Source organism: Martinezella sp. CNPSo 3890 (genome assembly GCF_057784455.1).
The window spans coordinates 114,111-229,453 of sequence record NZ_JBXSOR010000005.1 but is presented as its reverse complement, the minus strand read 5'-3'; the positions used below and the strand labels follow the sequence as shown (position 1 = coordinate 229,453).

Below are 115,343 nucleotides of genomic sequence, written 5' to 3'. Positions count from 1 at the left end.
AAGCCAGGCCATTTCGAGTAATGTCTCTTGTGAAATCAAAAATCCTGATATAAATGAAGTCTGTTGATGGGGAATTCAGGATTTCATGCAGCGCGGCTTTCTGACAATTTATGCGGGTGAGAACGCTGCGGTTTTCAGGGCGCTATCGGCGCCGGCGCGTGTGGATATGCTAAAGCTGCTCTGTGCAAGAGGCTCGCTGAACGTCAACGAGATCGCCCGGGAACTGGATCTGCCGCAATCGACTGTCGCGACGGGTATCATGATCCTGGAGGAGGCCGGTCTTGTCGAAACCAAGGCTGCGAAAGCGCGAAAAGGCTACCAAAAGATCTGCACCGCGCTTTACGACGAAATCCTGTTGAGCTTTGAGGACCAGGCCTTCAAGCATGATGAGGACGTGATCGAAGTCGCCATGCCAATCGGTCTCTACACGAGCTGCGAGACGCATGCGCCTTGTGGCCTGTGCTCCACCGAGGGCGTCATCGGCCTACTCGATGTTCCCGATTATTTCCTCGACCCGCAACGCATGCAGGCCGGTCTTCTCTGGTTCGGCCGCGGCCATGTTGAGTATAAATTCCCCAACAATGCCAAGATCTTGAACCGAAACGTCAATGCCATCGAATTCTCGATGGAGCTCTCATCCGAAGTGCCCGGCACCAATCCGGATTGGCCGTCCGACATCACTGTCTGGATCAACGGCGTTGCCGTTGGCACATGGACCTCTCCCGGCGATTACGGCGACAAGCGCGGGGCCTTCACGCCAAGCTGGTGGAAGCTGGAAGGTTCTCAATACGGCAAGCTCAAGACCTGGCGAATCTCCAAGAAGGGCACGTTCATCGACGGGGTCGCCTCTTCCGATGTGACGATCGATGACCTTGCCATCAGTCAGCATTCCTCGATCCGTCTGCGGATCGGTATCGCCGACGATGCGCGCAACACCGGTGGCATCAATATCTTCGGCCGCGGCTTCGGCAATTATGGCCGCGATATCCTCATGCGCATCGATTTGGCGCAATAGTATCGTAATTTATGATACATAGCATATTGTCGGAGTTAAATTCCGATAAGTCATATTTTTCATAAATCACTGATTTCACGGAGGGTTTTGTCATTCCATGCGCGCCGCTACTGTGGTTTCTGCGATATTTTCCGCCGTGAGTGCGTTGACGGCCTTCCAAAAGTGTATCAAGATCAAGGTATAAGAACGAAATATCTGATATATATGGGAGGAAGGCCGTGAAGGCGCATGTGATCGTCCATCGTGATTTCCGAATTGCCGACATCGATGATCGGCTCTACAGCTCTTTTCTGGAGCATCTGGGTCGGGCGATCTATGGCGGCATCTACGAGCCGGGCCATCCGACTGCCGATGAGAACGGTTTCCGTAAGGATGTGATTGAGCTGGTGCGCGAGCTCAACTCGCCCTACTGCCGTTATCCGGGGGGTAATTTCGTCTCAGCCTATAATTGGGAAGATGGCGTTGGGCCCCGTTCTGAGCGGCCGGTGCGCCTCGATCTTGCCTGGCGGACGCGCGAGAGCAACCAGATCGGCGTCAATGAATTCGTGGATTGGTGCAAGAAGGCCAATACCAAGCCGATGCTTGCCGTCAACCTCGGCTCGCGCGGGCTGGATGCGGCACGAAACTTCCTTGAATATTGCAATCATCCAAGCGGCACATACTGGTCGGACCTGCGGCGCAAGCACGGCTGGGCTGATCCGCATGGAGTGAAGCTCTGGTGCCTGGGCAATGAGATGGATGGTCCCTGGCAGGTCGGTCACAAGTCTGCCTACGAATATGGCCGCCTGGCCGACGAGACCGCCAAGGCCATGCGCGGCTTCGATAAATCGCTTGAACTGGTGGTCTGCGGCTCGTCCAACTCGGACATGAAGACTTACCCCGATTGGGAAGCCCAGGTTCTGGAGCAGTGCTACGACAGCGCTGATCATATCTCGCTGCACATGTATTTCGCCAATCGCGAGAAGAATACGCTGAACTATCTCGCCAAGGCCGAGAAACTCGATCGCTATATCGTCACCATCGGCGGCGTCATCGATTATATCAAGGCTAAGAAGCGCTCGAAGAAGACGATCGGCATTTCCTTCGACGAATGGAACGTCTGGTATCACTCCAACCAGCAGGACAAGGAGATCCTTGCGCGCGACGAATGGCCGGATGCGCCGCATCTGCTTGAGGATGTCTATAATTTCGAGGACGTGCTGCAGGTCGGCGGCATTCTCAACACCTTCATTCGCCGCTCCGACCGCGTGCGCATTGCCTGCATCGCCCAGCTTGTCAACGTGATCGCCCCGATCATGACGGAGGACGGAGGCCCGGCATGGCGGCAGACGATCTACTATCCGCTCTATTTCGCCTCGAAATATGGCCGCGGCTACGCGCTGCGCCTGGTCACCGACGGCCCGACCTATGACAGCGACGAGGCCGACGACGTGCCCTATCTCGATGTGTCGGCCGTTCACGACGAGATCGGAAAGATGGTTACGCTCTTTGCCGTCAACCGCCATCCCGACAGCGCGCTCGACCTCGACACGCGCCTCGAAGGCTTTGCCGGAGTCCGTGTCGTCGAACAGCATGAAATGGTTCACAGCGATTTGCAGGCGACCAACACGGCAGCGCATCCGAACGCAGTCGTCCCAACCAATACGGGCGACGCCAAGATCGAGGATGGACGGCTTCGCGCGACACTGAAGCCGCTATCCTACACGGTGATCCGACTGGCAGTCTGACACCTTGTGGCCGGGGCGAATGCACCCGGCACTGAAAACGGTCTGATGGTCGCGAGGAGGCGGCTGAGGACCCATTGCAGGCCCGGACGGCCCGTACGTTGGTTTAAGCGGCCGGCCGGGAAAAAGGGTGAAATCGCGGTCTGCTCATCATCGTTTGAGTGTGCCGTGCAGTCGATAAAAATGGGAGGAGATCATGAAGCAGTGGAAGAAGCTTGCCTTCGGCGTCGCGCTGGCCACGTTCGGCCTCATCGCTGCGGCCAAGGCTCAGGACTATACCTCTTTGCCCCGCAAGGAGACCTTGATCGTCGAAAACCCTGAAGGAACGATCAAGAATCCAGGCTGGTTCAACATCTGGGTCAATGGTGGCGGCGGTGTTTCGACCGGCCTTCAGCAGCTGACGATGGACACGCTCTGGTACATCGATCCGGAGAAAGGTCTGGGCGGCTCGGCCTGGGACAACTCGCTTGCTTCCGACAAGCCGCAATATAATGACGATTTCACTCAGATGACGGTGAAACTGCGCAAGGGCCTCTATTGGAGTGACGGCGTCGAATTCACCGCCGATGACGTTGTCTACACCGTCAAGACCCAGATGGACCATCCGGGCATGAACTGGAGCGCGGCCTTCTCGGTTCAGGTTGCCAGCGTCGAGGCGCCGGATCCCTATACGGTCGTCTTCAAGCTGAAGAAGCCGAATTCGCGTTTCCACGCCATCTTCACTGTTCGCTGGAACGGCGCGTGGATCATGCCCAAGCATATCTTCGAGAAGGTCGCCGATCCCGTTCGTTATGATAATGCCAATCCCGTCTCGCTCGGCGCCTACAAGCTGAAGGCCTATGATCCGCAGGGCAAATGGTACACCTGGGAGAAGCGCGATGACTGGCAGCGCACATCGCTTGGCCGTTTTGGCGAGCCGGCCCCGAAATATGTCACCTATGTCGATCCAGGTCCGCCGGATAAGCGCACGATCGCGCAGCTTGAGCACAATCTCGATATCATTCACGACAACACGCCCGAAGGCATGTTCACGCTGAAGGAGAAATCGAAGACGGTCGAAAGCTGGTTCCCCGGCTTCCCTTTCGCCCATCCGGATCCGACGCTGCCCGCCGTGATCTTCAACAATCAAGACCCGCTGTTCCAGAATCCTGACGTGCGTTGGGCTTTGGCATTGCTCATCGATATCAAGGCCGTCGATATGGCGAGCTATCGCGGCGCCGCCACGCTCTCCGCACTCGGCGTTCCGCCGACGGCGGTCGCCATGACGGATTATCAGGCGCCGATGCAGGATTGGCTGAAGAATTTCGAGATCGATACCGGCAAGCGCAAGATCAAGCCATACGATCCGACGATCGGTCAGCAGATTGCGGATATCCTGCGCAAGCAGCCGAAATACAAGGATCAGATCCCGACCGATCCGGCCGCGATCAGCAGTGCCTTCGGCTATGGCTGGTGGAAGCCCGATCCGCAGGCCGCCGGCGAGCTATTGGAAAAGGCCGGCTTCAAGAAGGTCGGCGGCAAATGGATGACGCCTGACGGGCAGCCGTTCAAGATCCGTCTGACGGTCGAAGGCGACACTCGCTCCGTCTTTACCCGTGCGGGCACTCTCATCGCCCAGCAATGGGCAGCCTTCGGGATCGATTCCAAAGCTGCTCCATCCACCAGCGTCTGGCAGGCGGGATTGCAGCCCGGCAACTATCAGGTCGCGATTGCGTGGAGTGTCGAGACCTGGGGCGGCGATCCTGACCTGTCCTTCTTCCTCGACAGCTGGCATTCGCAGTTTGTCGCCAAGAAGGGTGAGAACCAGGCGCCGCGCAACTGGCAGCGCTGGTCCAATCCGGATCTCGACAAGATCATCGAAAACATCCGCCGCATCAGCGCCGATGATCCGAAGGGCATCGAACTTGGCAAGGACTATCTGAAGCTGGTCGCGCAACAGATGCCGACCATTCCGTTGATGTCCTATAACGTCTTCACTTCGATGGATACCACCTATTGGAAAGGCTATCCGACCATTGCCGACCCCTATACGGACCCCGTTCCCAATTGGGCGAACTCCCGGTTGATGATGGTCAAGCTGAAGCCGGCACAGCCCTGATTTCTCCCGCCCCTGATGCGGCAATCGCCGCATCAGGCACCTTTCGCCGGACACTAGGCACGTCCGGCGAATCTTTTGAATTGATGATGAAGCGCAAGCAGCGAGGAAGACGGCGGCATGACGTCCTATCCAGTTTTCGTATTGAGACGATTTGGCCAATTCCTGCTCGTTGTCTTCCTCGGCATTTCCGCGACGTTCTTTATCACCCACATGACGCCGATCGATCCTGTTGAAGAAAGCATCGGGACCATCCAGCAGATGGGCCAATCCGATCCCCGCGCTGTCGAGTTGATGCGTCAGTCGTTACGTGAGCTTTATGGCCTCGAGGGCTCCATCTGGCAGCAATATCTACATTTCTGGGGGCGTCTTGCGACCGGTGATCTCGGGCCGTCGCTTTCGGCATTTCCTACGCCCGTTTCCGCCATCATCGCGAGGGCGTTGCCCTGGACGATCGGCTTGATGACCGTTTCCGTCATCCTTACCTTCATTCTCGGCAATATGATCGGTGCGCTCGCCGGCTATTATCGCAAGAGCACGGTGCTGAAGGCCGTCAGCCTGGTGTTCATCGCCATGCAGCCGATCCCTTATTACATCCTCGCCTTCGTTCTCATCATTCTCTTCGGCTATGTCTGGCCGATTCTGCCCATCAATGGCGGCTATGAGATGAACACCAACCTCAATCTCTCCGTTGCGCTGGTGCTCGATATTCTCCGCCACTCCATCCTGCCGGCGCTGTCGCTGATCCTTGTCGGGACAGGGGGTTGGCTGATCGGCATGCGGGCGCTCGTCTCCAATATCATCACCGAGGATTATGTTGTTTTCGCCGAGCTCGGCGGCGTGCCGAAGCGCAAGATCCTGCGCTCCTACATCGCCCGCAATGCCATGGTGCCGCAATTTACCGGCCTTGCCATGTCCCTTGGCGCCGTCTTCAACGGCACGGTCATCACCGAAATCGTCTTCGGCTATCCCGGTATCGGCAATCTCCTGATTTCGGCCGTGCACGCGGGCGATTACAGTCTCGTCCTCGGGCTTAGCGCGCTGTCGATCGTCGGTGTCGCCGCTGCCGTCTTCATCATCGACATATTGGGTCCGCTGATCGACCCACGTATCAAGGTGGAGTAGGCCATGCTGACGATCGTTCGCGACCTCGCACGCCAGAATATGGAATTCCTTTGCGGCCTTCTGCTGCTTGCCGTCATCGTCGGGCTGGTGATCCTGTCCTATTTCTCGCCCTATGGCCCAGCCGATCTTTATCTGCTGCCGCCCGACATGCCGCCGGATGGGCAATACTGGCTGGGCACGACATCGCGCGGCCAGGATGTCTTCTGGCAGCTGACGACAGCGCTTCGCAACACACTCTATTTCGGCATCGGCGTCGCCATTCTCTCGCGCATCATCTCGCTTGTCGTGGGGTTGGTGGCCGGCTATGCCGGAGGTGCCGTCGATCGCGTGCTGATGGCGATCAATGACAGCATCATGGTCATTCCGCAGTTTCCGCTGCTGATCCTTTTCTACTTCGTCCTCAAGGATGAAATGACCTGGACGGTGCTCATCATCGTCATGGCCTCGCTTGGCTGGTCATACGACGCGCGTCTGATCCGCTCGGTGGCGATTAGCCTGAAGACGCGGCCTTTCACCACGCAGAGTGTCTATTCCGGCATGAGCATGCGCAAGATCCTCGTCGAGGAGCATCTGCCCTATGTGCTGCCGATCGTCTTCGCCACCACGATGAACAATATGATCTGGTCGATCGGCATGGAGATCACGCTTGCAGTGCTCGGCTTTACCGATATCGAGACGCCGACCATGGGCATGATGATCTACTGGGCCAATGCGCATTCGGCGCTGATCGCCGGAACATGGTGGTGGGTTGCGGCACCCGTCGCCGCCATCGTGGTGCTGTTCATGGCGCTCTTCCTGCTGTCGATGTCGATGAATGAATATAACGACCCCCGCAGTCGTTTGAACCGGATGGGAGGCTGAGGCATGGAGGCTGTCGTTGAGGTCAACAACCTCAAGGCCTATTACCGGGCCTTTCTTTACGGCGTCGATCGGGAGGTGCGGGCGGTTGACGATGTCAGTCTGTCGATCGGCCGCGGCGAGATCTATGGCGTTGCCGGTGAATCGAGCAGCGGCAAGACGACGCTGATCAAGACCATTGCGGGTGCCATCCGGCCGCCGCTGCGCGTCGTGTCCGGCGCCGTCAAATTCCATTTCGAAAATGGGACGCAGGACATCTACGCCATGACGGCAGAGCAGCGGTCATCGCTTCGCTGGCGGCATCTCTCCTATGTCATGCAGGGATCGATGAATGTGCTCAATCCGGTGCGCCGTATCCGGCATTCGTTCACGGATTTCGCCTTCCGCCATATGAAGGCCGATCGCGCCACCTTTTTCGATCGGGTTGGCGCTCACCTTCAGCGGCTGAAGCTCGATGCGAATCTTCTCGATGCTTATCCGCATGAATTGTCGGGCGGCATGCGTCAGCGCATGACGATCGCGCTGGCGACCATCCTGACGCCGGAATTCATCATCGCCGATGAGCCGACGACCGCGCTCGATGTCATCGTCCAGCGCGACGTGCTGCAGATGATCCGGGAGATACAGCGCGAGATGGGCTCGTCCTTCCTGTTTGTAACCCACGATATGGGCGTTCACGCCGCGGTCTCGGACCGTATCGGCATCGTCTATGCCGGCCGGCTGGTGGAGGAGGCGCCGACGCGCAAGCTTTTTCACCTGCCGCTTCATCCTTATACGCAGCATCTGGTCGCAAGCCTGCCGCGGATCGGCGATGCCTCGACGCGCCCCTCGCTCGAGGGCAGGCCGCCCAATCTGGCCATGCCGCCGGAGGGATGCCGTTTTCATCCGCGCTGCCCGAAGCGCATGGACATTTGCAGCCGCGAAGTGCCGCCTATGGTGAACGTCGAGCCGGACCGGCGCGTCGCCTGCTTCGCAGTAACGGGAGGGGCGCGATGAGCGATCTTCTTTTGCTCTCGCATGTCAGCAAGATCTATCGCCAAGGGGGCATGCTCAGCCGTCGTCATATCACGGCGGTTCGCGATGTCAGTCTGAGTCTCGGAGAGGAGCCGGAAATCCTTTCGATCGTCGGCGAGTCGGGCTCCGGTAAATCCACCATCGCGTCGATGATCCTCGGCCAGACGGCGCCGACATCCGGCAGCCTGAATTTTCGCGACAGACCGGTGGCCATTCATGGCCGATCCGAGCGGCGCGCCTTCATGCGGGAGGTGCAGCCGGTCCTTCAGAATCCGTTTGAAGCGTTCAATCCACTTAAGAGGGTTGATCGATATCTTTTTGAAACGGCAAGGAATTTCGCGCCGATGGGTCCAAGGCCAAGCCGAGCCGATGTCGAGCGTATTGCCGATGAGGCGCTTGCCCATATCGGCCTGACACTTGCCGAGGTAAAGGGACGGTTTCCGCATGAGCTTTCGGGCGGTCAGCTGCAGCGCACCGCCATTGCCCGCGCGCTCATACCGCAGCCCCGTCTGCTGGTGGCCGATGAGCCGGTTTCGATGGTGGATGCTTCCCTGAGAATGGCGATCGTCAATCTCTTCGGCCAGCTGAAGAGGGAGTTGGGGCTGTCGATCATCTACATCACCCATGATCTGGCGACCGCCTACTATATCAGCGATCGCATCATCATCATGAAGAAGGGCGAGATCGTCGAGCAGGGCGGCGCGCGCGCCGTTCTCGACAATCCGCAGCATCCCTATTCGCAGGCTTTGAAGGAAGCGGTCTTGTCCACCACGCCCGAGATGGAGCCGGCGCTTGGCTGAACTTTGTTTTTAGCGCGAGATTCGCGTCGAAAGGATGATGGACGACAATGTGCGTTCGACGCCATCGATTGTGCCGATGCCGTCGATCAGCTGATCCAGTTCGGAGATCGAGGGGGCTGCAATGATGGCGATCAGATCGAACGTGCCGCTGACCGAATGAAGCGTCGTTACCTCCGGAATGGCATTCAGGGATGCCGTCACCGCTGACAGCGCTTTCGGCGCGATCGTGATCAGTACATGTGCCCGAATGAGGCCTGACAGATAGGTTTCCGACAGCCGCACGCCATAGCCCGCAATCACGCCTTCTCGCTCCAGCCGCTCGAGCCTCGCCTGAACGGTGGTGCGCGACAGCGACAGCTTCTTGGCGAGAGTCGCAACAGGCATTCGGGCATTCTGGCCGAGCAAGGCGATCAGTTCGCGGTCCTTATCGGTGACCTGCATGGTGTTTCCTGCATTTTGCAAATTCTATTCGTCAATTTGTATAGTTTTGTACAACGAAATGCATTTTTCATCGCTATGAATCGTTCAACTCCTACCTACACTTATAAAAATCTTATCAATGAAATGCAGGGGAGTCGTATGAAAGACATAGTGGTCATCGGTGCAGGCAAGATCGGTGGCGCGATCGCTCTGATGCTGGCCGAAACGGGCGACTACAAGGTCGTCGTCGCCGACCGCAGCCAGGAACAGCTCGACAAGATCGATCGTCACCCCGCGATTTCCACCGCCGCCGTCGATATTGCCGACCGCGCCGGGCTCGTCGGCATTCTGAAGGGCAAGTTCGCCGTCCTGTCGGCAGCACCGTTCCATCTCACCGGCTTCGTCGCGGAAGCGGCACTTGAAGCCGGCGTCCATTATCTCGACCTCACCGAAGACGTCGCGACGACCAAGAAGGTCGAGGAACTGGCTCAGGGAGCAAACACCGCCTTCATCCCGCAATGCGGCCTGGCGCCTGGCTTCATCTCGATCGTCGCCAATGATCTTACCAAGCATTTCGACAGCCTCGACAGCGTGCGCATGCGCGTCGGCGCGCTGCCGCAATATCCCTCCAATGCCCTGAACTACAATCTCACCTGGAGCACGGACGGCCTCATCAACGAATATATCGAGCCCTGCGAAGCGATCGTCGAAGGCAAGCTCGTCACCGTGCCGGCCATGGAAGAGCGCGAAGAGTTCTCGCTCGACGGCGTAACCTATGAAGCCTTCAACACGTCCGGCGGCCTCGGCACGCTCGCCAAGACGCTGGCCGGCCGTGTGCGCACGATGAACTACCGCACCATCCGCTATCCCGGCCATCAGGCCATCATCAAGGCACTGCTCAACGACCTCAACCTCAAGAACCGCCGCGACGTGCTCAAGGATCTCTTCGAGAATGCGCTGCCGGCAACCATGCAGGACGTGGTTGTCGTTTTCGTCACCGTCTGCGGCTGGCGCGAAGGCCGCTACATGCAGGAAACCTATGCCAACAAGGTCTATGCAGGCATTGTCGCGGGCAAGAAGATGAGCGCCATCCAGATCACCACCGCAGCCGGCATTACGACCGTGCTCGATCTTCTCGCTCAGGGTAAACTGCCCTCCAAGGGCTTCGTCTGCCAGGAAGAAATCGATCTCGGCGATTTCCTTGCCAATCGCTTCGGACAGGTTTACAGCCTTGAGAAAATCAGGATGAAAGAAGCCGTCTAAGCGGCTATTCCTGTTGCTGTTTTTGAAATGTGGCGCCCTCGGGCGCCACATGTGTTTTAGCCCTTGGAAACGGCGCTGCAGAGACTAACCGATCAGTCGTTCGAGGATCTCGACGGGATGCGGGATGGCTTGATGGTCGATCTTGGCGACCTGCGAGCGACAGGAAAAACCGGTGGCCATAACAACCGTCTGATTGCCGTTCTCGGCGATCCTGTCCTGCCAGCTCATCGCATAGAGCTTTTCCGAGATGGCGCGATTGCGCACTTCGTGCCCGAAGGTGCCGGCCATGCCGCAGCAGCCGACATCGGCCATATCGAGCTCAATGCCAAGTTTCCCGAAGAGCATGGACCATTGCTTGAGGGCAGCCGGAGCGTTTGTTTTCTCCGTGCAATGGGCAAGCAGCGTGAAGCGCTCTTGCGACAGGGCCTGTGGCGGCGGCAATCGGTCGAGATTGGTTGCAAGCCATTCCTGAAGCAGCAGCACCGGTGCCAGCAGCCTCGCGGACGGCAGGGCCGCATATTCGCTGCGATAGGTCAGCGTCATCGAGGGATCGATGCCGACGAGCGGGATGCCCATTTGCGAGATGCGATCGAGATAGTCGCGCGATTTCACCGCCGCCTTTTCGAAGCGGCCGAGGTAGCCGTGCACATGCAGGGCCTTGCCGTTGTTCTGTGACATAGCGAGCCACGGCTTGAAGCCCATTTTCAGGGCGAGCTTGAGCGCTGCGATGACGACGGCCGGATCGAAATAGGTGGAGAAGACATCGGCAACGATGACGACCGCTTGGGCTCGCTCCTCTGCGGAGAGATTTCCCAACGTTTCGGGAGTGGCAACCTGCACGCGGAGACGAGCGGCTTCCCGTTCGAGCGATATTGCAGGCATGGCCGGAAGTGCAGTGAGACCGGCGAACCGCATCAAGGCCTGTCCAACGGCTGAACCGGTGAGCAGATTGTAGCCCAGCTTAAAACGCGCCATCAGCGGCAGGGTCGTCTCGATGGCAGCGACGATTGGGTCCTTGAAGGGCCTAAGGTATCGGCCGTAATAAAGCTCCAGGAATTTCGAACGGAAGGCCGGGACGCTGACCTTGACGGGACATTGGCCGGCGCAGGCCTTGCAGGCGAGGCAGGTGTCCATTGCCGCCCGCACCTCATGGGAAAAGTCGTCGCGATTGGCCGGATTGAGCGAGTTGACCGCTCGCCGCAAGAGATTGCCGAAAGGATTGGCGCGGCGCAGCTCTTGCGCCTCACGTCGCGGATCGACCTGCCGCTCCGCCAGCAGGCGCAGCCATTCGCGCATCAGCGCCGCGCGGCCCTTTGGCGAATAGCGCCGGTCGCCCGTCGCCTTGAAAGAGGGGCACATCGGGCTTGTCGCGTCGAAATCGAAACAGGCGCCGTTACCGTTGCAATAGGCTGCATTGTCGAAGGCGGCGCGGATATCATTGCCGATAATACGATCAAAGTCGCCACGCAGTGACACCTCGTCGATCTTCAGCAACGAGCGGGATGCGCCGGATGCAATCTTGCCAGGATTGAGGCGATCGCCGGGGTCGAATGCGCGCTTAATGTCCTGCAGGCTCGGATAAAGCTCGCCGAAATATTCAGGGACATATTCCGAGCGAACGCCCTTGCCGTGTTCGCCCCAGAGCACCCCGCCATATTTGCGGGTAAGCGCAACGACGCCGTCGCTGATCCTCCGGACGAGCGGCTGATGGTCCGCACGGGTGAGATCGAGCGCCGGGCGGACATGCAGCACGCCGGCATCGACATGGCCGAACATGCCGTAATCCAGCCCCTCGGCATCGAGAAGGGCACGGAATTCCCTTATATAGGCGGCCAGATGCTCGGGTGGAACGGCGGTGTCCTCGACAAAGGGCACCGGCCGCACCGGCGCCTCGACATTGCCAAGCAGGCCGACGGCGCGCTTGCGCATCGACCAGATCGCCTCGACCTCTGCCTTTTCGCGAGCGATCGTATAGCCCTTGTGGCGAGCTGAGGAGCCGTCATCAAGGGCGGCGGTCACGTCCGCCAACTTGCGTTCCAACTCGTCGCTATCGTCGGCCAGCACCTCGACGATATTGATGCCGTTGGCGGCACCAGATGCATCCTCGGGGAAGAAGCGGGCAATGCCGCTCCAGACGATGTCGCCCTTGGCGAGACCCAGCACCTTCTCGTCGACCGTTTCGACCGAGGCGACCTTCAATGCCACTAGCCGCCTGGCATCTTCGAGCGCCGTGTTGAAATCATCGTAGCGGATGTTGATGAGGGCCGATCGCGCCGGGATCGGCAGCACGTTGAGTTCGGCCTCGGCGATCATGACAAGCGTGCCTTCAGAACCGCACAGCACCGCATTGAGATCGAAGCGGCCGTCCTCGCGCCAGATATGGGCGAGATCGTAGCCGGTCATGTAACGGTTGAGCTTGGGGAAGGTCGCCGCGATCAGCTCGCTTTTGTCCCGGGCGATCGCATCAACGACACGATGAATTTCACCGATCCGATCGTCACGCGCCTTGATCTCGTCCAGCTCGCTATTGCCAAGCGGACGCGACCACCAGTCGCTGCCATCGGAAAGTACCACGCGAAGGCCGAGAACGTGGTTGCTGGTCTTGCCGTAAAGACACGAGCCCTGGCCGCAGGCATCAGTGGAGATCATGCCGCCGATGGTGGCGCGGTTGGAGGTGGAAAGCTCAGGCGCGAAGAACAACCCGTATGTTTTCAGCGCCTTGTTCAATTGATCCTTGACGACACCAGCCTCGACACGGGCGATCTTTCGAACCGGATCGATCTCCAGGATTCGGTTCATGTGCCTGGAGCAGTCGACGACGACCCCAGAGGTTAGCGATTGACCGTTCGTTCCGGTGCCACCGCCGCGCAGGGCGATGACAAGATCGGAAAAGGCAGGTTCGGATATGGCTTTGGCGATGATTTTCAGATCATCCGCGCCGCGCGGATAGAGGACTGCCGTCGGCTTGACCTGATAGATGGAATTGTCGGTCGAGGCGACCGTCCTGGCACCGTCGTCCATCTCCACGTCGCCGCCAAAGCCGAGTGCTGACAGCCGACGGGCGAAGGCGCCGGTCTGATGTAGCGAACTGTCTTTCGCCGAAACGAGGCGTGGTATCATGATGCGAAGACTTCCGGCATTTTACGCGATGAGTGGAGCATTCCCGCTTTTAAACAGAATTACGCGAATGCTCTATCTCTTTGTTTTCACGCAGGTCCGGATGGACAGCCGTCTTGCGCGTCTGCCGCAACCGTTTTAGCGCCGGAGTGCCGCGCAGGCGTGCTCGATGCGATCAAGGGCTTCGATGAGATCGGCTTCCGATGTCGCATAGGAAATGCGGAAATAGGGCGACAATCCGAAGGCTGAGCCGGGCACGACGGCGACATGCGCTTCGTCGAGGAGATACGCGCAAAAATCCGCATCCGTCTCGATCTTCTTTCCGGACGGTGTCGTCGTTCCAAGCACGCCGGCGCAGCCGGAGAATGTGTAGAAGGCACCTTCCGGCATCAGGCAATCCAGGCCATCGATGGCGTTCAGCCTGTTCACGACGAGATCGCGTCGGCGCTGGAAGCTTGCCTTGCGGCCCTCGAGAAAATCCTGCGGGCCATTGAGCGCGGCAACGGCTGCCGCCTGGCTGACGGAGGAAGGGCAGGAGGTCGCCTGGCTCTGAATAACGGCCATGGCCTTGATGAGGTCCTTCGGACCGCCCGCATAGCCGATGCGCCAGCCGGTCATGGCATAGGCCTTGGAAACGCCGTTGACCGTCAAAGTCCGGCTTTTAAGGCTCGGCTCTATGGCGACGGGCGTGGTGAACTGAAAGCCCTCATAGACGATGTGCTCGTACATATCATCGACCATCAGCCAGACGTGTGGATGACGCTGCAGCGCCTCGATCAGTGGCAGATAATCGGCCTTGGAATAGGCGGCGCCCGATGGGTTCGATGGCGAATTGAGCAGCAGCCAGCGCGTCTTGGGCGTGATCGCCTGTTCGAGCTGATCGGCCCTCAGGCGAAAACCGGCCTTGGCATCGCAGGGGATCAGAACCGGCACGCCGCCGCAGATCTCGACGATATCGGAATAGGAGGTCCAATAGGGCGTCGGGATGATGACTTCATCGCCCGGATTGATCGACGCCATGAAGGCGTTGAACAGGATCTGCTTGGCACCCGTCGCCACGGTAATTTCATCGAGTGCGTAGTCGATGCCGTTCTCACGCTGAAACTTCCCGGCAATCGCCTTCTTCAGCTCCGGCGTGCCGTCGAGCGCAGTATATTTCGTTTCGCCACGATCGATGGCGGCCTTGGCGGCTTCCTTGACATTGTCGGGCGTGTCGAAATCCGGTTCGCCGGCACCGAGAATGATGACAGGCAGGCCCTCCCGCTTCATCGCATTGGCACGCGCGCCGATCTGAAGAATGGTGGAAACGCCGATGGAGGCGATCCGCGAAGCGGGCTTGAAGCCCGCCTCTTCGATTTTCGTGGCGATCGTCATGGAGCTTACTCGATGTCGAAGGAGACACCCTGCGCCAGCGGCAGGGCCTTGGAGTAGTTCACGGTGTTGGTCGCCCGGCGCATATAGGCCTTCCAGGCGTCGGAGCCGGATTCGCGGCCGCCGCCGGTTTCCTTCTCGCCGCCGAATGCGCCGCCGATTTCAGCGCCAGAGGTGCCGATATTGACGTTGGCGATGCCGCAATCGGAGCCGTCAGCTGCGAGGAAGCGCTCGGATTCTTGCATGTCGCGCGTGAAGATCGAGGACGACAGGCCGGCAGCAACGGCATTGTGCTCGTCGATGACGGCGTCGAAATCCTCATAGGGCATGACATAGAGGATGGGCGCGAAGGTCTCTTCCATGACCGGGCCTGCCTGCTTCGGCATTTCCACCAGCGCCGGCTTTGCGTAGTAGCCGTCGGCATGGCCGACATCGATCCGCTCGCCACCGGTGACGGAGCCGCCATGGGCTTTCGCCTCGGCAATCGCCTTCTGCATGTTGTCGAATGCGGCCTTGTCGATCAGCGGGCCGACGAGCGCGGAGGAGTGCAGGGGATCGCCGACCGATACGCTCTGATAGGCCTTCTTCAGCCGCGGAACGAGTTGGTCGTAGACGCTTTTGTGGACGAAGAGACGACGCAGGGTCGTGCAGCGCTGGCCGGCCGTGCCCATGGCGCCGAAAGCGATGGCGCGCAGTGCCATGTCGAGATTGGCCGACGGGCAGACGATGCCGGCATTGTTGCCGCCGAGTTCGAGAATGGCGCGGGCAAAGCGCTTGGCAAGCCGCGGTCCGACTTCACGGCCCATGCGGGTCGAGCCGGTTGCCGAAACGAGCGGCACCTTCGGATGATCGACGAGGACTTCGCCGATGGCACGATCGCCGATCAGTACCTGCGACAAGCCTTCCGGCGCGTCGCCGAAGCGGGCAAGTGCGCGATCAAGGATCGCCTGCGAGGCAAGAGCGGTCAGCGGCGTCTTTTCCGAGGGTTTCCAGACGACGGCGTCGCCGCAGATCAGTGCCAGCGCCGCGTTCCACGACCAGACGGCGACCGGGAAATTGAAGGCGGAGATGATGCCGACGACGCCGAGCGGATGCCAGGTTTCCATCATGCGATGGCCCGGACGTTCGGTGGCGATCGTCAGGCCGTACAGCTGGCGGGAAAGGCCGACGGCGAAATCGCAGATGTCGATCATTTCCTGCACTTCGCCGAGGCCTTCGGAGCGGATCTTGCCGGCTTCGATGGAAACCAGACGGCCGAGATCGTCCTTGGCGGCGCGCAGCTCTTCGCCGAGCAGACGCACCAGTTCGCCGCGCTTCGGTGCCGGAACAAGGCGCCAGGCGCGGAATGCGGCATGCGCCTTCTCGATTTTCTTCGCCGCTTCCTCGGCCGAAACGGTCTTGAGGCTGCCAATCTTCTCGCCGGTGACCGGGGAGTAGGAGGGCATGTCGCCCTCAGTATAAAGCGCCTTGTCGACGCCGAGCTTTTCGAGAATGGCGGCAGCTTCGGCTGCAACGGAAGGGGTCTTGGCTGCGATATTCATCTTGTGAAACTCCACTTGTCTTGATCCGGGTGGCGCGCGGCGATATCGCCGCATCACTTCACTCGGCGGCGTCTTGTTTGGAAAGGGCTCGTAGGCAAGCATCGATCGATGCCTGTTCGATGCCGGCGTAATGGTCGAATTCGTTCAGCACCTTCATGCCGAGATCGGCTTCGAAGCGTTGCTGGTTCGGGCTGGCAACGAAGTCCTGCTGCGCGCCATCGCCGAGGTTGGACTGGAAGATGCCGGCCGCGCTGACGGGAAGGAAGTCCTCGTAGACGATCGGGTCGAACTGGACGAGGCCCTGGTCGATCAGTGCATCGATATCCCCATGGCTCGTTGCGGCGATCTTGCCCTTGGCCGTCAGCGAATAAGTGAAATAGCCGAGGCCCTCGGCGCGGATTGCCGCCCAGTCATCCGGGAATTCGGCAAAGCTCTCGGCAAGTGCGGCTTCATAATCGCGGGCGTTCGATCCATCGGCTGCCGGACGTACGATCTTGCGCGACTGATCCAGCAATTGGTCGTAAAGCGCGCGGCCCTTCGGCGTCAGCGCAATGCCGCGCTGTTCGATCTCTCCGAAGCGGGCGGTGTGCGAGCCTGCTTCCCAGATGCCATCGGCATTGCGGAAGGAGACAGGTTCCTCAAGCGCCTTGAACGAGGTCTGGCGCAGCAGGATCGGGCAGGTCCGTGTGGGAGGGCCTTCGACGACGGCCTTTGGCGCGATATCGTAATCCGGCATCAGCGCCTGCACCCGGTCGATGTCCAGCGTACGTGGGGTCAGATGGTTGATGTGCGGCCCCTTGAAGGATACGACATCGGCGATCAGGCGATGGGCATCATGGAGGCGATGATACATGCCGGCATTGACATTGGCTTCGTCATGCCAGCGGAAGGTCTCCAAAACCTCGTCGACGAAGCGCTGGGCGTCGTCCTTGTTCAGGCCGCCTTCGCGCTCTGCCCTCTCGGTGAGCGTAATGGCACCTTCCGTGAAGATACGGCGCTTCGAAAGAATGTCTGCAGCCGCCTTGCGAAGATCCTCATCGGCGATGAGATCGAGCCGCAGCAGCGAGGTGAAGACGCGGAAGGGATTGCGCTTCAATTCGGCGTCGCCGATCGGCCGGAAGGCGGTCGAATGAACCGGCACGCCGGCGGTCGAAAGGTCGTAATAGCCGACCGGATACATGCCCATGACGGCAAAGACGCGCGCCATCATCGCAAGCTCGGCTGCGGTGCCGAGCCGGATGGCGCCGTGACGTTCCTCGGAGATGCGATCGAGATAATCTGTCGCCTCCAGCCGCTCCTTCAGCTCCGGGTTTGCCGCCAACATTTCGTCGTTGACGCAAGCGACCAGCTCCATGAGCGTGCCGTAGGCGGGAACCTCTTCGCGATACATTGCCGACATGGCGGCTGAAAAAGCGCTGCGAATATCGCTGGTCGAGACGTGATCAGGCTTCATGTGCGATCTCTTCCTGAAAGGCTATGTCATTCCTATCCAGCAGAATATCTCTTGTTCAGCGGCCGATGTTGTGAGAGTGAATTCTAACTTGATGCGAAAATGGAATGACTATGCGCCGACGCCTCATCCCTGACATCGTCAATCTTCAGGCATTCGAATGCGCGGCGCGCCACCAGAATTTCTCGCGTGCCGCCGAAGAACTCAATCTGACGCAAAGCGCCGTCAGCCGTCAAATCAGCGATCTGGAGCACCAGACGGGCCTGAAGCTGTTCGAGCGTGTCCGCCAACGCGTCGTGCTGTCCGAGGCCGGACTTCGGCTGTTGCCCGAGGTGAAGGATCTGCTCCTGCGTTCGGAGCGGCTGATGATCGGCGCCGTCGCCGCCGGCCAGATGAAATTGTCTCTGAAGGTTGCGACCTTGCCGACCTTCGGCACACGCTGGCTGGTGCCGCGCCTCGGCCGATTTCTTGATAAACATCGCGATGTCGCCGTCACAGTGGAATCGCGCTCCAAGCCCTTCAATTTTGAGGAGGATAATTTCGATCTTGCCATTCACTACGGCCTGCCGGCATGGGCGGGAGCCGTCGCGACTTTTCTTTGCAATGAGACCGTGCTGCCCGTTGCCAGCCGCGAGCTTGCCGGTCGGCTAGGTCTGATCTCGCCGGACGAATTGGCGGGAGCGCCGCTGCTGCACCTTACGACGCGTCCGAAGCTTTGGGCCCAATGGTTCGATCTGCAGGAGTTACCGACGGAGAATGCCTATCCCGGCGCGCGCTTCGACCAGTTTTCCATGATCATCGCAGCCGCTATTGCCGGGCTCGGTGTGGCGCTCCTGCCGACCTATCTGATCGAGGACGAGCTCAAGGCCGGCACGCTTCTGCCGCTCTTTAATCTGCCGATGCCGACCGAGAACAGCTATTACGTGGTCATGCCGGAAAAGAAGCAGACGAACGAGACGGCGACAGTATTCCAGGATTGGCTGTTGAGTGAGGTGACGCCGCAATGATGCCGGAATGATCCTCCGAAATTAATCTGCATGGACCACAAGTGCCTATCGCTCTTTTGAGTTCGCATGGCGAACCGGGCCACCTGCTACGGCTTGCAAGTGACAGCGCATGAAGACAGCGCTGATACGCTAGCCTTGTCTACATTCGAGGCCGAGAATCGTGCTTAAATACAGGGAGGCAAGGCCATACACCATGGCCGCAAGGTCGTTTCCGGTCGGGTGGGGGCAATGACGACAAGCGAACAGACGGAACTGGAGGATATAGTCTTCAGAAGTCCATTGCTCATCTCGCTTCTCCGGCGCTGGGATGAGATTGCGCTGCCAGATTGCTGGCTGGTGGCAGGAGCCGTTGCCCAGACCGTTTGGAACCATGCCTTCGGGTTGCCCCCGTCTCATGGGATCAATGACCTCGACATCGTTTATTTCGATGCCGATGATCTGTCTGAACAAGCGGAGGCCAGTCATGCCGCACGGGTCCGCGCGATGTTTCCCGATTTGCCGGTCTGGATCGATGTGAAGAACGAAGCCCGGGTTCATTGCTGGTACGAAGCGAAGTTCGGATACCCGATCCGGCCTTACAAATCGACCCTGGACGCCATCACCACTTTTCCGACTACGGCAACCGCCGTGGGATTGCGCTCCAATAGTCACGGTCGTCTGGATTATTGTGCTCCGTTCGGTCTTTCCGATCTGCTGAATGGCGTCGTGCGCCCCAATAAGAAGCAGATCACGCAGGCGATCTACGAGCAGAAAGTCAATCGCTGGACTGCAGTCTGGCCGAGGCTGACGATTGTTGGCTGGGACGGCTGAGGCGTTTCGAGGCTCAGCCACGCGATTTCCGGCCGAATGTCAGATCATGTCGAATATGGCCGATGCTACGACGACTTCCGTGCCCGCGAGGCCGACCGAACAGAAGAGCGTGGTGTCGAGAGGAGATGTTCTGCCGGCAGCATGGCCGGCGACTATGGCTGCAAGGGCGAGCATTCGCTCGTCGTGTATGGTTCCGGAAAGGAAAAATGGGGACGCATAGGCGCGCGTTTGCTCAGGAGAATCCGTGGCGATGATGCTGGCCATGTTCGCGACGTCCAGGCCGAGTTCATGTCCCTTGAGCGTCTTTGGGCCGATCGTATTGATGTGGACGCCGGCTTTTAAATCCGAAGCATCGATGACCGGCATGTCGCTGCTTGTTGCGCATAACACGATATCGGCATCGGCCACGGCTTTTGTGGCATTTGTAACCGGTTCAACGGCAATGCCGAGTTCCAGTTGCATCTCCTCAGCGAAGGCGGCGCAGTTTCTCGGGTTTCGGCTGAAGACACGGACGGAGCCTATGTCGCGAACGGCGGCAGCGGCAATGAGTTGTGTTCGCGCCTGAGTACCGCTGCCAATGATGCCGACCGTGCGGGCGGTCGCAGCGCTGAGGTGACGGATGGCTATGCCTCCTATTGCCCCTGTCCTGATCTGGCCGAGCCGTTCGCCCAGGATGATCCCTCGAAGTTCAGCGGTGTCAGCACGCCAAACAGCGACCACTTGTGAATGCTGCCCGCCGGCAAAGGTCTCGTAGGCGCGAAAGCCGGCAAGCGGCCGCTCGCCATCGATGCCGCCGACGGTAAACACGATGTCTCCACGATCGGGAAAGGAGACGTAATGGCGGGGTGGGGACACCAGCTTGCCGGCGGCCTTGGCCCGGAAGGCTGTTTCCAGGGCATCGATTGCCCCGCGCATGGCTGCGGCAGGGCATAAATCCTCGTCTTTCAATATCTTCATTGCGGATGGACCTCGTTAAGACAGCCACTCTGCAACCTCAAGCGCAGTCGAGGTCAATAGCAGATGCGGCCATCCTGCTGTTTCGCATTGCCCAGCTCTTCAGGCGCAGGCCATTGAGTTTGATGAAGCCCTCGGCGTCATGGTGGTCGTATGCTCCGGAGCTTTCCTCGAAGGTGACGAGATCGGTCGAGTAGAGCGAGGCTGGGGAGATGCGCGCGATCACGCTGGCTGAACCCTTGTAGAGCCTGAGTGTCACTTCGCCGCTGACATGGATTTGGCTCCGATCGATCAATGCCTGCAGCATTTCCCGCTCGGGCGAATACCAAAAGCCGTTGTAGATCAGCGCGGCGTAGCGGGGCATGATCTCGTCCTTCAAATGTGCAGCGGCGCGGTCGAGCGTGATGGATTCGATCCCGCGATGGGCGGCGAACAGGATCGTGCCACCCGGAGTTTCGTAAACGCCGCGCGACTTCATCCCGACGAAGCGGTTCTCGACGAGATCGATCCTGCCGATCCCATGCCTGCCGCCCAATTCGTTGAGCTTTGTCAGCAGTGCCGCTGGTGCCATTGCTTCGCCGTTCACGGAGACCGCATCGCCCTTTTCAAAGCCGATGACGACGATTTCCGGCTCGTTTGGTGCCTCCAGAGGATCGACGGTGCGCTGATAGATATAGGATGGCGCGATTTCAGCCGGGTCTTCCAGGACCTTGCCTTCGGTGGAGGTGTGCAGGAGATTCGCGTCGGTCGAAAAGGGAGCCTCGCCGCGCTTATCCTTCGGCACGGGAATTTGATGCGCTTCGGCATATTCGATCAGCTGGGTGCGCGATTGGAAGGCCCACTCGCGCCATGGCGCGATGATCTTGATCGATGGATCGAGCGCATTGGCCGCCAGTTCGAAACGCACCTGATCATTGCCCTTGCCTGTGGAGCCGTGGGCAATGGCATCGGCACCCACCTCGCGTGCGATATTGATGAGATGCTTGGCGATCAGGGGGCGGGCGATGGAGGAGCCGAGGAGATATTGCCCCTCATAGAGCGCGTTTGCCCGGAACATCGGGAAGACGAAATCCCGAACGAATTCCTCGCGGACATCCTCGATCCTGATATCTGTGGCGCCCAATTGCTCGGCCTTTCGGCGGGCGGGCTCAAGCTCCTCGCCCTGGCCAAGGTTGGCGGTAAAGGTCACGACTTCGCAGCCGTAGGTTTGCTGCAGCCATTTCAGGATGATGGATGTGTCCAGTCCTCCCGAATAGGCGAGCACGACTTTCTCGAGCTTTTTCGACATCGGCTTCCGTCTCCATGTTGACGGCTGGAACGATAGGCCAATCCTCGCGCAATGAGCTTGCGAAGAGTTCAATAATACGAGAGAATTTGGCATATTATGCCACTCGATCGGCAGTAGGAGCTATGCTGTGTCAACGACTTTGGACGAGATCGACCGGCGTATCCTCAGGGTGCTGCAGTGCGACGGACGCATTTCCAATGTGGACCTCGCGAGGGAAGTGGGGCTCTCGCCGTCACCCTGTCTTCGCCGCGTGCGATTGCTGGAGGATGCAGGCATCATCGATCGCTATGTGGCCGTTCTCGACCCGGCAAAGGTGGGTGCGGGCCTCACCGTGTTCGCCCGCGTCTGGTTCAAGACGCAGGATGCGCAAGTCACCCTCCAATTTGCGGAGGCGGTCAGGCGGTTTCCTGAAGTCATGGAATGTTATCTGACGACGGGCGAATGCGATGCCGTCCTGCGCATCGTCACCGCTGATCTGCACAGCTATTGGCGGTTTCAGGCCGATCACTTGACGCGAATTCCAAGCGTATTGAACGTCAAGACCGACGTGCCCATGGAAACGCTGAAGCGAAGCTTTGAGCTGCCCTTGGTCTCGTAGCATTGCAGCCAGCTGTCGGCCCATTATGGCGGCGGCGAAGTGCCGTTCAGCGTGCGTAGCCGGTTCCTGTCTGCTCGCACCCTGGCGGGCATATCGAACCCGCAAGACAATTGATGTTTGGAGAGCGAAATGAGCATATTCGAAACGGCGATGCAGGCGACACGCCCGGTTCTCGCCAGCCGTTTTCGGGGCTATTCCTTTGCCTTTGTCTCAGGGTCGATCATACGAGGCGAAGGAAGAAAGGGCTCGGACATCGATCTGGTCGTGGTCTTTGATCAGCTCGAAACCGCTTGGCGCGAGACCTTTATCGAGGGCGACTTTCCGTTCGAAGCGTTTGTTCACGACCCGGAGACGCTCAGCTGGTTTTTCGAGAGCGATATTGTGCGTGGCTATCCCGTTATTATTCATATGGTTGCGACAGGCCAGATCCTCGGGCCAAATCCTGACAAGGGGCAGGTCTGGAAGGACTATGCTATCGGCATCCTCCATAACGGCCCACCGAAGCTGGAAGGTGAGAAGCTGAATGCTTTGAAATATCAGATCACCGACCTTCTCGATGATCTGCGTGGGGAGCGGGCGGCCCCGGAGGTAGGCGCGATTGCCGCGCAACTCTATCAGCCTTTGGCCGACCTTATGTTGCTGGGACGAGGAAGATGGTCGGGTAGGGGCAAATGGATTCCCCGCCTGCTTCGAGAGATGGATCGGGACCTGGCCGATAGGTTCGACGATGTCTTCGGGCGTGCTTCAGCCGGAGAGGTGGAGGCATTGTGCGGTCTCACACGCAGCGAACTGGATCGGCATGGCGGCCCGTTTTTCGCAGGTGACAAGCGCATCGCGTCGCAACAGGCGAGACGCAAGAGCCTTGTACCGCGCGGTTGATTGTTATGCCTGATCGAAAAATTTTAAGCTTGAAATTCTTCATGGCAACGCTAACACATTCCTATCGGGTCGCTGCGGATTTTGCAGGATAGACGCGAGGTGAACTCGGGAGGAAGCCACCATGAAGACCCATCCGCTGAAGGGGCCGAACAGGCTGAAGCTCGGTGTTTTCTCGACCAACGCGGATGGTGGGCTTGCCATCACCGACGTGCCGGAGCGCTGGACGGCAGGCTGGCAGGATAATCTGACCGCAGCACAGATCGCCGACCGGGCGGGGCTCGAATTCTTTCTGCCGATTGCCCGCTGGCGCGGTTTCGGCGGCAAGAACCGCGTGCGTGAATGGTCGTTCGAGACCTTCACCTGGGCTGCTGCGCTCTCGGCCGCGACCGAGCAGATCGGCCTTTTCATGACGGTGCACGTGCCGCTCGTCCATCCCCTTTATGCTGCCAAGTCGCTTGCGACCGTCGATCATATCAGTCAGGGGCGCGCGGGGCTGAACATTGTCTGCGGCTGGAACCCGAAGGAATTCGGCATGTTCGGCGTGCCGCTGGTCGAAAAGGGCTACGACCAGGCCGCTGAATGGCTCGAAATTGTCGAAAGGCTCTATGCCAGTGATGAGCCCATCGATTATGCCGGCACCTACTATAATCTGAAAGAAGCCGTCAGCCGTCCCGCAAGCCTGCAGGCGCCACGGCCGGTGACGATGAATGCGGCCTTCGGCGGCCCCGGCCGAGACTTTGCCGCGGCGCATTGCGACTATCTCTTCACCACCTTCACCGATATCGGTGACGCCGGAAAGCATGTGACTGATATCGCTGCACGGGCAGAAGGCAAAGGCAGGCAGGTCGGCGTTTATACGGTTTGTCACGTCGTCTGCCGCGAGACACAGACGGAGGCAGACGACTATTACACCCGTTATGCCGTGACTATGGCCGATCAGGCTGCCGTCGATCAACACATGGCCGGCAAGAAGGAGTTCTCGCAGTCCCATGATCGCGAGTCCTATGACCGTTACCGCCAGCGCTTTGCCGGTGGAGCAGGCAGCTATCCGCTGATCGGCACGCCGCAGCGCATTGCCGAAGAGATGATCGCCATTGCCGAGCAAGGCTATGCCGGCATAGCCTTGTCCTTCGTCAACTACACGCAGGAACTGCCCTATTTCTGCGATCGGGTGCTTCCGATTCTGGCGAAGGCTGGGCTCCGGGCGGGGTGAACCACCGGTTCGATGCTTCGCGCCGCGGCCGCTCGCGGGAATGTGATCATCCTTCAATGATGACTTGGCTATCCGGCAAGGGCTGATTTTCCAGGTCATTCGCGGTGATGTCGCTTTCATGCTGCGGCGTCGCAAGTGCGACATGTGTGCAACGCAGCAAAAAACGTGACGTCAAGGGGTTTACAAGCGTGACCCCGGATGGGATTCTTTTAGGCGAAGGGTGCTGCTTGATTGGAAGCTGTGTCATTCCCTTCAATCGGATGCCGTAAATCTAGGCCCCGATGCGCCGCTATCTTGCTGGTGCTTAACCGAACAAAATCAATCCGAAGCCGGCATGCGGGTGTTTCCGTGTCCGGCTGTTGTCTTGGTGCGCCCTGAACGTCACGAGGTCGGGGTAAAGAGAATGCGGGCTTTAACATGGGCTTCAAGTCAAAACGCGTCCTTCGCGGCGTTCTTGGTCTTCTTGCGAGTGTCAGCTTGCCGCAGGTCACTAAAGCCAGCGATCTGATGATCTGGTCGCCGGTCAAGGTCGCACCCAGAACATACAAGACCACTCTCGGTTTCCGGCTGCCGATGGCCTGGGATGTCAGCGCTGGCATGGATCTCGGACTTGGCAGCGCGGCCACCGGCGCCATCCTGCGCAGCAGCAGCCTGGCAACCCTATGGGGTACGGCAATCGACGATCACAAGCGCTTTTCGACCACATGGCGCCGAGAGGTGTCATTGAGGGTCGACGCGCTCAACAGCACCGGAACGCTTTGCCTCGAACGCTCGCGGAGCTGGACGGTGTCGGAAAACCTGGACATGAGCACTTCGAGGTCGCTGAACGTAAATTATGCGGGCACGCGGAATGCGGCAAGCTCCATTACCGCGACACAAGCCGTGACCGTTGCGGTTCCGTGGACGGGGACGTCTCTATCTGCGATCGGCAATCTGAAGGACGTCGGCAGCGTCTTTTCCAGCACGGTCTCGTTTCGGCAGCCTTTGGCGCCGAACCTCAATTTCTCGGCCTCCTTCGCCGATCCGCAGACTTTGACGCCGGCTGGTAATGTGCGGCTGGACTACCGTATCAAATGGTAGATTCACGGGTTTCTAGTTCGGCCCTTTCCTATCGCGGCAGGGAACAAATGCCTCTCGCGGAAGTTTAGAACGGGCAGGACATCGATCTTGCTCGAGGTGTCATGACCTCGCGAAGCCTGCCGCTGGTTCGACTCCCTGCCGGCGGCAGGCTTAGCGTTCGAGCAGTGACCTCAGTCGGCAGGCCCTGTCGCCTCCGTCGGTGATTTGATCGTTATGTCGGGCTCGGCAAGCCTGGCCTTGAGCTTCGAGACCACATCGTGCCGGACATCGGACCACGACGTGGTGATCGCCCAATATTCGATGTTGAGCACGGCTTGATCGACGGCCAGTTCGTCGAGAAAAACCTTCGGTGCCGGTGTGGTCTTGATGCGTTGATCCGCTTTCAGGATGTCGAGGATCGTTTTGCGGGCAAGATCGATGTCAATTTTCTCACCCATGGCAACGGACAATTGCTGGCGGCGGTCCGGCTCGCGGCTGTGGTTGATAATGGGCGTGTTCCAGAGCGTCGAGTTCGGTGCCATCAGATAGAGGCCGTCCGCCGTCCTCATCTCCGTCGCGAAGAGCCCGATTTCCTTGATGTAGCCTTTGACGTTCGTCGTCTCGATATATTCGCCGACCCGGAATGGCCGCAGGATCAGCAGCATGATGCCGGCGGCGATATTTTGAAGCGTGCCTTGCAATGCCAGGCCGATCGCCAGGCCGGCAGCACCGAGAGCGGCAATGATGGAGGCGGTCTGAACGCCGAACTGGCCAAGGACGGTGATGAAGACAAGGATGAGCAAGCTGTAGTGCAGGACATTCTGGAAGAAGCTCGCGAGCGTTTCGTCTATGCCGCGAATGCGCGAGATGACGCGGTAGGCCGAGCGGCTGATAATGCCCGCAAGAAGCCAGCCACCGATCAGAAGAATGATCGCGCCGAGTAGCGAAAATCCATATTGAACCGCGAGCGCCGAGGCCTGGTCGAGTGCCGTGCGAGTGGCGACGACGATATTGGTCGTTTGATCGTCCATGTCAAAACTCCATCTTTCCCAGAGAGCCAAATGAGAAGTCGCGTTTTTTGTTCCTGGCAATCGGGCGCATGAAACCCAACGGTTTCAATGGATTATGCGGGTCGGTCTCTATGCGGGAGCGTCAGGCGCCGTGCTTTGCCTGATGCGGACCAATGGTAGCAGCTGCGGCGTAGTGAGCCTTCTTCTGCTCGTACATGCCGAGATCCGCGCGCTTGATCATGGCTTCCATGGTTTCGCCGGGCAGGCTCGTGGCAATGCCGATGGAGACGCTGAGTGGCGCGCTGGAATAGAACTGATTGTTGATCTTCAGCAGTTCGTTGATCGTCTCGACCATCGCGGCAGCCGCGATTTCATCAGCGCCCGGCATGAGAACTGCAAATTCGTCGCCGCCGATGCGGGCGGCGTGGTTCGGCAGGGAGACGACGCTGTTCAGCACCTCGCCCATACGGCGCAGCAGAGCATCGCCAGCATCGTGGCCGCTCTCGTCATTGGACTCCTTGAGTCCGTTCAGATCGAGAATGATGGCCGATACTGGCCGAAGCGATTTGCGCTCCAGCCTGTTGAGCTCCTCCATATAGAAGGCGCGGTTGAAAAGCCGGGTGAGCACATCGTGCTTGCCGAGATATTCGAGATAGGCTTCCGCCTTCTTGCGCGCGGTAATGTCGGTGAGTGCCACTTGCACCAGCGACCAGTCTTCCTCGTAACCGGGAAAAACCGAAAACTGCAGGAGGACGTGACGCTCCGATCCGTCGAGCGCGTAGTTCAGCACTTCACGCTGATGGAAGAGGCGGCCGTTCCACAACTCCACCAATTGCCCGCGAAAATGCTTCTCCATATCATCGCGGAACACTTCGCCGATCCGCTGATGCAGGGTCTGGCGGTCCGGTGCGCAGAAGAGATCGAGCGTTGCCTGATTGACGTCGAGCACACTGATCTCGCTCATGCATTGCTGGACGAACTCCGGATGCACGTCGAGAAATACCTGAAAGTCGACAATGCCTCGGTGGCGGATATCATCGAGCAGGATCTTGATGCGGCTGAAATCCTCGACCCACAGGGAAACCGGCGAATGCTCGAACATGCCCTCGGCATAGCGGCGCTGCCGCTCTTCCTGCCGTCTCGCCTCCTCGCGGGCCGTCACGTCTTCCGTCGTCAGCAGCAGCCGGCTCCACGAGGTCTCGTGGCCCGGCAGGATGACGCCGCGTAGCTGGATGTCGAGCCTTTTGCCGCCGAGGGAATAGTTGATTGCGGTGCCGGAAAACTCGGTCTTGCCTTCCCAGAGCGCCACAAGCTCATTCACATGGCTTTGCAGCATCTCGTCGCGAAAGACCCGCGAAAGGCTTTCGACGAGCGTCTCGAAGGATGGCGCCTCGAAGAGCTCCAGCGTCCTGGCATTGACGGCAAGGAGCTTGATCCTTTGCGAGCAGGATGCGACGCGCTGCACGTCGGCCAACAGATAGGAACGCAGGTCCGTCACGCCCTCCGCACGCCAGACCTCGAACTGCTCCTTGACGCTGCTGAAATCCTCCAGCCACATGGCGACGGGGGCAAGGTCGAAAACGGTGCTGCTGAAGTCCTGGGCGTTCATCATGATTCCCTGCGCCGGCAGTAAAAGTCGGTATGCGAAATAAAAGGCCGGCAGTTCGCCAAGTTCTGCTTAGCGAGCATTGGTAAACCTTGTGTTGATATCAGGTAGCGGGTCAAGCCGGACAATCACTGTCCGCTTCTTTTCAACTCATTCTTGTCAAAACTGTGCCCCAAATGGCTCTCTGGCGCGATTGCTATCGGATTGATCCGATGTATTGGGGGCAGTCATGTCTTCAAAAAACGCTCGAAGGCTTCGAGGGTCTTTTCGCTGACATGGTGTTCGATGCCCTCGGCATCATTCCTTGCCGTATCAGGATCGACGCCGAGGCGGCAAAGAACGGCCTCGACGATCTCATGGCGCCGGCGGGTTGCCACGGCCAGACGGTGCCCTTCTTCAGTCAGGAACACGCCACGATAGGGGCGCTGCGTGATCAGGTTTTCCTCGGCGAGCCGCTTGAGCATTTTTGCAACCGTCGGCTGCGTTACTCCCAGTCTTTGCGCAATATCGGTCTGGCGCGCTTCGCCGGTATGCTCTATCAGATCGGCGATGAGCTCGACGTAATCCTCCATCAATTCCGTACGTCGATCGTCGCGGCTTTTCTGAAAAGCCTCGGCATGCGTCTCGATCTCGGTCGAAGAAAGACGGCTTTCCGGGGCGGCGGGCAATTTCGTCAACGCGGCTCATCTCCCTCTTGATTAAGAGTCGTGTAATGATGTTTAGCCTCGACTATAAATAATTCAAAGACGTTATGAAACCCCGGCGACCGATCCCGGCCAGCCGTGAAATCGAAATTCCCGTGTCTCAATTGGCTCGTCGCGCCACGCCTTCAGGCGCGCAACAGCGGCAGCAGTTGCTCACCTTGCCGCTTTATTTCCCAGAGGTATGGTGTGTCCGAAAGAACGAAATGCGTAATGCCGAGGTCGCGATACTTGCGCAGGGAGCGGGCGACATCCTCTGGCGAGCCGACCAGCCAGGTAGTGCCGGCGCCACCGCCGCCGAACCTGCCCGGCGCGGTATAGAGATTGTCGTCAAGCACGTCGCCGCGCGCGGCGAGATCGAACAGCCGTTTCTGGCCCACTGCGATCGATTGCCGGTGATCATTCCAGCCGACACCCTTATTCTCAGCCATCTCCGCGACTTTCGCCTCGGCGTCGGTCCAGGCCTGCTCCGTCGTGTCGCGCACCAGCGTCGTAATGCGCAGCCCGAATTCCAGTGGCGGCAGATCGCGATCAAGGTCTCTGCTTAATGCCTTAAGCCGGCTTATTCGCTCAGCAATGTCGGCGAGTGGCTCGCCCCAGAAAAGCTGAACATCGGCCTCCGTGGCGGAAACGCGTTCTGCAGCATCCGAAGCGCCGCCGAAATAGAGCCTGGGATGCAGACGTTCACCGCGCGGCTCGATGCGCGGCGCAGCCGTGGATTCGCTGACGCGAAAGTGTTCTCCCTCATAGGTGACATTCTCTTCGGTCCAGAGCCTGCGGCTGAGCCGCATGAATTCCTTGGTGCGACCATAGCGGTGCGCTTGATCGCCCTCGCTGTCGCCATAGGCGGCAAGATTGTCCTTGCCGGAAACGATGTTGATGCGCACCCGGCCGCCGCTCAGCTGATCCAGCGTGGCAGCAGCGGAAGCGAAGTGCGCGGGGCGCCAGTAGCCGGGGCGGATTGCAATGAGCGGCTCGAAGCTGGTGGTGCGCGCCGCAAGTGCGGCCGCGACGGTGAAGGTGTCGGGTCGGCCCCAGCCGGTGCCGATCAATGCGCCCTTCCAGCCGTGATCCTCCAATGCCTTGGCATGGCTCGTGAGCGTTTCCAGGCTGTTGTGGTTCTCGACGGCGGAATCGCCGCGGTGACCCGGCTTGACGTCGTTCGGGATGTACCAGAGAAATTCGCTGTTATCGCTCATGCCTGCGCCTGTCGGTCTCTCTGAATTGATTGATACGGGATTTGTAGCGAGGAGAGCCGTGGTGAATCCTCGGCTCATCTCCCTTGAGTCTAAAGCTTGCCCTTCCACGGGACGAGCACGGCTTCAAGAATGCGGACGGCGGTCGAGAAGGCAAAGGCGCAGACCGCAATAATGCCGATGCCGACGAAGACGACGTCGGTGGCAAGGAACTGCGACGCCGACATGATCATGAAGCCAATGCCGCGGGTCGAAGCGATGAGTTCGGCCGCCACCAGCGTTCCCCAGCCAATGCCGAAGGCGATCCGGATGCCCGTCAGGATTTCCGGCAGCGCCGAAGGCAGGACGACGTTGAAGAAAAGCTGCGGCCGGTTCGCGCCGAGGGACCGTGCGGCATTGACCCGCTCCAGGGGCAGCGAACGGACTCCGGCTTGGGCGGACAGGCAAATCGGCGCGAACATGGCGAGCACGAGAAGGGTGATCTTCGAGGTCTCGCCGATCCCAAGCCATATGATCATCAGCGGCAGATAGGAAAGGGGCGGCAGCGGCCAATAGAATTCGATCGGCGTATCGAGAATTCCCTTTGCCCAGCGGTTGAGGCCCATCAGCAGGCCGACAGGAATGCCTATCCCGATCGCGATGGCTGCGGCGACGACGATGCGGGACAGGCTTGCCAATATATGTTCGGAAAGTGAAGCGCCGGCATAACCATCGCGGTAGACGACGCCGATCTGCGTCAGCACTTCATCGGGGCGAGGCAGGAAGAGGTGTGACACCAGACCGAGCTTTGCGACGAGCCACCACAATGCGAGGCAGACGATCGCAGTCGCGATGCTGATGGCGATGGTGGGTTTCTCGCCAACGCCGAAACTCGGGACGCGAACCAGCTTCGGTTGCGCTTCCCTTTGAGGAACGGTAATCGGGCGCGTTTCGATGATGTCACTCATGCCACGCTCCTGATGTTCTCGGCGCTGTGGAGAATAGCGCGAATTTCTTCCCGAAGGCTGCTGAATTCAGGCGACGAGACGATCGCCTTCGTATCGCCGCTGGCGGCAAAGCGATGTACGAAATCGAGTTCGAAACGCGCAACGACACGCCCGGGCCTCGGAGACATGACGAGAACCTCCGTTCCGAGAAAAAGCGCCTCCTCGATCGAATGGGTGATGAAGAAGATGCGCTTGTCGGTTCTAGCCCAGACGGAAACCAGCAGCTCCTGCATCTGCTCGCGCGTCAGGCTGTCGAGAGCGCCGAATGGTTCGTCCATCAGCAGGATATCGGGATCGGTGGCAAGTGCCCGGGCAATGCCGACGCGCTGGCGCATGCCGCCCGACAGTTCGTAGGGCAGGGCATTGGCAAAGTCGGTCAAGCCGACAAGCCGTAGCAGTTCCGATGCGCGATCCCGGCGTTCCCGCTTGCCGAGCCCGGCAAATTGCAGGCCGAGGGCCACATTGTCGATGACGGACTTCCATGGCAGCAACGAATCCTTCTGGAAGACGACGCCGCGATCGGCGCCCGGACCGGAAACAGGCCTGCCGTCGAGCGTGATCTTTCCCTCTGAAAGCGGCAGGAAACCGGCGATCGCATTGAGCAGGGTGGATTTGCCGCAACCGGATGCGCCGAGTGCGACCACGATGCCGCGTTCGGGAATGTCGAAGGAAACGCGGTCAAGCGCATGAACGGTTCTGCCGTCACGCGCTGCAAAGAAGACGCTTGCATGGTCGACTTGAAGCATGGGCTCTCTCGATATTGCGACGCCGGCGCGACAAGCGCGCCGATGCCAGGGAGGATCAGTTGCTTGCGCTGACGAGCGCGTCGGCGGTGACGAATGCGCCGTAATTCGGCAGGACTTCGGAGACTTTTCCCTGGCTCTTTAGGAAGGCTGCCGTGTCCTTGAGGATTTTTGCCGCGCCGGATTGATCGCCGCCACCGAGCCAGGCCGCCGATGCCTGCACGTCGGGCGTCAGCAGAGTGAGGTTCTTGAGCGCTGCCGCCTGCTGCTCTGCAGTACCGCCCAGAAGCTTGGCGAGCGCCTTGGCGTTGTCGCTGTCCGGTCCCCAGGCGGCCTTGTCGGCGGCAAACGAGGCGTAGTATTTGTTGATCACCGAGGCATAGGCCTTCAGGAATTGCGGATTGTCTGCTGCGAATTTTGAGGTTGCAACCCAGGCGGAAAATGTTGGAGCGCCCTTGTCGGCGACGTCCTTGGATGTCACCAGCACCTTGCCGTTCTTCTTCAGTTCGGTGAGTGCCGGGTCCCAGACGAAGCCGCCGTCGATATCACCGCGATTGTAGCTTGCGACGATTTCAGGCTGCGGGACAGCAAAGACCTGTACGTCCTTTTCGCTCAGGCCAAGGGACTTGATCAGGGCGAGCAGCTGATAATGGTCAGTGGAAACGGGTGCCGCCGCGAGTTTCTTGCCCTTCAGATCGGCGAGTGTGCTGATGCCGGAGCCATTGCGCACCACCAGAGCTTCATCGACACCCGAGATGGACGAGAGGTAAAAGGCCTTCACCTCGAGTCCGCGTGAAGCAGCAGCGGCAAACGGGCTCGAGCCGACATAACCGATCTGGACATCGCCGGATGCGATGGCGGCGAAGATCTCCGCTCCCGAATTGAACTTGCGGAAGTCGATCTCATAGCCCGTCTCCTTTGCGAAATCGCCATTGGCGATCGCGACAGAGGAGGGAAGGGCATCCGTCTGATAGGCGACGACGACCTTCTTGTCGGCAGCGGCTGCGCCGGCCGCCATGGAAATGCTGGCGAGACCCAAGACGGCCGCAGCAATCAGTGTGTTGAATTTCATGACTAGTCCCCTTGGCCGGATCAGATTTTCCGGCGGTTCCCTGAATGGAATGCACAGAGCCTAGCCAAATCGGGGGCAGGATCGATAGAAATAGCAAACTATTTTTATAGACTATAATAGGAATTGTTTGTCTAAATGGACGAAGACGACAAGGTTAGCATCTTTCCGGCGGAGCGAAGCCGACATGGATATCGACGTTCAGGAACGCGTCAAAATCCTGAACTCTGCTCGAGAGCGGTCATTCCCATAGCAAAGCGAAAGCCTGCCGGCCTAACTGGTGCTCTCGCGCTCGTTGAGATCGATCTGACCTTTTTCCGCCAGGATCGGCAGGGCGATATTATGCTGCGCCTCATTCATTTCCTGCACCGTGACGAGCGTTCCTCCCCGTTCGAGGGCGGCTGCATAGGCGGCACGTTGCTCCTCGTGAAAGAAGATGCCCGTCAACGCATCCAGAAAGCCCATGTGATCGGTCGGTGAGGTATCTGGCCGGTTGCCCGGTGTCATGGTGATCGCGTCCTTCGGGATACCGGCTTCCATCAACGCCTGGGCTGCAGCTTCCGCGTCATATTCGTCGTCGAAGAATGCGGTCAATGCAAAGGAGCCGGTTTTACGTTCGCTATTCATGGCGGGTTCTCCGTTCTCGTGGTCTCATTGTCTTAACGAGCACCAGGGGAGGGGGTTCCCATGTGATGAGCATCCCGCATGGAACAAACAGAAGGACGATTAGTTGATCGTCATAGAATCTGGAACCACAGCGAGCCCCCAATGCTCGAAAGATTTCCTTCGGCCGGCGCAGGCCCATCGCTCAGCTATGAGCATGCCGATGCAGAGACACTTGATGAGCTGCATGAGGATGCTCGATCCTGCACACGTTGCGATCTCTATCGCAACGCCACTCATCTGGTGTTCGGTGAAGGGCCGGCCCGAGCAGACATCGTGCTGGTCGGCGAACAGCCGGGCGACAAAGAGGATGTGGCCGGCCGGCCTTTTGTCGGACCGGCCGGCCGGCTTCTTGATGAATGCCTTGAGGAAGCGGGCGTGGATCGGGACCGTTGTTATGTCACCAACGCCGTGAAGCATTTCAAATATCAGATGCGCGGCAAGAAACGACTGCATGCCAGGCCCAATACCGGCGAGGTACAGCGCTGTGCCTGGTGGCTGGGAGCAGAACTCGAATTGCTAAAGCCGAAGCTGGTCGTCGCACTTGGGGCGACGGCTGTATCCTCGCTGCTCGGCTCGAAAGTCAGGGTCATGCGCGACCGCGGCCAGATCCTGCATCCGTCGGGAAAACTCGATGTCCTGGTGACCATTCATCCCTCGGCGCTCCTGCGGATCAGGGAGGCGGATGAGAGGGAAAAGAACAAGCTCACCTTCATTCGGGATCTCAAAAAGATCCGGAGTTTTGTGCGGCACTGACGATTTTCTCCAGACACAACCCGCAGAACAGCAAGCAAAGGTCATGTTATGGCTGACAATCAACCCAATATTGCGGAAACCAAGCCGGATCGGCTGAAACAGCAGCCTGTTGATGATGCCGGCCGCGAAAATGATGCACCGGCTGAAAAGCGCGCATCCTTCATTCGCCGTCATCCCCTCTCCATTCTGCTCGGCATCGTCGTGTTGCTTGCACTGATCGTAGCCGCATGGTTCGTCTGGAAGATCTATTTCTATCCCTATGAGTCGACGGATGATGCCTTTGTCGATGCGCGCAGCTTTTCGGTTGCTGCCAAAGTATCCGGCTATGTTGCCGAGGTTCCGGTGACCGATAACCAGTCCGTCAAAGCCGGCGATGTCATCTTGAGGATCGATCCGCGTGACTATCAGATCGCGCTCGATCAGGCGAACGGGCAGGTAGAGGTGGCAAAGGCCTCGGTCGACAGCGCCGGCGCGCAGATCGAGGCGGCGAGCGCCGCCGTCGACGTCGCCAGGGCGCAACAGAATTCCGCCACCGCCGCTCTACAATTTGCACAGCAGGAATCCAATCGCCAGCAGCAACTGGTCAAGACCGGCTCCGGCAGCGTGCAGGCCGTGCAACAGGCTACGGCAACCCTGCAGCAGGATCAGGCAAGCCTTGCCCAGATGCAGGCGAATATTACCTCGGCGCTGAAGAACAAAGCCGTTGCCGAAGCGCAGAAATCCAGTGCGCTCGCAAGCCTCAAGCAGGCGCAGGCACAGGCCGAAGAAGCGCAGCAGAACCTAAGTTACACGACGATCACGGCGGCGCAGCCGGGGCGCATCGTACGTCTTGCCGGCGCCAAGGGGCAGTATGTGGAGGCAGGGCAGGCAATCTCGACATTCGTTCCCGATGAGGTCTGGATCACGGCGAACTTCAAGGAAACGCAGCTCACCGACATGCGGCCGGGCCAGCCGGTGGACATCACGATCGATGCCTATCCCAATCACACGCTCCACGGAAAGGTGGCCTCGGTTCAGCCGGGCTCTGGCACTGCCTTTTCGCTGTTGCCAGCAGAAAACGCGACCGGCAATTACGTCAAGGTTACGCAGCGCGTGCCGGTCAAGATCATCGTCGACCGATGGCCCGATGATGTTGCAATCGGCCCCGGCATGTCCGTGGTGCCGACAGTGACGGTACACCCGAGGAGCTGAGCGAGATGAGCGGTGCAAGCGCAGCGGCGGGTGGAAGAGAAGCATCATCCGCGCAAGTCACGAATCCCTGGCTGATTGCCATGGTGGTGTCGCTGGCAACCTTCATGGAAGTGCTCGACACCACGATTGCCAACGTGGCGCTGCGCTACATTTCAGGCGGCCTTGCCGTCAGCTCCGACGAAGCGTCCTGGGTGGTCACGACCTATCTCGTTTCCAACGCCATCGTGCTGGTTGCCAGCAGCTATTTCGCCGAACGGTTCGGACGCCGTCGGTTCTATCTCCTATGCCTGGTGACATTCACGATCGCTTCCGTTCTGTGCGGTCTATCGTGGAATCTCCAGGCGCTGTTGATTTTCCGCGTTATACAGGGTTTTGCCGGCGGCGGCATGGTGCCGACCTCGCAGGCGATCCTTGCCGATGCCTTCCCGCCGGCAAAACGTGGTCAGGCTTTTGCGCTCTTCGGTGTCGCCGTGGTCGTCGCGCCGGTCATCGGACCGACCTTGGGCGGTTATCTCTCCGACAACCTCTCCTGGCACTGGTGCTTCCTCATCAATGGTCCCTTCGGCATATTCGCCTTCGTGCTCGTCTATGTGCTGTTGAAGGAGACTCCGAAAACGAGGAATATGCGCGAGGAATTCCGCCGGAAGGGCGTGCGTTTCGATCTCATCGGCTTTCTGCTGGTGGCAACCTTTCTCGGCTCTCTGGAACTCATCCTGGATCGGGGGCAGACCGATGACTGGTTCGGCTCCGACTTCATCATCGTCATGGTAGTCATATGCATTCTCGCCTTCCTGGCGGCCATACCGTGGGTTCTGACCAAGGCTAACCCGATCATCGACGGGTGGCTGCTCGGCACCCGGCAATTCGGTTCGTGTTTCATCGTGATGATGGCAACCGGCGCAATCCTGATTGCGACGACGCAGTTCATCCCTGAGGTCGTGCAGCAGAACTACGGATATACGGCGACCTGGGCTGGGCTCGCACTTTCGCCAGGCGGGCTTGTGACCATGGTCATGATGTTCGTTGCTGGCCGGGTGAATTCCCTGGTTCAGCCGAAGTATCTGATCGCCATAGGTGCGGCGATCATTGCGATGTCCATGTGGCAGCTGACGCGGCTCTATCCCGGCCTGAACTTCGGCTTCTTCGTCTGGTCTCGTCTCTATATCGGGCTCGGCCTGCCGCTGATCTTCATCCCCATCACCTCTGCCTCCTACTACGGTTTGAGGCCTGAACAGACCAATCAGGCGTCGGCCATGATCAATGCTGCGCGCAACATCGGCGGCTCCATCGGCGTTTGTATCGCGTCAAATGTCCTGGCGCATCGGGAGCAGTGGCACCAGAGCCGCCTGGTGGAGCATGTCACGCCTCCCTCACCGGCCTATCAGGAGACACTGCGAACCATGACGCGTTATTTTGCCGAGAAAGGTGCAACCATGGCGGATGCCCAGGCGCAGGCGACGGCCTGGATAGGGCAGCAGGTGCAGACCCAGGCGAGCTTCCTCGCCTATATCGATGTATTCCATGTGCTGATGCTGGTCGTGCTCTGCGCCATTCCGCTTGCGCTGATCCTGAGCAATGTCGATCTCAAGGAGGGTGGCGGCGGCGGCATGCATTGAGTACTGTAACGATCGATCCTCCCGCAGGTGGACGGTTGGCTCATTAGGTCATTCGCCGCAACAATGCGATGAGGGCGTCAGTGTTGTCATGGGTCTCAAGCGAGAGCAAATGCTTGTCCGCGAGCTCAGCAATCGCCAAGGCGACTTCACGCTCCGACCATCCCGCCAGGATCGCGGCACTCAGCAACTCTCGAAAAGCGGCTTGCAGCGCGTCCTGGCAGCGGATGTCCCGGTCGGGATCATCATCGGTCACGAATGGTCGTGCGATATCGGGCATAGGTAAAAGGTGAACTGATTTGCGGGTTTTGGCAATCTATTGCGTTCAATCGCTCTCGATTGCGCCCTCTTTGCGTCGTGAGAGGCGTAACAGCCGGTCAAAATGATCGGTGATCCGCGGGTTTTAACGGCTCGACGCTGTGCTCTCCTCTGAGCAGGCGTAGTCTCAACAGGCGTTCGATCTCGTCATTGGAACCTGCATCTGCACCCATCCACCGATTTTGGTCGCTGCTGATTTTTTCCGCATCCGGGGAAAGAAAAAGAAAGCTGTTTCTTAAATAACTTAAAATCTATGTTTTTTATAGACTATAGCGCTCCATGATCGGCATTGGGCGCAAACATGGATGAACGGCATGACTTATCTTCTCAGTCTTCTTGACAAGAGCCCGATCGAACAGGGGCTTAGCGCCACCGATGCGCTCGGTGCCACGGCTCGCTTGGCCATCCGGGCCGAGGAACTCGGCTATCATCGCTTCTGGGTTGCCGAGCATCACAATATGGCGAATCTCGCAAGTTCGGCTCCGGAAGTCCTGATCGCTCATCTTCTTGCCCGGACTTCGAGGATCCGTGTCGGTTCCGGCGGCGTCATGCTGCAGCATTACAGCGCCTATAAGGTCGCAGAAACTTTCAATCTCCTGGCGTCGCTGGCGCCGGGACGCGTCGATCTGGGTGTAGGCAAGGCGCCGGGCGGTTTCCCGCTCTCCACCCGCGCATTGCAGCGTGCCTTCGATCCTGAGAAGAAGCCGGACTTCGCCGAGCAGCTTTCCGACATCAACACCTATCTCGCGGCCGACCCTCATTCCGTTGGCGCGCTGGCGACGCCTTTTCCGCCGCGTGCGCCGGAGCGCTTCCTCCTTGGCGCCAGCGTGGAGAGCGCGAAGCTCGCCGCGGAGAAGGGCTGGCGGCTGGTGTTTGCCGGCCATCTGAACGGCGATTCGGAAAATCTTCGCAATACCTTCGAGGCCTACGGGAATGCGACTGGCGGCAAGGTGCCGATCCTGGCGCTCGCAGCCTTTGCTGCCGAAAGCGAAGCCCATGCCCGTGAGCGCGTTGGGCAACTGCGCATCGTCAAGCTCTTCCTGCCCAACGGCCAGAGCGTCAATGTCGGCACGCAGGAGCAGGCGGCGGAATTTGCGCGGCAGGCCGGCTTCTCGGAGTTCCGGACCGAAGAGAAGGTGCCGAGCGTGTTGCATGGCACGGCGGCGCAGATCCGCGGCGAGCTCGACGCGCTTCATCGCCGCTACGGCGTCGAGGAGTTCGTGCTCGACACGCCGGCGCTGACGGCGGCCGAACGCCTCAACTCCATAGAATTGCTCGCCAAAGAGCGCCTTTCCCTTGTTGCCTGAACGGCCTGTCCCAGGAGGATCATCATGGCTCAAAAACACGTTACCTTCGGTATCATGCTGCAAGGCCCTGGCGGCCACATGAATGCCTGGAAGCATCCGAGCGTTCCGGCCGATGCCAGCACCAATCTGAACTTCTTCGTCAAGACAGCCCGCAAGGCCGAAGAGGCCGGTATCGCCTTCGCTTTCGTCGCGGACGGACTCTATATCAACGAGCAGTCGATCCCGCATTTCCTCAATCGCTTCGAGCCGCTGACCATCCTGTCGGCACTTGCCGCCTTTACGACGAAGCTCGGCCTCGTGGGCACGGTTTCGACATCCTATAGCGATCCCTTCACCATCGCCCGGCAATTTGCCTCGCTCGATCTCATCAGCGGGGGCCGCGCCGGCTGGAATGCCGTGACGTCTCCGCTCGAAGGCTCTGGCCGCAACTATAGCCGCGAACATCCCGAGCACGAGCTGCGATACGAGATTGCCGACGAGTATCTCGATGCGATCAAGGGCCTGTGGGATTCCTGGGATGACGATGCCTTCGTGCGCGACCGTGAAAGCGGTGTTTATGCCGACAAATCCAAGCTACACCGCCTGAACCACAAAGGCCGGTTCTTCCGCATCGAAGGCCCCCTCAATATCGGCCGCTCCAAGCAGGGGCAGCCGGTGGTGTTCCAGGCCGGTGCTTCCGATTCCGGTATCCGGCTAGCGGGCAAGCACGCCGATGCCGTCTTCACCAATGGCGGACCGCTGGAAGACGCGAAGACCTTCTATAAGCAGGTGAAGCAGAGCGCGATCGCCCATGGCCGCAGTGCCGCGGATGTCGGCATCTTCCCGGGCATCGGGCCGATCGTCGGCGCGACGCAGGAGGAGGCGGAGGCCAAGTACCAGGCGATCCGCAATCTCGTCACCATCGATGAGGCACTGGCCTATCTCGGCCGCTTCTTCGATCACCACGATTTCAGCGCCTATCCTCTGGATGAGCCGTTCCCCGATCTCGGCGATATCGGCCGCAACAACTTCCGTGCCACGACCGACCGCATCAAGAAGACCGCGCGGGAGAAGGGGCTCACCTTGCGTGAGGTGGCGCTCGATGCTGCCACGCCGCGAACCTCCTTCATCGGCACGGCCGAGCACATCGCCAATGAGATCATCCGCTGGGTGGATGAAGAAGGCGCGGATGGCTTCATCCTCGGTTTCCCGGTGATCGGTGAAGGCTTCGACGACTTCTCCAGGCATGTCCTGCCGATCCTGACCGAGCGCGGCTATTTCGACCCGGCGTTGAAGGGGGAGACGCTGCGAGATCATCTGGGCTTGCCGTATCGCGAGAGCCGTTACGCGACAGAGGCTTCGAACATTACACCCGCAAAGGCCGTCGGCGCCTGAGCCAGGACGATCATCATGAACGCTATCATCAAGCCCGCTTTGGTCACCGATCAAATCGAAACAGGGATTGCCGCCTACCTCGACGAGATCATCGCGCTGAGACATGACCTGCATCAATATCCCGAACTCGCCTTTCAGGAGCACCGCACATCCAAGAAGGTCGCTTCGTTGCTTGCCGACTGGGGTTACGAGGTAGCAACGGGCATAGCCGGGACCGGCGTCGTCGCAACCCTTAAGCGGGGCGATGGGCAGCGCAGCCTGGGCATCCGTGCCGATATGGATGCGCTGCCCATTGAAGAAGCAACCGGGCTTGACTATGCCAGCAGCAATCCCGGCGTCATGCACGCCTGCGGCCACGACGGACATACATCGATCCTGCTCGCTGCTGCTCGTTACCTTGCAGAAAGCGCCAATTTCAGCGGCACGCTGCGGTTGATCTTCCAGCCGGCCGAGGAAATTGGCGCCGGCGCGCGCAAGATGCTCTCGGAAGGACTTTTCGATCGGTTTCCGGTCGATGCGGTCTTCGGACTGCACAATTGGCCCGGCGTGCCGACGGGGCAGTTCGGTTTCGTCGCCGGCCCGGCGATGGCTTCCGTCGACAAGGCGGTCATCAACATTGTCGGAAAGGGCGGACATGGTGCCGAGCCGCATCGTGCGGTCGATCCGGTACTGGCTTCGGCTTCATTCATTACGGCCCTGCAAAGCGTCGTCTCACGCAATATCGATCCTCAGGAAATGGCGGTCGCAACGGTGGGCTCCATTCATGCCGGTTCGGCTTCGAACGTCATCCCGGAAAGCGTGGAGATGAAGCTGACCATGCGCGCTTACAATGAGACCGTCCGAGCCAGATTGCAGGAGCGAATTCCCGCACTGGCGCGCGCGCAGGCGGAGAGCTTCGGCGCTGTGGCTGAAGTCGATTACCGTCTCGGCTTCCCTGCACTCGTCAATCATGCCGAAGAGACAGAATTCGCCCGCAATGTCGCCTTGCAGGCGCTTGGAAGTGCTGCCGTCGAGGCGAATTTCCGGCCGCGGACGGCGAGCGAAGACTTTGCTTTCCTGCTGCAGGCCAAGCCCGGGAGCTACCTCTTTGTCGGCAATGGCGACAGCGCACCGCTGCATAGCGCCCGCTACGATTTCAACGACGCCATCATCGCGCCGGCAGCCCGCTACTGGGTGCTGCTCGCCGAAGCTTTCCTCGCGAACGGGTGACGAACGACATGAGCGATACGTTTCTTTATACGACCACGTTGGACCCGCGCGCCAAGCCGCTGATCGACGAGCTGATCCATGAGTACGACAGCCGCTACGGCAACTATTTCAATGCTGAAGGGGCGGTTGCCGAACTCAACCGCTATCCGCCGGAGGCCTTCGCGCCGCCGCAGGGCAATTTTCTGCTCTTGCTCCGAAACGGGGAGACGATCGGCGGTGGCGCTTTCAAGCACTATGACGAGCAAACCGCCGAATTCAAACGAATTTGGACGCGCCATGATCTCCGTCGTCAGGGATTGGCGCGCAGGGTGCTGGTCGAACTGGAGGCCCAGGCGGCGCGACAGGGCTATCGTCGCATCTACCTGACTACTGGCTTTCGCCAACCCGAGGCGGTCGGTCTTTATCTCAACAACGGCTACACAGCCCTGTTCGATACTTCCGTCGATCCGGAAGTCTACAAGAGCCTGCCTTTCGAGAAGGATATCAGCCATTTGGCTCTGGCCTATATCGCCGAAACCTCGGGCTCGCAGCAACGCTTGGCAGCCGCCGGCCGATAACGCATGGCGGATCAACGACAATCATAAGGGGTAAGCATCATGGCGCTGACGACGGATTTTGCGGGTGTCGATCGAGATACTGGAGCCGCCGAGACGAAGACTGACTATTCGCGTTACCGGATCGTGCCCGCGAGGCACCCTGGACGTACGGCGGGCACGATCTTTGCCGCGCTTGTCATAGCGATCGTCCTCTATTCCACCTTTACCAATCCGCGCTGGGGCTGGGGTGTCTTCGCCGAGTGGTTCTTCGCGGAGCCGGTGCTGGTTGGCCTTGGCAGGACGTTGCTGCTGACAGCGCTTGCGGCGGTGTCGGGTTCTATCCTCGGAACGGTCTTGGCGCTGGCGCGCGTATCAAAGTCGCCGCTGCTTGCGAGCCTCTCCTGGGGCTATATCTGGCTTTTGCGTTCGATCCCGATGATCGTGCTGCTGCTGGTTCTTAACAATCTCGGCTATCTCTATGAAACCATTAGCATCGGTGTCCCGTTCACCGACAAGGTTCTGTTCGATTATCCGACCACACAGCTGCTGACGCCGTTTGCCGCGGCCTTTCTCGGACTGACGCTAAACCAATCCGCTTTCTTTGCTGAAATCGTGCGTGGCGGCATTCTGTCGGTCGATCAAGGTCAGTTGGAAGCGGCTGCATCCCTCGGCCTGTCTCGCCGCCGCCAGGCGTTCCGCATCGTCCTGCCGCAGGCGATGCGCTCTATCCTGCCCACGGGGTTCAACGAGATCATCGGCCTCGCCAAGAGCACTTCCATGGTCTATGTGCTCGCCCTGCCGGAACTCTTCTACACGGTGCAGGTCATCTATCGCCGCAATCTGGAAGTCATTCCGCTCCTGATGGTGGCGACCGTCTGGTATCTCGTCATAATGACGGTGCTGTCGATCGCACAGCATTATATCGAGCGCTATTTCTCCAAGGGTGCGGTGGGCAATCCGACGCCCTTGCCATTCCAGGCATTCTTCCGCCGCTTCCAGCGGCCGCTGCCTACTGCGGCGGCAGACACCCGATCGGACACCGCGACACTCGCCACACTTCGCAGCGTGACGGATCTTCGTGCCAAGGGTGGTGCTGTGCGCATCCACGGCATTTCGAAGAGCTTCGGCACGCTGAAGGTCCTGGACGATATCGAGCTCAACCTGCCGGCCGGCAGCGTCACAGCCATTATCGGCCCGTCGGGCTCAGGAAAATCGACGCTGCTGCGCGCCATCAATCATCTGGAACGCGTCGATAGCGGCTTCATTTCCGTCGACGGCGAGCTTGTCGGTTACACACAGAAGGGCGAGGTGCTCTACGAGCTCAAGGAAAAGGACATTCTGAAGCGCCGGACCGACATCGGTATGGTCTTTCAAAACTTTAACTTGTTCCCGCATCTCACTGTTTTAGAAAACATTATCGAGGCACCGATCCAGGTGCGCGGGGTGAGTCGCGACGAAGCGACTGTCTTTGCGCAGGAGCTTCTCGCCCGCGTGGGTCTCAGCGACAAGATCGACGCCTATCCCCGCCAGCTCTCCGGTGGCCAGCAGCAGCGTGTCGCCATCGCTCGCGCGCTGGCACTGCGGCCGAAGGTTCTTCTCTTCGATGAGCCAACCTCCGCACTCGATCCTGAGCTCGTCGGCGAAGTGCTCGATGTGATCAAGGAGCTTGCCCGCACCGGCACGACGCTCGTCATCGTCACCCACGAGATTGGCTTTGCCCGCGAGGTCGCCGATAGCATCGTCTTTATGGAGGGCGGCCACGTTATCGAAGCCGGCTCGCCAACGCAGATCCTCAACGATGCGAGACATCCGCGTACGCGCGCTTTTCTCGCCAAGGTTCTCTAGCAGTCGCAGGTAGGCATTCGACGCTCTGACGCAACGGGCGTCCTGATCATTGTAACCACAATAACAACTTAGAATTGAAAAAGGAGAAGGGAAATGGCATTCATTGAGAGAGCAAAATATATCGTTGCCGGCGTGCTGACGGTGGCAGCGATGAGTGGGACGCCGACGATTGCGGCCGAAAAGTTCAACCTGAGCCCGGATACCTCCAATCGCGTTCGCGCCCAGAAGGACGAGGCAGCGATCAAGGCGATTGCGCCGGGCTTCAAGTTCGTCAATCCCGGCAAGTTCACGGTCGCAATCAACCCATGGGATCCGCCGATCGCCACCTATGCGACCGACGCCAAGACTGTCGTAGGCGCTGATCCAGATATCGCGCAACTGCTTGCAGACTCCCTCGGCCTGCAGCTCGAGCTGGTGCCGGTCGCCTGGGAGGATTGGCCGCTCGGCGTCTCCTCCGGGAAATATGATGCCGTCATTTCCAACGTGACGGTCACGGAAGAGCGCAAGCTGAAGTTCGATTTCTCGACCTATCGCAGGGACGTGCTCGGCTTCTACGTGAAGGCCGACAGCAAGATCACCTCGATCAAGGAGCCGAAGGATGTCGCAGGTCTCAAGGTGATCACCGGCGCTGGCACCAATCAGGAGAAGATTATTCTCGAATGGGACCGGCAGAATGTGGCAGCCGGCCTGAAGCCTATCGAGGTGCAGTATTACGACGACCGCGCCGCCGCCGATCTGGCCTTGCAGTCCGGCCGTGCCGATGTCGAGTTCAATCCGAATGCGACACAGGCCTATAAGGCCGCCATCAACGGCACTAGGAAGCTTGTGGGAACCGTCTCGGGCGGTTGGCCGCTGACGGCCGAAATCGCCGTGACGACGAAAAAAGGCGCTGGCCTTGCCGATGCCGTCACGCTCGCGCTCAACGATCTGATCAAGAACGGCAAGTATGGCGAAGTGCTGAAGCGCTGGAGCCTCACTGCCGAAGCGGTCGATCAATCCAAGACCAACCCTGCGGGCCTGCCGAAGAGCGGCTCGTAATGTTGGTCGGGCGGACCGGCGTCAGTGGGGCTCACGCCGGTCCGCTCCCATCCATCTCAAATGGAGAGACAGGTTCCGTGACTATCCGCACTACGTTCAAAACTATGATGGCAGCCGCCATGGCGCTTACCTTGACCGGTCTTACTCCGGCAATGGCAGCCGAAGATTTCGATCTGAGCCCGGAACAGCCGGGACGTCTTCACGCGGCGAAAAACGAAGCGGCGATTGCCGCTATCCCAAAGGATTTCAAGTTCGTCACACCAGGCACATTCACCGTGGCGGTCGCGCCAGGCGGCCCGCCGCTGGCGACCTACGCGACGGATGCCAAGACTGTCGTCGGTGCCGATCCCGATTATGCCTATGCCGTCGCCGATGCGCTCGGACTGAAGCTCGAGCTTGTCCCGGTCGCCTGGATTGACTGGCCGCTTGGGCTGACCTCAGGCAAATATGATGCCGTCATCTCCAACGTCGGTGTCACCGAGCAGCGCAAGGAGAAGTTTGATTTCTCCACCTATCGACAGGGCCTGCACGGTTTCTTCGTCAAGAGTGACAGCAAGATCGGGTCGATCAAGGAGCCGAAGGACGCAGCCGGCCTGCGCATCATCGTCGGGGCCGGCACGAACCAGGAGCGCATCCTGCTGAAATGGAGCGATGAGGATGTCAAAGCCGGTCTGAAGCCGATCGAGCTGCAATATTACGACGACGAGGCGGCGAGCCTTCTGGCCCTCCGGTCGGGCCGCGCCGATGTCATCGTGCAGCCGCACGCCCAGCTCGTCTACATCGCCGCGCGCGACAAGAACATCAAGCGCGTGGGTACGCTGAGCGCCGGCTGGCCGGATCGTTCCGATGTCGCGATCACCACGCGCAAGGGCAGTGGTCTCGCGGCGGCGCTCACCATCGCAACGAATGGGCTGATCAAGGATGGCACCTACGCCAAGCTCCTCGAGCATTGGCACCTTGCCGAAGAAGCCTTGCCGAAATCGGAAACCAATCCGCCGGGCCTGCCGAAATTTTGAGGAGACAGCATGAACCGCCAAGCCCCATCCATCAGCCATATCGGCTTTCTGACGCCGGGAAACTATCCGGATGAGGATCCTCTAGCCGGCCTGGAACAGACCCTGCAATTGCTTGAATACGGAGAGCAGAAGGGTTTCAACAGCGCCTGGGTTCGCCAGCGGCATTTGGAGCCCGGTATCTCCTCAGCGAGTGCCTTTCTGGCGGCTGCAACGCAGCGCACGCGCCACATCGAGCTTGGCACCGCCGTCATTCCCATCGGCTACGAAAGTCCGTATCGGCTTGCCGAGGATCTGGCGACTGTGGATGTGCTGTCGCGCGGACGGTTGAATATCGGCTTGAGCGCTGGTCGGCCGCTGCATGCGGATCTGATCGGGCCGCTTGCTTTCGATGGCGATTGGGAGAGCCACGATTTCTCCCATCAGAGGGTGCTGCGCTTTGCCGACAATCTGAGGGGCGCCTATCTCGGCAATCAGGATACGGTCATCAAGACGCCGTTCGGCCCGCAGCGTCCGCGGCTTCAGCCCTATGCGAAGGGTCTGATCGATCGCATCTGGTATGGCGGCGGCTCATTGCGGTCTGCCGAATGGGCTGGCCGCAACGGCTTCAATCTGCTGATCGGCAATGTCACCACGGGGGAGCAGACAGACGATTTCTTCGTAGCGCAATCGCGCCAGCTGGAAACCTATCGCGCGTCTGGAGGCGATACGAGGCGGGTGGCGCTCGGCCGGGTCATTGTGCCTTTCGACAGCGCAGATGCGACTACCCGCAAACGCTACACCGACTATGCGGCTGGCCGCTATGAGCGCACGCTTTCGCCTCAGGGCGAACGACGCACGCTTTTCGCCCGTGATATCGTCGGCTCATCGGATGAGATACTGGAGCGCCTGCGCAAGGACCCTATCCTGCCCCATGTGAGCGAATTCCGGCTGGAGCTGCCCTATGAGTTCCACGATGAGGAATATAGGCAGATCATCCATGACTTCGTGACGCTGATCGCTCCGGAGCTTGGCTGGAAGGAGACCGCGCTTCTGCGTCGATCCGCATCCTGAGGGCCGCGACCGTCCCACATCCGCAATGTTGGATCGACGGGCTCTACGCCCGTCCGATCCGGTTCGCTTCTGTCTTGAAGAGCTTGGGCTACAGCCTCGGTCAGCAGGCGAGAGAGGTCGCGGCGTCCGTTCCTTCGAGAATTCGCTCAGCAAGAAGCAGCGCTTCCTCCCGAGACGCAACGATTTCCATTCTTATGCCGAATGCCTTCGTTGCAAGGCTCGTCTGCAGCTGCATGGCGGCGCGCTTGATTGCGCTTGCCTCAATGCCAATGACCGCCTTGCAAACGGCAGCAAGCGCCGTCTTGTTCTTCTTCAGCCAAATGCCGCGGACCTTGCGATCCTCGTGCTCTTCGGTGTGTTCGTCGCCTTCCATGATCACGACGAAAGGCATCGAGAGAGCGAGCAGGGCGTCCATCTCCTGCTCCCATTGTTTCGAATAACCTGGCTGGATAGCCACAGCGGATTGGCGCACGATCGGCCAAAGGGAAACGTCGTGAAAGGTGAAGTTGGTTGTATCGATTGTCATATCGGTCTCCTCAGGCGATCTTATCGGTCACGGCGGCAAACAGCATCTCGGCACCGTGTTGCGACGAGGCGATGGCGCTAGCCGCTCGCTCGCGCATATCGGTCTCGTAGTCCAGCAGGGCTGTGCAGGTGGTCTTAGTCTCCTTTCCGGCTTCGGCCAGGATCTGCGCCAGCATGCGGGCATCTTCGAGAGCCGTATTGGCGCCGAGGCCACCGGCAGGGCTCATCGCGTGGATGGCATCGCCCAGAAGCGTGATGGCACCGAACGGCCAAAGGGCGTCGGGGCGTCCGCTTCTGACGGGAAGCGCTGCTACCGCTTCGGCCTTGCTCCGGCTGATGATCCGCTTCAATTCAGGATGCCAGCCGCGCATGGCGGTTCTGAGCAAGACAGGCAGATCCTGGGTATGGTCGTACGTTTCCAGTCCCAGCCTTTGGCGGGGGCCGATCAGTGCCCAATAGAGGTAATCGGTGACCGGCGTTAGCTTGCAATCGGGCGCGAGACTGGCGGCAAGCTTCGGGAAGTGATCGCCGAACCGCATGAGATCGAAGATTGCCGTGCACCCATCGGCAAAGATCACGGTCGTTCCGTCTCCAAGCAGATCGGCGGCATCGCTCAGCGGTATTTCGCTCTTGCCGTAGACACACATGGAGCCCGTGTCCACCGGCTCGGCATAGGGTGCTAACTGGCGTCGCACCTGCGAGTTCACACCATCTGCACCGACGAGCAGGCTGCAGGAAACCGAGGCGGCACCTTCGAAATGCACCTCGACACGCCCGTCATCCATGCGGCGATACCGCGTAAGGGCATGGCCGAAATGAACGTGATCCTCGATCCCCGACAACAGGATTTCGCGAAGGGTGAGGCGATTGACACTCAGATCGCCGTCGTCATCATTTTCGCCGGTATCCCAGCTCGTCGGCGTGCGGCCGGTAACGGGCAGAAGCTGAGGCGTCAGGAAGCACGCGGATCGAGGGCTCGTCGAGGCGGTCGCTCGAAAGAGGTCGAATTGAGTCTTTGGAAGGCAGGCTTCCAGCGCCTGTTGTCCATTCTGATCGATTCGGATGCGATAGCCCTGCAAGCGGCTATCAGCTGCCGGATCGCGCTCGTAGACATCAAAACGGATGCCGGCGCGCTTCAATCCCTGGGCAAGGCACAGGCCTCCAAGGCCTGCGCCGATGATGACGACATGAAAGTCCTGCATAGGCCTTCTATTCCGTTCACTATTCGACTTCGATTTTGTCAGGGAAGAATAGCGTGCCATGACCGGGACGTGATAACGACATTCGGTCTTTAAATGTTGCAAAGCGGCCAAACGGAACATGAGCATCGAAGATATTGGCGAGCGTCTCGACGGGCCACCGCTCATCGCCTTCTGGGGATCGGATGAACCGGGCAGCGCGTTCCGCTTAGGCACTCAGGAATATGATTGGCACGCGCATGGCCGCGGGCAGCTTTTCTGCATCGAAAGCGGGCTTGTCCGTGTCGATACACCTGGTGGTTCCTGGCTATTGCCGCCGCAGCGTGCGGGCTGGATTCCGCCAGGTGTCATGCACAAAGCGGGGATCAACGGCGTGCTGAGCGGCTGGGGTATCCTGCTGACACCGGACGCCAGCGCCGGATTGCCATCGACACCCTGCGTCCTGAGCGTGAGTGAGGTTTTGCGGGCATTGGTGCGTCGCGCGGCGACATGGCACTGGGAGGAAAAGCTCTCGCCGCAGCAGCGTCGTCTGGCAGCCGTTTTGCTGGACGAGGTTCGGGCCGCACCACGCGAAAGCCTGCATTTGCCTATGCCGGCGGACCGGCGCGCTTTGCGCATCGCGGAAGCCGTACTGCAGGAACCGGCCAGCGAGGAGACCCTTCATGCGCTGGCGCTGCGGGTGGGAGTATCCGAGCGATCAGCAAGGCGTCTTTTCAACGCCGAAACGGGCATGTCCTTCGCCCATTGGCGGCAGCAGGCGCGCTTGCTGCTTGCGCTTGAATATCTGAGTGCGGGCAAGCCGATCGCTGAAGTGGCGGACAGCCTGGGATATGCCAGTGCCAGCAGCTTCATCGCCATGTTCAGAAAGGCTTTCGGCCTATCGCCGCGTCGTTACCTCTCCGTCCGGAAAACTTGATTCGTGCTTGAACGACAACAGGAAAAGGCGCCGACCTGTCGATCGGCGCCCATAGATGGCCTACGCGGCTATCCGGCGAGGCCGGAGGGCGAGCAGGCGCAGCGCGTTCATGGTTACCAGTACGGTTGCACCGGTATCGGCGAGGATTGCCGGCCAAAGTCCGGTGATGCCGACGATCGTGGTGACCAGGAACACGCCCTTGAGGCCGAGCGCGATGGTGATGTTCTGGCCGATATTACTCATCGTCCGCTTGGAAAGATCAATCATCTCGATGACATCTCCGACGCGGCCATGCAGCACGGCGGCATCCGCCGTCTCCAGCGCAACGTCGGTGCCGCCACCCATGGCAATCCCGACATCGGCTGCTGCGAGTGCAGGCGCGTCGTTGATGCCGTCGCCAACCTTGGCGACGTGAAAGCCTTGCCGCTTCAGATCGCCGACGATCCGCTGCTTGTCTTCGGGCAGCAATTGCGCGCGAACCTCTATGCCGAGCGTCTTGCCGATCGCCTCAGCCGTGCGCTGATTGTCGCCCGTCAGCATGATCGTCTTGATGCCCGCATCGGCGAGAGCCTTGAGGCCTGCGGCCGTATCGGCGCGCGGTTCGTCCCGCATGGCGAGCAGGCCGGCTGCCGCACCCTTGGCAACGATGATGGAAACCGTCTTTCCTTCATCGTTGAGTGCGGCGATCCGGGCAGACTGCTCCGAGGTCAATGAAGCGCGGTCAGCGGCCGCCTGCGGCGATCCGAGGAACACGTCCAAACCATCGACCGTGCCGCTGACACCCTTGCCGCCGATCGCCCTGGCGTCGATGACCTGGGGGATATCCGTTCCGGCTTCAGCCGCGCGGTCGAGGATGGCGCGGGCGAGCGGGTGGCTGGAGCCGGTTTCGAGCGCGGCTGCCAGCCGCAGCACGTCCGTATCGCTCATGCCGAGGCCGACGATATCGGTGACCTTGGGCTTGCCTTCGGTCAGCGTGCCAGTCTTGTCGAAGGCAATAGCGGTGACCTTGCCGATGTTCTCAAGCACGGCGCCACCCTTCAGCAACAGGCCGCGGCGAGCGCCTGAAGACAGTGACGCCGCGATTGCCGCCGGCGTCGAAATGACGAGGGCGCAGGGGCAGCCGATCAGCAAGATCGCTAGGCCTTTATAGACCCACTCGCTCCAGCTGCCGCCCGGGAACAAAGGCGGGATGATGGCGACGAGCGCGCCAACAACGACGACCCCAGGCGTGTAGTAGCGAGAGAAGCGATCGATGAAACGCTCCGTCGGAGCCTTCGATTCCTGCGCTTCCTCAACAAGTTTGACGACGCGGGCAATGGTATTGTCGGATGCTGCCGCGGTCACGCGGACGCGCAAAGCGGCATCGCCGTTGACCGTGCCCGCAAAGACGGTTGCATCCACGCCCTTGCGCACAGGCGTGCTTTCGCCTGTGACCGGCGCCTCGTCGATAGCGCTTTCGCCGGAAAGAATTACGCCGTCGGCCGGAATACGGTCGCCCGGGCGAACCAGGATGATGGCACCGACGGCAAGGCTTTCGGCTTGCACTTCGCGGGCCTTGCCATTCTCTTCAAGGAGAGCGGTCTTAGGCACCAGATCGGTCAGAGACTGAATGCTGGCGCGCGCCTTGCTGGCAGCGACACCTTCCAGCAATTCACCGATCAGGAAGAGGAAGACGACGGCAGCGGCTTCTTCGCTGGCACCGATGATGACGGCGCCGATGGCCGCGATCGTCATCAGCATCTCGATCGAGAACGGTGTTCCCATCCTTGCGGCCATGAAGGCGCGCCGAGCGATCGGCACTAAGCCGACAAGCATGGCGGCAGTGAAGATCCACATATCCCAGGCCGGTATCAGCTTGCCGGCACCCCAGGCGGCGGCGAGTGCCACGCCGCTTGCGATCGTCAGGCGACCCTTGACGGATTCCCACCATGGCCCCGTGGTCGATCCTTGATCGTGACCGTGAAGACCGGCGATCGAGACATCATGCTCATCCGAAGCGTGGCTGTGACCGGCATAACCATGTTGATGTCCGGCGGCGCCTTGCTCATGTTTTCCGTGATCATGCCACGCATGGTCGTGGCGATCAGACGTGTGCGTATGATGATCGTGTCCGCAGCCGCAGGCATGGTCGCTCTCCTCCACCTTTGGTGCGGCGGCATTGCTTTGCGGCAGCGGGAAAACTTTGTAACCCAGTCCCGTGACCCGATTCGCGATGTTGGGCAGCAAGTCCGGATCGCTCTGATGCTTGACCGTCATGGTGCCTGCGGTGACCGAGACGGAAACATCCTCGACACCCTGCAGCCGGCGAACGGCCGTGTCGATTTTCGCAGCGCAGGAAGCGCAATCCATACCCTCTACGCGATAGCGGCTGTGTTGTGTTGTCGACGTCATGTTTCGGTTCCAGATTTTCTACTGGAACCATCGGTACATCCTCTAGCAACTAGAGGGACAAGAGCAATTCTGCGAATTTTTGCGCAATCATTCGCAGACGCTGCAATCGGTCTAGTCATATACCGTGAAGCCGCCCAGCTCCCTGCGGCGGCTGCTTACGGCATGGCACAGGGAGACCTATAGTAGTTTCAGCAGGACCTTGCCGGTCTTGCCGGGCGCCAGCGAGGATTTTACTGCTTCCGCGATCTCCGCAATGTCATAGGCCGCTTCCACCGGCAGCTTGACCTCGCCTGAGGCGACGCGCGTGATCAATTCGCTGATTAGCCGCCGCCGCTCTTCCGCCGGCATGGCGGCGCTGACTTTGATGCCCCAGAAGCCCTTGATCGTGAGCTGTTTGAAGATGACGGCCCTCGAGGCGATCTGCATCGGCTTGCCGGCCGCAGTGCCGAAGGAAACCAACAGGCCGTTTTCGCCCAGCAGGTCTGCCAGGTCGTTGCTTGCAATACCACCGACGGAATCGACTGCGGCGCGGATCGGTGCATCGCCGACCATGGCGCGCACCTTCGCCTTCCAATCGGGCGCGGCGGTCGAGACGGCATTGCCGATGCCGAATGCAGATAGCTCATCGATACCGCCGTCGCGCCGAACGAGATTGATCATGTGTATGCCGCGGCTGTGTGCCAGCATGGCCAGGGTCTTGCCGACAGCACCATTCGCTGCATTCTGGATGATCCAGTCGCCGCGCTCGACATTGAGGGATTCCAGAAGCGAAATGGCGCTGAACGGCATGGCGATCAGCTGTGCTGCGGCTTCGTCGGAAATCACGTCCGGTACCGGAACGAGGCTTGCTGCAGGTGCCGTGAATTGCTCTGCCCAGGTGCCATGGACGCCGGCTGCAACGACGCGCTTGCCGATCAGCCCCTTGTCGACACCTGCTCCCACGGCATCGACGAAGCCGACCGCTTCGCTGCCGCCGATGGCAGGCAAAACCGGCTTGTAACCATAGGCGCCGCGCACGGTCCAGAGGTCGTGATTGTGGATGGGGGAGAGAATGGTGCGAATGCGCACGTCTCCTGCGGCGGGCTCCGGCATGGGCATGTCGGCCAGATAAAGGACCGCAGCCGGATCGCCGAAGACATCGTGGATGGCACTGCGCATTGTATTTTCCTTGCGTGTTGACATGCTGGTCCTGCTTTGGATCAAAGGCTGCCGGGGGCCGAAAGGGCTTGTTCGGTGGCAAGCATGGCCTGGTCGAGCGGTGTCCTGTCTTTTCCGAGCTTGGCGAGGATCGCTGCCCCGAGCCAAAGGCTATAGAGCGAACGAGCCGTCTTTTCCGGGATGCAGGATGGTGAAATCGAACCGTCCTCGCGCCCCTCGGTGATTGTTTTGGTGAGGCGGCGAATGAGATCCTCGACACCGCCGAGCAGGATCACGCGCATGTTGTCTGAGAGATCGGAGATCTCGGCAGCAAGCTTTACCACCAGGCACCGATCGGCGAGGCTGGCTGTATTGCCATCGGAAAGCCAGGCATCCCAATAGTGCATCAGGCGTTGGCGGCCATTGCCCTTCCAGCCGAAGAGCGCGTCGAGCCGCTCGGCATAATCGGAGCAATATTGCTTTAGCAGGGCGCAGCCGAAGGCCTCCTTGGATGCGAAATAATAATAGAATGAGCCTTTCGGCACGGCGCTCTGTTCGAGCAGCTCCTTGAGGCCCACGCCTCCGAAACCCTTGCGCAGCACCAGTTCCCGCCCGATTGCGAGAATATGGCTCCGAGTCAGCTCTGATTTCTTCTTCGTCATCATGAGCGGTCCGTAACAAATAATCGACCGGTCGTCTATAAACCCGATGTTGTTCGCGGTCAGATCAGTGCGAGGGCCGCAAGCGAGAGGATCAAAGCCGGAAACATCACGAGAGCGCCGATCCTCAGGAAAGCCAGTGCTCCCATGTGGAGCCCTTCGCGGCGAAGAGCGGCAAGCCAGAGGATGGTGGCGAGCGACCCGGTGACGGAGAGGTTGGGTCCAAGATCGACGCCGATCAGCACCGCGCCGGCAATGGAATCAGGAACATGGGCGGCCTGCACGGCGCTGCCGGCGAAAAGACCGGCCGGCAGATTGTTGACGAGGTTGGAGACGATGGCAACGGAAAGCCCGGCAGCCCCGACCGCCTGTGTCTGCGACTGAGCCGCCAGAAGTGCCAGCTTTTCAGAGAGAAGAGCGGTGAGGCCGGTGTGATTGACTGCCTCGACGATCACGAAAAGGCCCGCAACCAGAGGTATCACGCTCCAGCTTATGCCACGAACCGTTTCCAGCGGATTTTGCCGGGCGAGGGTGAGAACGATGACGGTCGTAAGCAGGCCCGCGACAAATGTCGGGATGCCGAGATCGAAATTCATCGCCGACGCCGCGATCAGAATGAGGGCGGTGACCACGAGACCCCATCCTGCCAGCTTGGCGCTATGGGAAAGGGCGGGTTGTCCGACATCGCGGGCGATCGTGTCTTCCGCCAATGCATGCCGCTGCGTCCAATAGAGACAGGCGAAGGTGACGATGATCGAGACGATTGATGGCAGCAGGAAAGTCTGCATCCAGCGCGACAGGGGTGGCATCTCGCCGCCGGCGAAGATGACCAGATTGGCCGGATTGGAGATCGGCAGTACGAAGCTCGCGGCATTGGCGATGAAGGCGCAGACCAGCAGATATGGCATGGGGTCCTTCACGCGCGCCGCGCGGCAGGCTGCGTAGACGGCCGGCGTAAGCACAACGGCGGTTGCGTCGTTCGACAGGAATACCGTCACGACCACGCCGACGACATAGACGAGCACGAACAGCCGGCGGGGAGAGCCCCTGGCATGCGAAGTGGCGATCGCCGCCACCCAATCGAAGAGCCCTTCGCGCCGTGCGAGCTCCGACAACAGCATCATGCCGATCAGGAAGAGATAGACATCAAACCCTTTGGAAATGCCTGTCCATACATCGCTTGGGCCGATGAGCCGCAGCGTAACGAGAAGTGCTGCGCCGAGCACCGCCCAGATCGCTTCCGGCCATCGGAATGGGCGTGTGACAACACCGAGGGCCGTCAGGCCGGCGATGCTCCAGGTTATGGCGGATTCGGTCATTCAGCTCGTCTTGGATTTGAGGTCGGAGCGGCTATGTAGCATCCCTGCCGAGCCGCGCAAACCGTAACCACGCCATGTTTCGATAGAATCCGGCATGATGGACCGCTCTAAGAGAGCGCTATGCCTTCCTTGCTATATCGTCATGCGATTTGTCAGCTCGCTCGACAAGGACGGAACATTCCGCATGGCGGATGACATATTCGACCGTCGAACCGAAGATGCGATCGATAATATCGGAGGTATGCGTCGCAAGAATGATCAGGTCGGCCTTCTTCTCCTTGGCGACGGTCAGCAGCGTCTTCGATGCCGTGCCCATGCGTACGTCGACGGAGGCGGTAATGCCGAGACGCCTGCACAGAGCATCGAGCTTTTCCTCAGCCTCCGTGATCACCGAAACAGCCCAATCGTCCGGGCTTTCGCGTCCGGAGGGAAAACGCTCGATAACATGCGCGACGGTCAATTCGCCGCCTGGAGATAAAAGTGCCTGAGACGTCCGCAACAGGCGTTCGGCGCGCTCGCGCGAGCCCAGCCCAATTGCGCAAATGATCTTGTCGTACATTGCATTCTCCCAAAACGTCCCGGCCGGAAGCAGTTCTTCGGCCTCGCTTGCAATCTTTCCGGTTAAACTTGCCCGGACAAGCAAACGCGTACCCAGCACATCGATAATGACAGCATCCGTCAAGTCTCGTTGCCGGCATGATGCAAACCATACATATCTGTGGGCCCTCGGCCGATGACTGCTCGTCTCGCAGTCGGCGCGGTCCTTTCGATCAGGTGATTCGCCAGCCTGGCGTGAAGTTTAGCGCAATAGAGGTCAAATGGTCGCGGTTTTCATCTCCGATCGCATAGCGAGCGGCCGTGGATTCGCGCTTCCCGAAATAGACGTCAGAATCGGGAAAATTGCTGCATTGCAAACAGTTTAGCCGCCGGACGATGGAGTGCCGCTATCGCAACAATCTAGAAATATCATGGGCTTCTGCGTCAATCTGACATGGCTGTGGCGAAGCCCTGCGACATCCTGCACGCTTTTGCGCAGTGCACAAATTATCCTAGAACCATGTCGCGAACAGCTTGCCATGAGATCAACCCATCGGCGAGACGGGTGTTGCTATTCTTGTCGCTGACAAGAGGCAGAAAGCCAGTCATATTGGGGCTCCGATATCGTCGATTGCGGCAAGTGCGTTCTGGGTTCGACGAAAGATTGATGGTCTGCAATGCAGTTCATTCGATCTTTATTGGTCCGCGAACCCTCCTCGATGACACTGACTGGAAAGGACGGGCTCACGTGACAGCCTCCTCCGCCACCGATAGAATGTTGGAAAGACGCAAGGTTGCGAACCCTGCGTCGCAGAGTTCGATTAACGACAAGGCGGCGAAAGAGCCGATGGCCGCAAAGTGTCCTGGCCTCCGCCTTGCATCGGTGCTGCTCTGCCTGTCTTCTCTCGGATGGATCGGTCAGGCGGCGATGCTTGCTGTAGGTGTCGGTGCGATCAGCGATGGTGGCGGTGTCGGCGAGGTCGCGGTTCCGGCCGCCGTAGTTGCGGGTATCGGCGTCCTGCGGGCCTGTCTGGATGCGGCGGGCGGGCGGCTCGCATTTGTCGCTGCGCGCCGGGAACTGAGCGCGCAGCGTGCGGCGGCAACTGCAGCTCTTGCGGCATGTTCCCCCCTCGACAGCGGCAGGCCGGCCTCCGGTTTGGCGGCAAGTGTGCTGGGCGAGCAGGCGGAAGCGGTCGTTCCTTATCTCGCGCGCTTCCGTCCGATCCGCATGAGAGCAAGCCTGGTGCCGCTGGTCATGCTCCTCTGTATCCTGCCGATTTCCTGGCTGGCGGCGCTGATCCTCACGCTTTGCGCGCCGCTCATTCCGATTTTCATGGCGTTGATCGGCTGGCGCGCCAAGGCCGCCAGCGAGAGGCAGCTCGCCGAAACCGGCGGCATCAATGCCTTCCTGCTCGATCGTCTTCGCGGCCTCGCGACCATTCGCGCGCTCGATGCCGTAGACCTCACGGCCGGGCGCCTGCGCGCCGATGCGGACTCATTGCGGCTGCGTACCATGGCTGTGTTGAGGATCGCATTTCTGTCTTCGGCGGTGCTCGAATTCTTCGCCGCGCTCGGCGTTGCTGCGACGGCCGTTTATGTCGGCTTCAGCCTTTTGGGCTCGATTGAAATCGGGACCTGGGATGGTCGTCTCACATTGACACAGGGCCTCTTCATTCTGCTGCTCGCGCCTGCGTTCTTCGAGCCGTTGCGGGAGCTGTCAGCCGTTTGGCACGATCGCGCCGATGGCGAGGCAGCACTTTCGGCATTGAAAGAGCTGGCACCATCGCGCCAAACCATTCTCGGCGGCGCCGAATTGCAATCGTCCACGCCGACAAGCCAAGCCTCCGTCGAGATCGAAGCGCTGGTCTTCCGCCATACGCCGGGACGAGACGCCGCAATCGATCATTTCGATCTCTCCATCGGGGCCGGGGAGCATGTGGCACTCTGGGGTGCCAGCGGCTCGGGCAAGACCACACTTCTGTCGCTGATTGCTGGCCTTGCGCGACACGAGGGCGGCGTCATCAGGATCGGCGGCATCCCGCTGCGTGACGATACCGCAGATGCATTGCGGCATCGAATGGCGTGGATCGGGCAATCGCCTCATATCTTTGCGGGCAGCGTCATGCGCAATATTGCCTTGGGGCGCGGTGGTATCGATGCTCCCGCCGTTGCTTCGGCTCTGGAAAGTGCGGCTCTCGATCGGGTCTTTACCTCGGAGCGGATAGCTGCGGTCGGCGAGGGAGGGCTCGGTCTTTCCGGCGGCGAGGCGCTGAGGCTGATGCTTGCGCGGATGATGGTTGATGAGCGAGCCGATATCATCCTGGCGGACGAGCCAACAGCCCATCTTGACGCGCGGACTGCGGCCGCAGTCACGGATACCCTGCTCGCGCTCGCCAAGAACCGCATCCTGATCGTCGCCACGCACGATCCCGTGCTTGCCGCGCGAATGGATCGCATCGTCCGGCTCGATGAGCGGGCGCGGAGGGTAACGGCATGAGGACGTCCCTCAAGATCCTCCTGCCGTTGGTCAAGCTGTTCTGGGTCGAGCGTGGCGCGCGCCTTGCTCTCGGCGCGGGCTTGTCCGCGCTGGCCATGCTTGCCGGCGGTGGGTTGCTGGGGTTGTCCGGCTGGTTCATCACCGCGTCGGCCTTTGCCGGCTTGACGGTCGCGAGTGCCGCGGTTTTCGACGTGTTTATGCCGTCAGCCGGCATACGCCTGCTCGCCATCGGCCGGACGGCTGCCCGATACGGCGAGCGGCTTGTCACGCATGATGCGACCCTCAGGGTTCTTGCCGCCTTGCGCGAGAGGTTGTTTCGCGGCTGGGCGGAGCCTTCCGCGGCCGCGGTCATGATTCGCCGGCCGGCAAAGCTGCTGTTCCGCCTGACGAATGATGTCGATGCGCTCGATTCCCTCTATCTGCGCGTGCTTGTGCCGGCTGTCGTCGCGGTTCTCGCCGCTATTGCGGTAACGATAGCGCTCTGTTTCATCGATCCATCGTTCGGCGCCATGGCGGGGCTTTGGCTTGTCGCGCTCTGTCTTGGTCTTTCTATTGTCGCGGCGCGTCTGGCGCTGAAGCCAGGGCGTCGCCGCGCCCACGCGATGGAAGCGTTGCGTGCTCGGGTTGTCGATCTTGTTGCCGGTCAGACCGATCTGGCGATGGCTGGACAGCTGCAGGCACAACAGGCGGCGATCATCGAAGCGGATCAGCGATTGGCGAAGGCTGACAGCGCCTTGAATAGGATCGACAGTGGCGTCGCAGCCGGCTTTTCACTTGGCTCGACATTCCTGTTGACGATGACGCTGCTTGTGGTTGCCCTCTTTGCCAAGCAGGGCGCGATTGGTGCGCCTGCCGCAGCCTTCGCGCTGCTCATCGCCTTCGCTGCCACGGAACCTTTTGCGGCTCTTAGACGAGGGGCGCTCGAACTCGGACGAACCCTGCTGGCTGCAAGGCGCATTGCACCTCGATTGAACTCGGCCGCCGCTTCCATGCCGCGAGTTGAACCGGTTGCCGGCTACGCCTTTCAGCTCAGCGCCGCCGCCGCCGGACACGGGGGAGCTCTTAGCCCGGTCCTGAACGATCTGTCTCTGTCGCTGCCGGTCGGCGAGCGGCTGGCGGTCGTGGGTGAAAGCGGCGTCGGCAAGTCGACATTGCTGGCCCTGCTGGCAGGCGAGATCGCTGCGACGAGCGGCGCGGTGGCTTGTCAAGCTGCTGCGACGCTAACGCAGCGCAGCGACGTGTTTCGAGACACGGTGCGAGGCAACCTGAAGCTGGCAGCGCCTCATGCGAACGACGAACGGCTGCGCGATGCTCTCGCAACCGCCGGCTTGGTCGACGACATCGATGCACTCCCTCATGGCCTTTCCACGCACCTCGGCGAAGGCGGCAGCGGCCTCTCCGGCGGCCAGCTTCGTCGGCTGGCGCTCGCAAGGCTCCTGTTGCGCGATACGCCGCTCTGGCTTCTCGATGAGCCGACGGAAGGCCTCGATGCCGCAACGGCTCGTGCCGTGCTTGCTCGGCTGGCCTCAGTGGCCGATGGGCGCAGTCTCGTCATTGCTACACATATTCGTCGTGATGCTGCCTTGGCAGATCGGATCGTCGCTCTGGACGACGGCCGCATCGTCGCCATGGCTGTGCGCGGCACACCGGAATTCGAAATGCTTCTCGATCGGCTGCGGCCGGACTGAGGGGCAACCAACATGCCCGCGGCGTGTCGAATGACGCCGCATTCCTGTCAGACACACCGTAGGGGGTGGGAGAAAGACTATGGAACTCGATATCGTGGCGCTGTCGCGCCTGCAGTTCGCCATGACGGCGCTGTATCACTTTCTGTTCGTGCCATTGACGCTCGGCCTTTCCGTGCTGCTTGCCATCATGGAGACGACCTATGTCATGACCGGCCGCCAGATCTGGCGGCAAATGACGAAGTTCTGGGGGACGCTCTTCGGCATCAACTTCGTGCTCGGCGTTGCAACCGGCATCGTGATGGAATTCCAGTTCGGCATGAACTGGAGCTACTACAGCTATTATGTCGGCGATATTTTTGGCGCGCCGCTGGCGATCGAAGGATTGATGGCCTTCTTCCTGGAGGCGACTTTCGTCGGTCTGTTCTTTTTCGGCTGGGACAAGCTGTCGAAGGTTGGCCACCTGGTCGCGACCTGGGCGGTGGCGCTGGGATCGAACTTCTCGGCGCTGTGGATCCTGATTGCCAATGGCTGGATGCAGAACCCGGCTGGCTCGGCGCTCAATCCACAGACCATGCGCATGGAGATCGTCAGCTTCTTCGATGTCGTCTTCAATCCGGTGGCGCAGGCGAAGTTCGTTCACACCGTCTCGGCCGGCTATGTCTGCGCCTCGGTCTTCGTGCTTGGTGTCTCGGCCTGGTATCTCCTGAAGGGCCGCAGCGTCGAGCTCGCGAAGCGTTCGATGACGGTTGCCGCATCCTTCGGCCTGGCTTCGGCGCTTTCGGTCGTCGTGCTTGGCGATGAAAGCGGCTATCTGACGACCGAACATCAGAAGATGAAGCTCGCGGCAATCGAAGCCATGTGGGAGACCGAACCGGCGCCGGCCGCCTTCACCGCTTTCGGCTTCCCAGATCAGGAGGCCCGCGAGACCCATTATGCCATTCACATTCCATGGGCCATGGGCCTGATCGGGACGCGGTCGCTGACGACGGAAATCCCTGGCATCGACAAGCTCGAGGAACAGGCCAAGGACCATATTCGGGAGGGTATCAAGGCTTATGACGCGCTGATGAAGATCCGCGCAGCCAAGCCGGCAACGCCCGGCGAAGTCTCGCAGGATGTTGCCACTGCGCGCACCTCCTTCGAGGATATCGGCCACGAGCTCGGTTATGCTCTGCTGCTCAAGCGCTATGTCGACGATCCTCGCCAGGCGACGGAGGAGCAGATTGCGCAAGCGGCTCGCGACACCATTCCGAATGTGCCGACGCTCTTCTGGTCATTCCGCATCATGGTCGGCCTTGGGATGTTCTTCATCCTGCTGATGACGGTCTTCTTCTTGCTCTCGGCTCGCCGGAAACTGGATCGCTATCCGCTGCTGCTGAGGATCGCGGTCTTCGCCATTCCGCTGCCCTGGGTCGCCATCGAACTTGGCTGGGTCGTTGCGGAATTCGGCCGTCAGCCATGGATCATCGAAGGCGTGCTGCCGACGGCGGCGGCCGTCTCCAATCTTGGCGCCGGCACCGTGCTTCTCACCATCCTCGGTTTTGCCGCGCTCTACACCGTCCTCATCGTCATCGAGATGATGCTGATGATCAAGGCGATCCGCAATGGCCCCGAAGCGGATGACGAGCCGGAGGCCAAGCTGATTTCCGAAAACCTCGTTCCGGCTGCGGAGTGAACCACCATGATCCTGCATGAATTGATCGATTATGAGACCCTGCGCATCATCTGGTGGCTGCTTCTCGGCGTGCTTTTGATCGGTTTTGCCGTCACCGACGGCTTCGACCTCGGCGTCGGCACGCTCCTTCCCTTCGTCGCAAAGACGGATACGGAGCGACGCATCGCCATCAATTCGATCGGCGCGACCTGGGAGGGAAATCAGGTCTGGCTGATCCTCGGCGGCGGCGCTATCTTCGCCGCCTGGCCACCGCTCTATGCGGTGTCCTTCTCCGGTTTCTACCTCGCCATGTTCGCCATCCTGTTGGCGCTGATCCTGCGGCCGGTTGCGTTCAAATACCGCTCCAAGCGCGATAGCGCCGGCTGGAAGGCGGGCTGGGACTGGGCCTTGTTCGTTGGCGGTTTCGTTCCATCGCTGATCTTCGGCGTAGCGGTCGGTAACGTGCTGCAGGGCGTGCCGTTCCGGTTCGACGACGATATGCGCATCTTCTACGAAGGCTCCTTCTTCGCGCTTCTGAATCCATATGCACTCCTCTGTGGTCTGCTGTCGGTTGCCATGCTCGTGATGCACGGCGCCGCCTGGCTTCTCGTGAAGACAGATGGAGTTGTCGCCGAACGCGCGCGTCGCTTCGGCACGGTGGCGGCTCTGATCGTGATCGTGCTCTTCGCGCTCGGCGGCCTGTTCCTTTGGATGGGTATAGACGGCTATCGCATCGCTAGTACAATCGATGTCGAAGGCCCATCCAATCCGCTTCTGAAGACAGTCGAACACAGCGCGGGCGCATGGCTTGCCAATTATGGCAGCCATCCATGGATGATGATCGCGCCGGCTCTTGGTTTCCTGGGCGCAGCAGCGGCCTTGCTTGCCATGCTCGGGCGGCGTGAAGTGACCGTGCTGCTGTTCAGCAAGCTTGCCATCTTCGGCATCATCTCGACGGTCGGACTGTCGATGTTTCCCTTCATCTTGCCGTCCTCACTTGATCCGCGCTCCAGCCTCACGGTCTGGGACGCTTCGTCCAGTCATCTGACGCTCTTCATCATGCTCGTCGTCGCCGTCATCTTTCTGCCGATCGTGCTTGCCTACACCGCATGGGTTTATCGCGTGCTGTGGGGCAAGGTTGACGAGGCGACGGTGAACGATAAGGGCGGCCACGCCTACTGATCTGCAAGGAGATTTCGCATGTGGTACTTTGCCTGGCTTCTCGGCTTCCCTCTCGCCGCAGCATTCGCTGTCCTCAACGCCATGTGGTACGAACTGGTGGATGATCAAGCGAAAGCGAAAGCCGCGCTCACTCAGGAAAAATGAGCGAGCGTCCCATCCTTGATGGAACTTTGCCATATGATCGGCACGCCGGACCAAAACCGGCGTGCCGCGCTCGCAAGAGCGAATGGCGATAACCGGAATATAGGTTCCTGGGTTTATGACTGCCGAGTTGGTCAAACAGCTTTGTCATGCCGTCAATTACGGGAGTATCGGCTGGTTCAAGGCATTCATGGCTCGAAAATATTGGGATATTTGGTTTTCTTAGAGATGAAAAATGGGGTAGATAGCTCCACATAGCGGGAATTGTATGCAATGATATGCCATCAATGCCGGCCGGAGTTTCAGCTCAGGTCTGGTCTCGTGCGGAGCATGAAATGAAAGACTGGCATCCCGATCTCAGCCGCTCCTCCAGCCCCCGCTACATTGCCATAGCCGACTTGATCGAGATGGATTTGCGCAGCGGCGTTCTTGCTGCCGGGGACAGGTTGCCGCCGCAACGCGCGCTTGCCAAGCGTCTCAGCATTGATTTTACGACCGTTGCGCGCGGCTATGTCGAGGCGCAAAAGCGTGGACTTGTGGATTCCCATGTCGGACGCGGGACGTTCGTGACTGGCAGGCAGGAGAGGGAGCGCCGAAGTTTTGCTCTCGACGCCGCTTCCGATCCGCGTCGTGCCTCCGCGATCGACTTTTCGATGAATCTCCCACCGGAACCGAGCGATCCGGATCTTCTGGCCCGCATGCAGGAGGGCATGTCGGCCGTAGCGGTCGATCTTATTCCCCTGCTGCGGTATCAGGGATTTGGCGGACTGGCTGTGGACAAAGAGGCCGCCGCAACCTGGCTCAGCCGCCGGGGCCTCACCCCGACACAGGAGCGCATCTTCATAACACCCGGCGCGCACCCGGCTTTGCTGGCGATCTTTGGCCTCTTGGCCAAACCAGGCGAAACTGTTCTTTCGGAAAATATCACCTATCCCGGCATGCGTTCGATTGCGGCGCAGCTCCGGCTCAATCTCTCGGGCCTGGCGATGGATGGCGAAGGTGTCTTGCCGGAAGCTTTTGAAGACAGCTGCAAGCGCCTGCGACCGAAGGCGCTTTACCTCAACCCGACACTGCAAAATCCGACGACGCTGACGATTCCGCAGGCGCGGCGCGAAGCGATTGCCGCGATTGCCCGCAAATATCGTGTGCCGATCATCGAGGACGATGCCTATGGCTTCATTCCGCTGGATGCGCCAGCGCCAATGGCTGCAATCGCCCCGGATCTGACTTGGCATATCGGTGGATTGGCAAAGTGCATCGGTGCGGGGTTGCGTCTGGCCTTCGTCGTGGCGCCGGATACCCGGTCGATATGGCCCTTCGTGAGTGCGATGCGAAGCAACAATGTCATGGCGTCGCCGCTCAACATGGCGCTTGCGACGCGCTGGATCGAAGATGGCACTGCCGATGGTATTCTGCGTTTCATTCGTACGGAGGCCGCCGCCCGCCAGGAGATGGTCGCTGACACATTGCCATCAGGCAGCTATCGGGCTGACCCCATCAGCTTTAACATCTGGCTGCCGCTGGGTAACGGCTGGACGCGTGCCACCTTCGGCAGCCATATGCGCAATGCAGGTATCGGCGTTGTCGCAAGCGACGCATTCACGGTGGACGGCGTGGCACCTGAGGCCGTGCGCGTTTGTCTCGGTGGCCCAATAGGCCGCGAGGCCTTGAAGGGTGCCTTGAGTTTCATGGCGCATGCGCTACAGGGACCGCCGGAATTGGCCGCCTCCTTCTTCTAGTCTTCTGGCGCAACATCGCTATTGATGGGAGCGGCGCAGGCTCCTTACCGAGCCTATTCTCTTCATTTGCCGAAATTGCCACTGCGTCATTCTGCCGAATGGACGTATAGAATGCATTCATTATATTTAGAATGAATGCATGCAATCTGATTATTGATTGCCTTCCATTGGAAGATTGATTCAGGAGTGATGCTGTCATGGATGCCGATTATCCCCCACTGAGCCCGCTGCAGACCGGCCTTCGTTGTCGTTGCCCGCGTTGCGGGCAAGGGCGTTTGTTCGATGGATTCTTGACCCTTCGCAAGCAATGCGAAGCGTGTGGTCTCGACTATTCCTTCGCGGATCCCGCCGATGGGCCGGCTTTCTTTGTCATCTGCTTTGCCTGCATCCCGAGCGTCCTTCTCGGTGTCTGGCTGGAGGTGGCGTTCTCGGCGCCGGTGTGGGTGCAGTTTCTGGTGACTGGCCCCTTCATGCTGGCCACCTGCATTCCGCCATTGCGACCGTTGAAGGGATGGCTGGTTGCGAGTCAGTACTTCTACAAGGCCGAGGAAGGCAAGCTTGTTCGTCTGCCGCAGGCGGACGGGCCTCACGCAACAAATTGAGGCCTGCTGTCGCTAGAGAACCAGAGCAAAGTTTGCCAGGGATGGCTACGAGGCGATCAGAAGAAGATCGCCAAACCGACTTTCTCGGACTGATTTTCTCGGCATGGCATGGCTCGACCCTTTTCGTCGCCTGCGTTTCCGAAGCCTCCGAATATTGAATTGGACGACGATGGATGTTGCTTGATTTCAATTTTCCTGTCCACTTGACGGATATCCTACAAGTCAATAAGTTGCACGCCATGTCCCGAGGAGCTTGGGTTTCATGGTGGGAAAAGTCATTCAGCCTTTGACGCGCGCACCGTTGCTGCATGTCTCCGTGCAGGAGAGTTTGCGCAGTTATATTGCCGATAACGGTCTCGAGGCGGGCACGATGCTGCCCGCGGAGGGCGAGCTCGCGGCGCAATTGGGTGTCAGCCGCAATTCTCTGCGCGAAGGCATCAAGGCGCTGGAATCTCTCGGTGTATTGGAGACGCGCCGCGGCATCGGCATATTCGTCAAGGCATTCTCCTTCGCGCCGCTGCTCGACAATCTCGCCTACGGGCTCGGCGATGCGCTGCGGCATATGGAGGAAGTGCTGGAAATCCGCCGCACACTCGAAGTGGGCCTGATCGGCAAGACGCTCGACATGATCGGGCCGCAGGATCTGGCGGAACTGCGTGCCACGACCGACCGTATGCGCGCTCACGCCGAACGCGGCGAACCTTTCGCCGAAGACGATCAGCTCTTTCATCGCCTGCTGTTTCGCTGCCAGGGCAACGAGACCTTCGTTCGGCTGATCGATGTCTTCTGGCTCGCCTTCTACAAGGCGTCCCGCTTCTTCGATCTGGACGATGTCGATCCCATGGCCACCTGGCGTGACCATGAGGCAATTGTCGATGCGCTGGAATCCAGAAATCTCAAGGAGGTGCGCATGCGCCTCGACCGTCATTACGAGGGAATTTCGCAGGTGATCGCCAAAAACAAGAAGAAGTAGCGATCGCAACCACGGGAGGAGGATCATCATGAGGAAAGTTTTTCATCTGCCGGCAATCGCGTTGGCAGCCTTGCTGTCGGCCACTGCGATGCCCGTCTTGGGTGGCCTAGCCGCACCTGCCGCCGCCGCCACCATGTCCGGGGGCTTCGATGTCGGCCCGGGCGGCTTCCAGGGCAACTTCAATCCGCTGGCGGCAACCGCCGGTCTCACCTGGCTCAGCACCTACTTTGAGCCGCTGGTCAGCTACGATGAAAAGCTGCAGAAGATCGTCGGTGTACTTGCGTCCTCCTATGAGGTGAGCCCGGATCAGTTGACCTATACGTTCAAGCTTGCCGATGCCACGTGGCATGACGGCAAGCCTTTTACGGCCAAGGACGCCAAATTCACCGTCGATCTTGCGGCCAATGCCAAGACCAGCTCGATCTTTGCAGCCCGTTTTAAACTCCTGTCATCCGTCGAGACGCCGGATGACCATACGCTTGTCATCAAGCTTTCCGCGCCTTCCGCGAGCCTGCTTGATACGCTGGCCAAGATCATGGTGCTGCCTGAGCATGCGCTTGCCGCCGTGCCCGTTGATCAGCTTGCGAAGAGCACTTGGTGGTCGACCTCGCCGATTGGGACGGGGCCGTTCAAGTTCGTCAAATATGTGCAGGATCAATATGTCGAGCTGACAGCCAATCCCGACTATCGCGGCGGCAAACCCGTTCTCGATCGGCTGATCAACCGCTATTTCGCCAATCCGGCGGCAGCGATCTCGGCGCTGCGAGCAGGCGAGATCCAGTTCACCTATGTCGATTCCAACGATGTACCGACCTTCAAGGACGACAAGTCCTTCAAGATCATCGAGGGCGATTCCTTCGTCGTCAATTATCTTGGTTTCAACCATGATTCGCCACTGTGGAAGGATCTTCGCGTCCGGCAAGCCTTCATGTACGCCATCAATCGCGATGCGATCATCAAGAGCCTCTATGGCGGAGCGGCAAAGCCCGCCAATTGCGCTTATGTCGCCAATCAGTTGGTTCCGGACGGCATCGAAGCCTATCCCTACGATCCGGCCAAGGCCAAACAATTGCTCGACGAGGCCGGCTGGGACAAGATCAACGGCAGCAAGCCGATCACCTTGCTGACCTATTATAACACGCCGCTTGCGACGAACGTATTGGCGGCCGTGCAGGCCATGCTGGCGCAGGTCGGCATCAATGTCGTGCCGCGCGCCGTCGATGCGCCGACGTATAATGGAATCGTGCTGAACCCCAATGCCGACGTATCGCAATTCCAGCTCGTCTATGCCGGCCTTCAGAACGGACCCGATCCAAGCAACATCAACACCGGGCTCAACGAAAAGCAGATCCCGCCGGCGGGCGCCAATGTGGTGCGCGCACGCATGCCCGATCTGAGCAAGGCGCTCGATGCGGCGATTGCCGAAACGAACGCCGGCAAGCGTGATCAGCGCTACCAGGATGTCTGCAAGGTCATGAACAAGGATCTACCCTGGGCGACCATGTGGGTGGCGAACCGCTATGGCGTCGTTTCGTCCAAGGTGAAGGATTTCATCTGGACACCGGCGCCCGGCGGCGGGCCATACATCGCGCATCCGGAAGCGTGGAAGCTCTCAAACTAGGTTTTGAGCCGGCTGCAGGCTCTGCGGCCGGCGCCTTCCTCGAAACGCAGGTTCGATATGCTGCACTATGGTCTCAGGCGTCTTATAATCGGCATCGGCATGCTCGTCGCCTTGAGCATACTGGTCTTTGTGTTGCTGCGGTTGACGCCGGGCGATCCGATCGATGCCTATATCGACCCGAGCACGCCTCTATCTCCCGCTGCTATGGCCGATTTGCGTGAGCGCCTCGGGCTGGATCGGCCGCTGCCGCTGCAATATGTCGGCTGGCTGCTGCAGGCGCTGCAAGGCAATCTCGGCTATTCTGTTAAGCGGCTGGATCAGCCTGTCTTGACGCTCGTGCTGTCGCGAATTGGTCCGACGGTGCTGCTGATGGGCTCGGCCCTGATCATGGCGATCGTCGCCGGCATTGCCGCAGGCGTCATCGGTGCCGTCAGGCGCAATTCGGTCATAGATATCTCGCTCTCCGTGCTGGCGCTTGCCGGCATATCGAGCCCTGCCTTTCTGAGCGCGCTTCTTGGTCTTTATATCTTTGCAGTGCGTCTCGGCTGGCTGCCCTCGGGCGGCATGCTGACGCCCGGCGAGGACTTTTCCATCGGCGACCTGCTTTGGCATCTTATCCTGCCGGCTTCGCTTCTGGCGATCGCTCAAGCCGCGCTCATCATGCGCTATATGCGCGCTTCGCTGCTGGAGGTCCTCAATCAGGATTATATGCGCACCGCGCGGGCCAAGGGCGTGTTCGAATTCTGGGTTATCGTCAAGCATGCCCTGCGCAATGCGCTCCTACCTGTCGTAACCGTCATCGGCTCGACCATAGGTCTTGCCATCGGCGGTGCGATCTTCGTCGAAAGTGTCTTCAACTGGCCGGGCATGGGCCTGCTTCTCGTCGATGCGGTCACGTCGCGCGATTATCCCGTCATCATGGGGGCGACGCTCGTCATCGGCGCCTGCGTCATCATCGTCAACCTGCTGACGGATCTCGCCTATGCGGTGATCGATCCGCGCATCAAGGTGGCCTGAGCGATGCTGGCGCGAACCGAACGACCAAGCCATGGGCCACTTGCCCGAGCATTCGATCGCTTCCGGCTGAACGGGGCGGCCCTTTTCGGCGTCTGCATTGCCGTACCGCTGCTGCTGCTGATCGTCACCTATCCGCTTTGGTGGCGGTTCCAGCCCAACGACATCGATCTCCTGGCCATGAACGCGCCGCCCAGTGTGACGCACTGGTTTGGAACGGACGGCGTCGGGCGTGATGTCTTTGCCCGAGTGCTCGAAGGCGGTCGTATATCGCTGATGGTCGCGGCAGGTTCCACCGTCATTTCGGCCATCATCGGCTTTCTGTTCGGTTTCGTGTCTGCCTTTACCGGCCGCTGGGCGGATGCGCTCAGCATGCGCTTCGTCGATCTGGTCATGACCTTGCCGCCGGTGATCTTCCTGCTGGTGCTGGCCTCCATCACCGGCACGGGCATCTTGCCGACGATAGCAGTCATATCGCTGCTCTCCTGGCCGCTGTTGGCCCGCATGGTGCGCTCAAGGCTGCTGGAACTGCGCGAACGCGATTTCGTCACCGCCGCGCGCGGCATGGGGGCAGGGCTGCCGCACCTGCTGCTGCGCCACGGCATGCCGAACTGCATCGATATTCTGGTGGTCTACGCCACGACGCAGGTCGCCAATGCGATCCTCTTGGAGGCCGGGCTTTCCTTTCTCGGGCTCGGCATTGCACCGCCCGCGGCGAGCTGGGGCAATATGCTGAATGCGGCCCGCTCCACAGCCGTTCTCGAACAATATCCGTGGCAATGGCTGTTTCCCGGCGCAGCTCTGGTGCTTGCCGTCCTTGCCATCAATTTCATTGGCGACGGGCTGAGGGATGCCTTCGATCCGCGCGCCGAGCTTCATTGAACCCAGGAAAGAAAGAGACAATGAGTAAATTCAAGGGCGTGGTGCCTCCCGTTGTAACGCCGCTGAACGACGATTTCACGGTGGATTACGCATCCTATACGAGGGTGCTGGAGCATCTGATTGATGGCGGCTGCCACGGGGCCTTCGTGCTGGGCTCCACCAGCGAAGTCGTCTTCCACGACGAAAAGACACGGCGGGAGATCATCGAGCATTCCGCCAAGGTCGTGAATGGGCGGGTGCCGCTGCTGGTCGGTGTCATCGACCCCACGACAGACCGCGTAATCGCGCATTCGAAAATCGCCAAGGCGGCCGGCGCCGACGCCGTCGTCGTCACCGCTCCGTTCTATACGGTGACCAGCCAGTCAGAGATATTGGATCACTTCCGCTGCATAAGAGAGTCTGTCGATGTACCGCTCGTCGCCTATGACATCCCGGTCTGCGTGCATGTGAAGCTGCAGCGCCAGACCGTGGTGACACTCGCCAAGGAAGGGACCATCATCGGGCTAAAGGATTCCAGCGGCGACGACGGCAATTTCCGCTATGCGCTGCTCGATCTTGCCGATCACAAGGATATCTTCCTGATGACGGGCTCCGAAATCGTCGTCGACAATGCGCTTCTCATGGGCGCGCATGGCGTGGTGCCCGGTATCGCCAACGTCGATCCGCATGGCTATGTGCGGCTATGGGATGCCGCGCAGCGCGGCGACTGGACTGCGGCGCGGCGCGAGCAGGAAAGGCTTTGCCGCCTGTTCGAGATCGTCTGGGTCGCGCAGGGCCGCGTCAGCGGCGGTGCCGCCGGCATCGGGGCCTTCAAGGCAGCCATGAAAAGTCTTGGCATTATCGATACCGCTATCATGCCCCGCCCGCGCGCGGCACTGAATGCGGAGGAAACGGCCAGGATCGATGCAATCCTGAAGAATACGGGGCTGCTGTAGGTATGATAGCGCCGGCTGGCCAACCCGTTCTCGATATCAGGGGGCTCAGGACCGTCTTCCGCACCCGCGGCGGCGAGTTGACCGCTGTCAGAGATATCGACCTGACTATCGACGCGGGCGAGACGCTGGCGCTGGTCGGCGAATCCGGTTCGGGCAAGTCGGTGACGAGCCTTTCGGTGATGCGGCTGCTGACGCGTAATGTCGGGAGGATCGCAGCTGGCAGCATTCGGTTGCGGGACAGGCAAGGCATCGTCAGCGATCTCGCCACGCTGGACGACAGCCATATGCGTGAGATCCGCGGCGGCGCTATCGGCATGGTATTCCAGGAGCCGATGTCGAGCCTCAATCCGGTCCTGACCATCGGCGATCAGATTGCCGAGCCGATCCGCATTCATCGGCGGGCAGATCGTGCCGCCGCGATGCGTGAGGCGATCGCGCTGCTGGAAAGCGTCGGAATTCCCGATGCGCAACGCCGCGTCAGGCAATATCCGCATGAACTATCCGGCGGCATGCGGCAGCGCGCGACCATTGCCATGGCGCTTGCCTGCGATCCTGTGCTGCTGATCGCAGACGAGCCGACGACGGCGCTCGACGTCACGATACAGGCGCAGATCCTCGATCTCCTCCAGCGGCTGCAGCGGGAGCGCGGCATGGCGATCCTGTTCGTCACGCATAATCTCGGTGTCGTGGCGGAGATCGCCGATCGCGTCGCCGTCATGTATGCCGGCCGGATTGTCGAGGAAGGGCCGACGGAAACAGTGTTCCGCAATCCGAGGCATCCCTATACTCGCGGCCTTTTGGCCTCCATGCCGCGGCTCGGCGAGGCGACACGGATGCGTCAGGCAGGCGAGCCGCTATACGCTATTCCCGGTGTGGTACCCAGCCTGACGCGCATGCCATCCGGCTGCGCCTTCGCGCCGCGTTGTGCCCACGCGATCCAGGCTTGCGGCGCGGCGGTGCCGCCTCTCGATGCTGTCGATGCAAGCCATGCGAGCCGCTGCATCCGCTGGCGGGAGATTTAGATGACCGAAGCGCTTGTCTCCGTTCGCGATCTTGCCAAGAATTATGTGTCCCGCGGCGCAAGGCTTTCCATACTTCGCGATATCTCCTTCGATATCGGAAAAGGCGAAGTGGTGGGGCTCGTGGGAGAGTCCGGCAGCGGCAAGACGACGATCGGCAGGTCCATCCTGCGATTGATCGAGCCATCGGCCGGCAGCGTCCGCTTCGACGGCACGGAAATGACCAGGCTCGGCGCCGGCGATCTGAGGCGCATGCGACCGCGCATGCAGTATATTTTTCAGGATCCCTTCGCCAGCCTGTCGCCGCGCATGACCATCGGCGAGATCCTGTCCGAGGGGCTGAAGATTCAGCGTATCGGCAGCCGTATGGATCGGCTGGATCGGGCACGCGCGGCGCTCGAACAGGTGGATTTGCCGGCGGACGCGATCAATCGCTATGCCCATGAATTCTCAGGCGGCCAGCGCCAGCGGATCGGTATTGCGCGCGCACTTGCGCTCGGGCCGGAATTTCTGATCGCCGACGAACCCGTTTCGGCACTGGATGTCTCCATTCAGGCGCAGTTCATCAATCTGCTGCGCAGCCTACAGCAGCGCCTCGCGCTTACCATGCTGTTCATCTCTCATGATCTTGCCGTGGTCGAATATCTCTGTGATCGCGTCATTGTGCTTTATCTCGGGCGGATCATGGAGATTGCTGCAAGCGCTGATCTGTATGCCCGGCCACGCCACCCCTATACCCGCGCGCTGCTCTCGGCCATTCCCTCACCGGACCCGGACAGTAGGCGCGACCGGCAAATCCTGAAGGGCGATATTCCGAGCCCGGCAAATCCGCCGAGTGGCTGCGTCTTCCGCACGCGCTGTCCCTTCGCGCTCGAGGCCTGCGCGACGACGGTTCCGCAATTGCGGGAGATTGCGCCGGGGCAGTTCAAGGCATGTATTCGCGACGATCTCGATTGATCCCGCTTTCGGGCTGATACGGATCTCGCGACGCGGCTGGCTATGTCGCACTGCACATTTGACCAAACGGGCCACCTTTGATGTCAAAAAAGTATCGGTTGGACGTACAAGGCGTAGTAGCGGCAAGCGGCTATGAGGGGTAGGGTTACCACATAAAAGATGCGATGGCCTCTGGGAGGAGGCGCCGTAACCGTAACGAATGCGGACGGACGAAAGGAGGTTTGCCGATGAATCCCGATTTGGAAGTGGTCGCGATCGGCAGCGGAGAATCCTTCAAAGCGTGGGAGCACGGCTATCCCTACCGCACGGTGCGTTGGCATTTCCATCCCGAATACGAAATCCATCATGTCGTCGCGACAACGGGTCAATATTTTATCGGCGACTTTATCGGCGAGTTCGAGCCCGGCAATCTGGTGCTGACAGGACCGAACCTCCCGCATAATTGGGTGAGCGACGTGCCTGCCGGTGTCACCCTGCCGCTGCGCTGCCGCGTCCTGCAATTTTCCGAATCCTTCTTTGCCGATGCGAGTAAGGTCTTCCCCGAACTATCCGCTTGCGCCGGCATATTGGAGACGAGCCGCCGCGGTGCGCTCTTCACGCCCGAGACTGCGACAATCGTGGGCCCGATCCTTGGCGAACTGGTCGAGGCATCAGGTATCCGCCGCATCGAACTCTTCATGAATATTCTCGATGCGATGAGCCGTGCCGAGGGCACGCGTACGCTCGCCAGCGCCGGCTATCAGCCGGACCCATCCGGCTTCATGTCGGCGGGCGTCAATCAGGCGCTGGCTTACATCAATGCGCATCTGACCGAGCCATTCAGCGAATGCGATCTGGCCGAATTGACCGGTCAGAGCCCGAGCGCCTTTTCGCGCAGCTTCCGCCGCCATACCGGCATGGCGCTGGTTCAGTACGTCAATCGGCTGCGCATCAACTTTGCCTGTCATCTTTTGATGAGCAAGGCCGAGATGACGATCACCGACATCTGCTTTGCGGCAGGCTTCAACAATATCTCGAACTTCAATCGGCGTTTTCTGGATCAGAAGGGCATGGCGCCCTCCCGGTTCAGGTCGCTCTTGGCACAGCACGCACGCGCGGTGGAGGCCGCCTAACACAAGGGAGGACAGGGAGGAGAGACAAAATTCAGGGCAAGCGAACGGGCAGGCGCCTTTGCCGTCCGAAGGAGAAAGCTTGTCCGAAATTACCGCCGCGTCGGTCACATGACCGCTCTCGGCGAACCACCAAACAAGAGCATCGCGTGCGGACAGCCGTGATGATCGAGGGAAACTATTACCATTTGGAACGGAGAAATTCCAATGAACCATTTCGCACTGAAAATCGCAGGCGCTGCCGCGCTTGCGGTCGGTCTTCTGGCCGGCACTTCCGCCTTCGCGCAATCGACCAAAGTGACGGACGCGACCGTCGCCTTTCTGATGCCTGACCAGAGCTCGACGCGCTATGAGGAGCACGATTTCCCCGGCTTCCAGGCGGAGATGAAGAAGCTCTGCGCCGGCTGCAAGGTCATCTATCAGAACGCCAATGGCGATGCCTCGCGTCAGCAGCAGCAGTTCAATTCGGCGATCTCGCAGGGCGCAAAAGCCATTGTGCTCGACCCGGTAGACTCGACGGCCGCCGCCTCATTGGTGAAGCTCGCGCAGAGCCAGGGCGTGCGTGTCATTGCTTATGACCGTCCAATCCCGTCGGCGGCTGCCGACTATTATGTCTCCTTCAACAATGAAGAGATCGGCAAAATGATCGCCAAGTCGCTGGTCGATCATCTGAAGGCGAAGGGCGTGAAGGCTGGCGATGGCGGCCTTCTTGAGATCAACGGCTCGCCGACGGATGCTGCCGCCGGCCTCATCAAGAAGGGCATTCATGCCGGTCTCGCCGACGGCGGCTATCCGGTGCTGGCCGAATTCGACACGCCGGAATGGGCGCCGCCGAAGGCGCAGCAATGGGCAAGCGGTCAGATCACGCGCTTCGGCAAGAAGATCCTCGGCGTCGTCGCCGCCAATGACGGCACGGGTGGCGCAGCTGTCGCCGCCTTCAAGGCTGCCGGCTACGATCCGGTACCGCCGGTGACGGGCAACGACGCGACCATCGCTGGCCTGCAGCTCATCATTTCGGGTGATCAATATAATACGATTTCCAAGCCGAGCGAGATCGTTGCTGCGGCCGCCGCCAATGTCGCGATCGAACTCCTGTCTGGCGAGACGCCGAAGGCCGACACGAAGCTCTTCGACACGCCGACCAAGCTCTTCACGCCGGCCCTGGTCACGCAAGAAAATCTGAAGGCCGAGATCATCGACAAGAGCGTCAACGGCAAGCCGATCCAGACGCCGGAACAGCTCTGCGGTGACCGTTATGCCGATGGCTGCAAGAAGCTCGGTATCGGCAGCTAAGGCTGCGCCTCCCAGTCTCCGGCCGCTTCGCCGGCCGGAGGCAAACGCATCCGATAGCATTTCAACCCGAGAAGGTGGCGAGTCATGAGTGACGCTTCCGATCATAGAGCCCCGTCCGGCGAGCTTGTGCTCAGCCTCAAAGGGATCTCCAAACACTTCGGCGCCGTCTCGGCACTGACGGATATCAACCTCGATGTGCATGCCGGCGAAGTCGTGGCGCTTGTCGGCGACAACGGTGCCGGCAAATCGACGCTCGTCAAGGTTCTTGCCGGCGTCCATCAGCCGAGTTCAGGCACGATTACATTCCGCGGCAAGCAGGTGACGCTCAGCGATCCCGCAACGGCACTTGATCTCGGTATCGCCACGGTCTTTCAGGATCTCGCCCTTTGCGAAAACCTTGATGTCGTTGCGAACATCTTTCTCGGCCGCGAACTGAGCCCGATGAAGCTCGACGAAACCGCCATGGAGGTTCGCGCCTGGACGCTGCTCAACGAGCTCGCGGCGCGCATCCCGAGCGTGCGCATCCCCATCGCCTCGCTTTCCGGCGGTCAGCGGCAGACGGTGGCGATCGCCCGTTCGCTGCTGCTTGAGCCGAAACTCATCATGCTCGACGAGCCCACCGCAGCGCTCGGCGTCGCGCAAACCGCGGAAGTGCTGAATCTCATCGAGCGCGTCCGGGATAAGGGGCTCGGCGTCATCATGATCAGCCACAATATGGAGGATGTGCGCGCCGTCGCCGACCGTATCGTCGTGCTACGCCTCGGCCGCAACAACGGCATCTTCTATCCAGATGCCTCGAACCAGGAACTTGTCAGCGCCATCACCGGAGCCACGGAAAACGCCGTGTCGCGACGCGCAGGGCGGCGTCAGGCCCAGCAGGAATTGAGAGAAGGGGGCCAGCCATGAGCCAGGACAGCAAGCAATCGACCATGCTGCTCGATCGCAGTGACGTCCGCGTTAACCATGATACCGGGCTTGGCGCGACTATTCGCTCCTCCATCGACAAGGTGCGCTCCGGCGACTTGGGCTCGTTGCCCGTCGTCGTCGGCCTCGTCATAATCTGGACGGTGTTCGGCACGCTGAACCCGACCTTCCTTTCCAGCAACAACCTCGCCAACCTGCTGTTCGACGCCTCGACCGTCGGCATCATTTCGCTGGGCATCGTCTGCGTACTGATGGTCGGCGAGATCGACCTTTCGGTCGGCTCGATCAGCGGCTTCGCCTCGGCCATGGTCGGCATGCTCTGGGTCAATGAGGGTTGGCCGGTGGCGTTGGCGATCCTGGCGGCGCTGGTCGTCGGCGGTGTGATTGGCGTGATCTATGCCGTGCTGTTCAACCGCTTGGGCATGCCGAGCTTCGTTGCCACATTGGCAGGTCTTCTCGCCGTGCTCGGCATGCAGCTCTATCTGCTTGGCGCCACCGGCTCGATCAATCTGCCCTATGGCTCGGCGATCGTAAATTTCGGCCAGCTCCTCGTCATTCCTCGACCGCTTGCGTATCTCTTCGCGCTTATTCCGGGTGTGGTTCTGCTGGCGACCGGCTTGGGCACTGTGCGGCGACGCAGGCAGGCGAACCTCTCCGCGCCCTCCGTCGGCGGCCTGCTGGCGAAGGCGGCTGTCATCACCGTGGCCCTAGAGTTCGTCGCCTTCTACCTCAATCAGGATCGTGGCGTTCCCTGGATGTTTGCCTTGTTCGTGGTGCTTGTTATCGTCATGGACTACGCGTTGACGCGCACGCAATGGGGCCGGTCGATGTCCGCCGTCGGCGGCAATCGCGAGGCAGCGCGCCGCGCCGGTATCAACGTACGCAGGATCTATACCAGCGCCTTCGTGCTTTGCGCCATGTTTGCGGCGCTTGGCGGCGTGCTAGCGGCGGCACGTCTCGCCTCGGCCAGCCAGCAGGCGGGTACAGGCGACGTCAATCTGAATGCGATTGCGGCGGCCGTCATCGGCGGCACCAGCCTCTTCGGCGGCCGCGGCAGCGCCTATTCGGCTCTGCTCGGCATCATCGTCATCCAGTCGATCGCCAGCGGCCTCACCATGCTCGATCTGTCGTCGGCGCTTCGCTACATGATCACAGGCGCAGTTCTTGCCATTGCCGTCATCGTCGACTCGCTCGCCCGTCGTTCCCGCGCCTCGCATGGGCGCGGCTGATTTCTTCAAGAAGGTAAGGATTGTTATGAGACAGGATTTTGCCGGCAAGGTCGCCGCCATCACCGGGGCTGCCTCTGGAATTGGCCTGGAATGCGCCAAATCGCTATTGAAAGAGGGCGCCAGCGTCGCCCTCGTCGACCGGGCCGAAGACAGCCTGAAAAGCCTTTGCGCCGAATTGGGGCCGAACGCCTTTCCCGTCGTCGTCGATCTTCTGAACCCCGAGAGCGTAGCGGCGATGATGCCGCAGATTCTTGGCAAGTTCGGTAAGCTTGATATCTTCCATGCCAATGCCGGCGCCTATATCGGCGGCGAGGTGGCGGAAGGCGATCCCGATTCCTGGGACCGGATGCTGGATCTGAATATCAACGCGGCGTTCCGCTCGGTTCGCATGGTGTTGCCGCATATGATCGAGCGCAAGACCGGCGATATCATGATGACGAGCTCGATCGCCGGTCTGGTGCCGGTGGTCTGGGAGCCGATCTACACTGCCTCCAAACATGCCATCCAGGCTTTCACCCACACGGTTCGGCGCCAGGTCGCCAAGCATGGTATCCGCGTCGGCGCCGTGGCGCCGGGGCCGGTGGTAACGGCGCTGATCAGCGATTGGCCACAGGCAAAGCTTGACGAAGCGATTGCCGCGGGCGGCCTCATGGAGGCGACGGAAGTGGCGGAAGCGGTGCTCTTCATGCTATCGAGGCCGCGGAACATCGTAATCCGGGATCTGGTGATCCTGCCTTTGAGTACGGATCTCTGATGACAGCACCCTATTTCATCGGCATCGATGTCGGCACCGGCAGCGCCCGGGCCGGGGTTTTCGATGCGCATGGCCATCTGCTCGCCGCCGCCAAGCGGCCGATTACCATCTGGCACGAGGCCGGCAGCATCGTCGAGCAGTCGAGCGAGCAGATATGGAGAGCCGTCTGCGACAGCGTCAAAGAGGCTGTTGCAACGGCAAAGATAGCGGCCGGTGACGTTTCGGGCATCGGCTTCGATGCAACCTGTTCACTGGTCGCCGTCAAGGCGGATGGCCAACCCGTGGCTGTCGGACCATCGGGCTATGCCAATCGCAATATCATCGTCTGGATGGATCATCGTGCGGCCGGCGAGGCGGCGGAGATCAATTCAGGCAATCATGCCGTGCTGCGTTATGTCGGCGGCCGGATCTCGCCCGAGATGGAGACGCCGAAGCTCCTGTGGCTGAAGCGAAACCTGCCGCAATCCTTCGCGGCAACGGATCATTTCTTCGATCTTGCCGACTATCTGACCTGGCGCGCGACCGGCTCGCTGCAGAGATCCGTGTGCACGGTGACATGCAAATGGACCTATCTCGCCCACGAGAAGCGCTGGGATGCGCAATATTTCAAGGATATCGGCCTTGGTGAGTTGGCCGACGAAGGCTTTGTGCGGATCGGCACCGAGATCGTCGAGCCGGGTACGGCACTCGGTGGCGGCTTGAACGACGTTGCCGCCGGCGATCTTGGCCTCGTCGTTGGTACGCCGGTCGGCGCGTCGCTGATCGATGCCCATGCGGGCGGCGTCGGGACGCTCGGCGGGCAGGGGGCGGACGGCAAAGCCGATGTCCGGCACAGGCTCGCCTATATCTTCGGCACCTCCGCCTGTTCGATGGCGTCGAGTGATGACGCTGTCTTCGTCGATGGCGTTTGGGGACCTTATTATTCTGCCATGGTGCCTGGCCTCTGGTTGACCGAAGGCGGGCAATCTGCGGCAGGGGCGGCGATCGATCATCTCGTTACCATGCATCCGGCAAGTGGTGAGGCGCGTGCCAGGGCCGAAGCGGAAGACTTGTCGCTCGTCGCCTGGCTTGACCGGCAGGCCATGAAGGCGGTCAGGAATGCGTCCGACGCCGTGAAGCTCGCGCTGCCCATTCAAGTCGTGCCCGAATTCCTCGGCAATCGTTCGCCCTATGCCGATCCCGACGCTCGCGCCGTCATCTCCGGCCTCGGGCTGGAAACTGGCATCGATGATCTTGTCGCGCTCTATGTCGCCGGCCTTTGCGGCATCGGCTATGGCCTCAAGCAGCTGCTCGAAAAGCTGGCTCAGGACGGCATTGCCTGCGATCTCATCATCGCCAGCGGCGGGGCTGCCCAGAGCGGATTGGTACGTCAGCTTTTGGCGGATACGACCGGCAGGCCGGTCGCTGTCGCCGATACGGAGGAACCCGTTTTGCTCGGTGCGGCCATGCTCGGCGCCACGGCCGGCGGGCATTGCGGTTCGCTCGTGGACGCAATGGCTGCCATGTCACGGCTGGCGAAGAGGTTCGAGCCGGCGGATGGTACCATCAGGGCGTTGCATGAACGGCGTTACGAAGCTTTCGCGCTGCTGCAATCGGCAGATCGCAGCATCCGCACCTTGATGGCGTCGTAAGTCTGGCGGGAACGACATTTATCGCTCCAATTCATAAGTCTATACGACGATGGCCCTCTACCGCTTTGTCAATTGCAGGCTAGATTGCCCTCATGCAGCGGAGCCGTCACGGCTCATCGCAGGAAAGGATGGTCATCATGGATATCACGAGGAACGGTGTGCAGCCCTCCGGCAAAGGCCCTTCGGACTGGTTCACCGGTACAGTCCGGATTGACCCGGTCTTTGTGGCTAATGATGCGCGGCGCGCCGCAGCGAGCAGCGTCACGTTTGAACCCGGCGCGAGGACGGCATGGCATACCCACCCGCGCGGCCAGACCTTGATCGTCACCGCCGGCCTGGGTCTCGTTCAGCGCGATGGCGGTCCGGTCGAGGAGATCCGGCCCGGGGATGTCGTCTGGTTCGAACCGAATGAGAAGCATTGGCACGGTGCTTCGCCGACGACAGCCATGACCCATATCGCCATCCAGGAACACCTTGACGGCAAGGTGGTGGACTGGCTGGAGCATGTGACGGACGAGCAATATCACGCGAGGTGAAGATGCCGACCCCTTTCCTTGCCGTCAAGCAGCGTATTTGCGGCTGATTGACCCTCGCAGCTTCCGGAAAAGATGTCGCCATAGCGGCGGTGCTGGCCGTAGGCAGATAAGTGTTCGGTTGCATCGCCGCGTAGTGTCGATGCACTGGCACGAATCGAGGATATCCGATGACCTCTGTTGAGCGTCCCATGCCGAGCGAAGCCGGCATCCTGCAGTTCATGGAGATCTGTGAGTCCTTCTATCCGCCGGATGCGGTAACGGCCTCCATCGCGCAGCAGCGCCAATGGTATGACGCGCTTTGCGCTCGTTTCGATCGCCCCTTGCCGGAGGGCATGCGGACTACAGATGGCTTCGTATCCGGAACGATTCCTGTCAGGCGTTACAGGCCCGCCAACATCCGTACGACAACGATACTCCTCTATCTCCATGGCGGCGGTTTCGTCGTCGGTTCGCTCGAGAGCCATCATGCGATCTGCGCTGAGGTCGCCGATCATGCCGGCGCCGAGTTGATCTCGGTCGATTACCGGCTGGCGCCGGAATATCGCTGGCCGGCCCAGACTGATGATTGTTTCAGCGTTCTCAAGCAACTGCTCGCCGAAAAGAAGTCAGTCGTGCTGATCGGTGACAGCGCCGGCGGCAATCTCGCGGCAGGGCTGGCCGTGCGCGCGCAAGCCGAGCGGCTTTCGGGCATTGTTGGCCAGATCCTGATCTATCCCGCACTCGGCGGCGATCTCGTCTCCGGCTCCTATGAGGAGATGGCCGAGGCACCGGGCCTGACGACGGCTGATGTCGCCTATTACCGCACCGTTCTGCAGGCGCCGGAAGGCGATCCGGTCGCAGGACCGCTTGCCTTAGCCACCATGGCCGGTCTTCCGCCAACCTTCATTACCGTTGCGCATTACGATCCGCTGCGCGACGATGGCCGCAACTATGCGGCGCGTCTCGCGCAGGCAGGGATCGAGGTCTGGTTCCGTGAGGAGCCGCAGATGGTGCATGCCTGGCTGCGGGCACGGCATATGAGCGATGGCGCGCGCACCGGTTTTGCCGCCATCTGCGCGGCGGCAAGCCGGTTTGCGGGCTCCTGCTGACCTACATCAGGTCGCGGACGATGCGCTTCTCCTTGAATATCTTCTCGAAAATCTGCGTTTCGCCCTCATAGGCAACGACCGAGGCGCTGATTACCCAGTCCTTTGCCGTGCAGGATATGGACGACGTTGCCACCGTGCGAACGAACCAGCCGGGGCGGCTCATGTCGCAGGTCCATGTCGAGATGCCTGTCATCGATAGCGGATCGTCCGGCGCGATCGACCAGACTTCTTCGCGCAGCTGCCGTGTGGAAAGTCCGGTGCCGGGATGTTCGGAAAGGCCGGTATCCTCATAAATTTCATAGCGGGTGACGCCGGCTGAGAGATCACGAACCACCTGCCGCTTCGTCGAGCCTGGTGCGTGTTCGATATATTTCGGCAGCGGATCGGGATTGTCGGGCTGCTTGATGTCGATGATCTCATGCGCACCGAGCTTCGCCAAAGCAAGGCCGATGGAGGCGATGTCGATCGTCAGGCCCGGATCTTCCGGTGGCGGCAGGACCATCGGCCAATAGGCTGTCGACAGCGACAAGCGGATGCGGTGCCCTTTGCGGAAACGATAGCCGCAGGCATCGAGCGTCACTGTCACTCTGACCTGCTGACTCTTAATCAGCGGCTCTGGCGCGGCATTGCCGTTGCGATGGGCGAGGTTGAGCACGCCGAAGGAAACACGCGTTGCCGTGCCGTCCGGATGGATATCGACGAGCCTTGCGCAGAGATTGGCAGTTTCGGCATCGCACCGCAGCGTCAAGGTGACGACGGGGCGGCCGAGATAATCGTGATCCTCCACCAGCGGTGCGGTCTGGAAGGTCAGCGACCCGGCATCGTCGACGCGTTGATCGATCGCCATTTCCGCATCCGGCTTCAGGGTGAACCATTCGCCCGAGGCCGTACCCGTGTCGAGCGGCGAGCGCAGATAGACGGGATGTTCCGGTGCGTGCGGGATTGGCATGCCTTCCATCAGCGTGCCGAATTGCTCGACATAGAAGCACTGCATCTCCGGCTGCTTCCATTCTTGCTTCGCGATCCAGAAACCGGGGTCGAAGTCGCGGCGTTTGGCGGGTTTTATGGCGTCAAGAATATAGGCACGCACCGATGGCATGGCCTCCGCGCCGTTACGTTCGCCACGCAGCCAGTGGTTCCACCAGGCGATGGCTTCTCCGTGGAAATCGGCCCGCGGCTTCGGCCAGGCGAAATGCGGATATTTGTGAACCCACGGGCCGATCAGCGCCTTCGCCTTATCCCCGAGGCCTTCGACCGCCAACAGCGGCGTATTGCGGTAACCGTCAGCCCAGCCGGCGATGACGATGGCGGGGATATCGAAGCCTGCGAAATCCTCGCAGATGGAGCCATGCCGCCAAAAGTCGTCGCGACGCTGGTGCTGGAGCCATTCCTCCATGAAGAAGGGTTCCTGCTTGAGGCGCTCCAGCCACATATCGCGCCAGTCGTCCCCAACGATGGCCTGGTCGGGCGAGCGAGACTGATAGCCGAGCATGGTCGCCGCCCAGGAGAGCTGGGCGGAGAGATGGCAGCCGTTCTTGTAATGGATATCGTCATTATAGCGATCGACCGTGGAGGCGATCGAAATCACCGCTTTCAACGCGGGCGGCTTCAAGGCCGCGACCTGCAGGCAGTTGAAACCGCCCCAGGAAATGCCCATCATGCCGACCGAGCCGTTCGACCACGGCTGTGCTGCGATCCAGGCAATCAGCTCGCAGGCGTTCGCAAGCTCGAGCTCTGTATATTCGCCATCGATGACGCCGCTGGATTCGCCGGAGCCTCTGATATCGACACGAACGCCGGCAATGCCTGCTGCAGCGAAGACCGGGTAGGTGGATTCGTCACGCGGACTTGTCCCGTCGCGCTTGCGGTACGGCAGGAACTCGAAAACGGCAGGCACGGGATCGCTCTCCGCCCCTTCCGGTATCCATATGCGCGCGGCAAGCCGCGTTCCGTCCTTCAGGGTGATCCATTGATTTTCAATGGTGGTGAAGCTGCGCTCGGCCATGATCATATATCCAGAAGAGGTTTAGGCATTAAACCATACACGGCTGCCGATGTAGCCATTCGACATATCGTTGCCGATATCGTCCACGTATCCCTTCAGCGTCTTCGAAGAGGCCATGATGTAGTCGTTGAAGACGGGCAAAATCAGGCCACCATCGTCTCGCACCATCGCTGCCAGCTGTCGATAAAGCACCTTGCGTTTGGCTTCATCGAGCTCGGATCGCGCCTGCAGCACCAACTTGTCGAAGTCGGGGCGCTTGAAGCGCGTATCGTTCCATTCCGCGGTCGAGAGATAGGAGGTTGAGTAGCGCGAATCCTGGGTCGGACGGCCGCCCCAGAAGGAGGCGCAGAAGGGCTGCTTGTTCCAGACATTGGTCCAGTAGCCGTCTTCCGGTTCACGCTTGACGTCGATCGTGATGCCGGCCTTGCGTGCGCTTTGCTGGAACAGGATCGCCGCATCCACGGCGCCCGGAAAGGCTGCGTCTGACGTCAGCAGCTGAACGGGGCGATCGAGGCCCGATTTCTTGAAGTGGAAGGCGGCCTTGTCTGGGTCATAAGGGCGCTGTTCGATATCGGTCGGCGCGAGCGCGTAGTTGGAATTGACCGGATAGTCGTTGCCGATCGTCCCGTAGCCGCCCAGAACCTTGTCGAGGATCGACTGGCGATCGATCGCATATTTCAGCGCGAGCCGCAGATCGGAGTTGTCGAAGGGCGCTGTGTCGCAATGCATCAGGAAGCAGTAGAAGCCCTTGCCGGCATTGCGGACGATCTCGACGGTCGGTGCCCGCTGCAGCATCGGCACGGTCTTCGGGTCGACATTGTTGACGAAATGAACCTGACCGGAGGCGAGCGCTGCAATGCGGGCGGTGTTGTCGTTGATGACGAGGATTTCGACGCTGTCGACGAAGCCCCGGTCAGAGCGCCAATCCCTAGGGTTCTTCTCGAAGGTGGCGCGAACACCCGGCTCGAAGCTCTTCAGAATGTAAGGGCCGGTGCCGACGGCCGCCGCCGGCTTGTCGACGCCGCCCTTCGGCTGGATGATCAGGTGGTAATCGGTCAAAAGCAGAGGCAGATCCGCATTGCCCTCGGAAAGCGTGAGGACGAGATCGCCCGCCTTTTCTTCGATGCCGGTGATCGAGGCCATAAGCCCAAGAGCACCCGACTGCGAATTCTTGTCCGCATGCCGCTTCAATGTCGCGACAATGTCGGCGACCGTCATCTTGCTGCCGTCGTGAAACTGCACATCGTTGCGGATCTTGAAGGTCCAGACGGAAGCGTCAGCCGAGGGCGTCCAGGAGGATGCCAGCGACGGCAAGGGAGCGCCGGTCTTCGGATCGGATTCGAGGAGCGTATCGCCCCAGAGGCGGCCAATGACGAACAAGACGGAGGCACTATAGGTTGCCGGGTCGAGCGCATCGCTGGTGGCGCCGCCCTTGAGGCCGAGTTTCAGATGACCACCGCGCTTCGCTTCCTGTGCTTGAGCATCGCGGGGCATTAGGAGGCCGGAGGTGAGTGCCGGCAGTGCACCCAGCGCGGCTGCCCCGCCGAGGAAGTGACGGCGGCCCATATTCAGCTGAGAAGATTGATCTTTTTGTTGCGTCATGACAGTTCCCTCGTTTCCATTTTGTAGGTGAGAACGTAGAGGCCGGCTCAGCCCACGCAATTTCGCGACTTGACGCATCTTTAAGCAAGTTTACGCTAGTCGTCATCAATGCGGAGCTACCGATGCCTCACTTGGTCGAGAACCTCAAAATTGCCTGCGCAACGCAGCGTTCCATTTCGCATCTATGCCGTGCGATCGATATCAACCGGCAACAATTCAACCGCTATATCAACGGCCAGACGAAACCGTCTGCTCACAATCTGGCGCGCATCGCCAAGTATTTCGATCTCGATGCAGCCGACTTTGATCTCGCTCCCAGGCTCTTTCGCGAGCGGCTTCGCAAGCCGGCCCTGGACCTCAATCAAAGCTCCGATTTGTTAAAGGCGTTCCCCGGAGATCTGGCCGCGCTCCGACGTCATATCGGCTATTTCCAGACCTATCATCGGTCGCCATCCTGGCCGGGAATGGTCGTCTGTTCCTGCAGTCGTCTTATCGAGCGGGGCGGGCTCGTGCACGTCAAGTCGATGGAGCGCCTGCGGGACCCAGGAAACGGCATTCAGCAATTTTCCAAATATGTGGGTTTGGCAGCCTTCTATCGAAACCGCATCTTCATCACCGAGCGTGTCGTCGGCCCGAATCCCATACTGTCGCAGACGATCCTTCTGCCCTTCGACGAGTATCAGCGCGTCTATCTGCGCGGGACGACAATGGGAGTTTCCTGGCGAAAGGAAAACCTCCCCTATGCCTCGCGGATGATCTGGCGGCATGTGGGTGCCGAGCCTGATCTGCGAGAACTTCTGTCGCGCTGCGGACCGCTGCCGCTGTCATCGCGGCAATTGCCGCCGACGGTACGCTCGTTTCTTACGGATCCCTCGGCCGAAGTGTATGCAGTGCCAGCCGAGTATTGACGACACCGATTGCCGAAGGGCTTTGTTAGCCTTCGCGGGTGCTCAACAGCGAAAAACCCAAGATGCAAGAAAAAGTTGTGCTTCTACGGAATATATTAAGGATCGCTTTATAAAAGTAGCAGTCATCATATCGTTTAGTGACGCATACTTCGACATTTTGGGGATGCCTAGATGCTTTTCTCTGCGAGAATGGATGCAGATCCCAGTGCGTGTGCCTATATCAACGATCTGCTTCGCCAAGAAGCAAAGATTAATTTGGACCGCGACGCCGACATTCCCGATGCTGTTTCAGTCAACCGGGTCTTGAATTTCATCAAGCGCTTGTGGAGCGAAACCGGGGAGGAGCTGGATGTCAATGTCTTCTATCGCCATCGCACCCTCGATGCCCTCGGCCTTGCAATTTCCAATCACGAAGACCTCTCAGTCTCTCCGAAAATCATAGAGCTCCGTGACGGGGAGGGCGCGGCGCCATTGCTGCTATTTGCAGGCGGAGCAAGCTGCTTCCTGGAAATGCAGCAATTGATCAAGGAAATCCGCTTTCCAGGACCGATCCTTGGCGTTGCGTTGACGGCCTTCAATCGCGATCGTCGACATCCGGCAACGGTGGAAGACGAGGTCCAAAGCACGCTGAGAGCGCTGCAGGCAGCAGGGATCAGCGAGCCATATCGATTGCTCGGTTATTCGTTTGGCGGTGTTTTTGCCTTGGAGCTTGCCCGCGTCCTGAGAGCGCAGGGGCAAAAGATTGCATTCCTTGGCATGCTTGATACCCCGTTTGGCGAGCAGGAGTGGCCGCTGATGACGTGGGGCAGGTTCATGTGGCAACGCTGGAGGCGCGCCCGAACCAGAAAGAAGAACCTACGGAAAGCCGATTCTCAGCCACGCCGTCTAGCATCGGCTCAGACCAGCAGGCCGGTTATCGGGCGACGAGAACTCCTCGCAAAAAAACTGAAGCCCCTTTCGTTCCGCTACGCCGATCCGCATTCGGCCTATTATCCGGAGCTGGCGCCGCAATGGATGGGCGATTATCCGCCGCTCTACGATGCGGCTGCCAGACAACTCCTGCGTATGAAGGGTCTTTATAAACCGAGCCGTTATGACGGCGAGCTGACCTTCTACCGCAGCCTGCAGGGCTCACCGGTCGATTGCGATCCCAAAACCATATGGGGGCGTTTTCTTGCGCATGCGGATTGGGTCGATGTTGCCGGCAACCACCAGAGCATGATTGTCGGTCGCAATGCCGGCACGCTTGCTCGCGAACTCAGCGCGCGCCTGCTGCGCTGAGCTTTCAATTTCCGGCGCTCTCCATCTTCCGCGTCGTCAGCACGCGCTCCAGCCAGCCGATCTCCATTTCGGGAACGGATTTCAGCAGCAAGTCGGTGTAATCGTCGAAGGGCGGCGACAGTGCTTGCGATTTCGGGCCGAAGCGAACGAGCTTGCCACGATGCATCACCGCGACGCTATCGGCGATGGCGCGCACGATGGCGATGTCATGGGTGATGAAGACGTAGGAGAGATGCGACTCTTCCTGCAGCTTCAGGAGCAGTTTCAGAATGCCTTCGGCAACCAGCGGATCGAGCGCCGAGGTCGGCTCGTCGCACAGTATGAGTTCTGGCTTGGCTGCGAGCGCGCGCGCGATGGCGACACGCTGTTTCTGGCCGCCCGATAGCTCGGCCGGATAGCGGTCGATGAAACCGTTGCTCATCTCGATCTGATCGAGCAGCTCTTTCACACGTGCGGTCTTCGCTGCACCATGCAGGCCATCATAGAAAGTCAATGGACGACCGATGATATCGCGGACGGTCTGACGCGGGTTCATTGCGGTATCCGCCATCTGGTAGATCAGCTGGATACGGCGCAGCTCCTGTCGCGAGCGGTCTTTCAAGGCAGGGGTCAGCGGCTTGCCGTCAAAGGAAATCCGCCCGTCGCTCGGCGGCAGCAGGCCGGTGATGACGCGGGCAAGTGTCGATTTGCCTGAGCCGGACTCGCCGACGACAGCCAATGTCTGACCTTTAGGAACATGTAGAGAAACATCGTGCAATACCTTGAAACCATTCGAGTATTGCGCGCTGATATTCTCGACTTTCAAAAGTGCGCTCGTCTGATCGGCGGCTTCTGCACGTATCTCCTGGCGGACGTTGACGAGAGCGCGGGTATAGTCCTGCCGCGGCTCCTCGATGATCTGCTGGACGCTGCCATATTCCACCGTCTTGCCGTGCCTCAGCACCATGATGTCGTCGGAAATCTGGGCAACGACGGCAAGGTCATGGGTGATGTAGAGCGCAGCGGTATGCGTCTCCTCAATGGCGTGCTTGATCGCTGCAAGCACATCGATCTGCGTGGTGACATCGAGCGCGGTCGTCGGTTCGTCGAAGACGATCAGTTCCGGATTGGAGCAGAGCGCCATGGCGGTCATGGCGCGCTGCAGCTGGCCGCCGGAAACCTGATGCGGATAGCGGTCCCCGAAAGTTTCCGGATTGGGAAGGCCAAGCACGCGGAAGAGATAGAGCGCCCGCTTCCTTGCCTCCTCCTTCGTCATCAGGCCATGCTTCACCGTTGCTTCGATGACCTGATCGCCCAGCCGATGCGCCGGATTGAAGGCGGCCGCTGCCGATTGCGCGACGTAGCAGACCCGTGCCCCGCGGATCCGGCGGATGCCGGACTTGCCGAGCGGCAGGATGTCGGTGCCGTCGAGCAGCACCTGGCCGCCGGTAATCTCGGCGCCGCCACGGCCGTAGGCGAGGGCGGAAAGGCCGATGGTGGACTTGCCGGCGCCGGACTCGCCGATCAGCCCGAGCACCTTGCCTTTCTGCAAGTCGAAGGAAACGCCATCGACGATGGTGACGCGTTTCGGCGGCTCGCCCGGCGGATAGCTGGTTGCCTCTATCTTGAGATTACGGACGGAAAGAAGCTCAGGCATCGCCACGCCCTCCCTTGAGGCTGGAGGTGCGCCTTAGGAGCCAGTCGACCACCAGATTGACACAGATTGCGAGTGCCGCGATGGCGGAGCCCGGCACGAGCGCGGCTGAAATCCCGAAGATGATGCCGTCCTTATTGTCCTTGACCATGCCGCCCCAGTCGGCCGCCGGCGGCTGGATGCCTAAGCCGAGGAAGGAGAGGGTGGAGAGAAACAGGATCGAGAAGGCAAAGCGCAGTCCGAATTCCGCTAGCAGCGGCGACAGCGTATTCGGCAGGATCTCGCGGAAGATGATCCAGATCTTGCCTTCGCCGCGCAGCTTAGCGGCTTCGACGAATTCCATGACCGCGACATCCAGCGCCACGGCGCGGCCGAGGCGATAGACGCGGGTGGAATCGAGAATGGCCATGACGAGGATCAGCACGATCAGGTTCTGCGGCAGGACGGCGAGCACCACGAGCGCGAAGATCAGCGTCGGGATCGACATCATCAGGTCGTTAAAGCGCGAAAAGACCGTGTCGATCCATCCGCGCGAGACGGCGGCGGTGAAGCTGAGGATGATGCCGAGCGAGAAGGAAATGATCGTTGCCGCCAGTGCGACGAAGAGCGTCGTGCGGGTGCCGTAGATCAGACGCGACAGGATATCGCGGCCGAGATTGTCGAGGCCGAAGAAATATTGTGCATCGGCCGGCTGCCAGACGTTGCCGACGACTTCCGTCTCGCCGTAAGGAGCGATCCAGGGAGCGAAGATCGCGCAGATGAAGGCGATCAGAATACCGACAATGCCGACCCACGCGGTGATGGGAATATCTCTCAATCTCATCGCGGATGCCTCAGACGCGGGTTGGCGATGATGGCGAGAATATCCGCCGTCATGTTGAGGAAGATGTAGACGGCGGCGAAGATCAGGCCGCAGGCCTGGACGACAGGCATGTCGCGTACCGTCACCGCATCGACCATGTACTGGCCCATGCCCGGATAGACGAAGACAACTTCGACGACGACGACGCCGACGATGAGATAGGCGAGGTTCAGCGCGATCACATTGATGATCGGTGCCAGCGCATTGGGGGCGGCGTGCTTGACGATGGCGCGGAAGGCGGAGAGCCCCTTCAGTTCCGCCGTTTCCATATAGGCCGAAGACATGACGGAGAGAATGGCCGCCCGCGTCATGCGCATCATGTGAGCGAGTACGACAAGGACCAGAGTTGCGGTCGGAAGCGCGATTGCCTTCAGCCGATCGACGAAGCCCATGCCGTCGAAAACTGTGGCCGGAAAAGTCGCGATACCGAATTTGACCGAGAAGAACATGATGAGGAGATAGCCGATGAAGAATTCCGGCAGAGAGATTGCCGCCAGCGAGATGACATTGATGATCTTGTCCGGCATTCGGTTCCTGAAATGGACGGCGAGCATGCCTAGGCAAACCGCCAGCGGCACCGAAATCAACGCCGCAAAGCCGGCCAGAAACAGCGAATTGCCGAGCCGCTTGCCGATCTGCTCACCGACGGAATTCTTGCTGGCCCAGGAAGTGCCGAAATCGCCCTTGACGGCATTGCCGAGCCATTCGACATAGCGGGTGACGACAGGCCGATTGAGGCCAAGCTCTTCGCGGATATTCGCGACCGCCTGCGGCGTTGCCGACTGGCCGAGATAAGTGGTGGCGAAATCGCCGGGCAGGGCTTCGAGCCCGCCGAAGATCAGGACCGAGACGGCAAACAGCAAAATGATGCTGAGCACGCAACGCTCGATAATGAGGGATAGCAGCGGAAAACGCTGCTTGAACCTCAGCCCGGGCAGAACGGTGCCGGGAGGTGAATTGGACATGGCCGATGCCTCGCACTGAGAGCGGTTCCATGTTTTACAGGAATCGCTGTGCCGCTCTCTTTTGTTGTTTTACGCAATTCCGAATGGAAAACAGCTGCGCATTTTCCTGAAATTGCCTGAAACGTCGGGAGGACCGCGAAAGGCTTTCGCGGTCCCGGCTGCATTGGGGATCAGGGCGTTCTCGCCGCTTCAGGCATCAAGCGTCCAGCCAGACGCGGGTCGCGACATAGCCGTTCGACATGTCATTGCCGATATCGTGGACATAGCCCTTTACCTGCTTGGTGGAGGCATTCACGAAATCGTTGAACATCGGCAGGATGACGCCGCCTTCGTCGCGCACCATCATTGCCATGGCGCGATAGAGCTCCTTGCGCTTGGCTTCGTCCAGTTCGGAGCGGGCCTGAAGCAGGAGTTTGTCGAAGTCGGGGCGCTTGAAGCGCGTGTCGTTCCAGTCCGCCGTCGAGAGATAGGCGGTGGAATACATCTGGTCCTGCGTCGGCCGCCCGCCCCAGTAGGAGGTGGAGAAGGGCTGGACGTTCCAGACGTTCGTCCAGTATCCGTCGCCCGGCTCGCGCTTGACCTCGATATTGATCCCCGCCTTCTTGCAGCTTTCCTGATAGAGAACTGCGGCATCGACGGCGCCGGGGAAGGCGACTTCGGAGGTGCGCAGCAAGACCGAACCGCTATGGCCAGACTTTTTGTAGTGGAAGGCGGCCTTGTCGGGATCATATTTGCGCTGCTCGATGCCTTCGGGGAAGAGCGCATAGGTGCCGTTGATCGGGAAGTCGTTGCCGACCTTGCCGTAGCCGCCAAGAATCTTCTTGACCATCGTCTCGCGGTCCATGGCGTATTTCAGTGCCAGGCGCAGGTCGTTGTTGTCGAAGGGCGCCTTGTCGCAATGCATGATGAAGACGTAATGGCCGCGGCCGGCGGTGGCCAGGATTTCGACGTTCGGCGCACGCTTGAGAAGATCCACGGTCTTCGGATCGACACGGTTGATGTAATGGACTTGGCCGGATGAGAGCGCGGCGATGCGAGCCGTCGCATCGTTCATGCAGATGATTTCGACACTGTCGACGAAGCCGCGGTCGGTACGCCAGTCGTCCTTGTTGCGCTCGAAGGTGGCGCGTACGCCGGGCTCGAAGCTGACCTGCTTGTAAGGGCCGGTACCGATCGAGGCGAGGGGATCGTCATAACCGCCATTCGGCTGGATGACGAGGTGATAGTCGGTCAGAAGCAACGGCAAGTCGGCGTTGCCTTCGGTCAAGGTCAAAACGAGGTTGTCGCCGTCAGCCTTGATCTCCTTGATCGACTTCACAACGCCGAGCGCGCCGGATTCCGATTTCGCATCCGTATGGCGCTTGAGCGTGGCGACGACGTCGTCGATCGTCAGGTCCTTGCCGTTGTGGAATTTCACGCCCTTGCGGATCTTGAAGGTCCAGGTGGCGGCATCCTTCGACGGCTCCCAGGATTCAGCGAGCGAGGGAACGGCGGCACCCGTCAGCGGGTGGGATTCCACCAGCATGTCGCCCCAGCAGCGGCCGATGCAGAACATGACCTGTGACAGGAATTTTGCCGGATCCTTGGAATCGGTTGCAGCACCGCCTTCAAGGCCAAGCTTCAGATGGCCGCCGCGCTTCGGTTCGGCTGCCATTGCACTTTCGGTAAAGAGCTTGTCGGCGAGCGTCAAAGTCACGCCCGCGGCCATTGCGCGTCCCATGAATTCGCGGCGGCTAAGCCCGCCGGCGGTAACGCGGCTGGTCAGATATTTCGTATAATCGTTCATTCCCCTGTTCCTTCTTCTTGCCGTGTTGACAAAGCTCCCGAGCAAGCCACTTCAGGTCACGGTTCCTCTTCCGCCTGAAGCCTGTTGCCCGCGAGCATGCGGGAAATTCAGCGGTTGCTGCCGCCTCCTACCTTCCTTTCCAGATGGGGGCTCGCTTCTCTGCGAAAGCCCGTGCGCCTTCCAATTGATCTTCGCTCGAATAGAGGATGTCGACCGTTGCAAACTGCCGTTTGGTGATCTTGTTCATGGCAGTCTGAAACGTCGAACCCTCCGCTTCACGAACGATTTCCTTGATCGCTGCGTAGACGAGCGGCGGACCGCTTGCGAGCAGGCGGGCGAGCTCCCAGGCCCTGTCCATCAGCTTGTCGGCCATGACGATCTCGTTGACGAAGCCCCAGCGGTGCGCCTCTTCGACATTGAGCCACCGGCCGGTCAGCAGCATGTCCATGGCGATATGATAGGGGATGCGCTTCGGAAGCTTGATCGATGCCGCATCGGCGACGGTGCCAGAGCGAATTTCCGGCAAAGCGAAGGTCGCGTGCGAGGCGGCGATGATCAGATCGGTCGACAGCGCGATTTCCAGCCCGCCGCCGCAACAGATGCCGTTGACGGCGCAGATGATCGGCTTGTTGAGATCACGCAGCTCCTGGAGGCCACCGAAGCCGCCGACGCCATAATCCCCGTCGACGGCATCGCCGGCGGCGGCCGCTTTCAAATCCCAGCCCGCGGAAAAGAATTTCTCGCCGGCGCCGGTCACGATGGCGACGCGCAGATCCGGGTTGTCGCGGAAGTCGCGAAAGATCAAGCCCATCTTGCGGCTGGTCGCCAGGTCGATGGAGTTCGCCTTGGGCCGGTCGATGATGACCTCAAGAATGCCGTCTTCGGAGCGGGTTCGAATGGGGTCTTGCAACTTCCGCTACCTCCTTCGCCGGATGAGGGCATCCGCCGCAATGGCGCCCCGAGATTCTGCTAGAACCATCAATGGATTAATGTCTAGTTCTTCAAGATGTGCGGCGTTCGTTACGACATATTCTGCCGCTGATAGGACGGCGTCAGCAACGATTTCAAGGCTGCTGCCTGCGTTGCCGCGATAGCCTTCAATCAGTTTCCGGACCTTCAGGCGTGAAATCCGCTCGAGAACCTCGGCTTTTGTTATGGGGAGTGGCAAAACGACGGAATCCTCAAGCAATTCCACGAGAACTCCGCCCGCGCCAACGGTTAGTGTCAGGCCGACGACCGGATCGCGGACCGCGCCAACGATCAGCTCCGCGATAGGGCGATCGATCATCCGCTCGACAAGGAATCCGTGTGAGAGACCGGCCATGCCTTCCGCTGCGTCTCTGACGGCATTCCTATCCCATAGGTTGAGCTTAACCGCGCCGACATCAGACTTGTGCTCGACGCCGAGCGCCTTGAGCGCCACCGGAAAACCGAGTTGTTCCGCCCAATCGGCCGCTTCGCTCGCCGTGGCGGCGGTCCTGCCTAGTGGGACGGTGAGGCCCGCAGCGGCAAGCTCTGCCTTGGCGGCGGCTTCGCTTAGGGTCTCGACCTCGCCTTCGGCAATGGAGGCGTTAAGGAGCGGCAATGACTGTGGCCTATTCCAGGCCTTGGCAATGCCGCCGGCGATATCCGCCGCCACTAACGCCTCACTGATGCCGCAGAGCGGCACGATGCCGCTTTCGATCAGCCGCTGTGCGATCGCCTCCGGCATGTTTTCGGGCAAGGTCGCCAGAATGCCGGCGCGGGCACCCGTCCGCTTCGCGGCCGCGGCAACCGCCGCAACTGTAATCATCCAGTCCGCGCCATCGCAGCGATCCTCGCGCGGGAAGTCAAGCACGAGCATATTGAGGGCATAGTCGCCCGCGAACATGGCGCTGAAAGCCTCTGTCTGCTGGCCCAGATCGCCCCAGACGAAGGTGTGATAGTCGAGCGGATTGGAAAGCGTCACCATCTGGCCGAGGCTCGCGCGCAAGGCGGGTAGCTGTTCGGGTTTCAGGGCACGGAATTCGACGTTGCGGCCAACGGCAGCATCCGCCATCAGCGACGCCTCGCCTCCCGAACAGCTCATCGACGAGATCGCGTTGCTCTCGAGCGGGCCGGCGACATGCAGGAGTTTCAACGTCTCGATCAGCTCCGGCAGCGTCGAAACGCGGCCGATGCCGAGGCGGTCGAGAACGGCGTCGGCCACTGCATCGCTGCCAACAAGTGAGGCGGTGTGCGAAACGGTGGCGCGTTGAGCCTGTTCGGATTTGCCGACTTTTAGTGCGACAATGGGCTTCTTCAGCTCTCTGGCGCGCATGGCGAGCCCTTCCAGCGCCCTTATATCGCCGAAGCCTTCGATATGCAGGCCGACGGCCGTGACGCGCGGGTCTTCAAGGACGGCCCCGGCAAGGTCCGACAGGCCGGTCTGCGCCTGGTTGCCTGCGGTCATCAAGTAGCTGATGGGCAGGCTGCGCCTCTGCATGCTGAGATTGATAGCGATATTGGAGGACTGGGTGAGGATCGCCACGCCGCGCTCGGTTCTGACAATGCCATGCTGATCGGGCCAGAGCAGGGCGCCATCCAGCCCATTGATCATGCCGTAGCAGTTCGGCCCGACGATCGGCATGGTGCCGGCAGCTTCGACGAGCGCGCGCTGCAGATCCGCCCCGTCTGCCAGTTCAGCCACGGCTTCGCTGAAGCCGGACGCGTAGCAGACGGCACCGCCGGCACCTCTGCCAGCGAGGTCACGAACAATGTCGACGGTAAGCGTCCGGTTGACGCCAATAAAAGCGGCGTCCGGCACGTCAGGCAGGTCGGTGATCGAGCGATAGCAGCGGCGGCCGAGTACGTTTTCCTGTGTCGGATGCACCGGCCAGATTTCGCCGGCAAATCCCATGCGGTCGCATTGCTCGATAACGCGCCGTGCCTCTCTGCCGCCGAAGACGGCGATCGTTTTGGGTCGGATCAGGCGGTCGAGCGAACGCTGGGTCATGGGCTCATGCTCCGAACGGCCGAAGCAGGTCGCGGCTGATAATGTGCCGCTGGATTTCCGAAGTCCCGTCCCAGATACGCTCGACGCGGGCGTCGCGCCAGAAGCGGGCAAGCGGCAGATCGTCCATCAATCCCATGCCGCCGAAAATCTGGATTGCCTCGTCGGTGACGTGGGCAAGCATTTCCGACGCATAGAGCTTGGCAGAGGCAATCTCGCGGTTGGCCGGGATGCCAGCATCGAGCTTCCAGGCGGCCGACAGCGTAAGGAGGTCGGCCGCGTCGATCTCGGTGATCATGTCGGCGAGCTTGAAGGACACGCCTTGATTGGCGCCGATCGGCTTGCCGAATTGCTTGCGCTCGGCCGCATAGGGCAGGGCCAGATCGAAGACACGGCGCGCCCGGCCGACGCAGGTGGCGGCAACCGTCAGGCGGGTTCCGTAGAGCCACTGGTTGGCGAGATCGAAGCCGCGATGCACTTCCCCTAGCACCTGAGACTTCGGCAGGCGGCAATCAGTGAAATTCAGGATGCAGTTGTGATAGCCGCGATGGGAAACCGAGTCATAGCCTTTGACGATCTCGAAGCCCGGCGTGCCGCGATCGACCAGGAAGGCTGTGATCTTCTTCTTGACGCCTCGATGGGTATCCTCCTCGCCGGTGGCGGCAAAGACGATGACAAAATCGGCAACATCGGCGTGCGAGATGAAATGCTTCGTGCCGTTGAGCACGAAATCGTCACCATCCTGCCTTGCCGCACATTTCATGCCGCGCATGTCGGAGCCGGCGTCCGGTTCGGTGATCGCGAGTGCATCGACCTTTTCCCCGCGCACCGCCGGCAAGAGGTAACGCTCGCGCTGCTCGCCCTCGCAGGCCATCAGGATGCCGGATGGGCGGCCGAAGAAGACCGTAAGTCCCATTGAGCCGCGGCCGAGCTCACGTTCAACGAGCGTGAAGGTGACGTGATCGAGCCCGGCGCCGCCGACCTCCTCCGAGAAATTGCAGGCATAGAAGCCCAGCTCGATGCATTTGCGCTTGATTTCCAGCCCAAGATCGGGCGGTACGAAGCCGGTGCGTTCGACCTCGTTTTCGTGCGGATAGATCTCCGTCTCGACGAAGTCCCTGACCGTCTTGACGATCATTTCCTGTTCTTCGCTGAGTCCGAAATTCACGATCGCTTCCTCCTAGCGTTTTTGTCCCACATGACGGCCGGCTCCCTCCGGCATGGCCAAGGCTGCATGCGCGGCAGAAATCGGCCTCAGCTTCGCAAGCACCTCCTCCGGTGCGGCAACGGCTTTGCCTGCTTTCGCGTCGACATGCAGCAGCATTTGTTCCGCCGTAGCGATTATTTCGCCGCTGGCGCTGTTATGCAGTGCATGGAAAACATGCAGCCGCTTTTCGTCAGATGCGAGGATCTGCGCCGTCGAATGGATGGCCTGTCCGAGCTTGGCCTCGCCGAGATTGCGGATATGGGTCTCTACCGTGTAATAGCTGTGGCCGCGTTCGACATAGGCGAGATCGACGCCGATCAGCCGCAACAGCGCATCCGACGTGTCCCCGAACACCTGCAGGTAGCGATGTTCGGTCATATGGCCGTTATAATCGACCCAGGCCGGGCTGACCTTGGTATCGACCAGGCGCAGCGGCTTGGTAATGTCCAGCCCCTGCTTCGCTCCGCCACCTGCGGCCCAAAGCTGCTGTTCGAAATCCTTCAGCAGTTTGCCTGCGCCCCAGCCCTTGCCGCCATGGCCGCCTTTCAGGCTCTGGAGAATGCCGACCAGGTTCTCGTCGCGGATGCGCTCGAGTTCGCGGATCGACAGGCCATCGGCCTGGTCGTCCGACTGCTGACCGATCTTTTCGACAAGTGCGTCGTCGAGATCGACGACGTCCATGAGCTTCGTCCAATTCCACTGCAGGGCAGGGCCGAATTGCGCCAGGAAGTGGCGCATGCCCGCTTCTCCGCCGGCGATGCGATAGGTCTGGAACAGGCCCATTTGCGCCCAGCGCAGGCCGAAGGAATAGCGGATGACATCGTCCAATGTCTCGACGGTGCAAATGTCGTCCTTGATCAGCCACAAGGCCTCGCGCCAAAGGGCTTCCAGCAGTCGGTCGCCGACGAAAGCTTCGATCTCTTTGGCGATATGCACGCCCTTCATGCCGATCGGCGGCAGGCGCTCCATCGCCGCTTGAATGGTGGCAGCGCTGGTCTTTTCGCCACCTACGATTTCGACGAGCGGCAGGAGGTAGACGGGATTATAGGGATGGGCGACGAACAGGCGCTCGGGATGGCGCATGTCGCGCTGCAGATCGGTCGGCAGAAGGCCGGAGGTGGATGAGCCGATCAGCGCATCGGGCTTTGCGGCTGCGTCGATCTGCGTCAGCACGTTGCGCTTGAGATCCAGCCGTTCGGGCACGCTTTCCTGGATCCAGTCGGCGCCGGCGACAGCTGCTTCCAGCGTGTCCCTGAAGGTGAGCTTTCCACGCGGCGGCAGCGGCGCGCCGGTTAGCATCGCATAGGCCTTTTCGGCATTGGCGAGAACCTCGCCGACGATGCGCGTTGCCTCTGGATGCGGGTCATAGACATCGACATCGATGCCCGCCAGCAGGAAGCGGGCGATCCATCCGCCGCCGATGACGCCGCCGCCGATACAGGCTGCCTTGTTGATCTTGGTCATCGAGGGCCTCAGCGCTTCGTCAGTTTCAGCTTGTTGCGGACATCTTCGGGGCCGATGATGCGCGCGCCCATGCCCTCCACCACCTGCACCGCCTTTTCGACGAGCTGCGCGTTGGTCGCGAGCATGCCCTTTCCGGCATAGAGATTGTCCTCCAGCCCGACGCGGACATTGCCGCCGGCAAGGATTGCCGCCGCCGGGTAGGCCATGGCGTTGCGGCCGATGGAAAAGGCCGAGAAGGTCCAGCTTTTGGGAACGTTATTGACCATCGCCATAAAGGTGTTGAGGTCATCGGGCGCCCCCCAGGGGATGCCCATGCAGAGCTGGATGAGGACCGGATCCTCGATCAAGCCCTCCTCGGCAAGCTGCTTGGCGAACCAGAGATGACCGGTATCGAAGGCCTCGATCTCCGGGCGGACGCCGAGATCGGTCATCTTCTTCGCCATGGCCCTCAGCATGGAGGGCGTGTTGGTCATGACGTAATCGCCGAGACTGAAGTTCATCGTGCCGCAATCGAGCGTGCAGATTTCGGGCAGGCATTCGGCAACATGGCTGACGCGTTCGGAGGCGCCCGCCATGTCCGTACCCTTGTCGTTCAGGGGCAGGGGACTTTCAACATCGCCGAAAATCAGGTCGCCGCCCATGCCGGCGGTCAGGTTCAGCACGACATCGACATCGGCGGAACGGATGCGGTCCGTGACTTCCCTATAAAGTTCGTTGCGGCGGCTGGCAGCGCCCGTTTCCGGATCGCGGACATGGCAGTGAACCACTGCCGCCCCAGCCTTGGCGGCGTCGATCGCGGATTCCGCGATCTGCTTGGGAGTGATCGGAACATGGCTGGATTTGGAAACCGTATCGCCGGCGCCGGTCACGGCACAGGTGATGAAGACATCACGATTCATCGCAAGAGGCATTTTTGTTCTCCCTCGTATTGAGGACATTACGAGCCATGAGACGCCTTCATGCTTTGCATTATCGGAAGCATTCGATACAGTTTCGGAACACGTGGAGGAATGCGTGATGCTGACAGCGGCGAACGAGACACTCGACATCGACCTCCTGATCCTTCCGGAGACGAACCTGATTTTGATTGCGTCGGTGATCGAGCCTCTGCGCGGGGCCAATCGCATTTCCGGAGCCGAGCTTTATCGCTGGCGGCTTTTCACGCCGGATGGTTCGCCTGCGGAAACGACGAGCCTTATTCCGGTGCCTGCATGTTCTGGCTTTCGTTCCAGCTCGGATACCGCACCGCTTTTCGTGCTCGCCAGCTACAATTGGCGGCGCAGCGCCACGCAGGCGCTGAAGATGCAGCTGTCGCAGACCGCGCGTCATCGTTCGATGGTTGCCGGCATCGAGTCTGGGACGTGGCTGCTTGCCGAGGCGAGCCTGCTCGACAATGTCTCTGCTGCCGTCCACTGGGAGGATTACGACGATTTCGCGCTCGCCTATCCGCAGGTGCGCGCCGTTAGGGATCGCTACGTAATCGACAGCAAGCGGATCACCACGGCCGGCTCTCTGCCGACCGTCGATCTCATGCTCGAGATCATTCGGCGACGGCAAGGCTATTCGTTGGCCCTCGAAGTTAGCCGCCTGTTCATTTACGAGCCGGCGAGCACGCAGAGTGTGGCAGAACTTTCGCCATCGACGGCCGGCTTGCGCATGCGCGATCCGCGCGTGGCGCAGGCAATCCGCCTGATGGAGGACCATATCGAGCAGCCGCTGGTGCTCGCGCGTCTCGCCCGCCGCGTTGGCGTGAGTGCACGCCATCTGCAGGCGCTGTTCCAGGAGAGCATCGGCGCGCCGCCGCATGTGCATTATCTGGCGTTGAGGCTCAATGCGGCGCGGCGCAAGGTCATCGAGACGAAAGCCTCCTTTGCCGAGATTGCAGCCATGACAGGCTTCAATTCGGCATCGGCCTTTTCCCGCAGCTATCGTGCCAGCTTCTCGGAAAGTCCGTCCGGGACGCGCCGCAGGCTGCGCCGGCGCATTACGGCTGCAGCAGAGCAGACATAGGACGAAAGGCCTCGCGCACCATTTCGGCCAGTTCCCGGATCGCTTCGCTCGAATGATAGGGATTTCGGCGAAGCACGACGCGCGATGAATCCACAGGCGGGAAACCGTCGTCACTCGTGAGTTCGCGGCAACCGTTCGGAATGTTGCTGCGCGATAGCGTGGTCACTGCAAGCCCGGCGGAGACGGCGTTCTTCAAGCCCGAGCTCGTGTCGGCGATGAAGGCGATACGATAACGCCGCCCGATTTGCTCCAATGATTTCAGAGCGAAATCGCGACACCATGTCGAATCTCGATAAACAGCGATTGGCATTGGGGTCGCCTCATGCACACGGTGCACCAACGACGTCACCCAGACCGTTGGGTCGACACAGAGAACTTCGCCTTTGCTCTGGTTGTTCCAGTCGAAGACGACGGCCAGATCCAGTTCATCCTTTTCCAGCGCGGCCAGGTTATGTGCCGTGTAATCGCAGGAGACGGTTACTTCGACGGCTGGATGCCTGACTGCGAAAGCGGCTAAGGCGGCGGGAAGAATGGTCTGGCTATATTCCTCCGGAATCCCGATCCGGACCGGGCCGTCGAGCGGTTTGGTGCGAATATTTGCCGCCGCCTCGTTTAGAAGCTCGATCACGCGCTGCGCGTAGGGAAGCAATTGAGTGCCGGCTCGGGTGAGGACGGCCCCCCGGGCACTTCGTTCGAAGAGCGTTTCGCCGATCGTATCCTCGAGCCGCTTGATCTGGGCGCTGACGGCCGATTGCGTGCGGCCGATCCTTTGAGCGGCCGTGGAAAAATTGGACGTCTCGCTGATGACGAGGAACGTCCGCAGAAGGTCGCTCTCAATGGGTTCACGCATTGGGGTCACAAATATTTCTGATAGCTACTATCTCTACTATTCGTTTGCCTGATGTCAAATATCGGCGCACACAAGGGACGTTCCTTCGTTCCTCGAGTCCATATATGACATTCCAGTTTCCGGCCCGCTCCGCTTTTGCCAGCGAATATGAGAGGGGCGTTATACTTGTGGCGACAGCGATGCTTGCGTGGAGCTGCAGCGGCATCTATGCGCGCCTGCTGACTACGGACATATGGACGGCGATCGCCTGGCGTTCGCTGTTCGGCGGCTTGTTCCTGCTGATTCCCAGCTTTTTCCTCGAAGGTGGGTTTTCCAGGCGGCAATGGGCATCGATCTTTCATCCTGCCGGGCTGGCGATGCTGGCCTGCCAGACCATCAGCCAGGCGTGCTTCATCGGCGCGCTCTATACGACCACGGTCGCGAACGTGACCATGATCTATGCGACGGCACCGTTCATTGCCGCCTTCCTCAGTTGGACTATGCTGAGGGAGCGGGTCGCGAAGCGCACATTGGTCGCCGGTGGCATCTGCCTTATCGGCGTTGCTGTTATCGTTGCCTCGTCGATCGGCGGTGGTACAGGTGTCGGCGATCTGCTGGCGCTCGGCATGACTGTTACCTTCGCCCTCATCATCGTCATCCCGCGCATGGATCCGAGTATCCCGATCCTGCCGTCGAGCGTCGTCAGCGGGCTTTTGACCTTCGTGGTCTTCGTGCCCTTTGCCTCGACAAGCTCGGTAGATATGCAAAATTGGCTCCTGCTGGCAGCCTTCGGCGCAACGAATTTCGCGCTTGCCTTCGTTCTTTTCCTGTTCGGATCAAGAAAAATGCCTGCCGCCGACGCTGCGCTTATCAGCTCGATGGAAATCGTGCTGACGCCGTTCTGGGTCTGGCTCTTCTTCTCCGAGATGCCGCCGGTTGCCACTTTTGTCGGCGGAGCGATCATCTTCGCGACGATCGTCTGGCATACCGCGATCGATCTGCGGCATAGCCGCCGTCGTCGCGCACCCGTCAATGGGCTATAGCCATAACCTCTCGTCTCGGCAAAGATAGCGGATCGAGCCTCGACTTCATAAAGCGATGAAAGTGACATGACCTCCAACGATCCCTTGCTCCAGCCCTATCAGCTCAAGCACCTGACACTGAAGAACCGCATCATGTCGACGGCGCATGAGCCGGCCTATTCGGAAGGTGGCATGCCGACGGATCGTTACAGGCTCTATCATCGCGAGAAGGCAAAGGGCGGCATCGCGCTGACGATGACGGCGGGCTCGGCGATTGTATCGGCGGATTCGCCGGCGGCCTTCGGCAATCTCCATGCCTATCGCGATGAAATCGTGCCCTGGCTAAAGAAGCTTGCCGACGACTGTCACGAGTTCGGGGCTGCTGTCATGATCCAGCTGACCCACCTCGGCCGCCGCACCGGCTGGAACAAGGGCGACTGGCTGCCGGTGCTGGCGCCATCGCCGATCCGCGAGCCGGCGCATCGCGCCTTTCCGAAGACGGCTGAGGATTGGGATATCGAGCGGATCATTGAGGACTTTGCCGCGGCAGCGCAACGCATGCAAGCCGCCGGCTTGGATGGTATCGAGATCGAGGCCTATGGCCATCTGACCGACGGCTTCTGGTCACCGGCAACGAACCGGCGAGACGATGAATTCGGCGGCTCGCTAGAAAACCGCATGCGGTTCTCGATAATGGTGACGGAGGCCATCCGCAAGGCGGTCGGTCCGGATTTCATCGTCGGCATGCGCATGGTGGCTGACGAGGACTGGGAAAAGGGGCTTTCTCGTGAAGAAGGCGTCGAGATTGCCAGGCGGTTGGTGGCCTCCGGCAATATTGATTTCCTCAATATCATTCGCGGCCATATCGATAGCGACGCGGCGCTCAACAATGTCATTCCGATCCAGGGGATGGCGTCGGCACCGCATCTCGATTTTGCCGGTGAGGTGAGGGCGGCGACGAAATTCCCAGTCTTCCATGCCGCCCGCATCGGCGATGTCGCCACCGCGCGTCATGCAATCGCGGAAGGCAAGCTCGATATGGTCGGCATGACGCGCGCCCATATCGCCGACCCGCATATCGTCAGCAAGATCATGACGGGCCAGGAGGCCAATATACGCCCCTGCGTCGGCGCAACCTACTGTCTCGACCGGATCTATGAGGGTGGCGAGGCGCTCTGTATTCATAATGCGGCTACCGGCCGCGAGGCCGAGATGCCGCATCGGATCGAGCGCGCAGCGGTATCGCGCAAGGCTGTCGTCATCGGCGCCGGGCCTGCGGGCCTGGAAGCGGCGCGTGTGCTGGCTGAGCGCGGCCATAAGGTCGACGTGCTGGAGGCGAGCAGCAAGGCTGGCGGACAGGTGAATCTGCTCACGCGCAACCCGCGCCGCAAGGAGATGATCGGCATCATCGATTGGCGGCTGGCGGAGCTGGAGCGGTTGGGCGTCACGATCCACTACGACGTCTATGCGGGAGCTGATGAAGTCCTGGCGTTCGAGCCCGATCTCGTCGTCGTGGCGACGGGCGGTATCGCGCAATCTCCAGAGCTGGAGAGCGGCGACAGCCTTGTGACCTCCTCCTGGGACATTTTGGCCGGCGCGGTGAAGGCCGAGGGTCAGGTCCTGCTCTATGACGACAATGGCGGACATCCGGGCATGTCGGCGGCCGAAGTCATCGCCAATGGCGGCGCCGAGCTGGAACTGGTCTCGCCGGAGCGCTTCTTCGCGCCCGAGATGGGCGGCATGAACCATGTGCCCTATGCGAAGACCTTCGCCGAGAAAAATGTAAGAGTCACAATCAATACGAGGCTGAAATCGGTGCGGCGCGATGGCAATGCGCTCGTCGCTGTCCTCGGGTCGGATTTCTCGGAAGAGACGCAATGGGAACGCAGAGTATCCCAGGTGGTCGTCGAGCACGGTACCGTCGCGAATGATGAACTTTACCTGGAGCTGAAGCCCTTATCGCGTAACTTGGGCGCGGTCGATTATCCGGCATTGATCGCCCGCCGCTCGCCGCTGCCCGTCAAGAACGAAGCCGCTTCCTTCGATTTGATCCGCATCGGTGACGCGATCGCTAGCCGTAATATCCACGCGGCAATTTACGACGCGCTGCGCTATTGCTCGCTTCTGTGAGTCGAGCGGACGGTCAGGCTGCGCTCGAATTTTCACCAAGAATATTATTTATATCAATGCGATGTAATAAATACCTTGGGTGATAAATGAAGTTCTGGCGTCGCAGTGAGGCTACCAGACCGCCTTAATTTTGAAACAAAATGTAACAAGTTATAACACCCTGTTACCGGCCGAATCGTTATATTCGGGCATGTGAGTGAACGAGAGGTGTTTGATGCTGGCTACCCATGCGCCGTCCCCTTCGCGGACCGATGTCCTGATCTGTCTGGATAATCAACAAATTGCCTCGCGCATCAGTTCGCTTCTATCACAACAGGGATTGACGGTCGCAGCCATACCGACGGCCGGCCTTCAGGAGTGGTTCGATCCAACCGGTTGTCACCTTGTGGTGACGCATACCGCGATGATCGGAGACGTGCGGAGGCGGCTGAACTTGCCGGTCGTCAATATCGAGACTTTCATATTCGAGCGCCCTGATCATGTGACCGAGGGGGCTGCGCGGCAGTTCGACGGCAACGCCTTCGTCAAGCGCATTTTTTCCGTTATGAACGGTACGCAAAGGCGCGCGGCTGAGTGATTTACGTCAGCGGTTGCTGTCTCCTATAATCGCTGCTGGCTGGCCTTGTCGAAGAAATGCAGGTTCGGCGTCTTGAGCGAGATCTGAATTGTCTGGCCCGGCACGAGTTCGGCGCGTTCGCGCATCACCCAGGTCAATTCCTTGCCTTCGAGGTCAAGCGCGATATGCGTTTCCGATCCCGTCGGTTCGACGACGGTCACGGTTGCGGTAACGCCGGCCTCCGTGGCAAACGAGATATCTTCCGGACGTATGCCGAGAACAACCTCCCGACCCTCTGATTGAGCCGGAGCGCTGGCGAGCTGGATGCATGTGCCGGTCGTAAGCATCAAGGCTGGGGAAGCGCCACCCGTGATCTTGCCTTCGAGAAAATTCATGGCCGGAGAGCCGAGGAAGCCAGCGACAAAGACATTTCTTGGCCGATCGTAAAGTTCCAGCGGCGAGCCGACCTGTTCGACCTTTCCACCCTGTAGCACCACGATCTTGTCGGCCATGGTCATGGCTTCGATCTGATCGTGGGTCACGTAAACGATCGTCGTCTTCAGGCGCTGATGCAGCGCTTTGATCTCGGCCCGCATCTTGACGCGCAGCTTGGCGTCGAGATTGGAAAGCGGTTCATCGAACAGGAAGACCTTGGGATCGCGCACGATGGCGCGGCCCATGGCGACGCGCTGGCGCTGGCCGCCGGAAAGCTGGGCGGGCTTGCGATCCAATAATGGTTGCAGGCCAAGTATCTTGGCGGCCTCGCCGACCTTCTCGTCAATTTCGGCACGCTTTGCGCCGGCGAGCTGCAGCGCAAAGCCCATGTTCTGCGCCACGGTCATTTGCGGATAGAGCGCGTAATTCTGGAAGACCATGGCGATATCGCGATCTTTCGGCGGCAGGTCGTTGACGATCCGGCCGCCGATCGAGATTTCACCGCCAGTGATGTCTTCCAGCCCTGCGATCATGCGCAGCAATGTTGACTTGCCGCAGCCTGAGGGACCGACGAGAATGACGAATTCGCCGTCCGAGATTTCGACATCGACGCCGTGGATGATGTTTACCGCGCCGTAGGACTTCCTGACGTTCTTGATGGTCAATCCGGACATGAGATTCTTTCCCTGAAGATCGATCAATGCTTCTTGCGGATGCGGAGCGCCTGGTATGGCTTGCCCGGCAGTTCCACGCCGAAGGCCGCATCCGCCTTGCCGCCGCGCACGATGGCGCCATGGCGCGTCGGATGCGGGACCGGCGCTTCCACCTTCCTGGCGGGCGTGACCGTCATCTCCCATGTGTCGATGATGTCGACATCATACTCGGTTCCATCCTTGGGCAGACCGGTGGACCAGATGACCGGTTGGTGTTCGCCGAGATAGATGTAGCTGACATCACCATCCCTGGCGCCGGAAACGCGGGTCCATGGCCATTCGCCATAGGAGGACATGGGTTCGAGGCCGTTGACGACATCCTGCTCCAGGAGATCGCGCAGGAAGCCGATGCGCTTCCAGGCTTCCCCGCGCAGCTCGCCGCCTTTTGCCCACCAGATAAGATCCTCCGGATGCGAATAGGTTTCACCATGGCCGGCATAGCCGCCGCGCGTCACCGTGATCCAGAAGCGATGCACCAGCTCCTGTGCTGTCAGGTTGCCCCAGGACTGGATGATGTTGCCTTCATATTCCGGCTCGTCGTTGACGACGGGCTTGCCATAGGCTTCGCGCCATTCCTGTGTGCGCTTCACGTCCCAGTTCTGAATGCAAGTGTGTGTCACCCAGGGCTTGCGATGATCGAAGTTCATCGTCGGCTCGCCGTTGTGTATCGACTTCAGATGGCCATAGGGATCGTTCTCTTCGAGAATGTGAAAATAGCGGTCCCACTGCTGCAGCGGCTTAGTGTCGAGAAGGAAGTCGTATTCGTTGGCAAGCGCCCACCAGACATTGCGATAGGCGGCAAGCCGCGCCGCGAGATAGGCGACGTAGCGGAAATCCTGCTCGGCCGTCATATCGGCATAGCCCCAGCGATCATAGGGGTGGAATATGATGATATCGGCTTCGATGCCGAGATCGCAGAGGGCTGCGACCTGGGTCTCGAAATGGCGGAAGAGGAGGGGATTCGGCCGGTCGAAGTCTTCCTTGCCGTCCGCGCCCTTTTCAAAGCAGGCGTAGAGAGGGTCGTTGACGTTATAGGGGTAGTCCTTGGGGAAGACGCCCATGCGGATCTTGTTGAAGCGTGATTTCTTCAGCGTTTCGAGCGTCTGGGCCTGCATCTCAAGCGGCTGGTGCGTCCAGGCATAGCAGGTCGTGCCGAAGGAGAGGAAAGGCTTGCCATCGGCATAGGCGAAATGGAACTTGTTGCGGACGTGCACGGGGCCGTGGTTGCCTTCCGACGGCTTGGTGGCAACGAAAGAGCCGGTCTTACTGTCCAGTTCCGATGTCTTCGAGCGCGTGCGGAACGACCATTCACCCTCATTATCCGGCATGAAGCGAACGCGATAGACGCCGTTGCCGTCGTAGAAGCCGGGCACGCGGACCTCGCGGCTGTGCTGGCTGAAAACGGCATCGAATGCCACATCGAGATAGGGATTGCCACCGGAAGGGCCGTTGAAGGCCGCTTCGAACACTCCCCATTTTTCGACGGACGCGTTGGACATGATATTCTCCTCGGAAGATGTATGGATGGTCCGACCGCTCAGCCCTTGACCGCACCGGAGGTGAGGCCGGAGACGAAGTAGCGCTGGAAGATCAGATAAACGATGGTGGCCGGTAGCACAGTCATGACGATCGCCGCGTTCAACTGCCCGTAATCATTGGAAAACTGGCCCTGGAAGGACATGAGCCCAAGCGGCAGCGTCCACATATGCTGATCCTGCAGCAGCACGAGCGCCATGGCGAACTCATTCCACGTGGAAACGAAATCCAGGATCAGCAGCGCGGCGAGGACTGGCAGGCAGACGGGCAGGAATATCCGGCGGAAGATGGTGAAATGGCTTGCGCCATCGATCAGGGCCGCTTCCGACAGCTCCTTCGGGATGCCTTTGAAGAAGCCGTGCAGAATGAACACCTGGTAGGGTACGCCGAAGGCGATATAGGGCAGGATCACGCCGGGATAGGTGTCGATCAGTCCGAGCGAATTGACCAGCGTGAACAGTGGCGCCAGCATCACCTGAAACGGGATCATCGTGCCGAAGACGACGAGGAGCAGCAGCAACTTGCTGAATCGCAGGCGTATCTTGGCGAGCGCATAGGCCGCCATCGCCGAGAGGATCAGGCCGAGCGGCACTTTGATGACGGTAATGATGGTGCTGTTCAAGAAGGCGCTGGCGAAATTGCCGCGGCCCCAGGCGCTCGAATAATTCTCGAAGGCGGGCTCAAGCGGTGGCATGAAGGCGCCAGTCGACGTCACATCAGCCTGCGTTTTCAGCGAGGTGAAGACGATGAAAACGAAAGGCGCGAGCCAGATCGCAGCCACCACCAGCAGCGCGATCCACAGGCCGATCAAGACGGGATCGCGCTTGCGCTTTGCCTGTGCAATCGTTTCGAAATCGTCCGACATGGATGTGGCCGATGCTGCCGTCATTGTTCGGCTTCCTCATGCTTTTGCGTCCAGCGCAAGTAGGGAATGACGACGACGATGGTGATGAGCAGCAGGACGACCGAGATCGCGGCACCGCGGCCGAAATCGAAGATCTGCATGGCTTGTGTGAAGGCCCAGAGCGCCAGCATCTGTGTCGATTGCGCCGGCCCGCCGCCCGTCAGGCCATAAACGATGTCGAAGGCCTTCAGCGACGAAATGACCGAGAGTACAAGCACAATCGTCAGCGTCGTGCGTAATGCAGGCAGGGTGACGTAACGGAAGATGTTCCAACGCCCGGCGCCGTCGATGCGGGCGGCTTCGACCAGCGTCTGCGAGACATTCTGCAGGCCGGCGAGGAACAGGACCATGGAAAAGCCGACGGATTGCCAGAGATAGGCGACGAATACAGAATAGAGCGCGATATCTTTGTCGCCGAGCCAGTCCTGAATCCAGCCCTGCAGGCCCATGGAAGTCAGGATTTCGGTGAAGAGGCCGAAGAAGGGATCGTACATCCATTTCCACATGGTCGCGACCGCGATCGGGGCGATAATGACAGGCAGATAGAAGATGGCGCGGAAGGTATTGCGGGCAAAGAGCTTCTGGTTGAGGCTCAGCGCCAGAAGCAGCCCGACCATGGGCGGAAAAATCACGCACATGATCGTCCAGATCACCGTATTGCGGAAGGCAACCCAGAAGACGGGGTCCTGCGTGAAGATATATTGATAGTTCGCCAGGCCGACGAAGGGGCGTTGCGGATCGAGGCCGTTCCATTTCTGGAAGCTCAGCACCACCACGTTCAGCATCGGATAGAGCGCGAAAATCGCGTAGATCAGCATGGCCGGGGCAAGTAGGATCGCTGCCTGAAAGCGGGGATCATGAGTACGATTGCGGAATGACATTCTGCTTGCTCCCGGCGGCAGCTGACGCATGGGCATGAGGGTGCGGAAGGCCGCCCATCGCTATTGGCGATGAAGACGGCGGCCTCCCTCAAGGGATCAGGTACGACCTGCGATGAAGGTCTGCAGCTGCTTAGCAGCATCGGCCGGCTGGATGTTGCCGGAGGCGACATCGTTGATCACCCGGAAATATTCGGTGGTGACGTCGAGCGGGAAGGCCTGGTCACCATTCATGTAGACCTTGCTGTAGGTTTTGAAGATCTCAAGCCACTTCGCCTCCAGCGGCTTCTGACCAGTGTACTGGACATTCTTGTTGACCGAGATAGAGCTGATCTGGCCGACGAGATCCTGCTGCACCTTCGTCGACAGGAAGTAGTCGAGGAACTTTGCCGCAAGATCCGGGCTCTTGCTCTTGGTGCTGATGTAATTGTACTCGGCAAAGCCATAGAGGCGATTGGTGTTCGTCGGGAACGGCACGACGCCGTAATCGTCGAGATTGACCTTGCTGCCGCTCAGCTGGCTGACCAGCCAGTCGCCTTCGAGCATCATCGCGGCACGGCCGGCGACAAACAGCGTATAGGACTGCTGGTTGCTGATGCCCATGAAAGGCTTCAGCGTATAATCCTTCGTCCACTTGGCGAATTCGGTGAAGGCATCGGTTGCGCAGGGCTCCTTGGTCCAGTCGGCTTTCATGGCCATCAGCGCGTCATGCTTGTCGGCGCCGCATTTGGTTTCGAGCAGCACGTCCATCAGGCGCATGACGTGCCAGTTGACCGAGCCGCCGAAGGTGAAGGCCGGAATGCCTGCGGCCTTGAGCTTGTCTGCTGCGGCCAGCAGCTCTTCATAGGTTTTCGGCTCCCCGGTGATACCAGCCTTCTGGAAGAGCTTCTTGTTGTAGTAGATCGCTTCGCCCTTGAAGGTGAAGGGAACACCGTGCTTGCCGCCTGGATAGAGATCGGCAAAGGCGGCGGCGGACGGGAGCAGTTCGTCGTTCCACTTGTACTGGGTGTAGTATTTGTCGAGCGGCAGCGAGAGGCCCGCCTTGACATACTCGCCGCCGAGGCCAAGGCCGGCCCAGCTGAAATAGATGTCCGGGCCTTTGCTGGAGCCTGCGGCCACGCGAAGGGCGGTCTTGTGTTCATCGACGCCGCGCTGGACGATTTCGACATGGGTGCCGGGATTGGCGGCCTCAAAATCCTTCGCCACCTTCTTCAGCGCGCCGTTTGCCGCGCCATTGTCGAAGTTCAGCGTCCACAGCGTCAGGTCTTCCGCGGCAACATTGGTTGCCGAAAAGGCCGCCGCTGCCATAGCAGCAGCGCCGAACCAACGCGCATATTTGAAGTTGCCAGCCATCTCCCGTCCTCCTCTGAGCAAAGCTGAGGGCGGTTTTGACAAATCGTTGTCAACATGTCAACTGGTATGATGAGCTTATCAGCGATATCACATGAAGTGATCGTGAAAACAGATCATGAGGACGACGGCCGACGCCGCGCCGGGGTCCATATGTCCCAAGGCCCGATCGCCCAGGCGCGACGACCGGCCTTTTGCCGCGACCATATTCTTGGTTGCTTCTGCGCCCGCTTCGCCCGCTTCAAGAGCGGCGGCCAAGCAATCGGCAAGTGAAAGCCCTCGATCTCGGGCCGCGCGGCAGGCCGCGGCGGCGGGTGCCCAGGCGTCGACCATGGTCTTTTCGCCGACCTCCGCCTTGCCCCGATCCTGAATGCCCTTGGCAAAAGCTGCGAATATTTCGACCATATCGTCGTCGCTCAATGACGCCTTTCCCTTGGCGACCGCGCCTGCGCGCATCAAGGCGGTCGCATAGAGCGGTCCGGACGAGGCGCCCACCGCATTGAGGAAGGACTTTGCCGCCGTGTTGAAGACCAGCGTCGGCTCGGATGTCGATGAATCCAGCTCCGAAACCGCCTTGGCGGCGGCGGCGAAGCCGAGCTCCATGGCGATGCCGTGGTCGGCGTCACCTATCACGCCATCCAACTCGCAGAGGCGGTCCTTCTCGCGTGCCATTGCGTCTGCGATCCGCACGAAAAGCGCCTTCAGGTCCTCTGTTGTAACCGTCGTCATTACAAAACCTCGCCGGAGCGGAACATGGCGCAATCACAGGGGTGATCGATAAGCCGCTGCAATTCTTTATCGAGATGCATGAGGGTGATGGAGGCGCCGGCCATTTCCAGCGACGTGCAATAGTTGCCGACCAGCGACAGGTGAATGACGACGCCTGCATCGTCGAGCATGGCCTTGACCTTGCGCATCATGATGTAGAGTTCCATCAGCGGCGTCGAGCCAAGTGAGTTGACGAGCACGGCGACCCGGTCACCGCGCGCCGGCTTCATCTCATCGAGGATCTTGCCGACGAGTTCGCTCGTCACCTCGTCTGCCGACCGCATCGGCCCGCGGGCGACGCCCGGCTCGCCATGGATGCCCATGCCGATTTCCATTTCGTCGGCGCCGATCTCGAAATTCGGCTTGCGTGTCTGCGGCAGCGAACAGGGCGAAAGCGCGACGCCCATCGTATAGGTGCGTTCATTCGCCCAGCGCGCCACCCGTTCGACGTCGTCGAAACCGTACATCAGGTCGCAGGCTGCGCCCGCGGCCTTGAAGATGAAGACATTGCCGGCAACGCCGCGACGGCGCTCCTTCTGATCGACCGGCGCAGAAGCGATGTCGTCCGTCGTCAGGACTGTACGCACCTCGATATCGTTCATGGCAAGCATTTCCGCCGCCATATCGAAATTCATGACGTCTCCGGCATAGTTGCCGTACATGAACAGCACGCCGGCACCGCCATCGACAGCCTTGGCACATTCGATGATCGGATCGGGCGGCGGCGAGGCAAAGACATTCCCGATAGCGGCGGCATCGGCCAGCCCTTTGCCGACGAAGCCGAGAAACGTCGGCTCGTGCCCGGATCCGCCGCCGATGACCAGGCCGACCTTGCCGGCCCGTGGGCCATGCTTTGCCACGATCGAGCGCGGCGATCCCTCGACAGCGCGCAGATGGCGTGGATGAGCCGCCAAGATGCCGGCCAGCATCTCATCGACGGCGGCGGCACCCTCGTTGATCAATTTCTTCGTCTTCACGCCGAGACTCCCAAATCATTGTGATTGTTGGGACTAACTTGCGCGTCTGCGAATGAAGGTCAATCCATCAAAGTCGTGGAAGCGGTGCTATAGGCATCAAGCGTAAGCCTCGTATTTCCGGGCTGCTCCAGCAGCCGGAACCTTCCCAGCTGAATCTGTTGCGAGGCGGGTGTGATGTTGACCAAATGGAGTTGTCGAACCGCTCCAGGCTGCGCCGTGATGAAGGCGAGCACGGAGGTCTGATCGGACGACAGGCACTCCTGCCACTGGCTGCCTGCGAGGCGAGACAAGGTGGAAACGACGTTAAAGAGCGGTCGTGTGATTCCCGGCGCCGACGGCTCTTTTTCTCCGGCGATCAGGCCAAAAGGCCCGGTCAGGGCCGAAAGCGTCAGGCATTCCAGTCCGGCATCGAGGACGCGGGCGGCATAGCCGAGTGCAAAGGCCTCGCCAAAGCGGGCATTGTGCCGCGGATCGGTGTTGGCCATGGCGATGCGTGCGCCATGGGGATTGTCCATGGTCCGGCTACCATAGGGGTTCTGGCGCATCGGTATGGTCGAGGGGCCGATACGGTAAGGCTTGTCTCCGTAGATGGCGCGCACGGAACGCGTGATGAAGGGCAGTGCTTCCAGTGTCTGCATGACGCTCAGATCGTCAGCCGCATGGACGATCGGATTGGTGCAATGGGTGATGAAGCCGAGCGTATCGGCGGGCACCCGTTTGCGATTGAGTTCCGTGAAATAGCTCAGCATGCCGCCGCCAATACGCACATCGGGAAAGGTGGCGTGCGCGGCGACATAGACTTCCTCAAGAGGCGGGCATTCGGGCCATTTGCTGCCCGGCGGCGTCGATTGCCGGTCCATGGAAGGCGAGATCATGATTGCATCGGGCTTGAAGCCGGCCGCTCGCATCCAGCCTGCTATTTGCTGTGTTTCAACAAGAGATGGCTGGTGACAGGGCAATGCGATTTCCAGCGTTGATCTGCCGGCATGAATCGCGGCAACGGCTGCGAAGCGTTTGAACGCATCAGCGCCATGGCCGGCATCGGGATCGAAGTGAAACAGCAGTTCCTGGGGGGCAATTTCATCTAAGCGCTCGCGCGCAGCCAGCGTCGCATCCGCTTCCTCCGGCGTAACGACAAGGCCGATCGATGGCATGGTACCGGATTTTGTCCCCGCGCTTAGGGTGATCGCGGCATCCGACGTATGGGAAAAAGAGGGTGGAGAACGCCGCTTATCCCCGATGGCCAGAACGATACGTTGCCGTATCGGCTCGCTGGCCGGAATGCGATAGGGCCAAGGCAGGGCAAGCGGGCGAACATAGGTTTTGTAGGAAGCATCGGACCAGTTGCGCTGATCTTCCATCTCGAAGGTGTCGCCTTCCATCCGGCACTCAGCGGTCACGCTCGCCATCACGCCATGCGTAATCGCCCGCATATCCTTGAAGGGCTGCCAGGGTTCGATAAGATCGGGGAAATGCGTGCTCTCGCGGCTGCCATCGACATGCTCGACCGATACCGGTGTACCGGCAACACCCACGATCGGGTGCAGGATACAGAAGCCGCAGCGGTTGGTTTCGAAGCCGGTCGTCGAGAGCGCTATTGCCTCGAAGGTAAGGGCTTCATCGGCCTCAGCTGTTATCCGCACGTCAATCGCAAGTTCGCTATTCTCAGGGCCTCTGCAACGCGCAACATAGCTGACGAAAAAGCCATCCTGATGCTGATTGATCCGCAGATCGTCGATATCGGGCGCATAGGTGCCCCAATCACGATCGCGAACCAGATAGGAAACGGCCCGCAGAACCTCCACGCCATCATAGCGGATGGCCCGGAGATTGCCGTCCTTGAAGTCGACCTCAATCCTGCCCGCTGTCAGTCGCACCGGCGGCGTTTCGAGCTCGCGCGTGCCGTAAAGCTGGAACGGATCGATCTCGGTCTTCATCGCAGCATCGCTCCGATATCGACGGATCTCCCGTTGGCGGCACTCTCATAGGCGGCCTCGACAAGCGCCAGGGTCTTGAGATTGTCAGCGCCCGACGTCGAGGTTTCGCCTCCGTCGGTAAGACGGTCGGTCCAATGCTGTTGGATCGCCAGAACACTCTCCTGGATGTTGTGCCAAGGGCGCGAAGCCCAAGGCAGAAGCCGCGGTGACGCATCCGTGACGCTCACGCCATCGGGGCCGTTGACCTCGAGGCGATAGCCTTGCGAGAGGCGAATGGTGCCTCGCGTGCCGTCGAGCTCGATCAGCGTTTCAGGAAATGGCTCGGTCGCAAGCTTGGAGGCATAGCTGACATCGACGATCGAGGTCGCGCCGTTCTCATGGTCAAGCAGGATGGTTGCGACATCCTCACCCTTGATCTTCGGATTGACCCGTTTGGTGCGGGCCGTCAGTGAAGAAACGTCGCCGAGGATGAAGCGGGCGATGTCGAGCGTATGAATGCCGAGATCCTCGATGATGAACCGTTCGCCTTCGGCCAAATAGGGCTGCCCCGAAAACACATCATAGCCGGAGCGGAAGGAGAAGCGCCCCCAGAAGGGCTCGCCGATCGCGCCGGACTGGAGGGCACGCTTGACCGCCTGAATGGGCGTTTGCCAGCGGAAGTTCTCATGCACCATCAGCGGCACGCCGGCTCGCGCACAGGCCTCTACCATCGCCTTGGCGTCGCTCAACGTCTTTGCGAAAGGCTTCTGGCAGATCGCCGGGATCTTGTGCGAGGCAGCCATTTCCACCAGGGCGCGATGGCTTTGCACCGTCGTTGCGATGTCGACGAAATCGAAGCCGCCATCGGCAAACATCGCTGTCGCGTCGGTGTAGCGGCGTTCGATGCCGAACTGGTCGCCGATGAGTTTCAGCCGCTCCGGGTCGCGGTCGCAGATCGCGACGATGCTGGCGCCTTCGACGTCTTGCCACGCATGCATCTGATTGATCGCGAAGAAGCCGCAACCGATCAATGCGCCCTTGAGTTCTGCCATTTCAGCCTGCCTTTGCCATTTGCATGAGAGTTACGCGCTGCTGGAGACGCCGCTGCGCCTGATCCACGACGACAGCGATGATGATGACCAATCCTTTGATGACCATCTGCCAGAAGGATGAGACGCCCATCATCACAAGGCCGTCCGAAAGGATGCCGATGACGAAGGCGCCGATGATCGTGCCGCCTATGGTGCCGCGGCCGCCCGACATGGAGGTGCCGCCGAGCACCGCTGCCGCGATTGCGTTCAGCTCGAAGCTTTCACCGGTCGCCGGATGCGCCGCCATCAGCTCCGACGATATGACAATGCCGACGATGGCAGCGCAGAGCCCCGAGAACATGTAGACGAAAATCTTGACCACATCGACGCGGATGCCGGACATGCGCGCAGCGCGCTCATTTCCGCCGACGGCGAAAATGTGCCGGCCGATCGGTGTCGAGCGGGCGACATAGGCGGCGAGTAGCGCCAGCACGATCAGGATCCAGATGGAAACGGGCAGACCAAGCATGCGGCCGGCGCCGAACACATCGAAGCCTGTCGTATCGTATTCCGGTCGGCCCACCAGGTTCGGAAAGGTCTGACCGTCGGACGACAGGAGCGCGAG

The 115,343-nt window shown here is 60.2% G+C and carries 99 protein-coding genes (1 of these 99 only partly in view); 54 read left to right on the top strand and 45 right to left on the bottom strand.

Annotated features, from left to right (window positions below; all coding sequences use genetic code 11):
* Window positions 1-85 precede the first annotated feature (85 nt).
* The 7 genes from AC13RC_RS15635 to AC13RC_RS15605 all read left to right on the top strand — a co-directional run bounded on the left by AC13RC_RS15635 (window position 86) and on the right by AC13RC_RS15605 (window position 8,631).
* On the top strand, window positions 86-1,015 hold the full coding sequence (locus tag AC13RC_RS15635) for an ArsR/SmtB family transcription factor (RefSeq protein ID WP_095436627.1): 930 nt from the start codon (window positions 86-88) through the stop codon (window positions 1,013-1,015).
* Between the two features lie 218 nt (window positions 1,016-1,233).
* On the top strand, window positions 1,234-2,742 hold the full coding sequence (gene arfA / locus AC13RC_RS15630) for an arabinosylfuranosidase ArfA (RefSeq protein ID WP_488557694.1): 1,509 nt from the start codon (window positions 1,234-1,236) through the stop codon (window positions 2,740-2,742).
* A 193-nt stretch (window positions 2,743-2,935) separates the two neighbouring features.
* On the top strand, window positions 2,936-4,837 hold the full coding sequence (locus AC13RC_RS15625; RefSeq protein WP_183809143.1) for an ABC transporter substrate-binding protein: 1,902 nt from the start codon (window positions 2,936-2,938) through the stop codon (window positions 4,835-4,837).
* A gap of 117 nt (window positions 4,838-4,954) precedes the next feature.
* Window positions 4,955-5,959, top strand: coding sequence for an ABC transporter permease (locus AC13RC_RS15620; RefSeq protein ID WP_113333287.1), 1,005 nt, complete (start codon window positions 4,955-4,957; stop codon window positions 5,957-5,959).
* A gap of 3 nt (window positions 5,960-5,962) precedes the next feature.
* Entirely contained in the window at window positions 5,963-6,820 is an 858-nt protein-coding gene (locus AC13RC_RS15615; protein ID WP_113353691.1) for an ABC transporter permease, read from the top strand.
* Between the two features lie 3 nt (window positions 6,821-6,823).
* Window positions 6,824-7,813 (top strand): ABC transporter ATP-binding protein, encoded by a 990-nt coding sequence (locus AC13RC_RS15610; RefSeq protein WP_488557693.1) that lies wholly within the window; start codon window positions 6,824-6,826, stop codon window positions 7,811-7,813.
* Window positions 7,810-8,631: an ABC transporter ATP-binding protein gene (locus AC13RC_RS15605; RefSeq protein ID WP_488557692.1), complete on the top strand. Its 822-nt coding sequence runs from the start codon at window positions 7,810-7,812 to the stop codon at window positions 8,629-8,631. Before AC13RC_RS15610 ends, AC13RC_RS15605 begins: the two co-directional genes overlap by 4 nt.
* 9 nt (window positions 8,632-8,640) lie before the next feature.
* On the opposite strand, the gene AC13RC_RS15600 is transcribed toward AC13RC_RS15605, so the two are convergent.
* The gene (locus tag AC13RC_RS15600; protein ID WP_041678395.1) at window positions 8,641-9,072 is read right to left on the bottom strand and encodes an Lrp/AsnC family transcriptional regulator; all 432 of its coding nucleotides are present in this window, start codon (window positions 9,070-9,072) and stop codon (window positions 8,641-8,643) included.
* 138 nt (window positions 9,073-9,210) lie between these two features.
* On the opposite strand from AC13RC_RS15600, the gene AC13RC_RS15595 reads away from it, so the two are divergent.
* Window positions 9,211-10,314, top strand: a complete 1,104-nt coding sequence (locus AC13RC_RS15595; protein WP_488557691.1) for a saccharopine dehydrogenase family protein — start codon at window positions 9,211-9,213, stop codon at window positions 10,312-10,314.
* An 84-nt stretch (window positions 10,315-10,398) separates the two neighbouring features.
* Here AC13RC_RS15595 and ydiJ read toward each other — a convergent pair whose 3' ends face one another.
* From ydiJ to hglS, 4 genes are all read right to left on the bottom strand, one after another.
* Window positions 10,399-13,434, bottom strand: coding sequence for a D-2-hydroxyglutarate dehydrogenase YdiJ (gene ydiJ / locus AC13RC_RS15590; RefSeq protein ID WP_488557690.1), 3,036 nt, complete (start codon window positions 13,432-13,434; stop codon window positions 10,399-10,401).
* Window positions 13,435-13,569: 135 nt separating this feature from the next.
* Window positions 13,570-14,805 (bottom strand): pyridoxal phosphate-dependent aminotransferase, encoded by a 1,236-nt coding sequence (locus AC13RC_RS15585; protein ID WP_488557689.1) that lies wholly within the window; start codon window positions 14,803-14,805, stop codon window positions 13,570-13,572.
* Window positions 14,806-14,810: 5 nt separating this feature from the next.
* On the bottom strand, window positions 14,811-16,343 hold the full coding sequence (gene amaB, locus AC13RC_RS15580) for an L-piperidine-6-carboxylate dehydrogenase (protein ID WP_488557688.1): 1,533 nt from the start codon (window positions 16,341-16,343) through the stop codon (window positions 14,811-14,813).
* A gap of 58 nt (window positions 16,344-16,401) precedes the next feature.
* Complete coding sequence (hglS, locus tag AC13RC_RS15575; protein WP_488557687.1) at window positions 16,402-17,796, bottom strand: 2-oxoadipate dioxygenase/decarboxylase HglS; 1,395 nt, start codon at window positions 17,794-17,796, stop codon at window positions 16,402-16,404.
* A gap of 104 nt (window positions 17,797-17,900) precedes the next feature.
* Here hglS and AC13RC_RS15570 point away from each other — a divergent pair, with 104 nt between their 5' ends.
* Window positions 17,901-18,800 carry a LysR family transcriptional regulator gene (locus tag AC13RC_RS15570; RefSeq protein WP_488557686.1) on the top strand — a complete coding sequence of 300 codons (900 nt, stop codon included), beginning with the start codon at window positions 17,901-17,903 and terminating at the stop codon, window positions 18,798-18,800.
* A 228-nt stretch (window positions 18,801-19,028) separates the two neighbouring features.
* Window positions 19,029-19,610 (top strand): nucleotidyltransferase family protein, encoded by a 582-nt coding sequence (locus tag AC13RC_RS15565; RefSeq protein ID WP_488557685.1) that lies wholly within the window; start codon window positions 19,029-19,031, stop codon window positions 19,608-19,610.
* 39 nt (window positions 19,611-19,649) lie between these two features.
* On the opposite strand, the gene AC13RC_RS15560 is transcribed toward AC13RC_RS15565, so the two are convergent.
* Together AC13RC_RS15560 and AC13RC_RS15555 are read right to left on the bottom strand one after the other, a co-directional pair.
* On the bottom strand, window positions 19,650-20,567 hold the full coding sequence (locus tag AC13RC_RS15560; RefSeq protein WP_488557684.1) for an ornithine cyclodeaminase family protein: 918 nt from the start codon (window positions 20,565-20,567) through the stop codon (window positions 19,650-19,652).
* 37 nt (window positions 20,568-20,604) lie between these two features.
* Complete coding sequence (locus tag AC13RC_RS15555; protein ID WP_488557683.1) at window positions 20,605-21,852, bottom strand: argininosuccinate synthase; 1,248 nt, start codon at window positions 21,850-21,852, stop codon at window positions 20,605-20,607.
* A 127-nt stretch (window positions 21,853-21,979) separates the two neighbouring features.
* On the opposite strand from AC13RC_RS15555, the gene AC13RC_RS15550 reads away from it, so the two are divergent.
* From AC13RC_RS15550 to AC13RC_RS15535, 4 genes are all read left to right on the top strand, one after another.
* Window positions 21,980-22,450 (top strand): Lrp/AsnC family transcriptional regulator, encoded by a 471-nt coding sequence (locus AC13RC_RS15550; protein ID WP_488557682.1) that lies wholly within the window; start codon window positions 21,980-21,982, stop codon window positions 22,448-22,450.
* 129 nt (window positions 22,451-22,579) lie between these two features.
* The gene (locus tag AC13RC_RS15545; protein ID WP_488557681.1) at window positions 22,580-23,329 is read left to right on the top strand and encodes a nucleotidyltransferase domain-containing protein; all 750 of its coding nucleotides are present in this window, start codon (window positions 22,580-22,582) and stop codon (window positions 23,327-23,329) included.
* 121 nt (window positions 23,330-23,450) lie between these two features.
* A complete protein-coding gene (locus tag AC13RC_RS15540; RefSeq protein ID WP_488557680.1) occupies window positions 23,451-24,542 on the top strand; it encodes an LLM class flavin-dependent oxidoreductase in 1,092 nt (363 codons plus the stop codon).
* A 417-nt stretch (window positions 24,543-24,959) separates the two neighbouring features.
* Window positions 24,960-25,622 carry a hypothetical protein gene (locus AC13RC_RS15535; RefSeq protein ID WP_488557679.1) on the top strand — a complete coding sequence of 221 codons (663 nt, stop codon included), beginning with the start codon at window positions 24,960-24,962 and terminating at the stop codon, window positions 25,620-25,622.
* A gap of 170 nt (window positions 25,623-25,792) precedes the next feature.
* Here the strand turns inward: AC13RC_RS15535 and AC13RC_RS15530 are convergent, their stop codons facing one another.
* The 8 genes from AC13RC_RS15530 to AC13RC_RS15495 form a co-directional block, all read right to left on the bottom strand.
* The gene (locus tag AC13RC_RS15530; RefSeq protein WP_488557678.1) at window positions 25,793-26,632 is read right to left on the bottom strand and encodes a mechanosensitive ion channel family protein; all 840 of its coding nucleotides are present in this window, start codon (window positions 26,630-26,632) and stop codon (window positions 25,793-25,795) included.
* Between the two features lie 121 nt (window positions 26,633-26,753).
* On the bottom strand, window positions 26,754-28,223 hold the full coding sequence (locus tag AC13RC_RS15525) for a sensor domain-containing diguanylate cyclase (protein WP_488557677.1): 1,470 nt from the start codon (window positions 28,221-28,223) through the stop codon (window positions 26,754-26,756).
* A 221-nt stretch (window positions 28,224-28,444) separates the two neighbouring features.
* The gene (mntR, locus tag AC13RC_RS15520; RefSeq protein WP_488557676.1) at window positions 28,445-28,894 is read right to left on the bottom strand and encodes a manganese-binding transcriptional regulator MntR; all 450 of its coding nucleotides are present in this window, start codon (window positions 28,892-28,894) and stop codon (window positions 28,445-28,447) included.
* A 152-nt stretch (window positions 28,895-29,046) separates the two neighbouring features.
* Window positions 29,047-30,117 carry an LLM class flavin-dependent oxidoreductase gene (locus AC13RC_RS15515; protein WP_488557675.1) on the bottom strand — a complete coding sequence of 357 codons (1,071 nt, stop codon included), beginning with the start codon at window positions 30,115-30,117 and terminating at the stop codon, window positions 29,047-29,049.
* Between the two features lie 89 nt (window positions 30,118-30,206).
* Entirely contained in the window at window positions 30,207-31,061 is an 855-nt protein-coding gene (locus tag AC13RC_RS15510; protein WP_488557674.1) for an ABC transporter permease subunit, read from the bottom strand.
* Entirely contained in the window at window positions 31,058-31,846 is a 789-nt protein-coding gene (locus AC13RC_RS15505; protein ID WP_113353711.1) for a taurine ABC transporter ATP-binding protein, read from the bottom strand. Before AC13RC_RS15505 ends, AC13RC_RS15510 begins: the two co-directional genes overlap by 4 nt.
* Window positions 31,847-31,901: 55 nt before the next feature.
* Window positions 31,902-32,915 carry a taurine ABC transporter substrate-binding protein gene (tauA, locus tag AC13RC_RS15500; RefSeq protein WP_488557673.1) on the bottom strand — a complete coding sequence of 338 codons (1,014 nt, stop codon included), beginning with the start codon at window positions 32,913-32,915 and terminating at the stop codon, window positions 31,902-31,904.
* Window positions 32,916-33,185: 270 nt separating this feature from the next.
* Window positions 33,186-33,539 carry a hypothetical protein gene (locus tag AC13RC_RS15495; protein WP_113332394.1) on the bottom strand — a complete coding sequence of 118 codons (354 nt, stop codon included), beginning with the start codon at window positions 33,537-33,539 and terminating at the stop codon, window positions 33,186-33,188.
* Between the two features lie 141 nt (window positions 33,540-33,680).
* Between AC13RC_RS15495 and AC13RC_RS15490 the strand changes: the two genes are divergently transcribed.
* The 3 genes from AC13RC_RS15490 to AC13RC_RS15480 are packed head-to-tail and all read left to right on the top strand — an operon-like array spanning window position 33,681 to window position 37,138.
* Complete coding sequence (locus tag AC13RC_RS15490) at window positions 33,681-34,331, top strand: UdgX family uracil-DNA binding protein (protein ID WP_488557672.1); 651 nt, start codon at window positions 33,681-33,683, stop codon at window positions 34,329-34,331.
* 48 nt (window positions 34,332-34,379) lie between these two features.
* Window positions 34,380-35,522 carry an HlyD family secretion protein gene (locus AC13RC_RS15485; RefSeq protein WP_488557671.1) on the top strand — a complete coding sequence of 381 codons (1,143 nt, stop codon included), beginning with the start codon at window positions 34,380-34,382 and terminating at the stop codon, window positions 35,520-35,522.
* Window positions 35,523-35,527: 5 nt separating this feature from the next.
* Window positions 35,528-37,138, top strand: coding sequence for a DHA2 family efflux MFS transporter permease subunit (locus AC13RC_RS15480; RefSeq protein WP_488557670.1), 1,611 nt, complete (start codon window positions 35,528-35,530; stop codon window positions 37,136-37,138).
* 43 nt (window positions 37,139-37,181) lie between these two features.
* On the opposite strand, the gene AC13RC_RS15475 is transcribed toward AC13RC_RS15480, so the two are convergent.
* On the bottom strand, window positions 37,182-37,391 hold the full coding sequence (locus AC13RC_RS15475) for a hypothetical protein (RefSeq protein WP_233789861.1): 210 nt from the start codon (window positions 37,389-37,391) through the stop codon (window positions 37,182-37,184).
* Window positions 37,392-37,767: 376 nt separating this feature from the next.
* On the opposite strand from AC13RC_RS15475, the gene AC13RC_RS15470 reads away from it, so the two are divergent.
* From AC13RC_RS15470 to AC13RC_RS15435, 8 genes are all read left to right on the top strand, one after another.
* Complete coding sequence (locus AC13RC_RS15470; protein WP_488557669.1) at window positions 37,768-38,760, top strand: LLM class flavin-dependent oxidoreductase; 993 nt, start codon at window positions 37,768-37,770, stop codon at window positions 38,758-38,760.
* A gap of 24 nt (window positions 38,761-38,784) precedes the next feature.
* The gene (locus AC13RC_RS15465) at window positions 38,785-40,134 is read left to right on the top strand and encodes an LLM class flavin-dependent oxidoreductase (RefSeq protein WP_488557668.1); all 1,350 of its coding nucleotides are present in this window, start codon (window positions 38,785-38,787) and stop codon (window positions 40,132-40,134) included.
* 15 nt (window positions 40,135-40,149) lie between these two features.
* Window positions 40,150-41,343, top strand: a complete 1,194-nt coding sequence (locus AC13RC_RS15460; RefSeq protein WP_488557667.1) for a M20 aminoacylase family protein — start codon at window positions 40,150-40,152, stop codon at window positions 41,341-41,343.
* A gap of 8 nt (window positions 41,344-41,351) precedes the next feature.
* Window positions 41,352-41,900 carry a GNAT family N-acetyltransferase gene (locus AC13RC_RS15455; RefSeq protein WP_145318025.1) on the top strand — a complete coding sequence of 183 codons (549 nt, stop codon included), beginning with the start codon at window positions 41,352-41,354 and terminating at the stop codon, window positions 41,898-41,900.
* A gap of 39 nt (window positions 41,901-41,939) precedes the next feature.
* Complete coding sequence (locus AC13RC_RS15450; RefSeq protein WP_488557666.1) at window positions 41,940-43,724, top strand: amino acid ABC transporter permease/ATP-binding protein; 1,785 nt, start codon at window positions 41,940-41,942, stop codon at window positions 43,722-43,724.
* Window positions 43,725-43,817: 93 nt separating this feature from the next.
* Window positions 43,818-44,762, top strand: coding sequence for an ABC transporter substrate-binding protein (locus AC13RC_RS15445; RefSeq protein WP_113353722.1), 945 nt, complete (start codon window positions 43,818-43,820; stop codon window positions 44,760-44,762).
* A 104-nt stretch (window positions 44,763-44,866) separates the two neighbouring features.
* Complete coding sequence (locus tag AC13RC_RS15440) at window positions 44,867-45,778, top strand: ABC transporter substrate-binding protein (RefSeq protein ID WP_488557775.1); 912 nt, start codon at window positions 44,867-44,869, stop codon at window positions 45,776-45,778.
* A gap of 9 nt (window positions 45,779-45,787) precedes the next feature.
* A complete protein-coding gene (locus tag AC13RC_RS15435) occupies window positions 45,788-46,828 on the top strand; it encodes an LLM class flavin-dependent oxidoreductase (RefSeq protein WP_488557665.1) in 1,041 nt (346 codons plus the stop codon).
* Window positions 46,829-46,928: 100 nt separating this feature from the next.
* On the opposite strand, the gene AC13RC_RS15430 is transcribed toward AC13RC_RS15435, so the two are convergent.
* Both AC13RC_RS15430 and AC13RC_RS15425 read right to left on the bottom strand, forming a co-directional pair.
* Window positions 46,929-47,354: a hypothetical protein gene (locus tag AC13RC_RS15430; RefSeq protein ID WP_488557664.1), complete on the bottom strand. Its 426-nt coding sequence runs from the start codon at window positions 47,352-47,354 to the stop codon at window positions 46,929-46,931.
* 10 nt (window positions 47,355-47,364) lie between these two features.
* Window positions 47,365-48,555, bottom strand: coding sequence for an FAD-dependent oxidoreductase (locus AC13RC_RS15425; protein ID WP_488557663.1), 1,191 nt, complete (start codon window positions 48,553-48,555; stop codon window positions 47,365-47,367).
* 118 nt (window positions 48,556-48,673) lie between these two features.
* Between AC13RC_RS15425 and AC13RC_RS15420 the strand changes: the two genes are divergently transcribed.
* Window positions 48,674-49,468, top strand: coding sequence for an AraC family transcriptional regulator (locus AC13RC_RS15420; RefSeq protein ID WP_488557662.1), 795 nt, complete (start codon window positions 48,674-48,676; stop codon window positions 49,466-49,468).
* Window positions 49,469-49,528: 60 nt separating this feature from the next.
* Here the strand turns inward: AC13RC_RS15420 and AC13RC_RS15415 are convergent, their stop codons facing one another.
* From AC13RC_RS15415 to AC13RC_RS15395, 5 genes are all read right to left on the bottom strand, one after another.
* Window positions 49,529-51,859 carry a heavy metal translocating P-type ATPase gene (locus AC13RC_RS15415; protein WP_488557661.1) on the bottom strand — a complete coding sequence of 777 codons (2,331 nt, stop codon included), beginning with the start codon at window positions 51,857-51,859 and terminating at the stop codon, window positions 49,529-49,531.
* Window positions 51,860-52,036: 177 nt separating this feature from the next.
* Window positions 52,037-53,017, bottom strand: coding sequence for a zinc-binding dehydrogenase (locus AC13RC_RS15410; RefSeq protein WP_488557660.1), 981 nt, complete (start codon window positions 53,015-53,017; stop codon window positions 52,037-52,039).
* 41 nt (window positions 53,018-53,058) lie between these two features.
* Complete coding sequence (locus AC13RC_RS15405) at window positions 53,059-53,661, bottom strand: TetR/AcrR family transcriptional regulator (RefSeq protein ID WP_112722431.1); 603 nt, start codon at window positions 53,659-53,661, stop codon at window positions 53,059-53,061.
* 56 nt (window positions 53,662-53,717) lie between these two features.
* Entirely contained in the window at window positions 53,718-54,974 is a 1,257-nt protein-coding gene (locus tag AC13RC_RS15400; RefSeq protein WP_488557659.1) for an arsenic transporter, read from the bottom strand.
* A 118-nt stretch (window positions 54,975-55,092) separates the two neighbouring features.
* Complete coding sequence (locus AC13RC_RS15395; RefSeq protein WP_113353735.1) at window positions 55,093-55,533, bottom strand: universal stress protein; 441 nt, start codon at window positions 55,531-55,533, stop codon at window positions 55,093-55,095.
* Between the two features lie 825 nt (window positions 55,534-56,358).
* Here AC13RC_RS15395 and cydD point away from each other — a divergent pair.
* The 22 genes from cydD (at window position 56,359) to AC13RC_RS15285 (ending at window position 80,979) form a co-directional block, all read left to right on the top strand.
* Window positions 56,359-58,008, top strand: coding sequence for a thiol reductant ABC exporter subunit CydD (cydD, locus tag AC13RC_RS15390; RefSeq protein WP_488557658.1), 1,650 nt, complete (start codon window positions 56,359-56,361; stop codon window positions 58,006-58,008).
* Window positions 58,005-59,696 (top strand): thiol reductant ABC exporter subunit CydC, encoded by a 1,692-nt coding sequence (gene cydC / locus AC13RC_RS15385; protein WP_488557657.1) that lies wholly within the window; start codon window positions 58,005-58,007, stop codon window positions 59,694-59,696. Before cydD ends, cydC begins: the two co-directional genes overlap by 4 nt.
* Before the next feature lie 79 nt (window positions 59,697-59,775).
* On the top strand, window positions 59,776-61,371 hold the full coding sequence (locus AC13RC_RS15380) for a cytochrome ubiquinol oxidase subunit I (RefSeq protein WP_145321128.1): 1,596 nt from the start codon (window positions 59,776-59,778) through the stop codon (window positions 61,369-61,371).
* 6 nt (window positions 61,372-61,377) lie between these two features.
* Complete coding sequence (cydB, locus tag AC13RC_RS15375) at window positions 61,378-62,532, top strand: cytochrome d ubiquinol oxidase subunit II (protein ID WP_145317997.1); 1,155 nt, start codon at window positions 61,378-61,380, stop codon at window positions 62,530-62,532.
* An 18-nt stretch (window positions 62,533-62,550) separates the two neighbouring features.
* On the top strand, window positions 62,551-62,676 hold the full coding sequence (gene cydX, locus AC13RC_RS15370) for a cytochrome bd-I oxidase subunit CydX (RefSeq protein ID WP_113390170.1): 126 nt from the start codon (window positions 62,551-62,553) through the stop codon (window positions 62,674-62,676).
* Window positions 62,677-63,008: 332 nt separating this feature from the next.
* Window positions 63,009-64,412: an aminotransferase-like domain-containing protein gene (locus AC13RC_RS15365; protein WP_488557656.1), complete on the top strand. Its 1,404-nt coding sequence runs from the start codon at window positions 63,009-63,011 to the stop codon at window positions 64,410-64,412.
* A gap of 197 nt (window positions 64,413-64,609) precedes the next feature.
* On the top strand, window positions 64,610-65,014 hold the full coding sequence (locus tag AC13RC_RS15360; RefSeq protein WP_488557655.1) for a DUF983 domain-containing protein: 405 nt from the start codon (window positions 64,610-64,612) through the stop codon (window positions 65,012-65,014).
* Window positions 65,015-65,276: 262 nt separating this feature from the next.
* Complete coding sequence (locus tag AC13RC_RS15355) at window positions 65,277-65,987, top strand: FadR/GntR family transcriptional regulator (protein ID WP_488557654.1); 711 nt, start codon at window positions 65,277-65,279, stop codon at window positions 65,985-65,987.
* An 88-nt stretch (window positions 65,988-66,075) separates the two neighbouring features.
* On the top strand, window positions 66,076-67,608 hold the full coding sequence (locus AC13RC_RS15350) for an ABC transporter substrate-binding protein (RefSeq protein ID WP_488557774.1): 1,533 nt from the start codon (window positions 66,076-66,078) through the stop codon (window positions 67,606-67,608).
* A gap of 57 nt (window positions 67,609-67,665) precedes the next feature.
* Window positions 67,666-68,625, top strand: a complete 960-nt coding sequence (locus tag AC13RC_RS15345; protein WP_488557653.1) for an ABC transporter permease — start codon at window positions 67,666-67,668, stop codon at window positions 68,623-68,625.
* A 3-nt stretch (window positions 68,626-68,628) separates the two neighbouring features.
* Complete coding sequence (locus tag AC13RC_RS15340) at window positions 68,629-69,504, top strand: ABC transporter permease (RefSeq protein WP_488557652.1); 876 nt, start codon at window positions 68,629-68,631, stop codon at window positions 69,502-69,504.
* A gap of 20 nt (window positions 69,505-69,524) precedes the next feature.
* A complete protein-coding gene (locus AC13RC_RS15335) occupies window positions 69,525-70,439 on the top strand; it encodes a dihydrodipicolinate synthase family protein (protein ID WP_488557651.1) in 915 nt (304 codons plus the stop codon).
* Window positions 70,440-70,441: 2 nt separating this feature from the next.
* Window positions 70,442-71,461: an ABC transporter ATP-binding protein gene (locus tag AC13RC_RS15330; RefSeq protein ID WP_488557650.1), complete on the top strand. Its 1,020-nt coding sequence runs from the start codon at window positions 70,442-70,444 to the stop codon at window positions 71,459-71,461.
* Window positions 71,462-72,415, top strand: a complete 954-nt coding sequence (locus AC13RC_RS15325) for an ABC transporter ATP-binding protein (protein WP_488557649.1) — start codon at window positions 71,462-71,464, stop codon at window positions 72,413-72,415.
* Window positions 72,416-72,642: 227 nt separating this feature from the next.
* Window positions 72,643-73,527, top strand: coding sequence for an AraC family transcriptional regulator (locus tag AC13RC_RS15320; protein ID WP_152094733.1), 885 nt, complete (start codon window positions 72,643-72,645; stop codon window positions 73,525-73,527).
* A gap of 204 nt (window positions 73,528-73,731) precedes the next feature.
* A complete protein-coding gene (locus AC13RC_RS15315) occupies window positions 73,732-74,817 on the top strand; it encodes an ABC transporter substrate-binding protein (RefSeq protein ID WP_488557648.1) in 1,086 nt (361 codons plus the stop codon).
* 84 nt (window positions 74,818-74,901) lie between these two features.
* Window positions 74,902-75,723, top strand: coding sequence for an ATP-binding cassette domain-containing protein (locus tag AC13RC_RS15310; RefSeq protein WP_112724449.1), 822 nt, complete (start codon window positions 74,902-74,904; stop codon window positions 75,721-75,723).
* Window positions 75,720-76,970, top strand: coding sequence for a sugar ABC transporter permease (locus AC13RC_RS15305; RefSeq protein ID WP_113332737.1), 1,251 nt, complete (start codon window positions 75,720-75,722; stop codon window positions 76,968-76,970). The genes AC13RC_RS15310 and AC13RC_RS15305 overlap by 4 nt, the downstream gene beginning before the upstream one ends.
* A 25-nt stretch (window positions 76,971-76,995) precedes the next feature.
* Complete coding sequence (locus tag AC13RC_RS15300; protein WP_113351196.1) at window positions 76,996-77,724, top strand: SDR family oxidoreductase; 729 nt, start codon at window positions 76,996-76,998, stop codon at window positions 77,722-77,724.
* Window positions 77,724-79,355: an FGGY-family carbohydrate kinase gene (locus AC13RC_RS15295; protein WP_488557647.1), complete on the top strand. Its 1,632-nt coding sequence runs from the start codon at window positions 77,724-77,726 to the stop codon at window positions 79,353-79,355. Before AC13RC_RS15300 ends, AC13RC_RS15295 begins: the two co-directional genes overlap by 1 nt.
* A 134-nt stretch (window positions 79,356-79,489) precedes the next feature.
* The gene (locus tag AC13RC_RS15290; RefSeq protein ID WP_488557773.1) at window positions 79,490-79,891 is read left to right on the top strand and encodes a (R)-mandelonitrile lyase; all 402 of its coding nucleotides are present in this window, start codon (window positions 79,490-79,492) and stop codon (window positions 79,889-79,891) included.
* A 167-nt stretch (window positions 79,892-80,058) separates the two neighbouring features.
* A complete protein-coding gene (locus AC13RC_RS15285) occupies window positions 80,059-80,979 on the top strand; it encodes an alpha/beta hydrolase (protein ID WP_488557646.1) in 921 nt (306 codons plus the stop codon).
* A gap of 1 nt (window position 80,980) precedes the next feature.
* On the opposite strand, the gene AC13RC_RS15280 is transcribed toward AC13RC_RS15285, so the two are convergent.
* Complete coding sequence (locus tag AC13RC_RS15280) at window positions 80,981-82,984, bottom strand: CocE/NonD family hydrolase (protein WP_488557645.1); 2,004 nt, start codon at window positions 82,982-82,984, stop codon at window positions 80,981-80,983.
* A gap of 21 nt (window positions 82,985-83,005) precedes the next feature.
* A complete protein-coding gene (locus tag AC13RC_RS15275; RefSeq protein ID WP_488557644.1) occupies window positions 83,006-84,586 on the bottom strand; it encodes an ABC transporter substrate-binding protein in 1,581 nt (526 codons plus the stop codon).
* Between the two features lie 122 nt (window positions 84,587-84,708).
* Here AC13RC_RS15275 and AC13RC_RS15270 point away from each other — a divergent pair, with 122 nt between their 5' ends.
* Window positions 84,709-85,494, top strand: coding sequence for a helix-turn-helix domain-containing protein (locus tag AC13RC_RS15270; protein ID WP_145317951.1), 786 nt, complete (start codon window positions 84,709-84,711; stop codon window positions 85,492-85,494).
* A gap of 255 nt (window positions 85,495-85,749) precedes the next feature.
* Window positions 85,750-86,775 carry a thioesterase domain-containing protein gene (locus AC13RC_RS15265; protein ID WP_488557643.1) on the top strand — a complete coding sequence of 342 codons (1,026 nt, stop codon included), beginning with the start codon at window positions 85,750-85,752 and terminating at the stop codon, window positions 86,773-86,775.
* A 4-nt stretch (window positions 86,776-86,779) separates the two neighbouring features.
* Here the strand turns inward: AC13RC_RS15265 and AC13RC_RS15260 are convergent, their stop codons facing one another.
* From AC13RC_RS15260 to bcoG, 9 genes are all read right to left on the bottom strand, one after another.
* Complete coding sequence (locus AC13RC_RS15260) at window positions 86,780-88,411, bottom strand: ABC transporter ATP-binding protein (protein ID WP_069615470.1); 1,632 nt, start codon at window positions 88,409-88,411, stop codon at window positions 86,780-86,782.
* Window positions 88,404-89,231, bottom strand: a complete 828-nt coding sequence (locus AC13RC_RS15255) for an ABC transporter permease (protein WP_183809194.1) — start codon at window positions 89,229-89,231, stop codon at window positions 88,404-88,406. Before AC13RC_RS15255 ends, AC13RC_RS15260 begins: the two co-directional genes overlap by 8 nt.
* Window positions 89,228-90,235 (bottom strand): ABC transporter permease, encoded by a 1,008-nt coding sequence (locus tag AC13RC_RS15250; RefSeq protein ID WP_113351101.1) that lies wholly within the window; start codon window positions 90,233-90,235, stop codon window positions 89,228-89,230. Before AC13RC_RS15250 ends, AC13RC_RS15255 begins: the two co-directional genes overlap by 4 nt.
* A 196-nt stretch (window positions 90,236-90,431) precedes the next feature.
* A complete protein-coding gene (locus AC13RC_RS15245; protein WP_113332729.1) occupies window positions 90,432-92,021 on the bottom strand; it encodes an ABC transporter substrate-binding protein in 1,590 nt (529 codons plus the stop codon).
* A gap of 127 nt (window positions 92,022-92,148) precedes the next feature.
* Entirely contained in the window at window positions 92,149-92,931 is a 783-nt protein-coding gene (locus tag AC13RC_RS15240; protein WP_113332728.1) for a carnitinyl-CoA dehydratase, read from the bottom strand.
* A 6-nt stretch (window positions 92,932-92,937) separates the two neighbouring features.
* A complete protein-coding gene (locus AC13RC_RS15235; protein ID WP_488557642.1) occupies window positions 92,938-94,995 on the bottom strand; it encodes an acetate--CoA ligase family protein in 2,058 nt (685 codons plus the stop codon).
* A gap of 4 nt (window positions 94,996-94,999) precedes the next feature.
* On the bottom strand, window positions 95,000-96,160 hold the full coding sequence (locus tag AC13RC_RS15230; protein ID WP_488557641.1) for an acyl-CoA dehydrogenase family protein: 1,161 nt from the start codon (window positions 96,158-96,160) through the stop codon (window positions 95,000-95,002).
* Window positions 96,161-96,172: 12 nt separating this feature from the next.
* On the bottom strand, window positions 96,173-97,663 hold the full coding sequence (locus AC13RC_RS15225) for a carnitine 3-dehydrogenase (RefSeq protein ID WP_488557640.1): 1,491 nt from the start codon (window positions 97,661-97,663) through the stop codon (window positions 96,173-96,175).
* Between the two features lie 8 nt (window positions 97,664-97,671).
* Entirely contained in the window at window positions 97,672-98,574 is a 903-nt protein-coding gene (gene bcoG, locus AC13RC_RS15220; RefSeq protein WP_488557639.1) for a 3-dehydrocarnitine:acetyl-CoA trimethylamine transferase BcoG, read from the bottom strand.
* Window positions 98,575-98,680: 106 nt separating this feature from the next.
* On the opposite strand from bcoG, the gene AC13RC_RS15215 reads away from it, so the two are divergent.
* On the top strand, window positions 98,681-99,673 hold the full coding sequence (locus AC13RC_RS15215) for a GlxA family transcriptional regulator (protein WP_488557638.1): 993 nt from the start codon (window positions 98,681-98,683) through the stop codon (window positions 99,671-99,673).
* Here AC13RC_RS15215 and AC13RC_RS15210 read toward each other — a convergent pair.
* Window positions 99,648-100,523, bottom strand: coding sequence for a LysR substrate-binding domain-containing protein (locus tag AC13RC_RS15210; RefSeq protein WP_488557637.1), 876 nt, complete (start codon window positions 100,521-100,523; stop codon window positions 99,648-99,650). The genes AC13RC_RS15215 and AC13RC_RS15210 overlap by 26 nt on opposite strands.
* Before the next feature lie 104 nt (window positions 100,524-100,627).
* Here AC13RC_RS15210 and AC13RC_RS15205 point away from each other — a divergent pair, with 104 nt between their 5' ends.
* From AC13RC_RS15205 to AC13RC_RS15195, 3 genes are all read left to right on the top strand, one after another.
* On the top strand, window positions 100,628-101,545 hold the full coding sequence (locus AC13RC_RS15205; RefSeq protein WP_488557636.1) for a DMT family transporter: 918 nt from the start codon (window positions 100,628-100,630) through the stop codon (window positions 101,543-101,545).
* 66 nt (window positions 101,546-101,611) lie between these two features.
* A complete protein-coding gene (locus tag AC13RC_RS15200) occupies window positions 101,612-103,654 on the top strand; it encodes an oxidoreductase (RefSeq protein ID WP_488557635.1) in 2,043 nt (680 codons plus the stop codon).
* A 214-nt stretch (window positions 103,655-103,868) separates the two neighbouring features.
* Window positions 103,869-104,231 carry a hypothetical protein gene (locus AC13RC_RS15195; protein WP_113351111.1) on the top strand — a complete coding sequence of 121 codons (363 nt, stop codon included), beginning with the start codon at window positions 103,869-103,871 and terminating at the stop codon, window positions 104,229-104,231.
* Between the two features lie 23 nt (window positions 104,232-104,254).
* Here the strand turns inward: AC13RC_RS15195 and AC13RC_RS15190 are convergent, their stop codons facing one another.
* The 10 genes from AC13RC_RS15190 to AC13RC_RS15145 all read right to left on the bottom strand — a co-directional run.
* The gene (locus AC13RC_RS15190) at window positions 104,255-105,319 is read right to left on the bottom strand and encodes a sn-glycerol-3-phosphate ABC transporter ATP-binding protein UgpC (protein ID WP_183809205.1); all 1,065 of its coding nucleotides are present in this window, start codon (window positions 105,317-105,319) and stop codon (window positions 104,255-104,257) included.
* Window positions 105,320-105,342: 23 nt separating this feature from the next.
* Window positions 105,343-106,857, bottom strand: coding sequence for a DUF5060 domain-containing protein (locus AC13RC_RS15185; protein WP_488557634.1), 1,515 nt, complete (start codon window positions 106,855-106,857; stop codon window positions 105,343-105,345).
* Between the two features lie 38 nt (window positions 106,858-106,895).
* Complete coding sequence (locus tag AC13RC_RS15180; RefSeq protein WP_488557772.1) at window positions 106,896-107,759, bottom strand: carbohydrate ABC transporter permease; 864 nt, start codon at window positions 107,757-107,759, stop codon at window positions 106,896-106,898.
* Window positions 107,760-107,779: 20 nt separating this feature from the next.
* Window positions 107,780-108,679, bottom strand: coding sequence for a carbohydrate ABC transporter permease (locus tag AC13RC_RS15175; protein WP_488557633.1), 900 nt, complete (start codon window positions 108,677-108,679; stop codon window positions 107,780-107,782).
* Between the two features lie 96 nt (window positions 108,680-108,775).
* Window positions 108,776-110,029: an ABC transporter substrate-binding protein gene (locus tag AC13RC_RS15170; protein ID WP_488557632.1), complete on the bottom strand. Its 1,254-nt coding sequence runs from the start codon at window positions 110,027-110,029 to the stop codon at window positions 108,776-108,778.
* Window positions 110,030-110,116: 87 nt separating this feature from the next.
* Window positions 110,117-110,755, bottom strand: coding sequence for a dihydroxyacetone kinase subunit DhaL (dhaL, locus tag AC13RC_RS15165; protein ID WP_488557631.1), 639 nt, complete (start codon window positions 110,753-110,755; stop codon window positions 110,117-110,119).
* Window positions 110,755-111,771, bottom strand: coding sequence for a dihydroxyacetone kinase subunit DhaK (locus tag AC13RC_RS15160; RefSeq protein WP_488557630.1), 1,017 nt, complete (start codon window positions 111,769-111,771; stop codon window positions 110,755-110,757). Before AC13RC_RS15160 ends, dhaL begins: the two co-directional genes overlap by 1 nt.
* Before the next feature lie 59 nt (window positions 111,772-111,830).
* Window positions 111,831-113,708 carry a D-apionate lactonase gene (apnL, locus tag AC13RC_RS15155; RefSeq protein ID WP_488557629.1) on the bottom strand — a complete coding sequence of 626 codons (1,878 nt, stop codon included), beginning with the start codon at window positions 113,706-113,708 and terminating at the stop codon, window positions 111,831-111,833.
* Entirely contained in the window at window positions 113,705-114,739 is a 1,035-nt protein-coding gene (locus AC13RC_RS15150) for a Gfo/Idh/MocA family protein (protein ID WP_488557628.1), read from the bottom strand. The genes apnL and AC13RC_RS15150 overlap by 4 nt, the downstream gene beginning before the upstream one ends.
* Before the next feature lies 1 nt (window position 114,740).
* Window positions 114,741-115,343 carry the 3' portion of an ABC transporter permease gene (locus AC13RC_RS15145; protein ID WP_113332709.1) on the bottom strand. Its footprint extends 462 nt past the window's final position, so the window shows 603 of its 1,065 coding nt (coding positions 463-1,065); its start codon lies beyond the right edge, outside the window; it ends in the stop codon at window positions 114,741-114,743.

Bases quoted from the DNA above. Each gene is read 5' to 3' on its own strand.
- AC13RC_RS15635 (WP_095436627.1), top strand. From the start codon at position 86: ATGCAGCGCGGCTTTCTGACAATTTATGCGGGTGAGAACGCTGCGGTT.
- AC13RC_RS15625 (WP_183809143.1), top strand. From the start codon at position 2,936: ATGAAGCAGTGGAAGAAGCTTGCCTTCGGCGTCGCGCTGGCCACGTTC.
- AC13RC_RS15620 (WP_113333287.1), top strand. From the start codon at position 4,955: ATGACGTCCTATCCAGTTTTCGTATTGAGACGATTTGGCCAATTCCTG.
- AC13RC_RS15615 (WP_113353691.1), top strand. From the start codon at position 5,963: ATGCTGACGATCGTTCGCGACCTCGCACGCCAGAATATGGAATTCCTT.
- AC13RC_RS15610 (WP_488557693.1), top strand. From the start codon at position 6,824: ATGGAGGCTGTCGTTGAGGTCAACAACCTCAAGGCCTATTACCGGGCC.
- AC13RC_RS15605 (WP_488557692.1), top strand. From the start codon at position 7,810: ATGAGCGATCTTCTTTTGCTCTCGCATGTCAGCAAGATCTATCGCCAA.
- AC13RC_RS15600 (WP_041678395.1), bottom strand. From the start codon at position 9,072: ATGCAGGTCACCGATAAGGACCGCGAACTGATCGCCTTGCTCGGCCAG.
- AC13RC_RS15595 (WP_488557691.1), top strand. From the start codon at position 9,211: ATGAAAGACATAGTGGTCATCGGTGCAGGCAAGATCGGTGGCGCGATC.
- ydiJ (WP_488557690.1), bottom strand. From the start codon at position 13,434: ATGATACCACGCCTCGTTTCGGCGAAAGACAGTTCGCTACATCAGACC.
- AC13RC_RS15585 (WP_488557689.1), bottom strand. From the start codon at position 14,805: ATGACGATCGCCACGAAAATCGAAGAGGCGGGCTTCAAGCCCGCTTCG.
- amaB (WP_488557688.1), bottom strand. From the start codon at position 16,343: ATGAATATCGCAGCCAAGACCCCTTCCGTTGCAGCCGAAGCTGCCGCC.
- hglS (WP_488557687.1), bottom strand. From the start codon at position 17,796: ATGAAGCCTGATCACGTCTCGACCAGCGATATTCGCAGCGCTTTTTCA.
- AC13RC_RS15570 (WP_488557686.1), top strand. From the start codon at position 17,901: ATGACTATGCGCCGACGCCTCATCCCTGACATCGTCAATCTTCAGGCA.
- AC13RC_RS15565 (WP_488557685.1), top strand. From the start codon at position 19,029: ATGACGACAAGCGAACAGACGGAACTGGAGGATATAGTCTTCAGAAGT.
- AC13RC_RS15560 (WP_488557684.1), bottom strand. From the start codon at position 20,567: ATGAAGATATTGAAAGACGAGGATTTATGCCCTGCCGCAGCCATGCGC.
- AC13RC_RS15555 (WP_488557683.1), bottom strand. From the start codon at position 21,852: ATGTCGAAAAAGCTCGAGAAAGTCGTGCTCGCCTATTCGGGAGGACTG.
- AC13RC_RS15545 (WP_488557681.1), top strand. From the start codon at position 22,580: ATGAGCATATTCGAAACGGCGATGCAGGCGACACGCCCGGTTCTCGCC.
- AC13RC_RS15540 (WP_488557680.1), top strand. From the start codon at position 23,451: ATGAAGACCCATCCGCTGAAGGGGCCGAACAGGCTGAAGCTCGGTGTT.
- AC13RC_RS15535 (WP_488557679.1), top strand. From the start codon at position 24,960: ATGGGCTTCAAGTCAAAACGCGTCCTTCGCGGCGTTCTTGGTCTTCTT.
- AC13RC_RS15530 (WP_488557678.1), bottom strand. From the start codon at position 26,632: ATGGACGATCAAACGACCAATATCGTCGTCGCCACTCGCACGGCACTC.
- AC13RC_RS15525 (WP_488557677.1), bottom strand. From the start codon at position 28,223: ATGATGAACGCCCAGGACTTCAGCAGCACCGTTTTCGACCTTGCCCCC.
- AC13RC_RS15515 (WP_488557675.1), bottom strand. From the start codon at position 30,117: ATGAGCGATAACAGCGAATTTCTCTGGTACATCCCGAACGACGTCAAG.
- AC13RC_RS15510 (WP_488557674.1), bottom strand. From the start codon at position 31,061: ATGAGTGACATCATCGAAACGCGCCCGATTACCGTTCCTCAAAGGGAA.
- AC13RC_RS15505 (WP_113353711.1), bottom strand. From the start codon at position 31,846: ATGCTTCAAGTCGACCATGCAAGCGTCTTCTTTGCAGCGCGTGACGGC.
- tauA (WP_488557673.1), bottom strand. From the start codon at position 32,915: ATGAAATTCAACACACTGATTGCTGCGGCCGTCTTGGGTCTCGCCAGC.
- AC13RC_RS15495 (WP_113332394.1), bottom strand. From the start codon at position 33,539: ATGAATAGCGAACGTAAAACCGGCTCCTTTGCATTGACCGCATTCTTC.
- AC13RC_RS15490 (WP_488557672.1), top strand. From the start codon at position 33,681: ATGCTCGAAAGATTTCCTTCGGCCGGCGCAGGCCCATCGCTCAGCTAT.
- AC13RC_RS15485 (WP_488557671.1), top strand. From the start codon at position 34,380: ATGGCTGACAATCAACCCAATATTGCGGAAACCAAGCCGGATCGGCTG.
- AC13RC_RS15480 (WP_488557670.1), top strand. From the start codon at position 35,528: ATGAGCGGTGCAAGCGCAGCGGCGGGTGGAAGAGAAGCATCATCCGCG.
- AC13RC_RS15470 (WP_488557669.1), top strand. From the start codon at position 37,768: ATGACTTATCTTCTCAGTCTTCTTGACAAGAGCCCGATCGAACAGGGG.
- AC13RC_RS15465 (WP_488557668.1), top strand. From the start codon at position 38,785: ATGGCTCAAAAACACGTTACCTTCGGTATCATGCTGCAAGGCCCTGGC.
- AC13RC_RS15460 (WP_488557667.1), top strand. From the start codon at position 40,150: ATGAACGCTATCATCAAGCCCGCTTTGGTCACCGATCAAATCGAAACA.
- AC13RC_RS15455 (WP_145318025.1), top strand. From the start codon at position 41,352: ATGAGCGATACGTTTCTTTATACGACCACGTTGGACCCGCGCGCCAAG.
- AC13RC_RS15450 (WP_488557666.1), top strand. From the start codon at position 41,940: ATGGCGCTGACGACGGATTTTGCGGGTGTCGATCGAGATACTGGAGCC.
- AC13RC_RS15445 (WP_113353722.1), top strand. From the start codon at position 43,818: ATGGCATTCATTGAGAGAGCAAAATATATCGTTGCCGGCGTGCTGACG.
- AC13RC_RS15440 (WP_488557775.1), top strand. From the start codon at position 44,867: ATGATGGCAGCCGCCATGGCGCTTACCTTGACCGGTCTTACTCCGGCA.
- AC13RC_RS15435 (WP_488557665.1), top strand. From the start codon at position 45,788: ATGAACCGCCAAGCCCCATCCATCAGCCATATCGGCTTTCTGACGCCG.
- AC13RC_RS15430 (WP_488557664.1), bottom strand. From the start codon at position 47,354: ATGACAATCGATACAACCAACTTCACCTTTCACGACGTTTCCCTTTGG.
- AC13RC_RS15425 (WP_488557663.1), bottom strand. From the start codon at position 48,555: ATGCAGGACTTTCATGTCGTCATCATCGGCGCAGGCCTTGGAGGCCTG.
- AC13RC_RS15420 (WP_488557662.1), top strand. From the start codon at position 48,674: ATGAGCATCGAAGATATTGGCGAGCGTCTCGACGGGCCACCGCTCATC.
- AC13RC_RS15415 (WP_488557661.1), bottom strand. From the start codon at position 51,859: ATGACGTCGACAACACAACACAGCCGCTATCGCGTAGAGGGTATGGAT.
- AC13RC_RS15410 (WP_488557660.1), bottom strand. From the start codon at position 53,017: ATGCGCAGTGCCATCCACGATGTCTTCGGCGATCCGGCTGCGGTCCTT.
- AC13RC_RS15405 (WP_112722431.1), bottom strand. From the start codon at position 53,661: ATGATGACGAAGAAGAAATCAGAGCTGACTCGGAGCCATATTCTCGCA.
- AC13RC_RS15400 (WP_488557659.1), bottom strand. From the start codon at position 54,974: ATGACCGAATCCGCCATAACCTGGAGCATCGCCGGCCTGACGGCCCTC.
- AC13RC_RS15395 (WP_113353735.1), bottom strand. From the start codon at position 55,533: ATGTACGACAAGATCATTTGCGCAATTGGGCTGGGCTCGCGCGAGCGC.
- cydD (WP_488557658.1), top strand. From the start codon at position 56,359: ATGGCCGCAAAGTGTCCTGGCCTCCGCCTTGCATCGGTGCTGCTCTGC.
- cydC (WP_488557657.1), top strand. From the start codon at position 58,005: ATGAGGACGTCCCTCAAGATCCTCCTGCCGTTGGTCAAGCTGTTCTGG.
- AC13RC_RS15380 (WP_145321128.1), top strand. From the start codon at position 59,776: ATGGAACTCGATATCGTGGCGCTGTCGCGCCTGCAGTTCGCCATGACG.
- cydB (WP_145317997.1), top strand. From the start codon at position 61,378: ATGATCCTGCATGAATTGATCGATTATGAGACCCTGCGCATCATCTGG.
- cydX (WP_113390170.1), top strand. From the start codon at position 62,551: ATGTGGTACTTTGCCTGGCTTCTCGGCTTCCCTCTCGCCGCAGCATTC.
- AC13RC_RS15365 (WP_488557656.1), top strand. From the start codon at position 63,009: ATGAAAGACTGGCATCCCGATCTCAGCCGCTCCTCCAGCCCCCGCTAC.
- AC13RC_RS15360 (WP_488557655.1), top strand. From the start codon at position 64,610: ATGGATGCCGATTATCCCCCACTGAGCCCGCTGCAGACCGGCCTTCGT.
- AC13RC_RS15355 (WP_488557654.1), top strand. From the start codon at position 65,277: ATGGTGGGAAAAGTCATTCAGCCTTTGACGCGCGCACCGTTGCTGCAT.
- AC13RC_RS15350 (WP_488557774.1), top strand. From the start codon at position 66,076: ATGCCCGTCTTGGGTGGCCTAGCCGCACCTGCCGCCGCCGCCACCATG.
- AC13RC_RS15345 (WP_488557653.1), top strand. From the start codon at position 67,666: ATGCTGCACTATGGTCTCAGGCGTCTTATAATCGGCATCGGCATGCTC.
- AC13RC_RS15340 (WP_488557652.1), top strand. From the start codon at position 68,629: ATGCTGGCGCGAACCGAACGACCAAGCCATGGGCCACTTGCCCGAGCA.
- AC13RC_RS15335 (WP_488557651.1), top strand. From the start codon at position 69,525: ATGAGTAAATTCAAGGGCGTGGTGCCTCCCGTTGTAACGCCGCTGAAC.
- AC13RC_RS15330 (WP_488557650.1), top strand. From the start codon at position 70,442: ATGATAGCGCCGGCTGGCCAACCCGTTCTCGATATCAGGGGGCTCAGG.
- AC13RC_RS15325 (WP_488557649.1), top strand. From the start codon at position 71,462: ATGACCGAAGCGCTTGTCTCCGTTCGCGATCTTGCCAAGAATTATGTG.
- AC13RC_RS15320 (WP_152094733.1), top strand. From the start codon at position 72,643: ATGAATCCCGATTTGGAAGTGGTCGCGATCGGCAGCGGAGAATCCTTC.
- AC13RC_RS15315 (WP_488557648.1), top strand. From the start codon at position 73,732: ATGAACCATTTCGCACTGAAAATCGCAGGCGCTGCCGCGCTTGCGGTC.
- AC13RC_RS15310 (WP_112724449.1), top strand. From the start codon at position 74,902: ATGAGTGACGCTTCCGATCATAGAGCCCCGTCCGGCGAGCTTGTGCTC.
- AC13RC_RS15305 (WP_113332737.1), top strand. From the start codon at position 75,720: ATGAGCCAGGACAGCAAGCAATCGACCATGCTGCTCGATCGCAGTGAC.
- AC13RC_RS15300 (WP_113351196.1), top strand. From the start codon at position 76,996: ATGAGACAGGATTTTGCCGGCAAGGTCGCCGCCATCACCGGGGCTGCC.
- AC13RC_RS15295 (WP_488557647.1), top strand. From the start codon at position 77,724: ATGACAGCACCCTATTTCATCGGCATCGATGTCGGCACCGGCAGCGCC.
- AC13RC_RS15285 (WP_488557646.1), top strand. From the start codon at position 80,059: ATGACCTCTGTTGAGCGTCCCATGCCGAGCGAAGCCGGCATCCTGCAG.
- AC13RC_RS15280 (WP_488557645.1), bottom strand. From the start codon at position 82,984: ATGGCCGAGCGCAGCTTCACCACCATTGAAAATCAATGGATCACCCTG.
- AC13RC_RS15275 (WP_488557644.1), bottom strand. From the start codon at position 84,586: ATGACGCAACAAAAAGATCAATCTTCTCAGCTGAATATGGGCCGCCGT.
- AC13RC_RS15270 (WP_145317951.1), top strand. From the start codon at position 84,709: ATGCCTCACTTGGTCGAGAACCTCAAAATTGCCTGCGCAACGCAGCGT.
- AC13RC_RS15260 (WP_069615470.1), bottom strand. From the start codon at position 88,411: ATGCCTGAGCTTCTTTCCGTCCGTAATCTCAAGATAGAGGCAACCAGC.
- AC13RC_RS15255 (WP_183809194.1), bottom strand. From the start codon at position 89,231: ATGAGATTGAGAGATATTCCCATCACCGCGTGGGTCGGCATTGTCGGT.
- AC13RC_RS15250 (WP_113351101.1), bottom strand. From the start codon at position 90,235: ATGTCCAATTCACCTCCCGGCACCGTTCTGCCCGGGCTGAGGTTCAAG.
- AC13RC_RS15245 (WP_113332729.1), bottom strand. From the start codon at position 92,021: ATGAACGATTATACGAAATATCTGACCAGCCGCGTTACCGCCGGCGGG.
- AC13RC_RS15235 (WP_488557642.1), bottom strand. From the start codon at position 94,995: ATGACCCAGCGTTCGCTCGACCGCCTGATCCGACCCAAAACGATCGCC.
- AC13RC_RS15225 (WP_488557640.1), bottom strand. From the start codon at position 97,663: ATGACCAAGATCAACAAGGCAGCCTGTATCGGCGGCGGCGTCATCGGC.
- bcoG (WP_488557639.1), bottom strand. From the start codon at position 98,574: ATGCCTCTTGCGATGAATCGTGATGTCTTCATCACCTGTGCCGTGACC.
- AC13RC_RS15215 (WP_488557638.1), top strand. From the start codon at position 98,681: ATGCTGACAGCGGCGAACGAGACACTCGACATCGACCTCCTGATCCTT.
- AC13RC_RS15210 (WP_488557637.1), bottom strand. From the start codon at position 100,523: ATGCGTGAACCCATTGAGAGCGACCTTCTGCGGACGTTCCTCGTCATC.
- AC13RC_RS15205 (WP_488557636.1), top strand. From the start codon at position 100,628: ATGACATTCCAGTTTCCGGCCCGCTCCGCTTTTGCCAGCGAATATGAG.
- AC13RC_RS15200 (WP_488557635.1), top strand. From the start codon at position 101,612: ATGACCTCCAACGATCCCTTGCTCCAGCCCTATCAGCTCAAGCACCTG.
- AC13RC_RS15195 (WP_113351111.1), top strand. From the start codon at position 103,869: ATGCTGGCTACCCATGCGCCGTCCCCTTCGCGGACCGATGTCCTGATC.
- AC13RC_RS15190 (WP_183809205.1), bottom strand. From the start codon at position 105,319: ATGTCCGGATTGACCATCAAGAACGTCAGGAAGTCCTACGGCGCGGTA.
- AC13RC_RS15185 (WP_488557634.1), bottom strand. From the start codon at position 106,857: ATGTCCAACGCGTCCGTCGAAAAATGGGGAGTGTTCGAAGCGGCCTTC.
- AC13RC_RS15180 (WP_488557772.1), bottom strand. From the start codon at position 107,759: ATGTCGGACGATTTCGAAACGATTGCACAGGCAAAGCGCAAGCGCGAT.
- AC13RC_RS15175 (WP_488557633.1), bottom strand. From the start codon at position 108,679: ATGTCATTCCGCAATCGTACTCATGATCCCCGCTTTCAGGCAGCGATC.
- AC13RC_RS15170 (WP_488557632.1), bottom strand. From the start codon at position 110,029: ATGGCTGGCAACTTCAAATATGCGCGTTGGTTCGGCGCTGCTGCTATG.
- dhaL (WP_488557631.1), bottom strand. From the start codon at position 110,755: ATGACGACGGTTACAACAGAGGACCTGAAGGCGCTTTTCGTGCGGATC.
- apnL (WP_488557629.1), bottom strand. From the start codon at position 113,708: ATGAAGACCGAGATCGATCCGTTCCAGCTTTACGGCACGCGCGAGCTC.
- AC13RC_RS15150 (WP_488557628.1), bottom strand. From the start codon at position 114,739: ATGGCAGAACTCAAGGGCGCATTGATCGGTTGCGGCTTCTTCGCGATC.